105 protein-coding genes, 1 pseudogene and 1 riboswitch are annotated in these 115343 nt (G+C 45.4%); of the genes and pseudogenes, 65 read left to right on the top strand and 41 right to left on the bottom strand.

Annotated features, from left to right (window positions below; all coding sequences use genetic code 11):
* Positions 1–35 precede the first annotated feature (35 nt).
* The 6 genes from A142_RS02730 (at position 36) to A142_RS02705 (ending at position 8104) form a co-directional block, all read left to right on the top strand.
* Complete coding sequence (locus A142_RS02730; protein WP_019826573.1) at positions 36–1763, top strand: dipeptide ABC transporter ATP-binding protein; 1728 nt, start codon at positions 36–38, stop codon at positions 1761–1763.
* 94 nt (positions 1764–1857) lie between these two features.
* Positions 1858–3411 carry an ABC transporter substrate-binding protein gene (locus A142_RS02725; RefSeq protein WP_019826571.1) on the top strand — a complete coding sequence of 518 codons (1554 nt, stop codon included), beginning with the start codon at positions 1858–1860 and terminating at the stop codon, positions 3409–3411.
* Positions 3412–3587: 176 nt separating this feature from the next.
* A complete protein-coding gene (locus A142_RS02720; RefSeq protein WP_019826569.1) occupies positions 3588–4565 on the top strand; it encodes an ABC transporter permease in 978 nt (325 codons plus the stop codon).
* A 2-nt stretch (positions 4566–4567) separates the two neighbouring features.
* Complete coding sequence (locus A142_RS02715) at positions 4568–5506, top strand: ABC transporter permease (RefSeq protein WP_019826567.1); 939 nt, start codon at positions 4568–4570, stop codon at positions 5504–5506.
* A 187-nt stretch (positions 5507–5693) separates the two neighbouring features.
* Positions 5694–6662 (top strand): SPOR domain-containing protein, encoded by a 969-nt coding sequence (locus A142_RS02710; protein ID WP_019826564.1) that lies wholly within the window; start codon positions 5694–5696, stop codon positions 6660–6662.
* Positions 6663–6862: 200 nt separating this feature from the next.
* Positions 6863–8104 carry an NADH:ubiquinone reductase (Na(+)-transporting) subunit B gene (locus tag A142_RS02705; protein ID WP_019826562.1) on the top strand — a complete coding sequence of 414 codons (1242 nt, stop codon included), beginning with the start codon at positions 6863–6865 and terminating at the stop codon, positions 8102–8104.
* A 92-nt stretch (positions 8105–8196) separates the two neighbouring features.
* Here A142_RS02705 and A142_RS02700 read toward each other — a convergent pair whose 3' ends face one another.
* The 3 genes from A142_RS02700 to A142_RS02690 form a co-directional block, all read right to left on the bottom strand.
* Positions 8197–8448: a DUF6482 family protein gene (locus A142_RS02700; RefSeq protein ID WP_029405740.1), complete on the bottom strand. Its 252-nt coding sequence runs from the start codon at positions 8446–8448 to the stop codon at positions 8197–8199.
* 131 nt (positions 8449–8579) lie between these two features.
* Positions 8580–9935 (bottom strand): glutathione-disulfide reductase, encoded by a 1356-nt coding sequence (gene gorA / locus A142_RS02695; protein ID WP_029405739.1) that lies wholly within the window; start codon positions 9933–9935, stop codon positions 8580–8582.
* Between the two features lie 188 nt (positions 9936–10123).
* A complete protein-coding gene (locus A142_RS02690) occupies positions 10124–10963 on the bottom strand; it encodes a 23S rRNA (adenine(2030)-N(6))-methyltransferase RlmJ (protein WP_029405738.1) in 840 nt (279 codons plus the stop codon).
* A gap of 278 nt (positions 10964–11241) precedes the next feature.
* Here A142_RS02690 and prlC point away from each other — a divergent pair, with 278 nt between their 5' ends.
* Complete coding sequence (gene prlC, locus A142_RS02685) at positions 11242–13284, top strand: oligopeptidase A (protein WP_019826554.1); 2043 nt, start codon at positions 11242–11244, stop codon at positions 13282–13284.
* Between the two features lie 102 nt (positions 13285–13386).
* Here the strand turns inward: prlC and asnC are convergent, their stop codons facing one another.
* On the bottom strand, positions 13387–13851 hold the full coding sequence (asnC, locus tag A142_RS02680; protein ID WP_008218581.1) for a transcriptional regulator AsnC: 465 nt from the start codon (positions 13849–13851) through the stop codon (positions 13387–13389).
* Between the two features lie 126 nt (positions 13852–13977).
* On the opposite strand from asnC, the gene A142_RS02675 reads away from it, so the two are divergent.
* The 3 genes from A142_RS02675 (at position 13978) to A142_RS02665 (ending at position 18724) form a co-directional block, all read left to right on the top strand.
* Positions 13978–17100: an EAL domain-containing protein gene (locus A142_RS02675; protein WP_029405737.1), complete on the top strand. Its 3123-nt coding sequence runs from the start codon at positions 13978–13980 to the stop codon at positions 17098–17100.
* A gap of 112 nt (positions 17101–17212) precedes the next feature.
* Complete coding sequence (locus A142_RS02670) at positions 17213–17992, top strand: class I SAM-dependent methyltransferase (RefSeq protein WP_019826550.1); 780 nt, start codon at positions 17213–17215, stop codon at positions 17990–17992.
* A 141-nt stretch (positions 17993–18133) separates the two neighbouring features.
* The gene (locus tag A142_RS02665) at positions 18134–18724 is read left to right on the top strand and encodes a hypothetical protein (RefSeq protein ID WP_019826548.1); all 591 of its coding nucleotides are present in this window, start codon (positions 18134–18136) and stop codon (positions 18722–18724) included.
* A gap of 112 nt (positions 18725–18836) precedes the next feature.
* Here A142_RS02665 and A142_RS02660 read toward each other — a convergent pair whose 3' ends face one another.
* Positions 18837–19715, bottom strand: coding sequence for a carboxylate/amino acid/amine transporter (locus A142_RS02660; RefSeq protein WP_019826545.1), 879 nt, complete (start codon positions 19713–19715; stop codon positions 18837–18839).
* Between the two features lie 52 nt (positions 19716–19767).
* On the bottom strand, positions 19768–20202 hold the full coding sequence (gene uspA / locus A142_RS02655) for a universal stress protein UspA (RefSeq protein WP_017060149.1): 435 nt from the start codon (positions 20200–20202) through the stop codon (positions 19768–19770).
* 189 nt (positions 20203–20391) lie between these two features.
* Here uspA and ftnA point away from each other — a divergent pair, with 189 nt between their 5' ends.
* From ftnA to A142_RS02640, 3 genes are all read left to right on the top strand, one after another.
* Positions 20392–20919 carry a non-heme ferritin gene (ftnA, locus tag A142_RS02650; RefSeq protein WP_004735556.1) on the top strand — a complete coding sequence of 176 codons (528 nt, stop codon included), beginning with the start codon at positions 20392–20394 and terminating at the stop codon, positions 20917–20919.
* Positions 20920–20987: 68 nt separating this feature from the next.
* Positions 20988–21311, top strand: coding sequence for a universal stress protein UspB (gene uspB, locus A142_RS02645; RefSeq protein WP_009848060.1), 324 nt, complete (start codon positions 20988–20990; stop codon positions 21309–21311).
* A gap of 249 nt (positions 21312–21560) precedes the next feature.
* Positions 21561–22754, top strand: coding sequence for an NAD(P)/FAD-dependent oxidoreductase (locus tag A142_RS02640; RefSeq protein WP_029405736.1), 1194 nt, complete (start codon positions 21561–21563; stop codon positions 22752–22754).
* Positions 22755–22882: 128 nt separating this feature from the next.
* Here A142_RS02640 and A142_RS02635 read toward each other — a convergent pair whose 3' ends face one another.
* A complete protein-coding gene (locus A142_RS02635) occupies positions 22883–23776 on the bottom strand; it encodes a DMT family transporter (RefSeq protein WP_019826537.1) in 894 nt (297 codons plus the stop codon).
* Between the two features lie 138 nt (positions 23777–23914).
* Here A142_RS02635 and rmuC point away from each other — a divergent pair, with 138 nt between their 5' ends.
* The 7 genes from rmuC to tatC all read left to right on the top strand — a co-directional run bounded on the left by rmuC (position 23915) and on the right by tatC (position 30215).
* The gene (gene rmuC, locus A142_RS02630; protein WP_019826535.1) at positions 23915–25447 is read left to right on the top strand and encodes a DNA recombination protein RmuC; all 1533 of its coding nucleotides are present in this window, start codon (positions 23915–23917) and stop codon (positions 25445–25447) included.
* Between the two features lie 65 nt (positions 25448–25512).
* Positions 25513–26292, top strand: a complete 780-nt coding sequence (gene ubiE, locus A142_RS02625; RefSeq protein WP_026012235.1) for a bifunctional demethylmenaquinone methyltransferase/2-methoxy-6-polyprenyl-1,4-benzoquinol methylase UbiE — start codon at positions 25513–25515, stop codon at positions 26290–26292.
* 98 nt (positions 26293–26390) lie between these two features.
* A complete protein-coding gene (locus A142_RS02620; protein ID WP_017063051.1) occupies positions 26391–26996 on the top strand; it encodes a ubiquinone biosynthesis accessory factor UbiJ in 606 nt (201 codons plus the stop codon).
* Positions 26993–28627, top strand: coding sequence for a ubiquinone biosynthesis regulatory protein kinase UbiB (gene ubiB / locus A142_RS02615; protein ID WP_009848053.1), 1635 nt, complete (start codon positions 26993–26995; stop codon positions 28625–28627). Before A142_RS02620 ends, ubiB begins: the two co-directional genes overlap by 4 nt.
* Before the next feature lie 54 nt (positions 28628–28681).
* Entirely contained in the window at positions 28682–28936 is a 255-nt protein-coding gene (gene tatA, locus A142_RS02610) for a Sec-independent protein translocase subunit TatA (RefSeq protein WP_019826531.1), read from the top strand.
* Positions 28937–28939: 3 nt separating this feature from the next.
* Positions 28940–29347, top strand: a complete 408-nt coding sequence (tatB, locus tag A142_RS02605; protein WP_019826529.1) for a Sec-independent protein translocase protein TatB — start codon at positions 28940–28942, stop codon at positions 29345–29347.
* Between the two features lie 112 nt (positions 29348–29459).
* Entirely contained in the window at positions 29460–30215 is a 756-nt protein-coding gene (gene tatC / locus A142_RS02600) for a twin-arginine translocase subunit TatC (RefSeq protein ID WP_017060156.1), read from the top strand.
* A 288-nt stretch (positions 30216–30503) separates the two neighbouring features.
* On the opposite strand, the gene A142_RS02595 is transcribed toward tatC, so the two are convergent.
* On the bottom strand, positions 30504–31265 hold the full coding sequence (locus A142_RS02595) for a TatD family hydrolase (protein ID WP_019826526.1): 762 nt from the start codon (positions 31263–31265) through the stop codon (positions 30504–30506).
* A 208-nt stretch (positions 31266–31473) separates the two neighbouring features.
* Between A142_RS02595 and hemB the strand changes: the two genes are divergently transcribed.
* The 3 genes from hemB (at position 31474) to polA (ending at position 36505) form a co-directional block, all read left to right on the top strand.
* On the top strand, positions 31474–32517 hold the full coding sequence (gene hemB, locus A142_RS02590) for a porphobilinogen synthase (protein ID WP_017060158.1): 1044 nt from the start codon (positions 31474–31476) through the stop codon (positions 32515–32517).
* Between the two features lie 75 nt (positions 32518–32592).
* Complete coding sequence (locus A142_RS02585; RefSeq protein ID WP_019826522.1) at positions 32593–33027, top strand: GNAT family N-acetyltransferase; 435 nt, start codon at positions 32593–32595, stop codon at positions 33025–33027.
* A gap of 679 nt (positions 33028–33706) precedes the next feature.
* Positions 33707–36505, top strand: a complete 2799-nt coding sequence (gene polA / locus A142_RS02580) for a DNA polymerase I (protein ID WP_019826520.1) — start codon at positions 33707–33709, stop codon at positions 36503–36505.
* A gap of 507 nt (positions 36506–37012) precedes the next feature.
* On the opposite strand, the gene A142_RS02575 is transcribed toward polA, so the two are convergent.
* Together A142_RS02575 and yihA are read right to left on the bottom strand one after the other, a co-directional pair.
* On the bottom strand, positions 37013–37612 hold the full coding sequence (locus A142_RS02575) for a GTP-binding protein (RefSeq protein ID WP_019826518.1): 600 nt from the start codon (positions 37610–37612) through the stop codon (positions 37013–37015).
* Positions 37613–37830: 218 nt separating this feature from the next.
* Complete coding sequence (yihA, locus tag A142_RS02570) at positions 37831–38490, bottom strand: ribosome biogenesis GTP-binding protein YihA/YsxC (protein ID WP_019826517.1); 660 nt, start codon at positions 38488–38490, stop codon at positions 37831–37833.
* 148 nt (positions 38491–38638) lie between these two features.
* Here yihA and A142_RS02565 point away from each other — a divergent pair, with 148 nt between their 5' ends.
* The 5 genes from A142_RS02565 (at position 38639) to hemN (ending at position 43179) form a co-directional block, all read left to right on the top strand.
* Positions 38639–39256 carry a c-type cytochrome gene (locus A142_RS02565; protein ID WP_012602993.1) on the top strand — a complete coding sequence of 206 codons (618 nt, stop codon included), beginning with the start codon at positions 38639–38641 and terminating at the stop codon, positions 39254–39256.
* Positions 39257–39813: 557 nt separating this feature from the next.
* A complete protein-coding gene (locus A142_RS02560; protein WP_019826511.1) occupies positions 39814–40452 on the top strand; it encodes a class I SAM-dependent methyltransferase in 639 nt (212 codons plus the stop codon).
* Positions 40452–41009, top strand: coding sequence for a Der GTPase-activating protein YihI (yihI, locus tag A142_RS02555; RefSeq protein WP_017060163.1), 558 nt, complete (start codon positions 40452–40454; stop codon positions 41007–41009). The genes A142_RS02560 and yihI overlap by 1 nt, the downstream gene beginning before the upstream one ends.
* Before the next feature lie 6 nt (positions 41010–41015).
* Positions 41016–41504, top strand: a complete 489-nt coding sequence (locus tag A142_RS02550) for a DUF2489 domain-containing protein (RefSeq protein ID WP_019826508.1) — start codon at positions 41016–41018, stop codon at positions 41502–41504.
* Positions 41505–41787: 283 nt separating this feature from the next.
* The gene (gene hemN / locus A142_RS02545) at positions 41788–43179 is read left to right on the top strand and encodes an oxygen-independent coproporphyrinogen III oxidase (RefSeq protein WP_019826506.1); all 1392 of its coding nucleotides are present in this window, start codon (positions 41788–41790) and stop codon (positions 43177–43179) included.
* Between the two features lie 83 nt (positions 43180–43262).
* Here the strand turns inward: hemN and A142_RS02540 are convergent, their stop codons facing one another.
* The 5 genes from A142_RS02540 to glnA all read right to left on the bottom strand — a co-directional run bounded on the left by A142_RS02540 (position 43263) and on the right by glnA (position 50923).
* Positions 43263–45845 carry a bifunctional diguanylate cyclase/phosphodiesterase gene (locus A142_RS02540; protein WP_019826504.1) on the bottom strand — a complete coding sequence of 861 codons (2583 nt, stop codon included), beginning with the start codon at positions 45843–45845 and terminating at the stop codon, positions 43263–43265.
* Between the two features lie 108 nt (positions 45846–45953).
* Positions 45954–47357, bottom strand: coding sequence for a nitrogen regulation protein NR(I) (gene glnG / locus A142_RS02535; RefSeq protein WP_017059224.1), 1404 nt, complete (start codon positions 47355–47357; stop codon positions 45954–45956).
* Between the two features lie 121 nt (positions 47358–47478).
* Positions 47479–48555 (bottom strand): nitrogen regulation protein NR(II), encoded by a 1077-nt coding sequence (glnL, locus tag A142_RS02530; RefSeq protein WP_019826501.1) that lies wholly within the window; start codon positions 48553–48555, stop codon positions 47479–47481.
* 168 nt (positions 48556–48723) lie between these two features.
* Positions 48724–49287 carry a DUF4124 domain-containing protein gene (locus tag A142_RS02525; RefSeq protein ID WP_019826499.1) on the bottom strand — a complete coding sequence of 188 codons (564 nt, stop codon included), beginning with the start codon at positions 49285–49287 and terminating at the stop codon, positions 48724–48726.
* Positions 49288–49513: 226 nt separating this feature from the next.
* Complete coding sequence (gene glnA / locus A142_RS02520) at positions 49514–50923, bottom strand: glutamate--ammonia ligase (protein WP_019826498.1); 1410 nt, start codon at positions 50921–50923, stop codon at positions 49514–49516.
* Between the two features lie 562 nt (positions 50924–51485).
* Between glnA and typA the strand changes: the two genes are divergently transcribed.
* Positions 51486–53321 carry a translational GTPase TypA gene (gene typA, locus A142_RS02515; RefSeq protein ID WP_017059220.1) on the top strand — a complete coding sequence of 612 codons (1836 nt, stop codon included), beginning with the start codon at positions 51486–51488 and terminating at the stop codon, positions 53319–53321.
* A gap of 183 nt (positions 53322–53504) precedes the next feature.
* Here the strand turns inward: typA and A142_RS02510 are convergent, their stop codons facing one another.
* Entirely contained in the window at positions 53505–54035 is a 531-nt protein-coding gene (locus A142_RS02510; protein WP_019826495.1) for an AAA family ATPase, read from the bottom strand.
* 31 nt (positions 54036–54066) lie between these two features.
* Positions 54067–54708 carry a DUF2959 domain-containing protein gene (locus A142_RS02505; protein WP_019826493.1) on the bottom strand — a complete coding sequence of 214 codons (642 nt, stop codon included), beginning with the start codon at positions 54706–54708 and terminating at the stop codon, positions 54067–54069.
* A 42-nt stretch (positions 54709–54750) separates the two neighbouring features.
* On the opposite strand from A142_RS02505, the gene A142_RS02500 reads away from it, so the two are divergent.
* From A142_RS02500 to A142_RS02490, 3 genes are read left to right on the top strand one after another with little or no spacing between them, the layout of a single operon-like run.
* The gene (locus A142_RS02500; RefSeq protein WP_019826491.1) at positions 54751–55692 is read left to right on the top strand and encodes a virulence factor BrkB family protein; all 942 of its coding nucleotides are present in this window, start codon (positions 54751–54753) and stop codon (positions 55690–55692) included.
* Complete coding sequence (gene dtd / locus A142_RS02495; RefSeq protein ID WP_004735590.1) at positions 55664–56098, top strand: D-aminoacyl-tRNA deacylase; 435 nt, start codon at positions 55664–55666, stop codon at positions 56096–56098. Before A142_RS02500 ends, dtd begins: the two co-directional genes overlap by 29 nt.
* A gap of 16 nt (positions 56099–56114) precedes the next feature.
* Positions 56115–57050, top strand: a complete 936-nt coding sequence (locus A142_RS02490) for a bifunctional GNAT family N-acetyltransferase/hotdog fold thioesterase (RefSeq protein ID WP_017065806.1) — start codon at positions 56115–56117, stop codon at positions 57048–57050.
* A 58-nt stretch (positions 57051–57108) separates the two neighbouring features.
* Here A142_RS02490 and A142_RS02485 read toward each other — a convergent pair whose 3' ends face one another.
* The 4 genes from A142_RS02485 to hslR form a co-directional block, all read right to left on the bottom strand.
* Positions 57109–59079: an AsmA family protein gene (locus tag A142_RS02485; protein ID WP_019826488.1), complete on the bottom strand. Its 1971-nt coding sequence runs from the start codon at positions 59077–59079 to the stop codon at positions 57109–57111.
* A 154-nt stretch (positions 59080–59233) separates the two neighbouring features.
* Positions 59234–60859 carry a phosphoenolpyruvate carboxykinase (ATP) gene (gene pckA, locus A142_RS02480; protein ID WP_017062492.1) on the bottom strand — a complete coding sequence of 542 codons (1626 nt, stop codon included), beginning with the start codon at positions 60857–60859 and terminating at the stop codon, positions 59234–59236.
* 337 nt (positions 60860–61196) lie between these two features.
* A complete protein-coding gene (hslO, locus tag A142_RS02475) occupies positions 61197–62090 on the bottom strand; it encodes an Hsp33 family molecular chaperone HslO (RefSeq protein WP_019826486.1) in 894 nt (297 codons plus the stop codon).
* Between the two features lie 18 nt (positions 62091–62108).
* The gene (gene hslR / locus A142_RS02470; protein ID WP_017062490.1) at positions 62109–62495 is read right to left on the bottom strand and encodes a ribosome-associated heat shock protein Hsp15; all 387 of its coding nucleotides are present in this window, start codon (positions 62493–62495) and stop codon (positions 62109–62111) included.
* A gap of 331 nt (positions 62496–62826) precedes the next feature.
* Between hslR and gspC the strand changes: the two genes are divergently transcribed.
* The 12 genes from gspC (at position 62827) to A142_RS02410 (ending at position 74357) form a co-directional block, all read left to right on the top strand.
* Entirely contained in the window at positions 62827–63708 is an 882-nt protein-coding gene (gene gspC / locus A142_RS02465; protein WP_048607614.1) for a type II secretion system protein GspC, read from the top strand.
* Positions 63709–63749: 41 nt separating this feature from the next.
* Entirely contained in the window at positions 63750–65774 is a 2025-nt protein-coding gene (gene gspD / locus A142_RS02460) for a type II secretion system secretin GspD (protein ID WP_019826482.1), read from the top strand.
* Positions 65774–67276, top strand: a complete 1503-nt coding sequence (gene gspE / locus A142_RS02455; RefSeq protein WP_019826480.1) for a type II secretion system ATPase GspE — start codon at positions 65774–65776, stop codon at positions 67274–67276. Before gspD ends, gspE begins: the two co-directional genes overlap by 1 nt.
* Before the next feature lies 1 nt (position 67277).
* A complete protein-coding gene (gene gspF, locus A142_RS02450) occupies positions 67278–68498 on the top strand; it encodes a type II secretion system inner membrane protein GspF (RefSeq protein ID WP_019826477.1) in 1221 nt (406 codons plus the stop codon).
* A gap of 87 nt (positions 68499–68585) precedes the next feature.
* Entirely contained in the window at positions 68586–69029 is a 444-nt protein-coding gene (gene gspG, locus A142_RS02445; protein WP_017062485.1) for a type II secretion system major pseudopilin GspG, read from the top strand.
* A gap of 95 nt (positions 69030–69124) precedes the next feature.
* Entirely contained in the window at positions 69125–69718 is a 594-nt protein-coding gene (gspH, locus tag A142_RS02440) for a type II secretion system minor pseudopilin GspH (RefSeq protein WP_017062484.1), read from the top strand.
* Positions 69705–70100: a type II secretion system minor pseudopilin GspI gene (gene gspI / locus A142_RS02435; protein WP_019826474.1), complete on the top strand. Its 396-nt coding sequence runs from the start codon at positions 69705–69707 to the stop codon at positions 70098–70100. The genes gspH and gspI overlap by 14 nt, the downstream gene beginning before the upstream one ends.
* On the top strand, positions 70087–70836 hold the full coding sequence (gspJ, locus tag A142_RS02430) for a type II secretion system minor pseudopilin GspJ (RefSeq protein ID WP_019826472.1): 750 nt from the start codon (positions 70087–70089) through the stop codon (positions 70834–70836). Before gspI ends, gspJ begins: the two co-directional genes overlap by 14 nt.
* Complete coding sequence (gene gspK, locus A142_RS02425; RefSeq protein ID WP_019826470.1) at positions 70820–71869, top strand: type II secretion system minor pseudopilin GspK; 1050 nt, start codon at positions 70820–70822, stop codon at positions 71867–71869. The genes gspJ and gspK overlap by 17 nt, the downstream gene beginning before the upstream one ends.
* Positions 71838–73067, top strand: a complete 1230-nt coding sequence (gene gspL, locus A142_RS02420; RefSeq protein WP_019826468.1) for a type II secretion system protein GspL — start codon at positions 71838–71840, stop codon at positions 73065–73067. Before gspK ends, gspL begins: the two co-directional genes overlap by 32 nt.
* Before the next feature lie 20 nt (positions 73068–73087).
* Positions 73088–73576 carry a type II secretion system protein M gene (locus A142_RS02415; RefSeq protein WP_019826466.1) on the top strand — a complete coding sequence of 163 codons (489 nt, stop codon included), beginning with the start codon at positions 73088–73090 and terminating at the stop codon, positions 73574–73576.
* Position 73577: 1 nt separating this feature from the next.
* The gene (locus tag A142_RS02410; protein WP_019826464.1) at positions 73578–74357 is read left to right on the top strand and encodes a type II secretion system protein N; all 780 of its coding nucleotides are present in this window, start codon (positions 73578–73580) and stop codon (positions 74355–74357) included.
* Positions 74358–74475: 118 nt separating this feature from the next.
* Here A142_RS02410 and cysQ read toward each other — a convergent pair whose 3' ends face one another.
* From cysQ to A142_RS25050, 4 genes are all read right to left on the bottom strand, one after another.
* Complete coding sequence (cysQ, locus tag A142_RS02405; RefSeq protein ID WP_017062477.1) at positions 74476–75303, bottom strand: 3'(2'),5'-bisphosphate nucleotidase CysQ; 828 nt, start codon at positions 75301–75303, stop codon at positions 74476–74478.
* Positions 75304–75339: 36 nt separating this feature from the next.
* Positions 75340–75891: an ADP compounds hydrolase NudE gene (gene nudE / locus A142_RS02400; protein ID WP_019826462.1), complete on the bottom strand. Its 552-nt coding sequence runs from the start codon at positions 75889–75891 to the stop codon at positions 75340–75342.
* Positions 75892–76178: 287 nt separating this feature from the next.
* Entirely contained in the window at positions 76179–76763 is a 585-nt protein-coding gene (gene nfuA / locus A142_RS02395) for a Fe-S biogenesis protein NfuA (RefSeq protein ID WP_029405734.1), read from the bottom strand.
* A 109-nt stretch (positions 76764–76872) separates the two neighbouring features.
* Positions 76873–77586, bottom strand: coding sequence for a ComF family protein (locus A142_RS25050; RefSeq protein WP_019826460.1), 714 nt, complete (start codon positions 77584–77586; stop codon positions 76873–76875).
* A gap of 93 nt (positions 77587–77679) precedes the next feature.
* On the opposite strand from A142_RS25050, the gene bioH reads away from it, so the two are divergent.
* Positions 77680–78456 carry a pimeloyl-ACP methyl ester esterase BioH gene (gene bioH, locus A142_RS02385; RefSeq protein WP_019826459.1) on the top strand — a complete coding sequence of 259 codons (777 nt, stop codon included), beginning with the start codon at positions 77680–77682 and terminating at the stop codon, positions 78454–78456.
* A gap of 175 nt (positions 78457–78631) precedes the next feature.
* Positions 78632–79105, top strand: a complete 474-nt coding sequence (locus A142_RS02380; protein WP_019826458.1) for a hypothetical protein — start codon at positions 78632–78634, stop codon at positions 79103–79105.
* Positions 79106–79358: 253 nt separating this feature from the next.
* On the opposite strand, the gene A142_RS02375 is transcribed toward A142_RS02380, so the two are convergent.
* Both A142_RS02375 and greB read right to left on the bottom strand, forming a co-directional pair.
* Positions 79359–81689, bottom strand: a complete 2331-nt coding sequence (locus A142_RS02375) for a Tex family protein (RefSeq protein ID WP_019826457.1) — start codon at positions 81687–81689, stop codon at positions 79359–79361.
* Positions 81690–82352: 663 nt separating this feature from the next.
* Positions 82353–82835 carry a transcription elongation factor GreB gene (greB, locus tag A142_RS02370; protein WP_019826456.1) on the bottom strand — a complete coding sequence of 161 codons (483 nt, stop codon included), beginning with the start codon at positions 82833–82835 and terminating at the stop codon, positions 82353–82355.
* Between the two features lie 170 nt (positions 82836–83005).
* Between greB and ompR the strand changes: the two genes are divergently transcribed.
* Together ompR and envZ are read left to right on the top strand one after the other, a co-directional pair.
* The gene (ompR, locus tag A142_RS02365) at positions 83006–83725 is read left to right on the top strand and encodes an osmolarity response regulator transcription factor OmpR (RefSeq protein ID WP_009848007.1); all 720 of its coding nucleotides are present in this window, start codon (positions 83006–83008) and stop codon (positions 83723–83725) included.
* Between the two features lie 327 nt (positions 83726–84052).
* The gene (gene envZ, locus A142_RS02360; protein ID WP_019826455.1) at positions 84053–85348 is read left to right on the top strand and encodes a two-component system sensor histidine kinase EnvZ; all 1296 of its coding nucleotides are present in this window, start codon (positions 84053–84055) and stop codon (positions 85346–85348) included.
* 225 nt (positions 85349–85573) lie between these two features.
* On the opposite strand, the gene recG is transcribed toward envZ, so the two are convergent.
* The 4 genes from recG to gmk form a co-directional block, all read right to left on the bottom strand.
* Entirely contained in the window at positions 85574–87652 is a 2079-nt protein-coding gene (gene recG, locus A142_RS02355) for an ATP-dependent DNA helicase RecG (protein WP_029405732.1), read from the bottom strand.
* A gap of 178 nt (positions 87653–87830) precedes the next feature.
* Positions 87831–89957: a bifunctional GTP diphosphokinase/guanosine-3',5'-bis pyrophosphate 3'-pyrophosphohydrolase gene (gene spoT, locus A142_RS02350; protein WP_019826453.1), complete on the bottom strand. Its 2127-nt coding sequence runs from the start codon at positions 89955–89957 to the stop codon at positions 87831–87833.
* Positions 89958–89996: 39 nt separating this feature from the next.
* Entirely contained in the window at positions 89997–90269 is a 273-nt protein-coding gene (gene rpoZ, locus A142_RS02345; protein WP_009848003.1) for a DNA-directed RNA polymerase subunit omega, read from the bottom strand.
* Between the two features lie 119 nt (positions 90270–90388).
* The gene (gmk, locus tag A142_RS02340) at positions 90389–91012 is read right to left on the bottom strand and encodes a guanylate kinase (RefSeq protein ID WP_017062466.1); all 624 of its coding nucleotides are present in this window, start codon (positions 91010–91012) and stop codon (positions 90389–90391) included.
* 348 nt (positions 91013–91360) lie between these two features.
* A riboswitch (purine riboswitch) is annotated at positions 91361–91460 on the top strand.
* Between the two features lie 58 nt (positions 91461–91518).
* Here gmk and A142_RS02335 point away from each other — a divergent pair.
* From A142_RS02335 to cspE, 3 genes are all read left to right on the top strand, one after another.
* Positions 91519–92889: an NCS2 family permease gene (locus tag A142_RS02335; RefSeq protein WP_019826452.1), complete on the top strand. Its 1371-nt coding sequence runs from the start codon at positions 91519–91521 to the stop codon at positions 92887–92889.
* A gap of 192 nt (positions 92890–93081) precedes the next feature.
* Positions 93082–93507, top strand: a complete 426-nt coding sequence (locus tag A142_RS02330; protein WP_017062464.1) for a phosphate-starvation-inducible protein PsiE — start codon at positions 93082–93084, stop codon at positions 93505–93507.
* 311 nt (positions 93508–93818) lie between these two features.
* The gene (gene cspE, locus A142_RS02325) at positions 93819–94031 is read left to right on the top strand and encodes a transcription antiterminator/RNA stability regulator CspE (RefSeq protein WP_017071067.1); all 213 of its coding nucleotides are present in this window, start codon (positions 93819–93821) and stop codon (positions 94029–94031) included.
* Positions 94032–94333: 302 nt separating this feature from the next.
* Here the strand turns inward: cspE and A142_RS02320 are convergent, their stop codons facing one another.
* Complete coding sequence (locus A142_RS02320) at positions 94334–95200, bottom strand: YicC/YloC family endoribonuclease (RefSeq protein ID WP_029405731.1); 867 nt, start codon at positions 95198–95200, stop codon at positions 94334–94336.
* 248 nt (positions 95201–95448) lie between these two features.
* On the opposite strand from A142_RS02320, the gene rph reads away from it, so the two are divergent.
* Both rph and pyrE read left to right on the top strand, forming a co-directional pair.
* Complete coding sequence (gene rph, locus A142_RS02315; RefSeq protein WP_019826449.1) at positions 95449–96165, top strand: ribonuclease PH; 717 nt, start codon at positions 95449–95451, stop codon at positions 96163–96165.
* A gap of 232 nt (positions 96166–96397) precedes the next feature.
* Positions 96398–97039: an orotate phosphoribosyltransferase gene (gene pyrE, locus A142_RS02310; protein ID WP_004735727.1), complete on the top strand. Its 642-nt coding sequence runs from the start codon at positions 96398–96400 to the stop codon at positions 97037–97039.
* A gap of 72 nt (positions 97040–97111) precedes the next feature.
* Here the strand turns inward: pyrE and lpxL are convergent, their stop codons facing one another.
* The 3 genes from lpxL to coaBC form a co-directional block, all read right to left on the bottom strand.
* A complete protein-coding gene (gene lpxL / locus A142_RS02305) occupies positions 97112–98092 on the bottom strand; it encodes an LpxL/LpxP family Kdo(2)-lipid IV(A) lauroyl/palmitoleoyl acyltransferase (RefSeq protein ID WP_029405730.1) in 981 nt (326 codons plus the stop codon).
* A 39-nt stretch (positions 98093–98131) separates the two neighbouring features.
* Positions 98132–98722 carry a nucleoid occlusion factor SlmA gene (gene slmA / locus A142_RS02300; protein WP_019826445.1) on the bottom strand — a complete coding sequence of 197 codons (591 nt, stop codon included), beginning with the start codon at positions 98720–98722 and terminating at the stop codon, positions 98132–98134.
* A gap of 139 nt (positions 98723–98861) precedes the next feature.
* A complete protein-coding gene (gene coaBC, locus A142_RS02295) occupies positions 98862–100103 on the bottom strand; it encodes a bifunctional phosphopantothenoylcysteine decarboxylase/phosphopantothenate--cysteine ligase CoaBC (protein ID WP_019826443.1) in 1242 nt (413 codons plus the stop codon).
* 224 nt (positions 100104–100327) lie between these two features.
* On the opposite strand from coaBC, the gene radC reads away from it, so the two are divergent.
* The 6 genes from radC (at position 100328) to A142_RS02265 (ending at position 104349) form a co-directional block, all read left to right on the top strand.
* Positions 100328–101002 (top strand): RadC family protein, encoded by a 675-nt coding sequence (gene radC / locus A142_RS02290; protein WP_019826442.1) that lies wholly within the window; start codon positions 100328–100330, stop codon positions 101000–101002.
* 291 nt (positions 101003–101293) lie between these two features.
* A complete protein-coding gene (gene rpmB, locus A142_RS02285; protein ID WP_004728407.1) occupies positions 101294–101530 on the top strand; it encodes a 50S ribosomal protein L28 in 237 nt (78 codons plus the stop codon).
* A 13-nt stretch (positions 101531–101543) separates the two neighbouring features.
* Entirely contained in the window at positions 101544–101711 is a 168-nt protein-coding gene (gene rpmG / locus A142_RS02280; RefSeq protein ID WP_002535344.1) for a 50S ribosomal protein L33, read from the top strand.
* A 204-nt stretch (positions 101712–101915) separates the two neighbouring features.
* A complete protein-coding gene (locus A142_RS02275) occupies positions 101916–102440 on the top strand; it encodes a hypothetical protein (protein ID WP_081324685.1) in 525 nt (174 codons plus the stop codon).
* A 3-nt stretch (positions 102441–102443) separates the two neighbouring features.
* Positions 102444–103253, top strand: coding sequence for a bifunctional DNA-formamidopyrimidine glycosylase/DNA-(apurinic or apyrimidinic site) lyase (gene mutM, locus A142_RS02270; RefSeq protein ID WP_019826435.1), 810 nt, complete (start codon positions 102444–102446; stop codon positions 103251–103253).
* Positions 103254–103344: 91 nt separating this feature from the next.
* Positions 103345–104349 carry an NAD-dependent epimerase gene (locus A142_RS02265; protein WP_019826433.1) on the top strand — a complete coding sequence of 335 codons (1005 nt, stop codon included), beginning with the start codon at positions 103345–103347 and terminating at the stop codon, positions 104347–104349.
* A gap of 80 nt (positions 104350–104429) precedes the next feature.
* On the opposite strand, the gene A142_RS02260 is transcribed toward A142_RS02265, so the two are convergent.
* The 3 genes from A142_RS02260 to A142_RS02250 all read right to left on the bottom strand — a co-directional run bounded on the left by A142_RS02260 (position 104430) and on the right by A142_RS02250 (position 107055).
* Positions 104430–105182: a glycosyltransferase family 25 protein gene (locus A142_RS02260; RefSeq protein ID WP_019826431.1), complete on the bottom strand. Its 753-nt coding sequence runs from the start codon at positions 105180–105182 to the stop codon at positions 104430–104432.
* Between the two features lie 306 nt (positions 105183–105488).
* Entirely contained in the window at positions 105489–105971 is a 483-nt protein-coding gene (gene coaD, locus A142_RS02255; RefSeq protein ID WP_010433787.1) for a pantetheine-phosphate adenylyltransferase, read from the bottom strand.
* A 1-nt stretch (position 105972) separates the two neighbouring features.
* Positions 105973–107055 carry a glycosyltransferase family 9 protein gene (locus tag A142_RS02250; RefSeq protein ID WP_019826429.1) on the bottom strand — a complete coding sequence of 361 codons (1083 nt, stop codon included), beginning with the start codon at positions 107053–107055 and terminating at the stop codon, positions 105973–105975.
* A gap of 95 nt (positions 107056–107150) precedes the next feature.
* On the opposite strand from A142_RS02250, the gene A142_RS02245 reads away from it, so the two are divergent.
* Entirely contained in the window at positions 107151–107864 is a 714-nt protein-coding gene (locus A142_RS02245; RefSeq protein ID WP_019826427.1) for a 3-deoxy-D-manno-octulosonic acid kinase, read from the top strand.
* A gap of 56 nt (positions 107865–107920) precedes the next feature.
* Here the strand turns inward: A142_RS02245 and waaA are convergent, their stop codons facing one another.
* On the bottom strand, positions 107921–109183 hold the full coding sequence (gene waaA, locus A142_RS02240; RefSeq protein ID WP_019826425.1) for a lipid IV(A) 3-deoxy-D-manno-octulosonic acid transferase: 1263 nt from the start codon (positions 109181–109183) through the stop codon (positions 107921–107923).
* 132 nt (positions 109184–109315) lie between these two features.
* Between waaA and A142_RS02235 the strand changes: the two genes are divergently transcribed.
* The 5 genes from A142_RS02235 to A142_RS02215 are packed head-to-tail and all read left to right on the top strand — an operon-like array spanning position 109316 to position 114360.
* Positions 109316–110347: a CDP-glycerol--glycerophosphate glycerophosphotransferase gene (locus A142_RS02235; RefSeq protein ID WP_019826423.1), complete on the top strand. Its 1032-nt coding sequence runs from the start codon at positions 109316–109318 to the stop codon at positions 110345–110347.
* Between the two features lie 9 nt (positions 110348–110356).
* Complete coding sequence (locus A142_RS02230) at positions 110357–111148, top strand: glycosyltransferase family 2 protein (protein WP_019826418.1); 792 nt, start codon at positions 110357–110359, stop codon at positions 111146–111148.
* Positions 111149–111158: 10 nt separating this feature from the next.
* Positions 111159–112238 (top strand): glycosyltransferase family 4 protein, encoded by a 1080-nt coding sequence (locus A142_RS02225; protein ID WP_019826417.1) that lies wholly within the window; start codon positions 111159–111161, stop codon positions 112236–112238.
* Between the two features lie 2 nt (positions 112239–112240).
* Positions 112241–113290: a glycosyltransferase family 52 gene (locus tag A142_RS02220; RefSeq protein WP_019826416.1), complete on the top strand. Its 1050-nt coding sequence runs from the start codon at positions 112241–112243 to the stop codon at positions 113288–113290.
* Positions 113287–114360 (top strand): glycosyltransferase, encoded by a 1074-nt coding sequence (locus tag A142_RS02215; RefSeq protein WP_019826415.1) that lies wholly within the window; start codon positions 113287–113289, stop codon positions 114358–114360. Before A142_RS02220 ends, A142_RS02215 begins: the two co-directional genes overlap by 4 nt.
* Before the next feature lie 92 nt (positions 114361–114452).
* Here A142_RS02215 and A142_RS02210 read toward each other — a convergent pair whose 3' ends face one another.
* Positions 114453–115157, bottom strand: coding sequence for a glycosyltransferase family 32 protein (locus tag A142_RS02210; RefSeq protein WP_019826414.1), 705 nt, complete (start codon positions 115155–115157; stop codon positions 114453–114455).
* Positions 115144–115343, bottom strand: a pseudogene (locus A142_RS25275) (O-antigen ligase family protein); the annotation flags it as partial. The gene A142_RS02210 and the pseudogene A142_RS25275, both read right to left, overlap by 14 nt.

Below are 115343 nucleotides of genomic sequence, written 5' to 3'. Positions count from 1 at the left end.
GGGCAGAAAGCTGCCAAAGCAGTAGAGGTCTGGTAATGTCACTTTTAGAAGTAAAAAATCTTCGTATCGAATACCCATCTCGTCATGGAGTTCACGCCGCAGTTAAATCGCTTTCGTTCAACATCGAACGTGGTGAGATCGTTGGTGTTGTAGGCGAGTCTGGTGCAGGTAAATCAACAGTAGGTAATGCTGTGATCGATTTGCTGAGCCCTCCCGGCCGCATTGCTAGCGGCGAGGTATTTCTGGATGGCGAAAAAGTCTCTGGCTTATCTCCTGAACAGATGCGTTCTGTTCGCGGCTCAAAGATTGGTTTTATCTTCCAAGATCCAATGACGTCTCTTAACCCTCTATTCACAGTAGAACAGCAGTTAAAAGAGACGATTCATGCCAACATGAAGGTTTCGGATCAAGAAGCCTACCAGCGTTCATTAGACTTGATGAACCAAGTGGGTATCCCACAACCTGAAAACCGTTTAAAGCAGTACCCACACCAGTTCTCTGGCGGTATGCGTCAGCGTGTGGTTATCGCGATCGCATTGGCTGGTGAACCTGACCTTATCATCGCAGATGAACCAACGACGGCACTGGATGTGTCTATTCAAGATCAAATCTTAGGTTTGATTCGCGATCTATGTATTAAGAAAAACGTAGGTTGTATGTTGGTCACGCACGACATGGGCGTGGTATCAAACGTTACCGACCGCGTAGCCGTTATGTATCGTGGTGACTTAGTTGAGTTTGGCCCGACGGCGAAAGTCCTTGGTACTCCTGAACACCCATACACACACAGTCTTATCTCAGCGGTTCCACGTTCAGACCGTAAACTTGATCGTTTCCCTCTTGTGAGCTACATCGAAGAAGCGCACGAGATGGAGCCTCTAGATGTGAAAAACCACTGGTTAGGCCAAAGCCAAGATCACCGTGATTACACTGGCCCATTGTTGAATGTTGAAAACGTGCACTTACGCTTTACCACCAAAGATTCTTTCTTTGAGAGTCGTCGTGAGTACGTTCAAGCATCAAACAACGTGAGCTTTGAAGTGCATGAAGGTGAGACGTTTGGCTTAGTAGGTGAATCAGGTTCAGGTAAATCAACGATTGCTCGTGTGATTGCTGGCTTGTACGCACCGAATTCAGGCAAGGTAACGTTTGAAGGCGTTGATCTTACTGGTCTTAAATCTGAAAAAGAACGTCGCCCTATGCGTCGTCAAATGCAGATGGTTTTCCAAAACCCTTACACATCAATGAACCCTCGAATGAAGATATTCGACATCATTGCTGAACCTATCCGATTCCATAAACTTACGCGCAACGAGAATGAAACTCGTCAGATCGTGAACGACCTGCTAGAGCACGTTGGTTTAGGCGTAATGGCCGGGGTTAAGTACCCACACGAATTCTCAGGTGGCCAACGTCAGCGTATTTCTATCGCTCGCGCTTTGGCAACTCGCCCTCGTCTTTTGATTTGTGATGAACCTACCTCGGCACTGGATGTGTCGGTACAGGCTCAGATCCTTAACCTATTAAAAGACTTACAAGATGAGCTAAACCTAACCATGCTGTTCATCAGTCACGATTTACCGGTTATTCGCCAAATGTGTGACCGTGTTGGTGTGATGCAAATGGGAGAACTATTGGAAGTCGCGCCAACCGAGCAGCTATTCCAATCGCCTCAGCATGAGTACAGCAAACACCTAATTTCTTTAATGCCTGAATTTACAGGTTTAAGAGAAGAAAAAGCAGTGGCACAAGCCGCGGTATAAAAATCAGCAGGCTGGAGTTTAGCTTGCTAAAAACAATAAACAGACGCAAATACAACAACTAGGGATCTGGATTCCCGCATGAAGGAGTTATGCAATGAAAACCATGAAAAGCAAATTAGCAATAGCTTTAATGGCAGCTGGCCTAAGCTTTAGTGCAGCAGCAGCAGATATTACCGTTGGCTACGCAGCTGACCCTGTATCACTTGACCCGCACGAGCAGCTGTCTGGTGGCACACTGCAAATGTCTCACATGGTGTTTGACCCTCTAGTACGTTTCACAAAAGAGATGGATTTTGAAGGCCGCCTAGCATCGAGCTGGGAGCGTGTTGATGAAACGACTTTCCGTTTCAACCTACGTAAAGGTGTGAAATTCCACTCTGGTAACGAACTGACTGCTGATGATGTTGTGTGGACTTTTGAACGTCTACAAGCTTCTCCAGACTTTAAGTCTATCTTCACGCCATACGAAAAAATGGTAAAAGTGGATGACTACACAGTTGAGCTAGTATCAAAAGCGGCTTACCCACTAGTACTACAAACAGCAACTTACATCTTCCCAATGGACAGCAAGTTCTACTCTGGCCAAACAGCGGAAGGTAAAGACAAGTCTGAGCTAGTTAAGCACGGTAACTCGTTTGCTTCGACTAACGTTTCAGGTACTGGCCCTTTCATCGTAACGCAGCGTGAGCAAGGCGTTAAAGTAACGTTCGAACGTTTCAACGATTACTGGGATACAGAAACTGAAGGTAACGTAGACAAGCTAACACTTGTGCCAATCAAAGAAGACGCGACACGTGTTGCAGCACTTCTTTCTGGCGACGTTGATATGATTCACCCAGTAGCACCAAACGATCACAAGCGTGTTAAAAACGCTAAGAACATCGATCTAGTAACGCTACCTGGTACTCGTATCATCACGTTCCAAATGAACCAAAACAGCAACGAAGCTCTTAAAGATGTTCGCGTTCGTCAGGCGATTGTTCACGCAATCAACAACGAAGGTATCGTTAAGAAGATCATGAAAGGCTTCGCAACAGCTGCTGGTCAGCAAAGCCCAACAGGCTACGCGGGTCACAACGAAGACCTAGTTCCTCGTTACGATTTGAAAAAAGCGAAAGAGTTGATGAAAGAAGCGGGCTACGAAGATGGCTTTACGCTAACTATGATGGCTCCAAACAACCGTTACGTGAACGATGCGAAAGTAGCGCAAGCGTCTGCGGCAATGCTGTCTAAGATTGGTATCAAAGTTGATCTTAAGACGATGCCTAAAGCACAGTACTGGCCTGAGTTTGACCTATGTTCAGCAGACATGATGATGATCGGCTGGCACTCAGATACTGAAGATTCAGCGAACTTCAACGAGTTCCTAACAATGACTCGTAACGAAGAGACTGGTCGTGGTCAATACAACTGTTCTGGTTACTCAAACCCAGAAATGGATGCGATTGTAGAAGCTTCTAATACTGAAACTGACCCAGTTAAACGTTCTAAGATGCTGAAAGGCGTTGAAGCAACACTATACAACGACGCTGCATTCGTACCGCTACACTGGCAAAGTGAAGCGTGGGGCGCGAAGTCTAACGTAGGTGCTGCAGACATCGTAAACCCAATGGTTATGCCTTACTTCGGCGACCTAGTTGTAAAATAATCTAGCTTGCTAGAATCGAGAGCCTGAGCTTTCAGGCTCTCAAATTATTAAGAAATAGATTTAAGTTTCGGTATTTGGTCTTCCTTCAGTCGGGCTAAATACCTTTTTTAAGACTGAATTTTGTTATCTAGTCGCGGATTTCGATTAGATAGTCATGGATAGATAAGGGGCAAGGAATGGTTACGTTTCTGGTCAAGCGCCTGTTTCAGGCACTGATAGTGATGTTTGTGATCAGTTTGGTGGCGTTTGCCATTCAGGATAACCTGGGCGACCCGTTGCGTGAGTTAGTCGGTCAATCTGTTTCAGAATCGGAGCGTCAAGCGCTGCGTGATGAACTCGGCTTAAATGATCCCTTCATTACAAAATACACCCGCTTTGTGAGCGCTGCTCTACAAGGTGATCTTGGTACTTCATATTTCTTTAAACGCCCTGCTGTGGACGTAATCTTAGATAAGCTGGTGGCGACGCTTGAACTTGTGTTTGGCGCTTCTCTGATCATCGTTTGTCTGTCGATTCCACTTGGCGTTTATTCTGCAATACACCCAAAAAGCTTCTTCACTAAACTGGTGATGGCGGGCAGTAGTATCGGCATTTCTGTGCCTGTTTTCTTAACCGCAATCATGTTGATGTATGTATTCTCTATTGAATTAGGTTGGCTGCCGTCGTTTGGACGTGGTGAGACCGCAAACTGGTTTGGTTGGGAGTCTGGCTTCTTAACGATAGATGGCCTTGCGCACTTAGTGCTGCCGAGTATTGCTCTAGCATCTATCATGCTGCCGCTATTCATTCGTCTAGTACGTTCTGAAATGCTAGAGGTTCTTAGCTCTGAATACATCAAGTTTGGTAAAGCAAAAGGCCTAGCGCTGAACAAGATTTACTACCAACACGCTTTGAAAAACACAATGCTGCCAGTATTAACGGTAGGTGGTGTTCAAATCGGTACTATGGTGGCTTACACCATTCTTACTGAAACTGTATTCCAGTGGCCAGGCACCGGCTTCCTATTCCTTGAAGCGATTAACCGAGTGGATACTCCACTGATTACCGCATACGTTATCTTCGTTGGCCTGATCTTCGTAGTAACGAACACCATTGTTGACCTGCTGTACGGCATCATTAACCCAACAGTGAACATTACAGGGAAAGGAGCATAATCATGGAACACACAACAACAGCTCCATCGCGTTGGGAGCGATTCAAGCAGTCAGATATTCTGTACTACTTCTTACGTGATAAAGTGGCAATGGTTAGCTTCGCTATCTTTGCAGCTTTTCTTATTATGGCATTAGCGGCACCGATTCTAGCGCCAACAGACCCTTATGATGTGACGTCTATCGACATCATGGATTCTGAGTTGCCACCATCTTGGATGGAGGATGGCGAAGAGCGTTTCTTACTGGGTACTGATGAGCAAGGTCGTGACATCCTATCTACTATGCTTTACGGCTCTCGTCTTTCGTTGACGATTGGTTTCCTCGCGGTAGGTCTTCAGCTGACTCTCGGTATCATCATTGGTCTGTCTGCGGGTTACTTCGGTGGTCGTATTGATAGCTTCCTAATGCGTTTTGCCGATGTTCAGCTTTCATTCTCAACCATGATGGTTGCGATCATTGTCTCAGCCATCTTTAAGGCAAGCTTCGGCAGTGACTTCTATGCGCAATATGCGGTTGTTATGCTGGTGGTGATCATCGGTATTGCAGAATGGCCGCAGTATGCTCGTACGATTCGCGCATCCGTATTGGCTGAGAAGAAGAAAGAGTACGTAGAAGCAGCACGAGTGATGGGCTTTAGAGCGCCTCGCATCATGTTCCGTCATATTCTGCCTAACTGTTTATCGCCAATTTTGGTTATCTCTACGGTACAGGTGGCAAATGCCATCATGTCAGAAGCGGCACTTTCTTTCCTAGGTTTAGGCCTACCGGTAGACCAACCGTCACTCGGTGCTCTGATCAGTACTGGTTTTAACTACATTTTCTCAGGAGCATGGTGGATCACAGCATTCCCGGGTGTGCTTTTGGTAACATTGGTTCTAGTTATTAACCTATTAGGTGACTGGTTACGCGACGTGTTTAACCCGAAAATCTACAAAGGGTGATAGCTCGGTTTGATTTTTAGTAAAAAAAGTCACTAAACTAAGAGCCGTAAGCAATTACGGCTCTTTTTTTGCTTAATGGATCTGGAACTTAGTGTCATTGATAGTGTCAATAATACTTAAAATGGAATTCATGTTTTATCGACATTGATTCGGTAATAATTAATCCGCGAGGGTTTAAGTGGTGGTTATGAAATTGACAATGAATGCTGTATGTCGTGCTGTGACGAGACATTATCGTATGGGGCTTATCGCTGCATCCCTTTTGGTATCGAGCCAAGTGAATGCTGAATCGGTTCTATGTGATGCAACTCAGGCAAGCACTAACCAATTACCACAGCTAGAGCAATCATGTCCGATCGGTAAGGGAGTTTGGGGTAGCAAGGCGCCTAAACGTCATTCAGATAACGAACTGTTTTGGGTTCAATGTGGCCTGCTGAATAAGCCTTTGTCATTGAATCGAGCAAAGCCTCTGTATGAGAAAATCTCGACCAACGTTTGGATGAAGCCTGAAGGCGGGGACTACCGTTGCTTAATTGGACCTTACTCTACCTTCTCTGATGCGAGAAAAGACCTAACTCAGGTACGTAAGGTTCCTGGTTACGGTGAAGCCTTTATTCGTATGGTCGATAAGTCGAAAACCTCATCACAGCCTATCGTTGCAAAAGCGGCAGAGCCAAAAGCGGTGAAGCCTAAGGTTCCTGTAAAAGCAAAAGTAGAAGCTAAGCCTGTATCGAAACCTGTGGCTGCCAAGCAAGCGGCGGCGGTAACAAGTGCTGCTGTTATTCAGACGCTACCAAGTGGTAACGCGAGCTCAGACAATGATCTAGAGATCGAGATTCGCGTGACCGCAGACGTTGCGGGTAGCCAGTATGCGATTCCTTACCTTCTAGACCATCAACAGCAGTTCTATATGGAGCAAGGTAAGCCTTGGAGCCGTTTAGACTACGGCAGCGCTGAATTGGTATGTAATAAGGTCAATATGAAGCTGATGAGTGAAAAGCAGTGGCAGAGCATCTTGAGCTCAAAAGTGATGGAAAACCAGAACTGGCCAATGCACCTACCTTATTGGGGAGCGGATAAGAAAGGCCTGTTCACTAATGGTAACGTAAACCAACTCAAAGGCTCTTCACTGCTTAACGTAATGTGCGTTAAATAACGAAGACCCGTAGTAATACCAAATAAGCCTCAGCCATCGCTGGGGCTTTGTTGTTTTTACATCTTTCTGTTTCAATGTTGGTCTAAGTTCTTGATGTCTACTTCTTCAAAACGAATTTGACTAAATATCGTTAAAAATTGTTCAAATAGCACGGTTGATGCGTAGAAAACCATAACTCAAGCAATAAGGTGATTGAGATTATGAGTTTAAAAAAACGATTAGAAGACGTGGCTCCACGCTTTGAAGCCGGAGGGAAGTACGAAAAGCTTTATCCTGTATACGAGGCTTTCGCGACGATATTTTATACACCTGGCAACGTAAACCAAGGCTTGACCCATGTTCGAGATAGCATCGATCTCAAACGAATCATGATTCTGGTGTGGTTGGCGACCTTCCCCGCGATGTTTTGGGGGATGTATAACGTCGGACACCAAAGCGTCCTCGCATTAACCTCTAGCTATCAATTTAACGAACTTGCTTCTATCATCGACAGTAGTTGGCGCTTATCGTGGGCGTTTGGTGATGCACCGTCCTTAGTAGCAAGCGGCTGGGGAAGTCAGATGTTCTTGGGGGCGCTCTACTTCTTACCTGTTTATGTCACCGTATTTGTGGTGGGGGGCTTCTGGGAAGTTTTATTTGCCGTTGTGCGAAAACACGAGGTGAATGAAGGCTTTTTTGTAAGTTCGGTACTGTTTGCGCTTATTCTTCCGCCAACCATTCCGCTTTGGCAAGCCGCGTTAGGTATCACCTTTGGTATCGTTGTCGCCAAAGAGTTATTCGGCGGCACAGGGCGAAATTTCTTGAACCCAGCCCTTGCAGGACGCGCGTTCCTTTACTTTGCCTATCCCGCCAACATGTCCGGTGGGTTGGTATGGGTTGCTGCTGACGGCTATTCAGGCGCGACCCCACTGAGCCAATGGTATGAGGGGGGCAGCCCGTCACTAATCAATAATATGACTGGCGAGGCGATCACCTGGATGGATGCCTTTATCGGTAATATTCCAGGTTCGATGGGTGAGGTGTCGTCACTGCTTATCATGCTGACGGGGTTGATTTTGATTGTGATGAAGATAGCGTCTTGGCGCATTGTCGCCGGTGTGATTGTCGGTCTCGTTGTGACATCTAGCTTGATGAATTGGATAGGGTCAGAAACCAACTCTATGTTTTCGATGCCGTTCTACTGGCACTTTGTGTTGGGTGGTGTTGCCTTTGGTACCTTCTTCATGGCAACAGACCCTGTATCTGCCGCGTTTACCAATCAGAGTAAATGGGCCTATGGGATTTTGATTGGTGTGATGACGGTTGGTATACGAGTGCTCAATCCAGCCTACCCAGAGGGCATCATGCTGGCTATCTTGTTCGCCAACCTGTTCGCTCCGCTGTTCGACTTTGTAGTGAAAGAGCAGAACATCAAACGAAGACTGAAACGGACATCGCGCTAATCTAAGTGGTTAAAAGTGAAAGTGACTCCCATAAGAAAGGCTTGCATTGATGCAAGCCTTTCAATTTTTATCGCGATTGATTTGAGGTTGATTTAACTCCACTTCAAATCAATCTCGAAAGGTTGTGTGCTACCACAGTGTTCACCACACATTTCGTCGTAGGCGCTGTTATGAACCAGCATTGCTGATGCCACGGCTTGGTCGCTAAAGTGATCGCGTGCTTGGTTTACACTCAAAAACTTCTTAGGATGCTGGTGGTCATCTTTAATTAATTGCTTTTGCTCGCCAATAACTTGGTAAGCCAAGTAGATCCCGCCTTCAAATGATTCAATTAGTAGATTCATAACAAACTCCATTGCTGTTCTAGATAGGTTAGTATCTGTGTTACGTGGAGTTGGGGAGTAAGGTTCAAGAGTGGGCATAAAAAAAGCAGGCACAAGGCCTGCTTTTAAGAGTTATCAACAAAAGGTGTCGATTATCTCATCGTTACGAACTCTTCTGAGCCCGTTGGGTGAATCGCCACAACAGAGTCGAAGTCTGCTTTGGTTGCGCCCATCTTCATTGCAACGCCGAAGCCTTGAATCATTTCATCAACAGTGAAACCGATGCCGTGTAGGCCAACTACAGTCTCTTCTTCGCCAGCACATACTAGTTTCATCTTACAAGGTTGACGGTGCTTGGTTACTGCTGTGTACATTGCCGTGAAGCCCGACGTGTAAACCTTGATGTTGTCTTTGCCGTATTGCTCTTCAGCTTCTTGAGTCGTTAGACCAATTGTACCGATAGGCGGGTGGCTGAATACAACAGTAGGAACTAGCTTGTAGTCCATCTTCGCGTTTGTTTGGCCGTTGAATAGGCGCTCTGAAAGCTGACGACCTGCTTTAACAGCGACAGGTGTTAGCTCGATACCGCCTTCCATGATGTCGCCAACACAGTAGATGCCAGGAACATTAGTTGCTTGGAACTCGTCTACTTTGATGTAGCCACGGTCGTTAGTTGCAACGCCAGTTGATGCTAGGTTGATAGTGTCAGTGGCTGGGTGGCGACCGATAGCCCAGATTAGGTGGTCAACGTTTTGAGTGTTGCCGTTCTCTAGGTGTAGAGTCAGTGTGCCGTCAGCTTCTTTCACTACTTCTTTTGGAACAGAGTGTGTATGCAGTGTTGGGCCTTCCGCTTCCATTACTTCAACCAATGTCTCGATGATCATTGGATCGAAGCTACGAAGTGGTGACTCTTTACGACAGAACAGGTGCGTTTCTGTGCCAAGTGCGCTTAGTACGCCTGCGATTTCTACTGCGATGTAGCCTGCGCCGATAACAGCAACACGTTTAGGTTGCTCCATTAGGTCGAAGAAGCCATTTGAATCGATGCCGTATTCTGCGCCTGGGATGTTTGGAATGGTTGGACGACCACCAACTGCGATCAGGATGTGATCAGCTGTGTAGTGTTCACCGTTAACTTCAACAGTTTTCTCGTCAACGAACTTAGCAAAGCCTTTGATTACGTTTACTTTGTTGTTACCAAGAACGCGATCGTAAGATTGGTGGATACGGCCAATGTACGCTTGGCGGTTTTCCACTAATTTGCTCCAGTTGAAGCCTTTTACGTCAACGTCGAAGCCGTAATCTTCAGAGTATAGGTTGATAGCTTCAGCAACTTGAGCGCCGTGCCACATTACCTTTTTAGGAACACAACCAACGTTTACACAAGTACCACCAAGGTCTTGAGCTTCGATAAGTGCAACCTTTGCACCGTGCATTGCTGCGCGGTTTGCTGATGCGATGCCGCCTGAACCGCCGCCGATACAGATGTAATCAAAATGAGTCGCCATTACTTTCTCCATTTATTGAAGGCTGTGGGTACAGTGAGCGCACTGAACACCTACGTCCTATAGATTCTTAAATTGTCTAATTATTATATTGAGGGCAGATCGGTTGAACTCAATCTCCCTGTTTAAAATTTATTCGTGTACGTCACAATCTGCTGAATATTCGTCAGAGCATGACGTTAAGTTCGAGATTACTCGGGTACGATCCACTCTACTTTGAAGTGACCGGTCGCCGGAGCAATTGCTTCCTTCAAGAATGGAAGAATCTCTTTCATTTGGCTTTCTAACTTCCAAGGCGGGTTAATCACGATCATGCCTGATGCTGTCATGCCACGTTCATTGGTGTCTGGTGATACGCCAAGTTCGATTTGTAGAATCTTGTTGATGCCTAAGCCTTCGAGACCTTCGATCATATCTTCGATATCACAGCGGTTTACTACCGGGTACCAAATTGCGTAGATACCAGTTGCCCAGCGCTTGTGGCTTTGAGCGATTGCTGTCACGACATCACGATACTCTTTTGCTAGCTCGTAAGGTGGATCGATCAGTACTAAACCACGACGTTCTTTTGGTGGCAGGCTGCCCTTTAAGCGCTTAAACCCATCTTCTTTGTAGATAGATACCTGACGATCGCGGTGGAACTCTTGCTCAAGCAGAGGGTGATCGGCTGGGTGAAGCTCAGTCAGAACCATGCGGTCTTGGTCACGCAGGTGTGCACGTGCAACACGTGGAGAACCTGGGTAGTAACGCAGTTTCTCGCCATTATTTAGAATGGAAATAGACTCAAGGTAGCTTTGAATGTCTTCAGGAAGGTCTTTTTGCTCCCAAACGCGGGCAATACCTTGCTTGTATTCACCGGTTTGTTCAGACCATTCATGCGTTAAGTCGTAACGACCAACACCAGAGTGAGTGTCATGATAAACAAAAGGCTTATCCTTCTGTTTCAAAGAATTAAGAATAAGGCTCTGTACGATATGCTTTACTACGTCGGCATGGTTGCCCGCGTGGAAGCTGTGGCGATAACTTAACAAATTAAACTCTCGTAACACTCTCGAATTAGAGTGTGGTTAGTGTAGGTGGGGTTAATCAGACTATTATAACCCTCAATGGACCATAAATTCTCGAACAATTCAGGAACAGTCACTAGCAATATGCAGTTAGTTATTGGTTCTACTATTGAAATTTGCCTTGTTGGGCACTATTTAATAACTATTCGCAGGTGATTTTTTAGGGCGAACTTTAGCCTGATGACTGTAAGACGACCTCATTACAAAAAGACGAAAGTCTCTAACGCCAAAGGAATGTTTATATGTCTAATCCGCTATTAACCTTCACGGACTTACCTCCGTTTTCACAAATCAAACCTGAGCATATTAAGCCAGCGGTTGAGCAAGTGATTGAAGCGTGTCGCAACAAGATAGAACAAGTACTTGAAGGTAATACTTCGCCAAGCTGGGACAACCTAGTTGCTCCAATTGAAGAAGTGGATGATCGTTTAGGCCGTGTTTGGTCACCAGTAAGCCACATGAACTCGGTTGTGAACAGCGACGAGTTGCGTGAAGCGTATGAGAGCTGTTTGCCTCTGCTGTCTGAGTACGGCACGTGGGTTGGTCAACACAAAGGCCTGTTTGAAGCGTACAAAGCGATCAAGGCGAGTGAAGCATTTTCGGCATTAAATAGAGCTCAACAAAAAACCATTACCGATGCACTGCGCGATTTCGAACTGTCAGGCATTGGCTTACCAGCAGACGAGCAGCACCGCTATGGCGAGATCAGTAAGCGCCAGTCTGAGCTAGGCTCTCAATTCTCAAACAATGTGCTTGATGCAACCATGGGTTGGAGCAAGCACATTACAGATGTCGCTGAACTGGCAGGTATGCCTGAATCAGCACTGGCGGCAGCGAAAGCAGCAGCGGAGTCTAAAGAACAAGAAGGTTACCTACTGACTCTAGATATCCCTTCATACCTACCTGTGATGACTTACTGTGATAACCAAGCGCTACGTAAAGAGCTGTACGAAGCTTACGTAACTCGCGCTTCAGATCGCGGTCCAAATGCAGGTAAGTGGGACAACACTGAGATCATTACTGAACAACTTAAGCTGCGTCACGAGATCGCTCGCATGCTGGGTTTCAGCACCTACAGCGAAAAATCATTGTCGACCAAGATGGCAGAAACGCCAGACCAAGTACTTGGCTTCCTTAACGACTTAGCAGTAAAAGCCAAACCACAAGGTGAGCGCGAAGTAGAAGAGCTACGTCAGTTTGCTGAGAAAGAGTTTGGTGTTTCTGAATTGAATCTTTGGGACATCGCTTACTACAGCGAGAAACAAAAACAGAAGCTGTTCGAGATCTCTGATGAAGAGCTTCGCCCTTACTTCCCAGAATCTAATGTGGTTTCAGGTCTGTTTGAGGTACTGAACCGCGTGTTTGGTATGTCGGTAACAGAGCGTGAAGGTGTAGACACTTGGCATGAGTCTGTGCGTTTCTTTGATATCTTTGATGCGACCGGAACACTACGTGGTAGCTTCTACCTAGATCTATACGCACGTGAACACAAACGTGGTGGCGCTTGGATGGATGACTGTCGTGGTCGTCGCATTACTGAGTCTGGTGAGCTGCAAACGCCGGTTGCTTACCTAACGTGTAACTTCAACAAGCCTGTTGGTGATAAGCCAGCACTGTTTACTCACGATGAAGTGGTAACCTTATTCCACGAATTCGGTCACGGCATTCACCACATGCTGACGCAAGTAGAAGCGGGCGCAGTTGCGGGTATTAATGGCGTGCCTTGGGATGCGGTTGAATTGCCAAGTCAGTTCCTAGAAAACTGGTGTTGGGAAGAGGAAGCGCTGTCGTTCATCTCTGGTCACTTCGAAACGGGTGAAGCGCTACCAAAAGAGATGCTAGAGAAGATGCTAGCGGCGAAGAACTTCCAATCTGCGATGTTTATCCTGCGTCAGCTAGAGCTTGGTTTGTTCGATTTCACGCTACACACAGAGTACGACCCTGAAGTGGGTGGTCGCGTACTAGAAACGCTAGCGGATGTTAAGTCTAAGGTATCGGTACTGCCAAGCCTAGATTGGAACCGTTTCTCACACAGCTTTGGTCACATCTTTGCTGGTGGTTACAGCGCGGGCTACTACAGCTACCTGTGGGCAGAAGTGCTATCGGCAGATGCGTTCTCAGCATTTGAAGAAGAGGGTATCTTCAACACTGAAACGGGTAATCGCTTCCTGAACAACATCCTTGAAATGGGTGGCAGTGAAGAGCCAATGGAGCTGTTCAAACGCTTCCGTGGTCGTGAGCCACAAATCGACGCAATGCTTCGTCACGCGGGCATTAACGCATAATTACGGTAACTATCTAGTTTATTAAGAGTTAATTGCGAAAAGAGCCTCTAGTTAGAGGCTCTTTTTTTGTCTGTGTTTGATGCCAAGCAAGGCGAATCAATGTTATGGATTCACATTGCGGTTGATAGGGTTCTGCAATGAAATCAGTGTCTCTGTCGACTGAACTTCATCGATCGCTTGCAGCTTATCGATCAATACAAACTGCAGCTCTTCTATCGACTTACACATCAGCTTTACAAAGATATTGTAAGCACCAGTGGTGTAGTACGCCTCAACCACTTCGTCTAAGGCATTCAGCTTAGCGATCGCCGAGTGGTAATCTTTGGCAGCATTAAGGTTGATGCCAATAAAGCAACACACGTCGTAACCCAGCTTTTTGGTGTTTACCACAACTTCCGTTCGCTCAATAATGTCTGCCGATCTCATCTTTTCGATGCGAACGTGAATCGTTGCAGGGCTGACATCGAACTGCTTTGCCATTTCAGCATAAGGAGTACGTGCATCTTCCATCAAGGTTTTGAGAATGGCACGGTCTAGATCATCTAGACGAGCTGTGGTTGTGGACATGCATAATCCTTAGGTTGAATGAAAAACATACCGGCTTGAGTACACATCATAGCCAAGGGTGATAATATTAGCAGTAACTATAGGGTTAGGGTGAATTCAGTGCGATTTTCGTTATTTTTTATTGTGATGTGTTGGAGTGTTTTTGCTTCAGCTCAGGCAAAAGATGTGTTGGTTATTCACTCTTATCATCAAGGCTTTTTCTGGACAGATGATTTCCATAAAGGACTATCTGATGAGCTCGATCGCGATGGTTTGTCTTACCGGGTTGTTTATCTCGATACCAAGCGAACTCAAAACGCTGAATACTTAGAGCGAATTTATCAGCTATACCGCACTAAGCTGTCGCATGAAGAGTTTGCCGCTGTAGTCGTCAGTGATAATAACGCCCTCAATCTGATGAAACGCTTAGCGCCCGAACTCAATGGCACGCCCGTTATTTTTGGTGGCATCAACAATTTTTCTCCGCAAATGATTGAAGGCTTGCACGCAACCGGTATCACTGAAGATATTGATATGGCGAGCAATATTGAGCTGATCAATCGACTTCAATCGACGGTTAAAAAAGTTTACGTGGTTACCGATCACTCGGTAACGGGTGAAGCTATTCGCGCTCAAGTGGATTTATTTCTACACAAACGCCCTGAGTTTTCTGGGCTGGTGGAGCAATATACGCCTGATTCTTATCAAGAACTGATGACGTTCGCGCAACGCGCTGATCTAACTAAAAGCTTGTTGTTCTGGGCCTACTACCGCGACATCAATGGTCGTGTCAGCAGCAAAGAAGACTGGCGTCAGCTCAACAAAAAAACTCAGATGCCATTGTATATTGTGCATGATTTAAGACTTGGGTTTGGTGCGATTGGTGGCGTGATCCACAGTGGAGAAACACAAGGACGAGACACTGGGCGAGTGCTACTGAATGTGCTCGCTAATCCGGATAAACCGCTGCCCCAAGTGGTTGCTGGCGCGCCAGAAATCAAACTCGATTACCAACAGATCTCACGTTGGGATTTGGGTGCAGAGAATGAAGCCTCAGTAACCTTCCTCAATAAGCCGAAGTCATTTCTAGTACGCTACCGCGATGAAATTCGCACCATAGGTTTGCTGTTTTTGGTGATGTCGTGTGTCATCGCGACCTTGGTGTATTACCTTAATCGCCTTAAAAAAAGTGAACGTGCCAGCCGAAAAAGTCAGCTGCTGCTTGAGTCGATATTCGACCAAAGCCTGCAGTTCATGGGCATCATTGATAAGGGTGGCGTGCTGCTGTCGAGTAACAGCAAGTTACATGAGCTGCTTTATAATCAAGGCTATAAACTGGGAACGCCGCTGCAACAACACCAACATTGGGAAAGTTCTGCGAGAGAAGTGCTAGCCGAATATTTCATCGCAAAAAGTGAGCACCCAGCCTTACGATTTGAAGCCGAGGTGTGGTGTCGAGATCGCGGTGCGATGGTGTTGGATATTTCATTGAAGCCGATGCCGGGCAGTGAAGACGAAGACATTCAGTTTCTCTTTGAGGCGCGCGACGTGACCTCACGTAAGCTTGCTGAGAATAAGCTGTTCCAACGTGAAGCAAACTTGAAGCTGTATTACGATAAACAGCCGGTGATGATGATTACGCTCGATGGCAATAATCGCATTCAACAAGTGAACCAGTTTGTCGAAGAGCTTTTGGGATACCCTCTCGATCAGTTGTTGGGCCATCGCCCTAGAGAATTCTATGTTGATGAGAACGCGATGATTCCTCGTCATATCTTGCTGCAACCTCAGCATAAGATTCGTGGTGTGTGGCGTCGTGATATCGAATATCGCCATGCCGACGGCAGCAAGATCTGGATTCGTGAAAATATCCGCCCGTTGGTGGAGTCTGATCAGCTGTTGATTGTGGGTGAAGACATCACCGAAACGCACGAGCTTTCTGAAAAGCTAGAGTATCAGGCTCGCTATGACCTACTGACTGACACTTTTAACCGCAACCACTTTGAGCAAGAGCTGCAAAAAGCGCTGAAAGAGGTTGAGAGTCACATGCGAACTCACGCAATGTTGTTCCTAGATTTGGATCAGTTAAAGGTCTTGAACGACACCGCAGGACATGAAGCGGGTGATGCTGCGATCTTGTTTAGCGCCAAACTGCTAGAAGACGTACTGCCTTACAATGCGGTGTTAGCGCGAATGGGTGGTGATGAGTTTGCAGTATTAATGAAAGACTGTACTGAGCGAGACGCGGTTAATGTGTGTCGCAGTATTATCTCGATGATGAGTGAGAATCCATTCTTGTGGGATGATATTCGACTCAACCTGACGTGCTCTATCGGTATTCGATTGATTGACCATACTGCGGCTTCACCGCAGATGGTGCACGCTCAGGCGGATGCTGCTTGTCATGCCGCTAAAGAAGAAGGTCGCAATCGCTACCATCTTTACCATCAAGATGATGAAGACCTGCGTCGTCGTCATCTAGAGATGGAGTGCGTTAACCTAGTGCATGAGGCCTTGGCTAACGATCGCTTAGAACTGTTTGCTCAGCGAATTCTTGGCCTAGATGAAGACAGCGATAAAATGCACTTTGAGATCTTGGTGCGCATCAAGAACATCCAAGGGGAATACATCTCGCCAGGGATCTTCATGCCAGCCTCAGAGCGTTATAACATCGCGCATTTGATTGACCGCCAAGTCGTCAGTCAAACCTTGAGTTGGTTGGAGCAACGCCCTGAGGTTATTGAGGAGTTGGGGATGTGTTCAATCAACCTCTCTGGTCATTCGATGGGTAATCGTGAGTTTGTCGAGTTCTTGATAGATAGCCTGAGCGATTCATCGATACCGTGTCATAAGATTTGTTTAGAGATCACCGAAACAGCGGCCATGAGTAACATGAAGCAGGCGATCAAGTTCTTCACTCGTATTAAAGAGCTTGGCTGCATGATTGCATTGGATGATTTTGGCTCAGGGCTATCGTCATTTGGTTATCTGAAAAAACTGCCCGTCGATATTGTGAAGATCGATGGCCTGTTTGTGCGTGATATTGATGTCAATGAGATGGACCATGTGATGGTTCGCTCGATCAATGATCTTGCCAAGCAGATGGGCAAGCACACCGTAGCTGAGTTCGTTGAAAATAACCAGATCATCGACAAGCTGATTGAGTTGGGTGTGAACTACGCGCAGGGCTACATCATAGGCCGACCTAAACCACTCGCAGAGCTCGTTGAAGAGTTAAGACAAGAACGAGAGACAGAGTCATTGGTTTAGGTAAGCCGACTTTAGCCGGGAATACTTTTCACCGCTAATATGTATTGTTGAGGCAATCAGGTAAACTGGTTGCCTCTTTTGTTTTGAATACTACTGTCTGTTGGAGACGACCTTGCAACTACAACTGATTTGCGAAGATTCCACCCAAATCGATCATCTAAATGACTTAGCCACCCGTTGGAATTTATCTCATGATGAAAACAGCGATTTCGCTTTGGTACTGACTAGCGAGCGACTTGAGTTACGTAAAGTCGATGAGCCTAAGCTTGGCGCTATCTTTGTTGACTTAGTGGGAGGCGCTGTCGGTCACAGACGTAAGTTTGGTGGTGGTAAAGGTCAGGCAATTGCTAAGGCAGCAGGTCTAAACAAAGGCGCAACACCAACTATCTTAGATGGCACTGCAGGCTTAGGGCGCGATGCGTTTGTGTTGGCTTCTTTGGGTTGTAAGGTGCAAATGGTCGAGCGTCACCCAGTTGTGGCTGCACTGCTTGATGATGGCTTGCAGCGAGCGCAACAAGATCCAGACATCGGCGGTTGGGTGAGTGAACGCATGAAGTTGATTCATGCTTCTAGCCATGATGCCCTAGACAAGCTCAGTAACGATCCTGACTTCGAACAGCCAGACGTGGTGTATCTCGACCCTATGTACCCGCACCCTGAGAACAAAAAGAAATCGGCTTTGGTTAAGAAAGAGATGCGTGTATTCCAATCTTTGGTTGGTGCAGATCTGGATGCTGATGGCTTGTTTGAGCCAGCGATGAAGCTCGCATCAAAGCGTGTTGTGGTCAAAAGACCGGATTACGCAGCATGGTTAAACGAGCAAAAACCGAGCATGGCGATCGAAACCAAAAAGAACCGTTTTGATGTCTATGTGAAAGCATCAATGACTTAATTGAAGCATCAATAACTTAGAGACACGCTAAGAAAATTTCCCGTCATAAATACGATAAATTGCCATTTAACACTTGCGATAGTCGCGTTACGGATGTATATCTAACTAAGAATCATTATTATTCTTAGCTGGAGTTGTAGCATGGTTAAACGCTTTTGTAAGTTAAACCGTCGAGATATCACTGAGCACTTGGGCGAGATCCACAGCTTAGTGACTGAACCTAAGTTCGTGTGTCGTTCTTGCGCGCGTTCTTCGGCGGATCAAGCGAATCTATGCAAACCCACCGCAATTCCACCTCTTGGTTGTCAAAACAAACCCGTTGAAGAGAAAGTCGCATGCGGCCTGCTAGCGGAAACATTACCTACACCAGAGTTATCGCTTGCGGAAATCAACGAGACAATTGAACCGAGCGTACAAATGTTCGATCCTGCCGCTGCTGATATTGCCCCTGAGCTTTCCAAAAAAGAAGCCGCGCAGAAGAAAGCCAAGGTGAAAAAACTGATGGCGAAGGCGAGCGGTGATGAGAAAGCGGAGCTCAAACAAGCGAAGAAAGCGGCTAAGAAACAAGAAAAGTACAACAAAAAGCTTGCGAAGATGATTAAGAAGCAGCAAAAGCTGTTTAAGAAAAGCCAGAAACTGGAAAGTGATCTTGAACGCATCAACCTACAACTTGATGATGTTGCCTTCACAGAAACCAAAACTCAGGTAGTGAGCCATAATCACATCCACTGACGTTGATTCGAATGGTTTATTGCTAGAGCGATGATTTAAAAAGAGCGACCTTAGGTCGCTCTTTTGCTTTTTGGGGTTATCTGAGCTAACTCATGTTGCTCATTCAAATCAGCTAAGCGTTGCTTGCGGATCTTGCTACGCGCTTTTTCACCCACGTCTCATTGACGAACAAAGAGAACAAGATAACGGCACCACCAATAGACAATCGAACCAAATCGACATCCCTGTTCCAAATCAGGATGTTCACCACGAGGCCCGCAGGAACCAGTGCATTGTTCATTACGGCTAGTGCGCCAGCATTCACCATGCACGCGCCTTTATTCCACATAAAGTAACCCAGCCCCGACGCAATCAAGCCAAGGTAGATCAGGATTCCCCATTGAAGTGTGGTGGTGGGCAGTTTCTCTGGATTGCCCAATAGCATGAAAGCAACCGAAGCAACACATAACGCTCCTAAGTAGAAGTAACCAAATACGGTTCGCTGAGGTAACTCGGTCGATTCCTTCTCCATCACAACCTTGTAGCCCACCTGACCGATAGCAAAGCACAGGTTCGCGCCTTGCACGACGAGGAAGCCAACTAAAAAGTTTTCGTTGATGCCTGCGAATTTAATGAATACTGCGCCCAATACCGCAATTGCCGCCGTCACTAGGTACCACGGAGAGAATTGCCCTTTGAGAAAGTCATAAATCAGCGTGACGTAAATTGGCGTGAAAACGGTAAACAAAAGAACTTCAGGAACGGATAGCAGTAAGAAAGACTGATAGTAGAAGCAGTACATCAGGCCAAGCTGGACACCACCAATTGCCATCAATTTAGCGATCAGCTTACGCGATACGCCGCGAAACTTTAGGAAAGGAAGAAATACGACGCCAGCAAGGGCAACACGCATTAAAACAGAGAACCAAGAATCAACCTGACCCGCAAGGTAAACGCCGATCAGGCTAAAAGAGAAGGCCCATAGGAGGGTAACACCAGCTAAATAGCTCATAGTAAAACTTCGTTAATAAGATATGAGCTGTATGTTACCTAACCTTAAATCATTAGTCTTCTGAATCTCTTAGAGGCACGACCAGCATATCAACCGGAGAGGCGTTGATCAGTTGGCGTGTTGAAGAGAGCAGCTTGCTCCAAAAGTCTTGATGGTGACCGCAAACCACGAGATCAACATTGAACTCGTTGATGGTGTCACACAGCTCATGACTCAAATCACCACTGCCTACTAGGGTATGGGTGATCGGGTATTGGGCGTGCTCCGCAAAATTTTGCAGCTGAATACGAGACGCTTCCATCGCGTTGTGCTGGGTTTCGGCCATGTTGATATCAATCAGGCCGGTATACAGCTCTGCGTAGTTAATATCGATATGGATAAAAGAGACTTTGGCTTCCAATGGCTTAGCCAATGCTACCGCTTTATCCACAATTAATTTGCTGTCTTCTGATAAATCGACCGCGACCAAAATATGTTTGTAACTCATATCGCTACCTCCTTTATTCATTGTCTGATTTAAGATTAGCACTATGCGATGGCTTTTTTTGCTGAAGTGATCTCATATCCACTGTCTTGCGTAATGACAGCTCGAAATATTGGTTAACTAATGGCCTGCGAGATATTCATTAAATAGTGATATAGTAGAGAAAATTGAGGATGTAATTAGGAGTCTTAAATGCTGTCAAAAACTATGGTTGAGCAACTGAATGATCAAATTAACCTAGAATTTTTCTCATCCAATCTATACTTACAAATGAGTGCTTGGTGTGAAGACAAAGGATTTGAAGGTGCAGCAGAGTTTCTGCGTGTTCATGCAGTAGAAGAAATGGAACATATGCAGCGTCTTTTCACTTACGTAAGTGAAACAGGTGCAATGCCAATTCTAGGTGCGATTGAAGCGCCAAAACATGAATTTGATAGCCTTGGTGCAGTGTTCCGTGAAACTTATGAACATGAGCAGATGATTACTCAAAAGATCAACAAACTGGCTCACGTTGCCTTCAGCACACAAGACTACTCAACCTTTAACTTCCTGCAATGGTACGTTGCAGAGCAACACGAAGAAGAGAAGTTGTTTAAAGGTGTATTGGATAAGCTAGAGCTTGTTGGTGAAGACGGTAAAGCACTGTTCTTTATTGATAAAGACCTAGCGCAATTGGCAAAAGATGGTTCATCTTCAATTATGGAAGCTCCTGCCGTTTAGGTAGTACGAGAAAGACACTGATTATCTTTTTCTTTTGAGTTTTCTTATGAAGATGTAGGGAGGAAAGGATGATCAGCGGCGACACTATTCTATTTGCACTAATGGTTGTGACTTGCGTGAACTGGGCGCGTTATTTTACTGCGCTAAGAACGCTCATTTATATTATGCGAGAAGCGCATCCTCTACTTTATCAACAAGTAGACGGAGGCGGTTTTTTCACAACCCATGGCAATATGACCAAACAGGTTCGCCTGTTCAGTTACATCAAAAGTAAAGAATATCACCATCATCATGACGAAGTTTTTACTTCGAAGTGCGATCGTGTAAGACAGTTATTCATACTCTCTTCCGCTCTGCTAGGTGTAACCTTGCTGTCTTCTTTCATCGTCTAAGTTTTTAGTACGTGTGAAGTAGAGCTTAGGTTTTGGTGTGAAGCTTTGGTTGTTGGTTCGCTAAGCCAAGTAGTGGTTTTGCTGCTGTCTGCAAATTGTACAATTGAACATCAATTGCAAAGTTTAAAATTGCCGCTAAAATAGCGAGCAATTAGTAAGGATGTGCTGTTTATGCACATCCTTTTTTATTGATGGCATTTCGAGAACAGGGTGTACTCGGGCTGCAAAAGTGAAGAAAAGCAGAACCACATGAGTGAAAAATTTGATGTAATCGTAATTGGTGCGGGCGCCGCAGGCTTAATGTGTGCTGCGGAAGCTAGTAAACGCGGCCGACGAGTGCTGGTGGTTGATCATGCAAAGAAACCAGGCAGAAAAATTTTAATCTCAGGTGGCGGTCGTTGTAACTTCACTAACTATGATGTTTCAGCCAACAACTTCCTGTGTAACAACCCTCACTTCGTGAAGTCAGCTTTATCTCAATACACCAACTGGGATTTTATCTCGATGGTGAGCAAGTACGGTATTGAGTTCGAAGAGCGAGACCACGGCCAATTGTTCTGTGTAAATGACCACACTGCAAAAGACATCGTGAGCATGCTGCTTGACGAGTGTAAGCAGGCGAAAGTCGAACAACGCTACCGTTGTGATGTTCACTCCATCGAGAAAACAGAGGCTGGCTTCAAGATGCACCTCAATACCGACGAAGTTGAGTGTGACTCACTGGTTGTCGCGACAGGTGGTTTGTCGATGCCTAAGCTGGGCGCAACGCCATTTGGCTATAAGATTGCCGAGCAATTTGGTTTGTCTGTGATGCCAACTACCGCAGGCTTAGTGCCATTTACTCTGCATAAAGAAGATAAAGAAGCTTTCGCAGAGCTTTCGGGAATCGCAATTCCTGCCGAGATCACCGCGCAAGACGGAACCTTGTTCAAAGAAGCGTTGCTGTTTACTCACCGCGGCCTATCGGGTCCTTCAGTTCTGCAAATTTCTTCGTTCTGGAAAGCAGGTCAGTCGGTTTCGATTAATCTAGTACCTGAAGTCGATGTAGCTGAGCTGCTGGCTAACTCTCGCGAGAAGCACCCAAATCAGAGCCTGAAAAACACCTTGGCGAAAGCACTGCCGAAGCGTTTTGTGGAAGTGTTGATTGACCGTAAAGAGCTGGAAGACAAGCCGCTCAAGCAGTTCAATGAAAAACAGCTGAACGAGATCGTAGATCACCTAGAAAATTGGAAAATCGCGCCAAACGGCACTGAAGGCTACCGAACGGCCGAAGTAACTCTAGGCGGTGTGGACACCAATCACCTATCGTCAAAAACCATGGAATGTAAGAGCGTTTCTGGCCTCTACTTCATCGGTGAAGTAATGGACGTTACTGGCTGGCTTGGTGGTTATAACTTCCAATGGTGTTGGAGTTCTGGCTTTGCTGCAGGCCAGTGGGTTTAAGTTTTCCCATAGATTTTAAATTACATAAAAATGGCGAGTCACGTGACTCGCCATTTTTGTATCTAGCTTAGCGTTAAAAGTCATTCAATTGATGGTTTTCGCGATCAATCGAGTCTTTTCGCTCTTATTTACGCAGCTTTGTTTTTTGAAAACTTGATCTGCTGAATCACTAAACCAGCAATGATCAGTATCAAGCCAAACAGTGTTGCTGGGTGAATCTCTTCGCCAATAATGGTCGAAAGTAGCATTAGCGAGATAAACGGTGAGGCAAAGATTAGGTTGCTGATACGCGCCGTATTATTGGTTAGCTTGAGTGCTGATAACCACAATACAAAGGTAATGCCCATCTCGAATAGACCAACGTAAGTCACCGCCATCCAACCCTTCGCCGTAATTTGGCTAAAGCTTTCGCCCTCAAAAATGGTTAAACCGATCGCGAAGGGTAATGCCACTAAGAATCCAAGCAGTACGCCAACCACGGGATCAGCCTTGTTTTTGGTGTTGAGAATCCAGTATCCCGCCCAAAGCAAAGTTGAAAGCAGCGCTAGCGCCACACCGAGTGGGCTATCGAACTGCATGCCTAACACGTCGCCTTTGGTCGCAATAACTACCACACCCGCATAGCTGAAGGTACACGCAATCCAATCTTGTTTACGAATCTTTTGCCCTAGAAAAACCGCCGCCATTAAGGTTAGCGTGATAGCCCAGCTGTAGTTGATGGCTTGAGCTTGAGAGGCGGGCAGCAGGTCGTAGGCTTTGAATAGAATCAGGTAATAGGCCAATGGGTTAACCAAGCCGAGAAGCAAGTAATACCAAGGGTTTGAAAGGAACGTTGTACTCAGCTGAGAAAGCTTGCCTTGAAAAGCGCAGACTGCGATCAGTGCAATCGACGACACAATGCTAGCGATGGTCAGCATTTGAATAGGTGAAAACTCAGCAAGGGTCAGCTTAAAAGCAGTAGCGACCGTTGACCACAGCAGTACTGCGGAAAGGCCAAAGCCCAAGGCACGACGTTCATTCATGGCAACTCATTCTAATTTGATGGGACAGAATACGGAGCGCCTAGTCTATCTGTCGAATTTTAATACGGCAAACTGGACATTTATCCAGTATCAAAATACCATTTAATGAGTTATTTCCAATTAGGCTAAATCATTATCATGCAATGGATTATCGAACATCAGGCAACGCTTATTGCTGCAATTTCTGGCGCGCTCGTCAGCGGCGGTGTGGTGGGTTGGTGGATTAAACAGAAGCTCTCTTTTCAGCAGCGATTGCTCGAGCAGCAGCTAGAGTCCGATCGTTTGTTGCATGAATCTCAGCAAGCCCAGCTCAAATTATCACTCGCAGAGGCGCAACAAGAACTCAATGAGTTAGATGATGACCGAGACAAAGCGGCATTCGAGCTCAAGCAGGCGCACGGTAAGGTGATGGCTGCGATGGAAAAGCTGCGCTACTTTGAGGCAGTGAAGCAAGAGCGCCAGCAATACGCCGATGAGATCAATGTACTTAAGGATCATAAGTCTGAATTAGAAGCCGAGCTGCGCGAGCAAGAAGCAAGGCATGACCAAGAAAACCTCGCCAATAGCGAAAAGCTACAGTTGCTAGAACAAGCCGAGTCTCGACTTAAGCAGCAGTTTGAATTGTTAGCGAACCAATTGTTTGAAACCAAAACCGCTAAGGTCGATCAGCAGAACAAGCAAAGCTTAGAAGGTTTGTTGTCTCCATTGAGAGAGCAGTTGGAAGGCTTCAAGAAACAAGTGAACGATAGCTTCAGCCAAGAGGCCAAAGAGCGTCACACCTTGGTACATGAACTTAAAAACCTGCAGCGTCTGAATGAGAGCATGACGCGTGAAGCGGTGAACCTGACTCAAGCGCTCAAGGGTGATAACAAACAACAAGGTAACTGGGGCGAAGTGGTATTGGCTCGCGTGCTTGCTGAATCAGGGCTGCGCGAAGGCCACGAATACCAAACGCAAGTGAACCTGCAAAACGATGCGGGCAAGCGTTATCAACCGGATGTGATTGTCCATTTGCCACAAGATAAACAAGTGGTGGTCGATTCTAAAATGGCGTTGGTGGCATTTGAACGCTACTTCAATGCCGAAACCGACCAGCAGCGAGATGCTGCATTGCGTGATCACTTGGTGTCATTGCGAGCGCACATCAAAGGCTTGAGCCAGAAAGATTATCATCAGCTCAAAGGCATACAGAGTCTGGATTACGTGTTGATGTTTATCCCGGTTGAGCCAGCATTTCAAGTGGCGATTCAGGCGGATCCTAGCTTGGTGAAAGATGCGATGGAGCAAAACATCATCTTGGTCAGCCCAACTACTTTGCTGGTGGCACTGCGTACCATTGATAACCTGTGGCGCAACGACAGACAGAACCAGAACGCACAAGTTATCGCGGAACGTGCGAGCAAGCTTTACGACAAGCTGCGCCTGTTTGTTGATGATATGGAAGGCCTTGGCAGCTCACTTGATAGAGCCAACCAAAGCTACCAAGGGGCGATGAATAAGCTAGTGACGGGGCGAGGCAACGTGATTCGTCAGGCGGAAAGCTTCAAACAATTGGGTGTTGAAGTGAAGAAACCGATCTCGATTGGTTTGGCTGAAATGGCGCAAAATGAGGCTTTTTCAGAAAATGCCTCCTTAGTAGAAAGACAACCTGCTGAGGATAAAGTAAACTAATCGGCCGCAGCGCCTCTAAATACAAAGAGCGCTGTCGATGAGAACTTACCATGGTAGATAACAGCATTATGGACACAAGCGTGCAGACAAATTCAGCAGTAGAGTCAGAAACCACACACTTTGGTTTCGAAACAGTCGCAAAAGACGAAAAAGTCGCGAAAGTAGCAGAGGTATTTCACTCTGTAGCCGCTAAATACGACATCATGAATGACTTAATGTCGGGTGGTGTTCACCGCTTGTGGAAGCGATTCACGATTGATTGCAGTGGCGTTCGCCCTGGTCAGCGTATCCTAGATCTTGGTGGTGGTACTGGCGACCTTACTGCGAAATTCTCGCGTATTGTTGGTGAAAAAGGCCATGTGGTTCTTGCTGATATCAACAACTCAATGCTGAATGTTGGCCGTGATAAGCTGCGTGATAGCGGCATTGTTGGCAACGTACACTACGTACAAGCGAACGCTGAAGAGTTGCCTTTCCCAGATAACTACTTCGATTGTATTACGATCAGCTTCTGTCTGCGTAACGTAACCGATAAAGACCAAGCGCTGCGTTCTATGTACCGCGTGCTTAAGCCGGGTGGTCGTCTGTTGGTTCTTGAGTTTTCTAAGCCAGTGCTTGAGCCACTATCAAAGGTTTACGACGCATACTCCTTCCACCTATTGCCAAAAATGGGTGAGCTAATTGCTAATGATGCGGATAGCTACCGTTACCTTGCAGAATCTATTCGTATGCACCCAAATCAAGAGACTTTGGAAGGCATGATGCAAGAAGCGGGTTTTGAAAATACAAAATACTTCAACCTAACGGGCGGCATTGTTGCGCTGCACCGCGGTTACAAGTTCTAGTCGAGCTTGGTAGCAGGCTCGCTGAGCGTGCTAAACAATAAGAATAAAGATAGAACGGATAGGTTAAGGCTTATCCGTTTTCAAAGGTAAGGACAGTCATGCCATTTGATCCATTGGTAACCGCGGTTATTGAAACCTCTTTAAATACTTTCGTGAACGATGATCCAGCTTTGGTTCGTCGTTTGTCTCGTTTAAAGGGGCAGATCATTCAAGTCAATTTGAAAGAGTTGAATAAAACACTCACTTTCGTTTTCAGCCAACAAATTGATGTGTTGTCAGAATACGAAGGGCAGCCTGACTGCTACCTATCTTTGAACCTATCGGTGTTACCTGAACTGCGTGAGCAATCGAACATCACCAAACTGATCAAGCAAGATAAGCTGATCTTAGAAGGTGATATTCAACTGGCTCAGAAGTTTGCTCAACTGATGACAGACTGCAAGCCTGACTTGGAAGAGTGGCTATCGCGTGTGACTGGAGATGTGGTTGCGCATACCTTGGTACAAGGCGTTAAAAACGTCGGTGGCTTTGTGGCAAAACAGGCGACTAAGCATCAAAACCATGTTGCTCAAGTTCTGACTGAAGAGTGGAAGATCGCACCTGCACCGTTAGAAGTCGCGCATTTTTGCGACCAAGTTGATGACGTAAAAAGCTCTGCTGCTCGTCTTGAAGCTAAGTTGAACGCTCTGTTGGAGAAAGCATGACCCCAACAGAACTGAAACGTCTTTATCATATTATCAAGGTACAGTTGGAGTACGGCCTTGATGAATTGATGCCTGAGCACCAGTTGACTAAAGCCCCTTTACTGGCGAGAAAGTCACTGTTTTGGCTCAAGAATAAGCATCAAGATAAAGAATTAGGCCACCGCTTGCGTTTAGCGTTGCAAGAGTTAGGGCCTGTTTGGATTAAGTTTGGTCAGATGATGTCAACGCGTCGCGACCTATTTCCTCCTCATATCGCTGATCAGCTAGCACTATTGCAAGACCAAGTGGCGCCATTTGATGGTCAATTGGCTAAGCGAGACATGGAAAAAGCGCTCGGTGGTAGCCTAGATAACTGGTTTACCGACTTTGATATCGAGCCATTGGCTTCTGCTTCTATCGCTCAGGTGCATACCGCAAAGCTCAAAGAGAGTGGTCGCGAGATTGTTCTGAAGGTTATTCGCCCTGATATTCGCCCGGTGATTGATGCAGATCTAAAACTAATGCACCGAATGGCGCGTATAGTCGCTAAGTCGCTTCCTGAAGCACGTCGTTTGAAACCGGTTGAAGTCGTTCACGAGTACGAAAAAACGTTACTTGATGAACTAGACCTGCGCCGCGAGGCGGCGAATGCGATTCAACTACGACGTAATTTTGAAGGCAGTGAAGAGCTGTATGTCCCAGAGGTTATCCCTGATTTAAGCAGTGAAACCCTGATGGTGTCAGAGCGAATCTATGGTATTCAAGTATCCGATATTGAAACTCTGAACGCCAACGGCACTAACATGAAATTGCTGGCTGAACGTGGTGTGACGGTATTCTTTACTCAAGTGTTCCGCGACAGTTTTTTCCATGCAGACATGCACCCGGGCAACGTATTCGTTAACCCAGAGAATCCAGATAACCCTCAGTGGATTGGTTTGGATTGTGGCATTGTCGGCACGCTCAACAGCGAAGATAAGCGCTATTTAGCAGAGAACCTGCTGGCTTTCTTCAATCGAGATTATCGTAAAGTTGCCGAGCTTCACGTAGATTCAGGTTGGGTTCCACACGACACCAACGTTAACGATTTCGAATTCGCGATTCGCATGGTGTGTGAGCCGATTTTTGCAAAACCACTTGGCGAGATCTCATTTGGCCATGTGTTGCTAAACTTATTTAATACAGCAAGACGTTTCAACATGGAGGTTCAACCTCAGTTGGTGCTTCTGCAGAAGACCTTGTTGTATGTGGAAGGCCTAGGCCGCCAGTTGTATCCGCAACTTGATTTGTGGGCAACGGCGAAGCCTTTCCTTGAAACCTGGATGATGAATCAGGTGGGGCCACAAGCTGTGATCAACGCAGTAAAAGAGCGTGCGCCATTCTGGGCAGAAAAACTGCCAGAACTGCCAGAGCTACTTTATGACAGCTTGCGCCAAGGTAAAGCGATGAACCATAGAATGGATCAGCTTTATCAAGGTTATAGAGATAGTAAGCGTCAGCAAGCAACTGGAAAGTTTTTGTTTGGCGTTGGAGCCACTTTAGTCGTATGCTCCGCAATATTAGTTTCAAGCCCTTATGAGCAGCTATCTATGGGCTGTGGCATCGCAGGTGTCACATTTTGGCTGCTAAGTTGGCGAGCTTACCGTCGTTAGACAGTAGACTTCCTTAATATTTTTTATGTGTAGACAGACCCGAGGACAATGACAATGGGTGGTATCAGTATTTGGCAACTTCTAATCATTGCTGTAATTGTAATTTTGCTATTCGGAACGAAGAAGCTGCGCGGCATGGGCGGTGACTTAGGTTCAGCGGTTAAAGGCTTCAAAAAGGCAATGAGCGATGAAGACAAGCCTGCAGATAATAAAGATGCAGACTTTGAACCAAAGAATATTGAACAGCAGAAGACAGAAGCTCACGCTGAAACAACTGCTGAAACAAAGAAAGACAAAGAGCAGGCGTAAATCGTGTTTGATATCGGTTTTTGGGAACTGGTATTAATATCTGTCGTTGGGTTAGTGGTTTTAGGGCCTGAGCGTTTACCTGTGGCAATTCGCAGTATTTCCAAGTTTGTTGGACAAGCGAAAAGCATGGCAAACAGTGTGAAAGATGAACTTTCTCATGAGCTTAAGGTGCAAGAGCTGCAAGAAAACCTGCGTAAGGCGGAAAAAATGGGTATGGAAGATTTATCTCCAGATCTTAAAGCGTCAGTCGATGAACTTAAGCAGGCCGCTGCTGAAGTTCAACGTCCGTATGCTAAGCCTGAGTCTGATAAGCCAAGTGAGACTAAACCTAGTGTCACGGAAACTGTGGAATCTGAAACCATTCAGGTCAACAGCGAAGCTTCAGCATCGTCAGATAAGAAAGCCGAATAGTCTCGCAAGGAGGAGTCGCCAGATACTTAGTAGCTAGATGTTTAAGCAAATAGCTATGTAAGATAGAAACACGTGCGGCTCCTTTTCGATCTTCCTGTTTAAGAGGTTTGACATGTCTTCGACTGAGCAGACACAACCTTTAATTAGCCATCTTCTAGAACTACGTAATCGCCTACTACGTGCGATTGTCGCGGTGCTAGTGATATTTGTCGGGCTAATTTATTTTGCTAATGATATTTATGAATTCGTATCAGCACCTTTGGTAGATCGTCTACCGGAAGGGGCGACGATGATCGCAACCGATGTTGCATCGCCATTTTTCACACCACTGAAATTAACCTTGATCGCGTCTATATTTCTCGCGGTTCCGTTTATTTTGTATCAGGTGTGGGCTTTTGTTGCTCCAGGTTTATATAAGCATGAAAAACGCTTGATCATGCCGCTATTGGCTTCAAGTTCATTGCTGTTTTACTGTGGTGTGGCGTTCGCTTACTTCATTGTATTCCCGTTGGTATTTGGCTTTTTTACGGCCATATCATTAGGGGGAGTAGAGTTCGCAACCGACATCTCAAGCTATCTTGATTTTGTACTCGCGCTGTTCTTTGCTTTTGGTATTGCCTTTGAAGTGCCCGTTGCGATTATCTTGCTATGTTGGACGGGTGCAACAACGCCTCAATCTCTGTCTGAAAAGCGTCCTTACATCGTCGTAGGTGCTTTCATCATCGGTATGATGCTGACACCACCAGATATGATCTCACAGACACTGTTGGCCATTCCAATGTGTATTCTGTTTGAGATTGGTCTGTTCTTCGCACGTTTTTATACGCGTAAGCCAGATGCGGATGAAGAGGAAGAAGCTGAATCTTAATTCGGAATGCTTCAGTAAGAATCACATAATAAAAAAGCGGCCTAGGGCCGCTTTTTTATTATGTCTGTTTATCGAATCTTTAACTGATAGCCACAGTTCTGACATATATAGAGCTCTTTGATGCCCAAAATTTTATGCCATAGAGTTCGATGTTGACGTTGTAAGTGTTGTGAATGGTCACACATAATCAACTACCTCCATATGCAGGTGGTTGATACTATACATATCACTTAGCTTTCTCAAATAAATTCAGGGCAAATCCGTAATAATTACTTATTAATAGATTTATCATAAATTAAACAATGATTTAGCATTGGTGTTGGTTATGTTTTCGACTTCTTCAAGGGTAATTCCGCGCAATTCGGCGATGCGTTTTGCCACCAATTCTGTATAGGCTGGCTCATTGCGTTTACCGCGATTCGGTGTTGGTGCCAAGTATGGGCAATCTGTCTCTAGAATGACGTAATCCATATCAAGATGTGGGATTACCTTGTCCATCCCTGAGTTCTTAAAGGTCGAAACACCGCCTAAACCTAAGTGAAAACCTAACGCATTGATTGCTTGAGCTTCCTCTAAGCTGCTACCAAAACAGTGGAACACTCCGCGTAAGCTGCCATCTTGTTCTGTTCGAAGTAGGGCAAGTGTCTCTTCAATAGAATCACGAGTGTGGATCACCACAGGTAGATCGAGCTCTTTTGCCCACTGCAGTTGGGTCACGAAGGCCATCTCTTGTTCAGCCTTGAAGGTTTTATCCCAGTACAAGTCGATACCAATCTCACCCACGGCGATAAAGTCATGCTTATCAAACCAAGCTCGAATGGTTTTCAGGGTTTGCTCGATATTCGCATCCACATAACAAGGGTGTAAGCCCATCATTGAACGGCACACATCAGGAAACTGAGCTTCCGTCGCTAACATTGGCTCGATAGATTCTAAATCGATGTTCGGTAATAGAATGGTATCAATACCTTGAGCTTTTGCGCGATGCACCACTTGTTCACGGTCTTCATCGAATTCGCTAGCGTAAATATGAGCATGGGTGTCGATCATTGTTTTGTCCTGAATGCGGTCTTTACTGAGTTGCCATGAGTATACGGCAGTGTGAGGAGAAGGTCATTTTTTGCCATTTCTCCCTGTTTTTGAGTGGGTTTTATATTTTACTGCTAGCGTCCTGAGCCATCAGTGATATGCTTTTGCCTGTATTTAGCACTTTTCATATCTAAGTATTTCGGTACTTAGACTAGGCAAGGAGAATCTAGTGTCTGTTTCAATTCAAGGTCAATTCCCAGGTCGCCGTATGCGCCGTATGCGTAAGCACGACTTTAGCCGTCGCCTAATGGCAGAAAATCAATTGTCTGTGGATGATCTAATCTACCCAATGTTTATCCTAATGGGTAAAGACCGCCGCGAGCCTGTCGAGTCAATGCCAGGTGTTGAACGCTTGTCGATCGATTACATGCTCGAGGAAGCAGATTACCTGTCAAAACTGGGTGTTCCTGCGATTGCTCTATTTCCAGTCGTGAACCAAGACGCTAAAAGTTTATGCGCAGCTGAAGCTCATAACTCAGAAGGTTTGGTGCAGCGCGCTGTACGTTTACTAAAAGAGCATGTGCCAAACATTGGCGTTATTACTGACGTAGCACTAGACCCGTTCACCACTCACGGCCAAGACGGCATCATCGATGAAGATGGTTACGTGATGAATGACGAGACGACTGAAGTGTTGATCAAGCAAGCATTATCACACGCTGAAGCAGGTGCTGACGTGGTTGCACCGTCAGATATGATGGATGGTCGCATTGGTAAGATCCGTGAAGCGTTAGAAGAAGCAGGTCATATTCATACTCAAATTATGGCGTACTCCGCGAAATACGCATCGTGCTACTACGGTCCATTCCGCGATGCCGTCGGCAGTGCTTCGAACCTGAAAGGTGGTAACAAGAAGAACTACCAGATGGATCCTGCAAACAGTGATGAAGCCATTCACGAAGTCGCTATGGACCTTAACGAAGGTGCCGACATGGTGATGGTTAAGCCTGGCATGCCTTACCTAGATATCGTGCGCCGTGTGAAGCATGAACTTCAAGCGCCGACATTTGCCTACCAAGTGTCTGGTGAGTATGCGATGCACAAAGCAGCGATCCAAAACGGTTGGCTTAAAGAGCGTGAAACCGTCATGGAATCACTGCTGTGCTTTAAGCGCGCTGGTGCTGATGGCATTCTTACTTACTTCGCTAAAGATGTGGCTGAATGGCTTGCAGAAGACAATGCACAAGCCGCAGAGCACTTAAAAGAAAAGTAATCGGTAGAGTTCACTTAAGTGATCAGTAAAGGGTTGGCCATTGTGCCAGCCCTTTCGTTTATAAGGATGAATAAGATGTCAGTTGTCGTACGTGAAGGTTCTTTAGAAGAAGTGGTGTCTGTGGTTGAGCAGATCTCTGAGTTCGCTAAAAAAGAGAGTGTCGCTTCTCTATCAGAGCGACTGGCAGGGAAAAAGAACCTTATCTTAGTGGTTGAAGAAGCTGGCGTGTTGCTTGGCTTTAAGATCGGCTATGAGTTGGAGCAAGATACTTTTTACAGCTGGTTTGGTGGCGTGTCACCGCTCGCGAGGAATAAAGGCGTTGCACAGGTGCAATTAGACGCTCAAGAACAGTGGGTTAAAGAGCAGGGTTACAAGCAGTTAAAGGTTAAGTCTCGTAACCAGTTCCCTGCAATGTTGCGCCTGTTATTGAGAAACGGTTACCTAATCGAAAAATTTGAAGAAAAAGAAGACATTAATGACCATAGAATCCATTTTTTGAAGCAAATTTAAGCACTGTTGTTAACGGCTTATAAATTAAATGAGATTTATTATCATTTAAGTGTTGACTATTAAATGAGAATCATTATTATTAACTTCGTCTTAGGGAATGAGGAAATGTTCACAAGGATGTTAAGTACTCAAGTATCTACTTGGTTACCCAACAGAATTCTCGCGAACTTGTACTAAGTTCTTTTTGACACGACATTGCTCACATTGCTTCCAGTGTAATTTATAGCTTTTAGGTAAAGCTGTGGTATTCAATTTGAATGGCTTTACCGGTTTTTGCTAGGCGACATCTTCGGGTGTCGCTTTTTTTATACCTACCATTTCAACAAGATGCATATTTAGTGGCACGTATTTTTATGAATAAAACGCCATCAGCATTCTTTTCCACAACGCAAGATCGAGAAAAGATCGTTGATCACCTGTTCGATCTGTAAAATTATTCTTTATTTTCAATTATTTATTGGTGTTTTCTGAGTTGTTCACCTTAGTTCTCAACAGGGTGGATAAATAATATAAACAGAGTTATCCACAGAACGCTTGCGTCTAAGAACAAAAAATAACAACAAATCGATTATAACGAACACAACCGAGTGAACGGATACAGATCGACAACGTGGAATCCAACCAACAGACGTGGCATTCTTAACAGATAATTTCTGTACTTACTGGATACACAAACATTATGGCTCGTATTCCTGATAATCCATTGATTCTGATCGATGGCTCTTCTTACCTATATCGCGCGTTCCATGCTTACCCTGGCACAATGAGCAATGGTGATATCCCAACTAACGCTGTTTACGGTGTAGTTAACATGCTGCGCAGCATGATGCGTCAATTTGCTTCTGATCGTATTGCGGTAATTTTTGATGCGAAAGGAAAGACGTTCCGTGATGACATGTACCCAGAGTACAAGGCAAATCGTCCACCTATGCCTGATGATCTTCGTTGCCAGATTGAGCCTTTGCACAATGTGATTCGTGCAATGGGTTTGCCACTTATCTCTATTCCCGGCGTTGAAGCGGATGACGTGATCGGTACGCTTGCTTCTCAAGCTTCTGCGATGGGTATGCCTGTGCTTATTAGTACTGGCGATAAAGATATGGCCCAGCTTGTCGATGACAACGTTACTCTGATCAACACCATGACCAACGTGGTAATGGATCGTGAAGGCGTGATTGAGAAATTTGGCATTCCGCCAGAGTTGATTATCGACTACCTTGCGCTGATGGGCGATAAAGTCGATAACATCCCAGGTGTTCCGGGTGTCGGTGACAAGACAGCGACTGCTCTGCTGCAAGGCATTGGTAGCATCGAAAAGCTGTATCAAAACCTGGATGATATTGCCGCTCTTGGCTTCCGTGGTTCAAAAACCATGGCTAAGAAGCTGATTGATAATAAAGACAACGCTGAGATGTCTTACGAGCTTGCAACGATTAAACTGGACGTCGAGTTAGAAGAGACACCGGAGTCGCTTGTAAAAGCACAACCAAACACGGATGAGCTGATTAAACTATACGGTCAACTGGTCTTCAAGTCTTGGTTGAACGAGCTACTTGAAGGTGGCAGTGGTGTGGTTGAGGCGGATGAAAAGTCGGGCGCAGTGCGTAGCAATACGGCATCAACCACTTCTACCGTAGAAATGAACACCTCTGCCGTGACGATTGATCGCAGCAACTACGAAACTATCCTCGATGAAGCGTCATTCAATGTTTGGCTAGAGAAACTGAAAGCGGCTGAAGTGTTTGCTTTCGATACTGAGACAGACAACCTAGATTACATGATGGCGAACCTCGTTGGCCTGTCATTCGCGACTGAAGAAGGCGTAGCTGCTTACGTACCGGTTGCCCATGACTACCTAGATGCACCGCAACAGCTGGATCGTGATTGGGTACTTGAACAGCTTAAGCCGATTCTTGAAGATGACGCACAAGCTAAGGTCGGTCAGAACCTTAAGTACGATATGAGCGTTTTAGCGCGCTACGGTATCGAGATGAAAGGCATTAAGCACGACACCATGTTGGCATCTTACGTTTTCAACAGCGTAGGTGGTAAGCACGATATGGACAGCCTAGCGCTACGTTTCCTACAGCACAGCTGCATCTCATTTGAGCAAATCGCAGGTAAAGGTAAGAAACAGCTTACTTTCAACCAGATTGAGCTGGGTGAAGCGTCTCCATACGCAGCAGAAGATGCTGACGTGACTTTACGTCTTCATAACCGTTTGATGGAAAACATTGAACAAGATGAAAAGCTAAAAGCCATCTATGAAGAAATCGAAGTACCACTGATCCCTGTAATGTCTCGCATTGAACGTACTGGCGTATTCATCGATGACATGCTGCTAGGCGCTCAATCGCAAGAGATTGCGGTTCGTCTGGATGAGTTAGAGCAGAAAGCTTACGAGATTGCAGAGCAAGAGTTCAACATGAACTCGCCAAAACAGCTGCAAGCGATCCTGTTTGAGAAAATGGGTCTGCCAGTTATCAAGAAAACGCCATCAGGTGCGCCTTCAACCAATGAAGAAGTGCTGCAAGAGTTGGCTCTTGATTACCCGCTACCTAAGCTGATCATTGAGTATCGTGGTCTTGCGAAGCTGAAGTCGACGTACACAGATAAACTACCGAAGATGATCAACGCTGAAACGGGTCGTGTTCATACGTCTTATCACCAAGCGGTGACAGCAACGGGTCGTTTGTCTTCAACAGATCCAAACCTACAGAACATCCCAATTCGTAATGAAGAAGGCCGTCGTATCCGCCAAGCATTCGTTGCACAACATGGCTGGAAGATTCTGGCGGTCGATTACTCTCAAATTGAATTGCGTATCATGGCGCACCTTTCGGGTGATAAAGCGCTTCTGGAAGCATTCCAACAAGGCAAAGATATCCACGCGGCAACGGCGGCTGAGATCATTGGTGTTGATATTGAGAGTGTGACCACTGAACAACGTCGTCGTGCTAAAGCCGTTAACTTCGGTCTTATCTACGGCATGAGTGCCTTTGGCTTGGCTAAGCAACTGGGTATTCCTCGTGGTGAAGCACAACACTACATGGATACTTACTTCGAGCGTTACCCTGGCGTAATGCAGTATATGGAAGACACGCGCAGTGCAGCTTCAGAGCAAGGCTTCGTTGAAACCATTTACGGTCGTCGTCTGCACCTTCCTGAGATTCAATCTCGTAATGGCATGCGTCGTAAAGCAGCTGAACGCGCGGCGATCAACGCGCCAATGCAAGGCACCGCGGCAGACATCATTAAGAAAGCGATGTTGTTGGTGGATGAGTGGATTCAAGCGGAAGGCGATGGTCGTGTGAAACTGCTTATGCAGGTACACGATGAATTGGTGTTTGAAGTGGAAGAGTCATCTTTAGCCGAAATTGAAAGTAAAGTACAAGAATTGATGGAATCTGCTGCAGAGCTAGAAGTGCCGCTTGTCGCGGAAGCTGGCCACGGTGACAACTGGGATCAAGCCCACTAATCAGTTTTTGACCTTAATAAGCAAATTAGTATGAGCCAGTGCACAAACACTGGCTTTTTTTTGTCTCAAATAAAGTTAAGTCGTAATAAGAATTCAGGTGTTTTAATAAAACATTCATGAAAAAAAACTACAAAAGTTGTTTTCATTTCTGAGCAATTGTTGTACATTAAATCTCGTAGGGTACAGAGGTAAGATGTTCTATCTTTCAGACCTTTTGTTTCACGTTATTGGATTAGGCTGATTCAGCCGCCCCAGTCAGTATTTGACTGGGGCGTTTTTTCTTGTGCGAAAGAAAAATATTTCCAACCTACCATTCCCCCGTAAAACCTCTTATTTTTAGCGCCTTTTATTACACTTTCTCAAGCACAGTGATAAACCCCTGATTTGCCTTAGATCTGGAATTCGATCAGCGTTTGGTAATTTAAATCCGTCTCTAAGTCGATTGTTTTATCACTTGAAATAACTTTTATTTTACAAGTTATCGATAAAGGATTGATGACTCACGCCTTATTTATCAGTGTATTGAGTCGGTGAATGCTCAATGTAATCCATGATTTTCTGTTGTTTCTCGGTGCTATATTTCAGTGCTTCGGCGGTGATCTGGATGGATTGCGCCATCGAAGAGATATTGTTGGTCGCTTTTACCAAGGTTTGCTGCATGGGTTTCAGGATAAGCAGATAGATAGCGGTCAAAGCGATAATAATCACACAGATAACGGCCGCCAGCGTAATGATGATCTTGGTCTGAATGTCATCCAACAGCACTTGGCTGGTTTGTTTAAAGGCGAGTCGAGATTGGTCTAAGGCCTGTGGCAGTTGATTGAGGGATGTCTTGGTGGAGCTCGCAAGCTTATTGATGCTTTCAATGGTTTGATTGAGGGCTTGTTGCTGGTCGTCGCTTAGATTGGGGTTGTTGACTATCGCCTGCAAAGATTGCGATATCACCTCAAGAGACTCACTCGCATCTTGGGCGTACTTTTCCATGCCATCTAGGTCTAATGTCATATCGACATTGATCAGTGGGGCTTGTTCTTGTTCTGCTTCAGAGGCAAACCCTGTCAGTGAGACCAACATAAGTGCAATGATGGCCAATGGTGTTTTCCACATGAGTATTCCTTTCTCATTGTTCTGATTATTTAGATGTGTCTTTTAGTATGGTTCACTTCTATTGGTTTTAGTGGCTAAATCCGATCTTTAACACTAAAAACTTAGGCTTAACTCACTAATTTTTGGGCAAAAAAATACCCCACCTATATAAGGAGGGGCATTGATAAGGCTAAATCACCTGTTGTAAGTGCTCTAACCTATAGCGATAAGTAGAGGAATTACTCTGAGTCGTTATGCTCTTCGTCCGCTAACTCATCAAGGATTTGATCAGCAAACGCTGGAGCAAACCACTCATCCATCTTGGCACGCAGTTGGTCAACGCCGATGCCCTTCATAGAAGAGAAGACATCAACCGCCACATCACCACCGAAAGATTTTGCATCGTTACGGATTTTCAGTAGCTGTGCTTTACGCGCACCACTTTTCAGTTTGTCTGCTTTTGTTAACAAAACCTGCACTGGGATACGGCTATCGATAGCCCAGTAGATCATTTGTTGGTCAAGGTCTTTCATTGGGTGACGGATATCCATCAATACCACTAAACCTTTCAGGCTTTCACGTCGTTGTAGGTATTCACCTAGCGACTTCTGCCATTTTTTCTTCATCTCAAGTGGTACTTGAGCAAAGCCATATCCAGGTAAATCGACGATATGACAACCGTCCGTTACCTTAAATAGGTTGATTAGCTGAGTTCGACCGGGTGTTTTACTGGTTTTCGCCAAGCTTTTTTGGTTTGTAACGCGATTTAGCGCGCTAGATTTACCAGCATTGGAGCGTCCTGCAAACGCAATTTCGATCCCTTCGTCTTCTGGTAAATGACGAATATCAGGTGCACTGGTAATGAAATGCGTGTTTTGATAATGAATTTTTACGCTCACTGTTAACTCCATCTCGACTTTGTGTAGTCGATTGATTACTTTTTTGTGAATTTGTGTAAAATAACCGTGCTCGGCATAAGGTCGCCTATTGTACCATGAGTGGCAACATAGAGTGGTACTGGAAGCTTGATAATTATAATGGAATGTCATGAAGAAATTAGCGCTAATTTTGAGTCTTTTAGCCAGCTGCTCAGTATGGGCTCAAGGTAGTATTGAAGCTGGTAAAGCCAAATCACAAACATGTGTTGCCTGCCACGGTGCTGACGGCAACAGTCTGATCACTCAGTACCCTAAGCTGGCCGGTCAACATGAGAAGTATCTAGAGAAGCAGTTAAAAGAGCTTAAGCTAGGTATGACAAGTGGTGGTAAGCAAGGTCGTTACGAACCTGTAATGGGTGCAATGGCGATGCCTTTATCTGAAGAAGATATGGCTGACCTAGCGGCATACTACGCCTCTCTACCTATCTCTAGTAACTCTACTCCTGAAAATGTAGTAGATGAAGGTAAGGTTCTTTACACTGCTGGTAACGCAGAACGCGGCGTAACGGCGTGTATTGCTTGTCATGGCCCACGTGGTAATGGTACCGAACTTTCTGGTTTCCCTAAGATTTCAGGTCAGCACGCAGATTACATCAAGGCTCAACTTGAAAAATTCCGCGATGGTGACCGTAATAACGACATGAATGCGATGATGCGTGATGTAGCTAAAAAGTTAACAGACGCTGATATTGATACCTTATCGAAGTACGTTGGTGGTTTACACTAATTTGTCGGTTTCTTGCTCTTAGCCAGAGTAAAGGAATGTACGTTCGAGCGAGATTGAAGAGACGCCCCGATCTGTCATGGTCGGGGCGTTTTCTTTTGTATTGGTTTTATTAATGCATTTTGTGTTTATGTCTGATTTATCAATGTGTGATCGATTTGTGTACAAAAGTGTGAAGTCGCACTCTTGTAGTCTTTTTGTAACACGGTAAAGTAACCGCCATCAGCTAGGAGCTGACTTAGATATGGATGATCATCTAGTCTAACGGTATAGACAGAAATGGATCAGGCTAGGACAGCCCAGCAACAAGGTGTTAGAAAAGGATAGCCAAAACTCATCAGGACGATGAACAACAAACAAATTTGGCATGGAAAGCACCAATAACAAATGGAGATTTGTGTACCAAGTTGAGTATGCAAATTTTGGCCGATATAGGCAGATTTAGAGAGCGATAGGTTTTCCTATCGCTTTTTTTATTGATTTGATGAAAAAACACCCAATACCTCTCCACTATAAACTCAGTTTCTGGTATGTTTCGCATCCCTGTTTAAGGATGTGCTATGTATACTTGTCCCTTATGCCATCACCAAGGCGTGAATCACTATTTTGAAGACAAACGCAGAGCCTATCTGCAGTGTCAGCAATGTGAACTGGTATTTGTTAAACCTGAACAAAGGTTAGAAGCAAAAGAAGAAAAAGCACACTATGATCTCCATGAGAACGATCCTAGTGATGCAGGCTATCGCCGCTTTTTATCTCGCATCGCGGATCCACTAACAGACAAAATTTCATCTAACTCACAAGGGTTGGATTTTGGTTGTGGCCCAGGCCCTACGCTATCTATTATGTTAGAAGAAGCCGGACACACCATGGAGTTGTACGATATCTATTACCACCCAGAACCCTCTGTGTTGGAAAAAACGTATGACTTTATGACTGCCACGGAGGTGATAGAGCATCTTTATCACCCAGACAAAGTGTGGCAGCAATGGTTGAATTTAGTTAAACCCAAGGGCTGGATTGGTCTTATGACTAAACTAGTAATAGACGTAGACGCGTTTGCTGGTTGGCACTACAAGAATGACCCGACACATGTCGTCTTCTTTAGTCGTCAAACATTCCAGTTTTTGGCAGAGCGGGATAAGCTCGAACTAGAATTTTTTGGAAATGATGTAATTTTACTGAGGAAAGTGCAGTAATGGGTCGTAGTAAGAAATCAAGAAAACCGGGAGCACTTGGCGCTCCGGAACCTATGGTTACTCGTAACCGTAGTGAATCTGATGTTGAAGGTCGTGAACGTAAGCGTGTTAAAAAACGTAAAGGCCTTAAGTCTGGCAGCCGCCACTCAGATGGTAGCGAAGCAAAACAGCGTAAAGCTGCACAAGCTCGTGATCCACGTTTAGGCAGCAAGAAAAAAATCCCGCTGATCGTTGAACCAGCGAAGAAGCCGACTAAACAAGAGCGCAAGCTATCTAACGAACAAGAGTTAGAGATGCTTGAGAATGATGCTCAACTGAACACACTGCTAGATCGTATCGAAAATGGTGAAAACCTAGGTGCGGGTCTACAGAAGTTTGTTGATGAGAAACTTGATCGTATCGAACACCTAATGGGCCGCTTAGGTCTACTAGAGCCAGAAGACGATGAAGAAGAGATCTTCGAAGAAGCACCGGTTGCATCTAAGAAGAAAGCGAGCTCTGATGAAGACTTGCTATCTCAATTCGAAGATTTCGATTTAGACAGCTTTAAAGGTTAATAGCCAATGAACGTAACCTTATTAGCAATTGCTGGTGGAATTATCATTCTCGGCTTGGGCTCTTACGCAGGTTACCTTCTACTTCAAGTGAAGAAGCAGACGGAGTTGCAAAAGCAGCATCAAGCACTAGCCATTGAAAAACGTAACGCGACGATTTACGACAACGTAAATACTCTGTGCTTAGCGGGCATTCAAGGGCAATGTGACTTGCCTGAGATCAGTATCCGAGTGTGTATCATTATGGATAATGTTCAGGGTGATGAGCGTGTCGATTTTGATTCTGAGTATCCTGCTCTTTCTGAGCTGTACCATATCGTAAAAGATATGGCTCGCGGAGAGGCAAGACAGGAACTGACGAAGAAAGAACGCATGCAGCAGAATCTCACGCGCCACAAGGCAGAGACTCGCTTGAATGATGCGGTCATTGAAGATCTGAAAAGGTTGCAAGAGAAGGTTAAACCTCTCAACAACCAAATCAACATTCAGATGATCTAGTCGCTAAGACTTTTAAACTAGAGGCTTGTTTAATACAGGGTGTTCTTGAGACACCTTATCTTTAGAGATAGTGTTAAATGAGCCTTCTTACCTTTTGCGTCTCGTTAATCCCGACGCTTTGTTAGTGATCAAGCTAGCAGTTCTGAGTTTTTGTCTAAAAAATTGATTTTGTCTTGGAACGACCTTATAGGTCGTGTGGCAAAATAACCCGTCTATATTTTAATGTATGTAAAATGATTTGAGAGACCTTAGGTTCTCGCGGATCTAAATTGGAAATACCGCTATGTCGAGCAAGCCAGTAACAACGAATCAGCAAATCGTTTGGGATCAAGAGATCTTAAACAAGTACAACTATTCGGGACCTCGTTACACCTCATACCCAACTGCGTTGGAGTTTCATGAAGCGTTTACCGTCGCTGATTACGACATGGCGTGTACTCAATATCCTGAGCGTCCACTCTCTCTTTACGTGCATATCCCGTTCTGCCACAAGCTTTGTTACTACTGTGGTTGTAATAAAGTCATTACTCGTCACTCGCATAAAGCGGATGAGTACCTTGATGTGATTGAACATGAAATCCGCCAACGCGCCTCTCTATTGAATGGCCGTGAAGTGACGCAATTGCACTTCGGTGGTGGTACGCCAACGTTCTTGACCAAGACACAAATCACTCGCTTGATGATGATTCTACGTGATGAGTTTAACTTCACCGCTGACGCTGAAATCAGTATCGAAGTTGACCCGCGTGAGATTGAGTTAGACGTACTCGACCACCTACGTAGCGAAGGCTTTAACCGCCTGAGTATTGGTGTTCAAGACTTCAATAAAGAAGTACAGAAGCTGGTTAACCGTGAGCAAGATGAAGAGTTCATCATTGCGATGGTTCAGCGTGCGAAAGAGCTAGGCTTCCGTTCAACCAACCTTGATTTGATCTACGGCCTACCAAAGCAGACTCAAGCTTTGTTCGCTGAAACATTGAAGCAAGTGCTAGAGATGAAACCAGGTCGTTTATCGGTATTTAACTACGCACACATGCCTCAGCTGTTTGCGGCGCAGCGTAAGATTAAAGACGAAGATCTACCTGAAGCGAAAGAGAAAATGGCTATCTTGCAAGATACCATCGAGACGCTAACGGGAGCGGGTTACCAGTTCATCGGTATGGACCACTTTGCTCTACCTGAAGACGAGCTAGCAGTAGCACAGCGTGAAGGCATTTTGCATCGTAATTTCCAAGGCTACACCACCCAAGGTGAAGCTGACCTAATTGGCTTCGGTGTTTCTGCTATCTCTATGGTCGGTGATGCTTACGCTCAAAACCAGAAAGAGCTGAAGAAGTACTACGCACAAGTTAACGACCTGCGTCATGCACTTTGGAAAGGCGTTGCTCTAGACAGTGACGACCTTCTACGTCGTGAAGTGATTAAGCAGCTTATCTGTAACTTTAAGCTTGATAAAACGATGATTGAATCTGAGTTCTCGGTTAACTTTAATCGTTACTTCAAAGAAGATTTAGGGCTGCTGCAAACCTTCATCAACGATGAGTTGGTTGAAGTCGACGACAAAGAAATCCGCGTGACTCTGCGTGGTCGCTTGTTGATTCGTAATATCTGTATGTGTTTTGACAAATACCTACGTGCCAAGGCTCGCCAACAGCAGTTCTCTCGCGTGATCTAATCGCTCGATTGAGAATAGAAACATAAAAAATGCCAGCATCATGCTGGCACTTTTGTATCTGACTTATTCGATTTCTGCCTGATTTAGGTGAGGCTCTCTTTGGTATTTTGCTTGACCTTGGCACTTTGATTAGTGTTACTGAGGTCGGTAGGCCATTGGTCAAACGGAACTGGGCGACTGTATAAGAAGCCTTGAGCAAGCGGGCACTGCAGCTGCTTGAGAAGTTCAGCCTGTTGTTGTGTTTCAACGCCCTCTGCCACCAAGCTTACTTTGAAGCCCTTAGTGATGTTAACGATGGCCGCGACGATGGAGCTATCTAGGTTCTCTTTATCAAGTTTGCTGACAAAGCTGCGGTCGATCTTAAGGCAGTCGAATGGCAGTTTGTGTAAGTAAGCCAATGACGAATAGCCGGTACCAAAGTCATCAATCGCAATTGATATCCCTAGTGCTTTTAGAGTCAGCATGTTATCGATGATGGTCGGGTCGTTGTCGACGATGCGTGATTCGGTGATCTCTAGTGTCAGGTTGCTTGCTGGCAGATTTGTGTCTCGCAACGTGCCTTTTACTTGTTCCACAAAGCCACTTTCGCTTAGCTGAACGACCGACAGGTTGACGTGAATAGAGAAGTCCTTGCTCCATTTTCCTGACTCAATCGCGATGGCTGTATCTCGACAGGACTTATGCAGAATTTGTTTTCCGATATCGTAAATGAGCCCGCTCTCTTCCGCGAGAGGAATGAACTCGAGTGGCGAGATCATTCCTGCATCGGTTATCCAGCGAGCTAAAGCTTCAGCTCCTATGGTCGAGCCAGATTCCAGATCAATAATAGGCTGGTAAAACGGTTCGAACTGCTGAAGCTCAATCGCTCGATTCATCCGCGCCAGCATCTTGGTTCGATGTCTTGATGCTTTGCCCATTTCAGGGCTATAAATACTGACACTGGTTTTGTCTTGTTTCGCATTGCTCAATGCAATGCTGCTGCTGCGTAGCAGGAGTGTAATGTCGTGAAGATTCGAGACATTCACTATCCCCATCGATACCTTAATCACCACGCTTTCCGATTCCATTGAAAATGGGGAAGCGAAGGTTTGAAGTAAGCGGTTAGTCAGCAGCTGAACATCATCGCTTTGCGTTACGTTTGGCGCGTAGATGGCAAACTCATCACCACCAGTGCGAGCCAATAGGTATTCGGATGGCAGTGTGCCTCTTAAACGAGCGGCAGCAATAATAAGCAGCTGGTCGCCATTGTAATGACCTAGGCTGTCATTGATGTCTCGGAAGCGATCAATACCAATCAAATACAGTGTGCCTTTTTCGTTGTCGGGGTGTTTCTTGGCAGCGTCAATAAAGCCTTCACGACTGTATAGCTTGGTTAATGAGTCATAGGTAAGTTGAGACTGTAATGCATGAAACGAAGCCTTTAAGTTGTTGGTCATTTCATTGAATGACTCGACCAACATGCTGGTTTCATATATATGCCCTGTTTTGGGCATGCTCGCGTCCCAATCGCCCTTAGCAAGGCGTTTTGCCGCATCCGCTGTCGAGGTGATGGGTTGGGTTGCGCGATTAAAGGCAATTAATCCTGCAATGACCCCAATGCAGCTCAGTGCTAGCCCAAGCAACCAACTGTTTCTTTGATTTTCTGGCAATTCACCGAGCAGATTGCTTTCAGGGATCGACACCCCAATAAACCACGTGAGCCCGTGCTCATCTTCGTATGGGGTGATTTGGTTGAAGTAGCGTTCGTTGTCTAGGCTAAAGCTAAAGCGCTGCTCGCCCAAATTCTCGATTAGGTGGAATTGCTCTACGTAGCTAGCACTCTCACGTATGACTGGGTTAGCACTCTCTGTTGCCAGTTTGCGTTGCCCTTTGTTGGTTTGTCCTGTGCCCCATGAAACGACACTGCCTCCGCCTGAGTGCGCGACCAAGCGTTTCTGCTTATCGATGATGTAAACAGAGGCATCCGTTCTATCTTTGAGCTTTCTGAGAAACGCATTGAAGGTATTGATTTTGATGTCGCTGACGACGACGGCTTTGAATTCATTATCATCATAGATAGGCGCGAGAGCAGATAAGGTGATTTCTTGACGTTCGTCAGCATTGGCATAAATTGGTGACCATAACGGTTTTTTCTGTGTCGCAATGGGAGTGTACCAAGGACGGATTCTAGGATCGTAACCTGAAATCACCGATCGAATGTCTTCACTAATTTTGCTGCCACGGTAAATGACCAGCTGATCATTGGTGCGTTCGTCTTGCACCATCAAGGTGTAGCCTTTGTTGGCTTCTTTGCGGAAACCTACGTAGTTACCATCTTCAGAACCAAAGCCGATCGCATCGAGTTGAGGTACAGCAGTGTAATGGTCTGAAAACGTATAAAAAATATAGTCTTGGACCTTACTAAGATTGCCGGCTTGATAAAGATGGTGGTAGCCGATGTTATGGCTGAGCGAGAGGTTGGCGTGAAATGGCTTTTCTAAAAAATTAGACAGGCTTTGATGAACATTGTCAGTTAGTGATGTTAGCTGGCGTGCACTAACATCACTCACCATCTCTTTGTAGCTTAGCTTTTGAGTGAAAACCATAACACCCATAGTGAACAGAAAAATCATCACGAATGGCAGAACCACTGCGGTTCTCAAAGTAATTTGTGTTTTCAAAGACATCTTTAGCTACAACTTTGGTGAATAGTGTACTGTAATTGTACCGACACTATTCAAACCAAGCGACACTTTTTTGGTTAAAAAGTAGCTGCATCGAGAATCATATAAGGTCTAGTACAGTTCTTTGAGCTTACGAGTTAGGGTGTTTCTTCCCCATCCCAAAACCTTAGCTGCATCCTGTTTATGACCATTAGTGTGGTGGAGTGCAGCTTCTAGCAGTATACGTTCAAATTCTGGCAGAGCATAAGTTAGCAGCTCTTTTTCTCCTGAATCAAGCGCACACTTTGCCCAATTAGCGAGCAGTTGTTGCCAGTTATCTCCAGTTCCTGAGGTGGTCACCACTTTTTCTTCTAGCAGCTCTGGTGGCAGGTCTGAAGGAAGAATTTCGCTGCCGCTGGCCATCACGGTAAGCCAACGACAAATGTTTTCAAGCTGACGCACGTTACCCGGCCAATTGAGCTGGTTGAGCTTCAAAATGGTCTCAGGATGCAGTGTCTTCACTTCAACACCGAGCTCTTCGGCGGCGGATGCTAGGAAGTGATGAGTCAGCTTTTCAATGTCTTGTTTACGTTCGCGAAGTGCCGGGATATGGATTCGGATAACGTTGAGTCGGTGGAAAAGGTCTTCACGGAAGTCGCCTTCATGCACTAAGCGCTCAAGATCTTGGTGGGTTGCGGCAACGATACGAACGTCAACCTTAACCGCAGAGTGTCCACCCACACGATAAAATTGGCCATCAGAAAGTACACGTAGCAAGCGAGTCTGAATATCGAGTGGCATGTCGCCGATTTCATCAAGAAAAAGCGTGCCGCCGTTGGCTTGTTCAAAGCGTCCTTGGCGAACGCTGTTAGCACCGGTAAAGGCACCTTTTTCGTGGCCAAACAGTTCAGACTCGATCAGATCTTTGGGGATTGCTGCCATGTTCAAGGCAATGAAGGGCTTCTTAGCTCTTGGGCTGTGACGATGCAGAGCGTGAGCGACCAATTCTTTACCAGTACCAGATTCACCATTAATAAGAACCGAAATGGATGAACGAGACAAACGGCCAATCGCTCGGAAAACCTCCTGCATTGCCGGTGCTTCACCGATGATTTCTGGTGCGTTGGTGTCTTCAGCAACTTCACTGGCTTGCTCGCGCTTCTGTTCTTGGCTGTGTGCGATTGCTCGTTCGACTAGAGTCAGTGTCTCATCAATATCGAACGGCTTTGGTAGATATTCAAAGGCGCCTTTTTGATAAGCATTCACCGCCGCATCAAGGTCTGAGTGCGCGGTCATAATGATCACGGGCAGGTCGGGAGAGCGCTGGTGAACTTGGTGTAACAGCTCAATCCCATCAATGCCGGGCATGCGAATATCAGACACCAAAACGTCTGGCGTTTCTCGTTCAAGCGCAAGTAACACGCTCTCAGCATCAGCAAATGTTTCGCACTTTATATCCGCAGATGAAAGTGTTTTCTCTACTACCCAGCGGATAGAGCTGTCGTCATCGACGACCCAAACGTATCCCTTACTCATAATTCAATTCCTTTGCAGCCAAATCTATTGTGATAATCATTGTTGTTTTTATGATGTCTTAATCTTTGTGTTACCGAGTTAAGCCTTTCATCTCGCTGTCCAATCACGAGGTTCTTGTGACCTAAATCGGTAGGTAAATCGTGAATGTGGTGTTGCCTGGCCAGCTTTCAACATCAATTTTCCCATTGTGTTGATCGATCAGGTTTTGAGAAATCGATAGCCCCAGCCCTGTTCCACCTTCTCGTCCGCTGACCATTGGGTAAAACAAGGTATCTTTTAAATCATCGGGGATGCCCGGACCGTTATCGCTAATCTCAATACGAGCCGCGAGTTTGTGTCGCTGCCCGTGAATATTTGCTTGATGCACCGTTCTGGTGCGAATGGTGATTTTTCCAGAATCCTGAGTCTTTAGAATCTGTGCCGCGTTGCTCACGATATTGAGCATCGCTTGTTCAACCTGTGCCGAATCCATCAAGATGTCCGGCAAGCTAGGGTCGTAATCCCTTTCGATGGCGAGCGTTGAACCCGATTCGAGCTCTACGAGCTGCCTTACTTTCTCAAGTATCTGATGAAGGTTCTCTTCTGATTTAGTCCCCGGCTTCTGAGGGCCAAGCAGGCGGTCGACCAATGCTCTTAGGCGGTCGGCTTGCTCAATAATGATCTGTGTATATTCATTAAGAGACTGATCAGGAAGCATTTTCCCAAGTAACTGCGCCGCACCTCTTAAGCCACCTAATGGGTTCTTGATCTCATGTGCTAATCCGCGCACCAGCAACTTAGCCGCTTGTTGTTGTGCGTGTTGGTTGAGCTCTTGGCTAAGGCGTCTTTGCTGGTCTATCTTGCGCATCTCAACCAATAACAGCGTCTCTCGCTGCCAAGATATAGGGCTAACCGTGACTTCAAGCATCAGTGGGCGGTTATCAACAACGAAGGTAACGTCACTGTCGGTAATGCTCTGGCCACTTTGTAGCGGTTGAGTCAGAAGTGCCAAATCAAGTGAAGCGTGTTGGATAAGTTGGCTCAGTGGATGATCAACGATGCGTCGTGCGCTCTGTGAAAAGAGCTGCTCAGCCGCCGGATTGGCGTATCGGACATACAGTTGCTCATCGAGCATCAATGTCGAAGTCACCATATTGTCGAGAATGGCGCTGGAAAGATGATGTGTATCTATGCTGTCGCTTTTGGCTGATCGATTCACTATTTCGTCCTTGAACTGGTGTTTTCCTTGCTGCACCAAATTGGTGCGTAGCTAAGTTCAAGTATGGCGCATATCAACCAGAAGCTAAAGATAATTCATTAGAGTCGCTGAAAGCTGCTTCGATTAGGTGAAAAGTAGAGGTTATTTGGCCTCTTTTAACACATTGGCCTACTTGAGCGTCGCTCGATGTAAATACACGGTGACTGGACTAGTAGATGCAATAAGCTTGCCGCTTCTATGTGCTTGAATTGCAATGGTGTGAGTACCTCGAGCAATACCTTTTAATTCCCAAATAGGTTGGGTCTGTGGGGCGCCATAACGACGGCCATCAAGCATCAATTGTAATTGCTCCCCAATACCAAGTTTTCGGTTGAGCTCTATCTGAATCGGGATTAAGCCGCGGTTGCTACGAATGGTTTGATCATGAACTGGAGTCAGCATGGTGAGGGCTAATTGAGTGGGAACCTCGCGCTCTGTGGTTTCGGTTTCTGCCTGGGTTTTAGTTGGCGTTTTAGTTGTAGAGGAAGCAGCGGCGTCAACCGGAGTCGAGGCCTCAAATTTAGGGGCGGGTGCTGAAGCTTGCACATCTGGCAGGCGAAGAGCCTCGGCATCTTGAGCACTAGGGTTATCACTAAAGTGGAGCACGCCATCTTCATCTACCCAGGTATACACCGTTTGAGCAGAGCACGAGAGCGTGACTGTTAACCCGATCAGGAACAGTATGTTTTTCATATCTTTAGCCTCTTTTCACCGCTAGGTGATTTCACGTTTGGCGTTGGTTTTGTTATCGGTTTTTTTGAATTTAGCGCGACAGCCTCTGAGGGCTTTTGTCTAAGGTATGTTACGAGGAGGGGAGCGTCGGGAGAATATAAAAAAGGCCCGCCTGCGAGGCGAGCCTAATATTTAGTCAGCGATTCTTACAAGGTTGCAGTAAGAAATAGCTTATCTCTACAGGAGATTAAACTGAGTAGTACAGTTCAAACTCAAGTGGGTGTGTAGCCATGTTCACGCGTTGTACGTCGTCAGATTTCAGAGTGATGTAAGAATCGATGAAATCGTCAGAGAATACGCCGCCAGCTGTTAGGAACTCACGGTCTTCGCTAAGCGCTGCTAGAGCTTCTTGTAGAGATTCTGCAACTGTTGGGATTTCAGCTGCTTCTTCTGCAGGAAGGTCGTATAGATCTTTATCCATAGCTTCGCCTGGGTGAATCTTGTTCTTGATACCGTCAAGGCCAGCCATAAGCATTGCTGAGTAGCATAGGTATGGGTTAGCTGCTGGGTCACCAAAACGTAGCTCGATACGACGTGCTTTAGGGCTTGGTACTACTGGGATACGGATAGAAGCAGAACGGTTACGTGCTGAGTAAGCAAGCATTACAGGTGCTTCGAAACCAGGTACAAGACGCTTGTACGAGTTAGTTGATGGGTTAGCAAACGCGTTGATTGCACGAGCGTGCTTGATTACACCACCGATGTAGTAAAGAGCCATTTCAGATAGGCCGCCGTACTTATCACCAGCAAACAGGTTAACGCCGTCTTTTGCTAGAGATTGGTGAACGTGCATACCAGAACCGTTATCACCAACTAGTGGCTTAGGCATGAATGTCGCTGTTTTACCAAATGCGTGAGCAACGTTGTGTACAACGTACTTGTAGATTTGAGTTTCATCAGCTTTCGCTGTTAGCGTGTTGAAGCGAGTTGCGATTTCGTTTTGACCCGCAGTTGCTACTTCGTGGTGGTGAGCTTCAACAACTAGGCCCATCTCTTCCATTACTAGACACATTGCTGAACGGATGTCTTGAGATGAATCTACTGGAGCTACTGGGAAGTAACCGCCTTTAACGCCAGGACGGTGACCTTTGTTACCGCCTTCGATGTCAGAACCTGTGTTCCAAGCTGCTTCTACGTCATCAATCTTGAAGAAAGAACCGGACATGTCGTTTGAGAACTTAACGTCATCAAATAGGAAGAATTCTGGCTCTGGACCAACTAGAACTGTGTCTGCGATACCTGTAGAACGTAGGTACTCTTCAGAACGTTTAGCGATAGAACGTGGGTCACGGTCGTAGCCTTGCATTGTTGCAGGCTCAAGGATGTCACAACGGATGTTTAGCGTTGCGTCTTCTGTGAATGGGTCCAGTACAGCAGATGCTGCGTCTGGCATCATTACCATGTCAGATTCGTTAATGCCTTTCCAACCAGCTACTGAAGAGCCGTCAAACATTTTGCCTTCTTCGAAGAAGTCTGCATCAACTTGGTGAGAAGGAATAGAGATATGCTGCTCTTTACCTTTTGTATCAGTAAAACGTAAGTCGATAAATTTAACTTCGTTCTCTTGGATCAGGGATAGTACATTTTCTACTGACATCTTGGATAACCTCCAGTGTTATTAATTCGGTATTAGCTCGATTCGGTTGAAACTAGCATTGATTAATGTCTATAAGTGCATTAATCGATGCTGATTTATCTATAGCCAAAAACGTGCCAAAAAAATTATTCCATTAATTTCAATGATTTACTTGTTTTGCGATTTTACTTAATCTGGTTTTTGCACCAAAATGATCTCTAGATGCACCTTGTTGGTGCAACCGTTTTTCTGTGCACCAATATGAGACATAAGCGAGCACCATTCATCAATGAATTGCCTAAGTTGTCAATCCACTTTTGTTATTTTGCGGGAGATTTGGCTCGCCACTCGCAGGTGATACTTTTTTAGAGTCCTACGAATTTGGCTGCTCAACACTGTACTGAATCAAAGTTAAGCGGATATGAATCGCTAATAAAGAAAAAAGCCTTGGTTCAGATCACATATTTCTGGGTTTTTGTCTAGAATCTGGTATATTATTGACCGTTTTTTAAATCAAGCTAGCGGTTATTATCCAAACTTTTGAGATAAGTGACGGCTACTTTTATGAGTGAATCGAGAATCCATGTCTACTCCACAGATTGATAAGTTAAGAAATATCGCGATCATCGCGCACGTTGACCACGGTAAAACGACTTTGGTTGATAAACTGCTACAACAGTCAGGCACTCTTGAGTCTCGTGGTGAAGCTGAAGAGCGTGTCATGGATTCGAATGACATCGAAAAAGAGCGTGGAATTACAATCCTTGCTAAGAACACAGCAATCAACTGGAATGATTACCGCATCAACATCGTAGATACTCCGGGACACGCGGACTTCGGTGGTGAAGTTGAGCGTATCATGTCTATGGTTGACTCTGTTCTGCTTATCGTTGACGCAGTTGACGGCCCAATGCCTCAAACTCGTTTCGTAACGCAAAAAGCATTCGCACACGGTCTTAAGCCAATCGTTGTAATCAACAAGATTGACCGCCCAGGCGCTCGTCCTGATTGGGTTATGGATCAAGTATTCGACCTTTTCGACAACCTAGGTGCTACTGATGAGCAACTAGACTTCACAGTTGTTTACGCTTCAGCTCTAAACGGTTGGGCAACAATGACTGAAGGCGAAACTGGCGAGAACATGGAACCATTGTTCCAAGCTGTTGTTGATACAGTAGACGCGCCTGCAGTTGACCTTGACGGTCCACTACAAATGCAAATTTCGCAACTTGATTACAGCTCTTACGTGGGTGTTATCGGTGTTGCTCGTGTTACTCGTGGTTCTGTTAAACCAAACCAACAAGTAACTATCGTAAATGCAGAAGGCAAAAAACGTAACGGTAAAGTAGGTACAGTTCTTGGTTACCTAGGTCTTGACCGTCACGAAGTTGAGCAAGCTAACGCTGGCGACATCATTGCAATCACTGGTCTTGGTGAGCTGAAAATTTCAGACACTATCTGTGACGTAAACAATGTTGAAGCAATGACTCCGCTTTCTGTTGATGAACCAACAGTAACAATGACGTTCCAAGTAAACACTTCTCCGTTCGCGGGTAAAGAAGGTAAGTTCGTTACTTCTCGTAACATCCTTGAGCGTCTAGAGAAAGAACTAGTACACAACGTTGCACTACGTGTTGAAGAAACTGATAACCCAGATCGTTTCCGTGTTTCAGGTCGTGGTGAGCTTCACCTATCTATCCTGATCGAAAACATGCGTCGTGAAGGCTTCGAGCTAGCTGTATCTCGTCCAGAAGTTATCATCAAGAAAGACGAAGATGGCAACCTAACTGAACCGTTTGAAACTGTGACTATCGACGTGCTTGAAGAGCACCAAGGTGGCATCATGGAAAACATCGGTCTACGTAAAGGTGAGCTAACTGATATGTCTCCAGATGGCAAAGGCCGTGTTCGCATGGACTTCATGATGCCTTCTCGTGGTCTTATCGGTTTCCAAACTGAGTTCCTAACTCTAACGTCTGGTTCTGGTCTTCTTTACCACTCATTTGATCACTACGGTCCTCACAAAGGCGGCGTAATCGGTCAACGTAACAACGGTGTTCTAATCTCGAACGCAACTGGTAAAGCTCTGACTTACGCACTATTCAACCTACAAGAACGTGGTCGTCTATTTGCTGAGCACGCAGACGAAGTATACGAAGGTCAAATCATCGGTATTCATAACCGTTCAAACGACCTAACAGTAAACTGTCTGAAAGGTAAGCAGCTAACGAACGTTCGTGCATCTGGTACTGATGAAGCACAGGTTCTTTCGCCACCTATCCGTCACACTCTAGAGCAAGCTCTTGAGTTCATCGACGAAGACGAACTAGTAGAAGTAACGCCTGTAAGCATTCGTATCCGTAAGAAGCTTCTTACTGAAAACGAACGCAAGCGTGCAGCACGTCCAGCTAAGGCTTAATTGCCAGCTGACTAGCTTCTAGCTAACAAGCAATACGTTTTAGAATAAGTAAGAAAGCCCCGAGTAGCCTAGCTGCTCGGGGCTTTTGTTTTTTAGTTTGTTTAGATTCGAGATACGAAGAGCGTGTTCCATATCTACTCATCGAATCGTCATTCCAGAATCGAGGGGCGAGATATCTGGAATCTAGTTTTTGATTCCTAGGTGACTTTCAACGAACTGCACTCGTTCAGCGACCGACATAAACGGCACTTCAACAACCTCATAACCAAGTTCTTGATAGACTGTTACTAACGCGTGGTGAATCTCTAGCGCCTCCTCAAACGGATAAGGTCTCACATCATCTTGTACATAAATTGAAGCTTCAGGGCGACAGAACAAGGCTTGTGAGTGATAACCTTGGCTTGCTTCTAGATAGGTCGCATCTATCTCTAGATTAGCCTGAGTTAAGTAACCACAGATATCTGGAATGGCGCGATCGAGAAAGGCGACTGGATGCTGACTGGCTTGGTCTTTTTGTTCGCTCATGACGGTTAAACATAGGCGAGCAAACCCCGGAAGGTCTAACCAAGGTAATATACCGTTCTCAAGTTGGCTCTGCTGTTCGATTAACTGGCGAGAGGACTCAGCGAAGGTAGGATAACCCGCATCGCCCAAGGCATTGATCAATTTGGTTTTTCCGGCGCCAGGGCCGCCAGTAATAATGATTGGGTTCATACGAGCTTATCTTTATTTGTGCCTACGGGCGTTATTTCTGGTTTAGTTGAGCAAGGAATTTATCCGATTCTGCGATCGCAGCATTCATCTGTTGGATCGCGTAGGCGATGTCTTTTTCTAAGCTCATAAACTCGCCCTGCAGTGAACCGACAGCGCTCGCATTGAGGTTATGTTTTAAGTAAAGCGTGTTGTCGCGAAGGGTATTGAGCACGGGGTCCATTTTCTTCTCGGCGCGCTTCATTGCTGACAGCATCGTTTGGTAAGACGATTTAGTTTCACGAAGCTTTTGCTCGCTCGAGCGGCGCAGTGAATCACTGGTGTAGAGGTCTAACTCACCCTGCCACTCTTCAAATAGCGCATCCGACACATCTTCAATCGCAGCAATGCGGTCACTGACATTTTGCGCAGCTTTCTCGCTGTCTTGGTATTTATCGTTGATTTGGTTGTACATGTCTTCAAGGTCGCCGCCACTGAAGTTAGTCAGGCTGCTGAGTGCTTCAAGTGCGCTGGTAAACTCTTCCTGAGCATCCTGCTGTGACTCTTTAGCGTCTTCCACTCTATCGACCATAATGTCACGCTTGTGGTAACCCACTTGCTCCATTGCGGAGTAATAAGCTGACTGGCATCCAGTAAGAGTAAAAATAGAGAGGACTATAACTATTAAATAAGGCATCCTAGTTTCCTATAGTTAAATAAAGGAATATTAATTAGGACTATGAACGAGTTACAAGGGAGTTACAAGTTGAAGATAAAAAAGGTCGCCACACTCAGTATTCAGTTTTCTCGCTATCTTTTGGCGCGAATGACGCACGATAGAGTCAATGTGAATGCGGGTTACTTGGCGTACATTACTTTGCTCTCGATCGTACCGATGCTGACGGTTCTGCTCTCTATCTTGTCGTCATTCTCCATCTTTGCTGATGTTGGTATCGTGATTCAAAACTTCGTTATTACCAACTTTGTTCCCGCGTCTGGGGATGCCGTACACGGTGCGTTGTTAGAGTTCGTTGCCAATACCGGAAAAATGACGGCGGTCGGTAGTGTGTTCTTATTCATTGCAGCGCTGATGCTGATCTCGAATATTGATAAGAACTTAAACTACATCTGGCGTGTCGATGAGAAGCGACGTGCGGTGCTGTCTTTTTCTATGTACTGGATGGTGCTTACGCTAGGACCTATCTTAGTCGGGGCGAGTATTGCTGCTACTTCTTATGTGACATCATTGAGCTTGCTGCAAAACGAGGTGGTGTCTGGCGCCTTTAATACCGTGATTCGCAAACTTCCTTTGATTCTCTCTTTCTTTGCGTTTTTCGGTCTGTATCTGTTGGTTCCCAACAAAAAGATACACTTTTCTCATGCGGCTGCAGGTTCTCTAGTGGCGGCTCTGTTGTTCGAACTCAGTAAGAAAGGTTTCGCGGCTTACATAACTCAATTCCCTTCTTACCAGTTGATTTATGGCGCATTAGCGGCAATACCAATTCTTTTTGTATGGGTTTATTTGTGCTGGTTGATTGTGTTGGTGGGTGCTGAGGTGACCGCTGCATTGGGTGAGCAGGAACAGTGGAGTGACTCGAAAGAAATGGTACACTCGTCGGATAAAGACAAAATCACAGAGCAAGGAAACAACAGTGATAGCACTGATCCAGAGAGTAAGTGAAGCTGCCGTCCGTGTTGATGGCGAAGTAGTGGGTGAGATTGAGCAAGGCTTATTGGTTCTGTTAGGCGTAGAAAAAGGTGATGACGAAGCCAAAGCCAAACGTTTGATGGAACGAGTGACCACTTATCGTGTCTTTGGAGATGAAGACGATAAAATGAACCTCAACGTGAAGCAGGTAGAAGGTAAGGTATTAGTGGTGTCTCAATTCACTCTGCCGGCCGATACCAAGAAAGGGACACGAGCAGGGTTCTCTCGTGGTGCTCACCCAGAAGATGCTGAGCGTCTTTACAACTATTTCTCTGACCAGTGTGAATCAGTGTTGCCAACGGAACGTGGCCGATTCGCTGCCGACATGAAAGTGTCTTTGGTTAATGATGGCCCAGTGACATTCTGGCTGCAGGTTTAGGCTTAAAGGAATAAGCATGTTTAAACTCATAACACCGACCACCGAAAATCAGCTAAACAAGTATTACCATTTTCGTTGGCAGATGCTCCGTGAACCTTGGCGAATGCCGGTAGGTTCTGAGCGCGATGAATATGACCCAATGAGTCACCATCGCATGATTGTTGATGGTCGTGGTCGCCCGATGGCGATTGGTCGTCTGTATATCACCCCAGATCTGGAAGGTCAGATCCGCTACATGGCGGTGAAGAAATCTCGCCAAAGTAAAGGCATGGGTTCGTTGATTCTAGTCGCACTTGAGTCATTGGCTCGCCAAGAGGGTGCTAAGCGCTTGGTGTGTAATGCACGTGAAGATGCGATCTCATTCTATGAGAAGAATGAATTTGAACGTCGCGGTGAGATTAACGATCAACGTGGCCCTGTGCGTCACCAACAGATGGTTAAGCATCTTGACCCAATGGCAGACGTTCTACGCAAGCCTGAGTGGTGTAATGAGCTTCAGCAGCGCTGGGAACATCAGATCCCGATCAGTGACAAGATGGGCATCAAGATCAACCAATACACGGGTTACCAATTTGAGTGTAGTGCTCAGCTGAATCCCAACTTGAACCCGCATAACACCATGTTTGCGGGCTCCGCTTTTACCTTAGCGACTTTAACCGGTTGGGGTATGACTTGGTTATTGATGAAAGAGCGCGGGCTGACCGGTGATATCGTGCTGGCAGACAGTAATATTCGTTATCGTCACCCGGTTGAGCAAAACCCTGTTGCCTCTACTTCATTGGATGGGATCAGTGGCGACTTGGATCGCCTTGCGTCAGGAAGAAAGGCACGTATCATCATTCACGTGACCATTCATAGCGGCGATGTGGAAGCGGTTGAGTTTACGGGAACCTATATGCTGATCCCTGACTACAAAAAGCGATTATCAACAGACTCCAACGTAAACGTATAGCTGACACTGGCTAACAGATACAGATACAGATACAGATACAGATTAAAGATACAAGGCGCTACTCCTGTGGAGTGGCGCTTTTTTGTTGGCAGTCGTTAATCTCCGAATACTCAGCTTGGGTGAGCTTTCCTGAGATTTGATGGCATGGGTCCGATAGGGTAATCGAGAGGGTGTGTTGCTCGGCTTTAAGCAAGTCGAGTTCTCCAGAAGCCTCGCCATTGAGCGTTTGAACCCTTTGTTCGCCTTGCTCTGCTGCTGATGCACCAATAATGTGCATCGGTTCGAGAGTGAAGCGCCCACGGTCAAAATGCGCATTAAGCTCTGGAATTTCAAACACGTTATCAGTCGATGTTTCAGAAAGCTTGTCATTAAAGGTCATCACACCTTGGCGAACGCTGCCAGTGAGTTGCCCTGTGGTTGAGTAACCGAGCATCAGAGAGTCGCCATATAAACCTGCGGCTTGAAGTTCAAACTCGCCATACCCGGTTGCATCGAGCGGTAATTCAAGTTGCTGCAGCATCGGCGCAATGGGTAACCCATCGGCAGAAATGTCTAAGCTCCACGGCTTGCTGATTTGGTTAAAATCGAGCGTTGCATTGGCTTCAATGTAGCCATTCCTGAGTGGTGCAAACAGACGTGTCAGCGTCCATTTTCCTTGTTCGCTATTCATCTCAACCACAGGCTGTGCGCTGAGAATATTTTGGTAGCTGGCATCATTGGCGCTCGCCATCAGCTTCCCTTGCCACAAGCCCAGTTTTCTATCTTGCAGCAGTTGAACTTGATGCCCCTCGACATGTAATCCAGAGACCTGCCAGTAAGGTTGTTGTGCGAGTTGGATGAGTTGACTGCGTTCTATATTAAGTCGGCTAATCTCGACGTTCTGGAGTTGTGTAAGCCAAGGTATTAGTCGAGCTACGACTAGAGGGCTATCTTGGTTTTCGGTAATCCACTTGATGCCTTGCAGGTCGAGTTGCGCTAATTGAATGCTGCTAGGGGTGACTTCGCCATTGAGCTGAACAGTGCCTTGCAGGAATTGAGTATAGAAATCTTCAATCAGAATCTGGTTTGTTTCTAGGTTGAGCTTGAGGCTTGGCTCGATGAACATGTCATCATCAATGGTCACTCCTTCTGCCTGCAGAGAAAAAATGGCTTTCTGTTGTTTCCAGATTTCAAAAGGCAGTTGGATATTTTCTAGTGAGGCATCAAAGGCTGCGAGGTGGCCATCTTGCCACTCTACGTCACTACGTAGAATATCTAAGCTATTAATGTGATTGATCTGAATACCTGCCACATCCCATTCTTTGTTTAGTAGGCTTTGGGTCTGTTTCTGATTGAGTCGTAAGCCATCGACGGTCACGTTCACCAACGACCAATCTTGTTGATACTGCTCTGCTTGACCGGAAATCTTGGCGCCACGCCAGTCAAATGAAGCACCATAAAGCGTGCTATTGCTAGGTTTTAAGTCTAGGTCAATCAACAGATTATCGAATGCTTCACCTTGCCAATACAGTTGTGAGGCAGAGAGTTGGGTTTTTCCATAAGGGAGAAGTGAGTTGTCGTTGTTCCATTTTGGGGCGGAGATCTGCAGGTCGATGCCTCGCGCATTAAACTCTGGCGTCGAAAAGTCGAGATTGTTGATGGCCAGCTGGTGGAGCTTGATGTTTGGCTGGGTAAATAAAGATGTCAGTGTTCTTAGATCGTCTGCTTCTAATTGCAGGCCACTGATCAAAACAGATTCCAAGACCAGTTTGGCCTCTGTCATCGAGCTGGGGCTGAACCAAAGATCGATCTTGTCGATATACAGAGATGTCTGCTTTTCTGGTTGGCTTTGGGTAATGCCCATTAAGGTGATGTGATAAGGCGCCTGATACTCAACATCTTCAATGAGTACAGGTTGTTCAATCGTATGTTTGATAAAAAAGTTAGCAACATCCGCACGGTATTGGGTCTGCAGGCTTAATAGCAGCGCTGCGATAGTTGCAACGGCGATAGCCAACACAATGCCGAACACCATGAATACCTTTTTCATTCCCTGAAAGCCTTAAATTTCAATAGTCTCAAAACAGAGTGGAACAAAAAGGGTCAAGCATCAACAAAAAAGCCCCTCAAAAGAGGGGCTTGCTACAAAAATATCGTTTTAAATTGGGCGTTCGCTTTTGGCTAAGCCCGAGCAGATGATTGGGTTAGTCCAGTTGAGGGCCAGCCGCAACCAGTGATTTACCTTCAGCATTGTCAGTGTACTTATCAAAGTTGTTGATGAAGCGCTCTGCTAGATCTTTCGCTTTGCTTTCCCATTGTAGAGGGTCAGTGTACGTATCGCGTGGGTCAAGGATCGCTGGGTCAACATCGTGTAGCGCTAGAGGTACTTCTAGGTTAAACATAGGGATAACCTTAGTTTCAGCGTTGTCGATTGAGCCATCTAGGATAGCGTCGATGATGCCGCGAGTATCTTGGATAGAGATACGTTTACCAGTACCGTTCCAACCGGTGTTCACTAGGTAGGCTTCAGCGCCAGCTGCTTCCATACGCTTCACAAGCACTTCAGCGTACTGAGTTGGGTGAAGAGTAAGGAACGCCGCACCAAATGCCGCAGAGAACGTTGGTGTTGGTTCAGTAATACCACGCTCAGTGCCCGCTAGTTTCGCAGTGAAGCCAGATAGGAAGTGGTACTTCGTTTGCTCTGGAGTCAGTTTAGAAACGGGTGGTAGTACACCGAATGCATCAGCAGTCAGGAAGATAACCTTTTGAGCGTGACCGGCTTTTGATACTGGTTTAACGATGTTATCGATGTGGTGAATCGGGTAAGAAACACGAGTGTTCTCAGTTTTTGAACCGTCATCAAAATCGATAGAACCATCACCACGAACCGTTACGTTTTCTAGTAGTGCATCACGACGGATTGCATTGTAGATTTCAGGTTCTGCTTCTTTAGATAGACGAATCGTCTTCGCGTAACAACCACCTTCGAAGTTGAAGATACCATCGTCATCCCAACCGTGCTCATCATCACCGATTAGCTCACGCTTAGGATCGGTTGAAAGCGTAGTTTTACCTGTACCAGATAGACCGAAGAAGATGGCTACATCGCCTTTCTCGCCGACGTTTGCACTACAGTGCATTGAAGCAATGCCTTGCAGAGGAAGCAGGTAGTTCATCATTGCGAACATGCCTTTCTTCATCTCACCGCCGTACCAAGTACCACCGATGATTTGAACGCGCTCTGTTAGGTTGAAAGCAACGAAGTTTTCAGAGTTTAGCCCCTGCTTCTCCCAGTTAGGGTTGGTTGTTTTAGCACCGTTCATTACCACGAAATCAGGTTCGAACGTTGCTAGCTCTTCGTCAGTTGGACGAATGAACATGTTCTTAACGAAGTGCGCTTGCCACGCTACTTCAGTGATAATACGTACACTTAAGCGCGTATCAGGGTTAGCACCACAATAACCGTCGATGACAAACAGGCGCTTGCCAGATAGCTGAGTTGTCACAAGCTCTTTCAGCTCATTCCATACTTCAGTTGTAATCGGTTTGTTGTCATTTTTGCCTTGATCTGACCACCACATGGTATCGCGCGTGGTGTCATCTTTAACAATGTACTTATCTTTTGGTGAGCGGCCAGTAAAGATACCAGTGTCTACCGCAACAGAGCCTAGTTCCGTTACTACGCCTTTTTCGTAGCCTTCCAAACCTGGCAGTGTTTCTTCAACGAATAACTGCTCGTAGCTAGGATTACGAAGAACTTCAGTAACGCCAGTCAGTCCGTGCTTAGTTAGATCAATTTGTGCAGCCTTTGTATGTTCCATAACGGTCATAGGTGCTCCTTGTAGGATATTTTGTAGGGATTTTGTATTAATTTTTTATTGTTATCTGCTCACCATGCTAGCAACGAGACTCGGGGGAAACAGGGATATAGCTCAAAAAATATCCATATTAACCATGGGGTTTTAAGCGTCTCGTCACATATTGGCCCAACTAGTCTATCCTGTACGCAAACCTTTGCGCTAGGGGCGGGAACGTTATTAATTGATTAAAATTAAGCGGTGATTTTATTACGAGATGTTACGGAGTTTGCGCCATTTTGATCACAAAAAAGGCCAGCTGAGTGCTGACCTTTTTGGGGTAAATTACGTGTTTTTGGTACGCCGTAAATTAATGAACCGTATTGCTGCCTTTATCTGCTGCTTCTGCGTACAGTGCATCAACATCATTCTTGTCGAACGAGTAGTTTGTGCCACAGTAATCGCAGTGTAGACCAACGCTTCCTTCGGTGCTTAGGATGTCGTAGATCTCTTCTTGAGCAACGGTAATGATTGCTGCTGCACTTCGATCACGTGAACAGCCGCAGAAGAATTCAACCGGTTGTGGTGTGAATAGCTGTACTTTCTCTTGGTTGTACAAACGGTAAAGCAGTTCGTTCGCTTCTAGAGTGAATAGCTCTTCGTTTTTAACTGTGTCTGTTAGTTGCTCTAGGTGCTCGAAGTCATCTGGAGTACCAGTACCGTCAGGCATTACTTGTAGCAACATACCTGCAGCGTGTGCTTTGCCTTCATGCTCGCCAGTGCGCAGCCATAGACGAGTCTTAAGCTGTTCAGAGTTAGCGAAGTAGCCTTCAAGCACTTGTGCCAGCGTGTCACCTTCAAGACCAACGATACCTTGGTAACGCTCACCTTTCTTAGGATCGATGGTGATCACTAGGTGACCTTTACCCATTAGGTCGTGTAGACCAGCGTCGTCTGCGATATCGCCTTCAAAGCGAGCAACACCACGGATCTTCTGATCGTGATCGCCATTGATAACTGCTAGAGATACTGGGCCGTCACCTTGCAGCTGCATCGTGATAGAACCTTCAAACTTTAGGGTCGCCGTTAGTAGCGTCGTTGAAACCAGTAGCTCACCCAACAGCTTTTGTACTGGAGCTGGGTATTCCTTGCTAGAAATAATCTGTTGGTACGCTTCGTCCATCTGTACCAATTCACCACGTACTGATAGGTCTTCAAATAGGTAGCGATTTAAAACATTACTTGTAGACATTGGGTCTGCCATTTGGCTATTCCTTCTAGCTTATTGAGTCTTGAACTTGATGATGTCACGACGTTGCTTTTTATCTGGGCGACGTTCTGGGGCTGGGCTATGAGCATTTAGCTTGCGCTGTTGTGCAAACTCTTCTCTTTTTGCCAAGCTTTCGGTGGTTTCTTCATAGAGGGTTTGAGCGATCGGAGCTCCACCACGATGGGCTGAGATTTTCTCGATCGTTACCGTCTTTTCTTCATTACCTTGGCGCAGTGTAATCACAGCCCCAAGTTCGACAATTTTACTTGGCTTGCTGCGCTGACCATTATAGTGGACTTTGCCACCATCGACCATGTTGCGAGCAATAGACCGGGTTTTGTAAAAACGAGCTGCCCACAACCATTTATCGAGTCTGACAGCTTCATTAGCAGTTTTCATATAGGGCTGTGCCTTATTAAGTGAGAAATGAATGCGGTTTAACTGTAATGAACAGTGCGCAACATGTTTTTGATGATGCTTATCACATTAAGTAGAAGCTTAAAGTGGAGGCGGTTAGCATTTTTTTCAAGTCATAATACAAAATAGCCATGTTATGCCGATTTATCGATTTGCTATGATATAGTTCAGGATCTTATTGCTTAAATAAGCTTGGTATCGAACGAATGAATAAAAAAGCTGAAAGTTTAATGATTTGCAGCGTTTGTCGTCATGAAAAGGGACTAGGAAAGTGAACTTTTTAGAGCTCAAAAATCGCGTAGGGAATTCTCCTATGTTGAGCCGCTTATTAGAGAATGGATTTGTACTTCAGCAGAAACTAAGCTTAGCGACCTGTTGTGTATTGATTGCAGCTTCCGCATGGATTTTAGGACAGCTTGCATGGTTTATCGAACCTGCTGAGCAAACTGTCGCGCCTTGGGCAGCAACCGCTTCATCATCTTCAGCACCTCAATCGACCCTTGATATCTCTTCTTTGCAGCAGAGCAACATGTTTGGTGCTTACAACCCAAGCACGCCCGCTGTGGTTGAACAGCAAGTTATCCAAGATGCGCCTAAGACGCGATTAAATCTCGTTTTAGTGGGTGCAGTAGCGAGCTCGAATCCAAAACTGAGCTTAGCGGTGATCGCCAATCGCGGCACGCAAGCGACCTACGGAATTAATGAAGAGATTGAAGGCACTCGAGCCAAGTTAAAAGCGGTATTAATCGATCGCGTTATCATTGATAACTCAGGACGAGACGAAACCTTGATGCTTGAAGGTATTGAGTACAAGCGTTTGGCTGTATCAGCGCCTGCGCCACCTCGTAGCTCTTCTTCGGTTCGTGGTAATAACCCGGCTTCTGCAGAAGAGAAGCTTGATGAAATTAAAGCGAAGATAATGAAAGATCCGCAACAAATCTTCCAATATGTTCGACTGTCTCAGGTGAAGCGCGATGATAGCGTTATTGGTTATCGTGTGAGCCCTGGCAAAGATTCAGAACTTTTTAACTCAGTAGGGCTCCAAAACGGAGATATTGCTACTCAGTTAAATGGTCAAGACCTGACAGACCCAGCCGCTATGGGCAACATATTTCGTTCTATCTCAGAGCTGACAGAGTTAAATCTCGTCGTCGAGAGAGATGGTCAACAACATGAAGTGTTTATTGAATTTTAAAACTTTGCGTCTAACGAAGGACGAAAGTGTAGGAGAAGTACGTGAAGCATTGGTTTAAGAAAAGTGCATGGTTATTGGCAGGAAGCTTAATCTGCACACCCGCAGCCATCGCGAGTGATTTTAGTGCCAGCTTTAAAGGCACTGATATTCAAGAGTTTATTAATATTGTTGGTCGTAACCTAGAGAAGACCATCATCGTTGATCCATCGGTGCGCGGAAAAATCGATGTACGCAGCTACGACGTATTGAATGAAGAGCAATATTACAGTTTCTTCTTAAACGTACTAGAGGTGTATGGCTACGCAGTCGTTGAAATGGACTCGGGTGTTCTTAAGATCATCAAAGCTAAAGATTCGAAAACCTCGGCAATCCCTGTTGTTGGTGACCGTGATTCGATCACTGGTGATAGCGTAGTGACACGCGTAGTGACGGTTCGTAATGTCTCGGTTCGTGAACTTTCTCCTCTGCTTCGTCAATTGAACGACAATGCAGGCGCGGGTAACGTTGTGCATTACGACCCAGCCAACATCATCCTTATTACAGGCCGAGCGGCGGTAGTAAACCGTTTAGCTGAAATCATCAAGCGCGTTGACCAAGCGGGTGATAAAGAGATTGAAGTCGTTGAGCTAAAGAATGCTTCCGCGGCAGAAATGGTACGTATCGTTGATGCGTTGAATAAGACCACCGATGCGAAAAACACCCCAGCGTTCCTACAACCTAAATTGGTTGCTGATGAGCGTACCAATGCGATCCTTATTTCAGGTGACCCTAAGGTTCGTAGCCGATTAAGAAAGCTTATCGAGCAGCTTGATGTCGAAATGGCAACCAAGGGCAACAACCAAGTTATCTACCTCAAATACGCAAAAGCAGAAGATCTGGTTGATGTGCTGAAAGGCGTGTCGGACAACCTACAATCAGAGAAGCAGTCATCAACCAAAGGCAGCTCATCGCAACGCAACCAAGTAATGATTTCCGCCCACAGTGATACCAACTCTTTGGTTATTACTGCACAGCCAGACATTATGAATGCGCTGCAAGACGTGATCGCACAACTGGATATTCGTCGTGCTCAAGTATTGATTGAAGCCTTGATTGTTGAAATGGCAGAAGGCGATGGCGTTAACCTTGGTGTGCAATGGGGTAACCTAGAAACGGGTGCAATGATCCAGTACAGCAACACTGGTGCATCGATCGGTGGCGTAATGGTGGGTTTAGAAGAAGCTAAAGATTCTACTACAACCACCGCTGTTTATGACTCTGACGGAAAATTCCTACGAAACGAAACCACCACTGAAGAAGGTGATTATTCAACATTAGCCTCTGCACTTTCAGGTGTTAATGGCGCAGCCATGAGCGTGGTAATGGGTGACTGGACTGCCTTGATCAGTGCGGTAGCAACCGACTCCAATTCAAACATCCTATCTTCTCCAAGTATTACCGTGATGGACAACGGCGAAGCGTCGTTCATCGTTGGTGAAGAAGTTCCGGTTTTAACTGGCTCGACGGCGGGTTCAAGTAACGATAACCCATTCCAAACGGTTGAACGTAAAGAAGTGGGTATCAAGCTTAAAGTGGTGCCACAGATCAACGAAGGTGACTCAGTTCAGCTGAATATTGAACAAGAAGTGTCGAACGTATTGGGCGCGAACGGCGCGGTAGATGTACGTTTTGCTAAACGACAGCTAAATACGTCTGTGATTGTTCAAGATGGCCAAATGTTGGTGCTTGGTGGTTTGATTGATGAACGTGCGTTAGAGAGTGAGTCTAAAGTGCCATTCCTAGGTGATATTCCTGTTCTTGGGCACCTGTTCAAATCAACCAGTACTCAGGTTGAGAAAAAGAATTTAATGGTATTCATTAAGCCAACCATCATCCGTGATGGCATGACAGCAGATGGTATCACTCAGCGTAAATACAACTTCATTCGAGCTGAGCAGCTGTACAAGGCAGAGCAAGGTTTGAAACTGATGGCTGACGATAATATCCCGGTATTGCCTAAATTTGGTACCGATATGAATCACCCGGCTGAAATCCAAGCCTTCATCGATCAAATGGAAACAGAATAATGGCTGAATTGGTAGGGGCGGCACGTACTTATCAGCGCTTGCCGTTTAGCTTTGCGAATCGCTACAAGATGGTGTTGGAATATCAGCACCCAGAGCGTCCGCCGGTACTCTATTATGTAGAGCCTCTAAAATCGGCGGCGATCATTGAAGTAAGCCGTGTTGTGAAAAATGGTTTCACGCCACAAGCGATCAGCGCCGATGAGTTTGATAAAAAGCTGACCGATGCGTACCAACGTGATTCTTCAGAAGCGCGCCAATTGATGGAAGATATTGGTGCCGACAACGACGACTTCTTCTCGTTAGCAGAAGAACTGCCACAAGATGAAGACTTGCTCGAATCGGAAGACGATGCGCCAATCATCAAGCTAATCAATGCGATGCTGGGAGAGGCGATCAAAGAAGGGGCTTCGGATATTCATATCGAAACCTTCGAGAAGTCACTGTCTATCCGTTTCCGTATTGATGGTGTGTTACGTGATGTGTTAGCGCCGAGCCGTAAACTGGCTCCGTTATTGGTTTCGCGTGTCAAGGTTATGGCTAAACTGGATATTGCGGAAAAACGCGTGCCACAAGATGGCCGCATCTCTCTGCGTATCGGTGGCCGAGCGGTTGATGTTCGTGTTTCAACCATGCCTTCTTCGCACGGTGAGCGTGTAGTAATGCGTCTGTTGGACAAGAACGCGACTCGTCTAGACTTGCACAGTTTAGGCATGACAGCAGAGAACCACGAAAACTTCCGCAAGCTTATTCAGCGCCCACACGGCATTATTTTGGTGACGGGTCCTACAGGTTCTGGTAAATCAACGACCTTGTACGCTGGCCTGCAAGAGCTCAACAGTAATGAGCGAAATATTCTAACCGTTGAAGACCCAATCGAATTTGATATCGATGGCATTGGTCAAACACAGGTGAACCCTAAGGTTGATATGACCTTTGCTCGTGGCTTACGTGCCATTCTTCGTCAAGATCCCGATGTCGTAATGATTGGTGAGATACGTGACTTGGAGACCGCGGAGATCGCTGTTCAAGCCTCTTTGACCGGTCACTTAGTAATGTCGACCCTTCACACCAATACTGCAATCGGTGCGATTACACGTCTACGTGATATGGGCATCGAACCCTTCTTGATCTCTTCTTCGCTGCTGGGTGTTCTGGCTCAGCGCTTGGTTCGTACTCTGTGTAACGACTGTAAAGAACCTTATGAAGCTGATAAAGAGCAGAAAAAGCTGTTTGGACTGAAGAAGAAAGAGAGTTTGACGCTTTACCATGCAAAAGGATGTGAAAGCTGCAGTCACAAAGGCTATCGAGGCCGTACCGGTATTCATGAGCTATTGATGATTGACGATTCGGTGCAAGAGCTGATTCACAGTGAAGCTGGTGAACAGGCAATTGAGAAAGCAATTCGTGGCACAACACCAAGTATTAGAGATGATGGCTTGAGCAAAGTTCTTAAAGGGGTAACGTCCCTAGAAGAAGTGATGCGCGTGACCAAGGAAGTCTAATATGGCGGCATTTGAATACAAAGCACTGGATGCCAAAGGTAAGAGCAAAAAGGGCTCGATTGAAGCGGATAACGCTCGTCAGGCTCGCCAACGCTTAAAAGAACAAGGCTTGATGCCGGTTGAGATGACCGAAGCTAAAGCGAAAACATCGAAAGGTGCTCAGCCATCAACCAGCTTTAAGCGTGGTATCAGCACACCAGACCTTGCTTTGATTACTCGCCAAATTTCTACCTTGGTGCAATCAGGCATGCCGTTAGAGGAGTGTTTGAAGGCCGTCGCTGAGCAGTCTGAAAAGCCACGCATTCGAACCATGCTGCTGTCGGTTCGCTCGAAGGTAACGGAAGGTTATTCGCTAGCGGATAGCTTGGCTGATTACCCGCACATCTTTGATGAACTGTTTAGAGCTATGGTCGCAGCTGGTGAGAAATCGGGTCACTTAGATGCAGTATTGGAGCGACTGGCTGATTACGCAGAAAACCGTCAGAAGATGCGCTCTAAGTTGCTGCAAGCGATGATCTACCCAGTCGTGCTAGTGGTGTTTGCGGTGACGATTGTTTCGTTCCTGTTGGCAACAGTAGTACCTAAGATCGTTGAACCGATTATCCAAATGGGCCAAGAACTTCCTCAATCGACACAATTTTTATTAGCATCGAGTGAATTTATCCAGAATTGGGGCATCCAATTACTGTTGTTGATCATCGGTGTGATTGTATTGGTTAAGACCGCGCTGAAAAAGCCGGGTGTTCGTATGAGTTGGGATCGCAAGCTATTAAGCATTCCACTGATCGGCAAGATAGCAAAAGGGATTAATACCTCTCGTTTTGCACGAACACTCTCTATCTGTACCTCGAGTGCGATTCCTATCCTTGAAGGGATGAAGGTTGCGGTAGATGTGATGTCGAATCACCATGTGAAGCAACAAGTACTGCAGGCGTCAGACAGTGTTAGAGAGGGGGCAAGCCTGCGTAAAGCGCTCGATCAAACCAAACTCTTCCCTCCAATGATGCTGCATATGATCGCCAGTGGTGAGCAGAGTGGTCAGTTGGAACAAATGCTGACAAGAGCGGCGGACAACCAAGACCAAAGCTTTGAATCGACGGTGAATATCGCGTTAGGTATCTTTACGCCAGCACTTATCGCTTTGATGGCAGGTTTAGTGCTGTTCATTGTGATGGCGACTCTAATGCCGATGCTTGAAATGAATAATTTGATGAGCGGTTAACCTACCGCTTATAAGACGTTAGTTTTGGATTATCGAGAAGAAGGACATTATTACCTTCAACTCGCTGTCTGTAATTTGGAGAAAATAATGAAAAACAGAATGAAGAAACAATCAGGCTTTACCCTATTAGAAGTGATGGTTGTTGTGGTTATCCTTGGCGTATTGGCGAGCTTTGTTGTACCTAACCTATTGGGTAACAAAGAGAAGGCTGATCAACAAAAAGCCATCACTGATATCGTGGCGCTAGAGAACGCGCTAGATATGTACAAACTGGATAACAGCGTTTACCCAACAACGGATCAAGGTCTTGATGCATTGGTTTCTAAGCCAAGCAGCCCAGAGCCTCGCAACTACCGCGACGGTGGCTACATCAAGCGTCTGCCAAACGACCCATGGGGTAACGAGTACCAATATCTAAGCCCTGGTGATAACGGCACTATCGATATTTTCACTCTTGGTGCTGATGGTCAAGAAGGTGGTGAAGGTATTGCTGCGGATATTGGCAACTGGAACATGCAGGATTTTCAATAAGCTTCAGCTTATTGTTTGATTCGTTGCTGTTGGTTGATAAGTTATTGAGCTTGATACGTTATTGATGGTAGGACGTAAACAGATGGAGTCTAAAGGTGAAAACTAAGCAAACACAGCCAGGTTTCACCTTAATTGAGATTCTTTTGGTGTTGGTATTACTGTCAGTAACGGCGGTCGCGGTGATCGCGACCATACCTACCAATAGCAAAGACGTCGCCAAAAAATACGCTCAAAGCTTTTATCAGCGAGTTCAATTACTCAACGAAGAGGCTATTTTGAGTGGTTTGGATTTTGGCGTTCGTGTTGATGAAAAGAAATCGACCTATGTACTGATGGCGCTTAAGTCTGAAGGCTGGCAAGAAGTTGATTTTGAAAAAATCCCCTCTTTAACTGAACTACCGGAAGAACTCGCATTGTCACTGACCCTAGGTGGTGGCGCATGGGAAGACGATGATCGGTTGTTCAACCCAGGAAGCTTGTTTGATGAAGATATGTTTGCTGATCTTGAAGAGGAAAAGAAGCCGAAACCACCACAGATCTATATCTTGTCGAGTGCTGAAATGACGCCATTTGTATTGTCGTTTTATCCAAATACCGGAGACACCATACAAGATGGTTGGCGTATTCGAGTATTGGACAATGGTGTGATTCGACTGCTAGAACCGGGAGAAGAAGATGAAGAGGAATAACCGTTCTCCTTATCGTTCTCGTGTTATGCCCCTTGGTTCTCGAGGAATGACGCTGCTTGAGGTATTGGTTGCGCTCGCTATCTTTGCGACTGCGGCGATCAGTGTGATTCGTGCTGTTACTCAGCACATCAATACCCTCAGTTATCTAGAAGAAAAAACCTTCGCGGCTATGGTCGTTGATAATCAAATGGCTTTGGTGATGCTGCATCCTGAGAAGCTAAAAAAAGCGCAGGGCACACAAGAGTTGGCCGAGAGAGAGTGGTTTTGGAAGGTCACGCCAATCGATACTAGCGATGATTTATTAAAGGCGTTTGATGTGAGTGTGGCAACCAGTAAACAAGCTTCTCCAGTGGTCACGGTGCGCAGCTATGTGGTCAATTAAAAGCATGTGGTCAACTAAGAGCATGTCCGCCAATAAGCGTGTGCCTCGAAAACAAGGTCTATCTTCGAAAGGGAGAGGCTTTACCTTAATTGAGGTTTTGGTCTCGATCGCTATCTTTGCCACGTTAAGCATGGCGGCTTATCAGGTAGTCAATCAGGTTCAGCGCAGCAACGAGCTTTCAATCGAGCGCAGTGCTCGTTTAAATCAACTGCAACGTAGCTTAGTCATTTTAGATAATGATTTTCGCCAGATGGCGGTACGACAATTTCGTACCAACGGTGAAGAAGCATCATCTAAGCTGATCTTAATTAAAGAGTATTTACTGGATTCCGACAGCGTTGGCATCATGTTTACTCGCCTTGGCTGGCATAACCCACAGCAGCAGTTTCCTCGCGGAGAAGTCACCAAAGTGGGTTACCGCATTAAAGAAGAAACACTTGAGCGTGTGTGGTGGCGTTACCCCGATACCCCTGCAGGTCAAGAAGGTGTGATTACGCCTTTGCTTGATGATGTTGAAAGCTTGGAATTCGAGTTTTATGACGGAAACCGCTGGGGGAAAGAGTGGCAAACCGACAAATCGCTACCGAAAGCGGTAAGGTTAAAGCTAACCTTGAAAGATTATGGAGAGATAGAGCGTATTTATCTCACCCCAGGTGGCACGCTAGATCAGGCCGATGATTCTTCAAACAGTGACTCTTCAAGTAGTAATGAGGGGAATAATGACTCATCGAACTAACAAGCTTGCACGGACAAGGTCTGCCATGGGGCGCAAGCAGCGTGGTGTCGCGCTGATCATTATTCTGATGCTATTGGCGATCATGGCAACCATAGCTGGCAGTATGTCGGAACGCCTGTTTACTCAATTTAAGCGCGTTGGCAATCAACTGAATTACCAACAGGCTTACTGGTACAGCATTGGTGTCGAAGCACTGGTGCAAGACGGCATTAGGCAAAGCTACAAAGACAGTGATACCGTCAATTTGAGCCAACCATGGGCGTTAGAAGAACAGGTATACCCATTGGATTATGGTCAAGTTAAAGGCCGTATTGTTGATGCTCAGGCATGTTTTAATCTCAATGCGTTGGCTGGTGTGACGGCGACTTCAAGTAACCAAACACCTTATTTAATTACGGTTTGGCAAACCTTGTTGGAAAACCAAGATGTTGAGCCTTATCAGGCCGAGGTTATAGCGCATTCAAGCTGGGAATTTGTTGATAGCGATACCCGAACCACCTCTTCAGCAGGTGTAGAAGACAGTACTTATGAGGCGATGAAGCCACCTTATTTGGCGGCGAATGGCTTAATGGCCGATGAGTCCGAACTACGAGCTGTTTATCAAGTTACCGGTGAGGTGATGAATAAGGTTCGCCCCTTTGTTTGTACTCTGCCGAGTGACGATTTTCGCTTGAACGTGAATACACTTACGGAAAAGCAGGCACCGTTATTGGAAGCGATGTTTGCCCCCGGCTTAAGTGAATCGGATGCCAAACAGCTGATAGACAAACGCCCATTCGATGGCTGGGATACGGTGGATGCGTTTATGGCTGAACCGGCCATTGTGGGTGTGAGTGCCGAAGTCAGCAAGAAAGCGAAAGCATATTTAACTGTAGATAGCGCCTATTTTGAGCTTGATGCAGAGGTATTAGTTGAGCAGTCACGTGTACGTATACGGACGCTTTTCTATAGTAGTAATCGAGAAACAGTGACGGTAGTACGCCGTCGTTTTGGAGGAATCAGTGAGCGAGTTTCTGACCGTTCGACTGAGTAGCGAACCACAAAGCCCTGTGCAGTGGTTAGTTTGGTCGACAAGCCAACAAGAAGTGATAGCAAGTGGCGAACTGTCTAGCTGGGAGCAGCTTGATGAGTTAACGCCTTACGCTGAAAAGCGCAGCTGTATCGCTTTATTGCCGGGAAATGAATGCTTAATTAAGCGTGTTGAGATCCCGAAAGGTGCTGCTCGCCAGTTCGACTCTATGCTGCCGTTTTTATTAGAAGACGAAGTCGCACAAGATATCGAAGACTTACACCTGACTATTTTAGATAAAGACGCAACGCACGCGACAGTGTGTGGTGTCGATCGTGAATGGTTAAAGCAAGCGTTAGACCTGTTTCGCGAAGCCAATATTATCTTCCGTAAGGTGTTGCCAGATACACTGGCTGTGCCTTTTGAAGAGCAAGGCATCAGTGCATTACAGATCGACCAGCATTGGCTATTACGCCAGGGTAACTATCAAGCCGTATCGATCAGCGAAGCATGGTTACCGATGTTTTTGCAAAGTGATTGGGTTGTTGCTGATGACGAAGAGCAAGCGACGACTATCTTCAGCTACACCGCAATGCCGAGCGATGACGTTCAACAGCAAAGCGGTGCGAATTGGCAAGCAAAGCCTGCGGAATTAGTGATGTCTTTGCTGAGCCAGCAAGCGATCACAAGCGGCGTAAATTTACTGACTGGCACCTTTAAAACCAAATCTTCATTCAGTAAATATTGGCGCGTATGGCAGAAAGTCGCGATTGCTGCTTGTTTGCTGGTGGCTGTGATCGTGACTCAACAAGTGTTGAAGGTTCAGCAATTCGAAGCTCAAGCACAAGCTTACCGCATGGAGAGTGAGCGTATCTTTAGGGCTGTGCTGCCAGGTAAACAACGTATTCCGACAGTAAGCTACCTTAAGCGTCAGATGAATGATGAAGCTAAGAAATACGGTGGCTCAGGCGATGGTGACTCCTTACTTGGTTGGTTAGCATTGCTGCCAGAAACGTTAGGACAAGTGAAATCGATCGAAGTCGAAAGCATTCGCTACGATGGTAATCGTTCTGAGATTCGACTACAGGCGAAAAGTTCTGACTTCCAACATTTTGAGACCGCGAGAGTGAAGCTCGAAGAGAAATTTACCGTCGAACAAGGTCCGTTAAACCGTAATGGCGATGCCGTATTTGGCAGCTTTACTCTTAAACCCCATCAATAACCTGCGTAAGGAGATCAGTGATGAGAAATATGATTGAGCCACTCCAAGCGTGGTGGACTTCAATAAGTCAAAGAGAGCAACGATTAGTTATTGGTTGCTCAATTCTGTTGGTGGTCGGTGTCGTTTATTGGGGGCTAATCCAGCCACTCAGTCAGCGAGCTGAACTCGCGCAGACCCGTATTCAAAGCGAGAAGCAACTACTGGCTTGGGTAACCAATAAAGCCAATGAAGTGGTTGAACTACGAGGCAGTGGTGGCATTAGTGCCAGTCAACCTCTGAACCAATCTGTGCCTGCTTCTATGCGTCGCTTTAATATCGAGCTGATACGTGTGCAACCACGGGGCGAGATGCTGCAAGTGTGGGTAAAACCAGTGCCTTTTAATAAGTTCGTTGACTGGCTAACATATCTGAAAGAAAAACAGGGTGTTGAGGTCGAGTTTATGGATATTGATCGCTCTGATAACCCTGGGGTTATTGACGTCAACCGACTACAGTTTAAACGAGGTTAATGTGAAACGCGGTTTATCTTTTAAGTATGGCCTGCTCTTCAGTAGCATCTTTATCGTCTTTTTCTCGGTCAGCTTGTTGCTGCACTTGCCGGCTTCTTTTGCTCTCAAGCAGGCTCCTGCTGTGCGCGGCTTGAGTATCGAAGGCGTGGAGGGCACCGTTTGGCAAGGCAGCGCTAACAACATCGTGTGGCAGAGCATCAATTACGGTTCAGTGCAGTGGGATTTCCAGTTTTCTAAGCTATTTCAAGCCAAAGCAGAACTGGCGGTTCGTTTTGGTCGTAACAGTGACATGAACTTATCAGGTAAAGGGCGTGTCGGGTACAGCATGAGCGGCGCGTACGCAGAGAACTTAGTAGCTTCAATGCCTGCTATGAACGTGATGAAATACGCTCCAGCTATTCCAGTACCGGTTTCTATTGGTGGACAAGTTGAACTGACGATCAAGCATGCGGTTCACGCTCAGCCTTGGTGTCAATCTGGCGAAGGTACACTGGCTTGGTCTGGTGCCGCAGTCGACTCTCCTGTTGGCTCGCTAGACCTTGGCCCTGTGATTGCAGACATAACCTGTGAAGACAGCACAATTGCAGCGAAAGGCACTCAGAAGAGCGATCAGGTAGACAGTGAGTTTTCAGCGAGCGTAACACCCAACCAACGCTATACGTCGGCGGCATGGTTTAAGCCGGGGGCGGAATTCCCGCCAGCAATGCAGAGTCAGCTTAAGTGGTTGGGCAACCCTGATAGCCAAGGTAAGTACCAGTTTACTTATCAAGGTCGTTTTTAGCTAAACAGCTAGGGTCACTAAATTACGAGATATAAAAAACGGGCACCTCACTGAGGTGCCCGTTTTGTTTGTTCTGAGAATCTAGAGGATATCTGACGGTTAAAGGGAGCAAACTCGCCTAGTCTTTGCCTTGCAAAATTTCTACCCACGGTAAGTCGGCATCACCGAGCACAATGAAGTTTGGATTCTCAAGCGTTTCTCTTTCATTGTACGAAAGTGGTTCTAGTTGAGTACTTAAGATACGTCCGCCAGCTTCTTCAACAATGCACTGGGTTGCGGCGGTATCCCACTCTCCGGTTGGTCCAAGGCGCAGATAACAATCCACAGCACCTTCTGCGACTAAACATGCCTTAAGCGCTGCTGAGCCTAGAGGAACCAAATCATAATTCCATGCTGAGCTCATACGGCTAGTGATGCGATTGATGTCCTGGCGACGGCTGATCGCCATGGCGATTGACTGGTTTGGCAGCTCGTGACGATGCGTTTTGATTTTCACGCTGTCATTAAGGTCTGGGATCTTCCAAGCGCCTTTGCCACTGTAAGCGTAATAGCTCACACCTGAAACGGGTGCGTATACCACGCCCATCACTGGCTTGTTATGCTCGATTAGGGCGATAATTGTCGCGAAATCACCACTTCGTGCGATGAACTCCTGGGTGCCGTCCAGTGGGTCAACTAACCAGTAGCGATCCCATTGAGAGCGTTGTTCTAGGCTGATGTCGGCGTCTTCTTCGGATAATACGGGAATATCAGGCGTCAATTCACTGAGTTTTTTTAATATCAGCTTATGTGCTGCAAGATCGGCACTGGTTACTGGAGTGTCATCACTCTTAATGAACTCTTCGTAATCCTTTTTCTCGTATATCTCTAAGATGAGTTGACCAGCAGAGCGAGCAATCTCAATGACAGAGGGTAGGAGGTGAGACAAATCTTTTGTTATTGGCATAAATGTTCTCTTACTCTTAGAGCGAGCCTGAATGTTCTAGTTATTGTTTAATACACGAAGGCTTAAAAGCAGGGCTGTAATACTGCGAGCCTCACAGAAATCGAGATGTGTTAACAGTTCTTCGGCTTGAGCAAGTGGCCAGCGCACAATGTCGAGAGGCTCTGGCTCATCACCTTCTAGCTTTTCTGGGTAGAGGTCTTCTGCAATAAACAGCGTCATTTTGCTAGAGAAGTAAGAGGGCGCAAGGATCACTTCCTTCAGCGGAGTTAGCTTGTTGGCACCGAAGCCTATCTCTTCTTTGAGTTCGCGAACGGCGGCTTCGTTTGGCTGCTCACCTGGGTCGATAAGCCCTTTAGGAAAGCCCAGCTCATAGCGTTCTGTGCCCGCTGCGTATTCACGCACCAACAGAATATCGCCTTGTTCAGTAATCGGAACCATCATTACTGCGTTGCGGCCGCTAGGCTTCATGCGTTCGTAAGTGCGCTGTTCGCCGTTTGAAAAGCGTAAATCGAGAGACTCGATAGAGAATAGTTTTGATTGAGCGACAGTTTGCTGAGCCAAAATCTCTGGCTTGGTCCTTTTTGTCATTGCGCTCGCTCCTTAGCTCATTGGAATTCTTTCTTATAAAGTCATTCTAATATAGGGGAAATGACGTTGAGTTCCTAGATCCGAGTTTTCATATCCTAGAATTATTAGAGCAGGAACCGATTGCGATCACTTGAATACCTTACTCAAGATGGTAACCAACCGAGAATTCCGGTTATTTCGTTCAGGAATACAAGAGCATAGGGGGCGTATCAACTTAGCCTCAAAACAAAAAAGGTTGATGCTTGCGCATCAACCTTTTTAATCAGTGATTCATACTAACTGAGTAATTAGTAGTAAGAGTGCTCACCACGATCGTGCTCAGTTGCGTCACGAACAGCAGTCAGTTCACCTTCGAATTGTTGAAGAAGTTCTTTCTCGATGCCTTCTTTTAGCGTTACATCAACCATAGAACAACCGTTACAACCGCCACCGAATGCAACAATAGCAGCGCCGTCTTCAGTGATTTCTACCAAGCTAACGTGACCACCGTGACCAGCAAGCTGTGGGTTAACCTGTGTTTGGATTGCGTATTCAACGCGTTCTACAAGTGGTGCATCATCAGATACTTTACGCATTTTAGCGTTTGGTGCTTTAAGCGTTAGTTGAGAGCCCATTTTGTCAGTCACGAAGTCAATCTCAGCTTCGTCTAGGAATGGTAGGCTTAGCTCATCTACGTATGCAGAGAATGCTTCGAAAGAAAGCTTTGTATCAGACGCTTCGATAGCATCTGTTGGGCAGTAAGAAACACCACACTCAGCGTTTTGTGTGCCTGGGTTTACCACGAACACACGAATGTTTGTACCTTCAGGCTGCTGTGACAGCAGATTGGCAAAGTGAGTTTGAGCTGTTTCTGTAATAGTAATATTTGACACGACGAATACCTGAGTAGATTTGTAGGTTATTAGCGCCATTCTACTCCTGTCAGATTTGTAATTCAGCCCTTTTTTGTTGGATTGCTGTACAAGTAGTGATTCACAGCTTTTATCCAGAGGGCTCAGGAGTGCGGCAGATGCAGTAAATATCAATCCTTTTAACGCCCACTTCAAGTAGTAATTGGCATAATTGATACACAGTACTGCCGGTGGTTACAACATCATCAATTATCGCGACGTGAGAGGGGATAGTTCCTTGAACGTCTTGTTTTCGCAGCGCAAAAGCGTTCTTTAGATTGTGTAATCGTGCGGATTTAGTCAGCCCCTGCTGGGAAGCAGTTGAGCGAATTCGACGAAAGAGCACATCACTTTCAACTCCAAGCTCTTGAGCCGTGTAGTCGGCTAGCAGCTGACTTTGGTTAAAGCCACGATGAGTGTATCGGCGCCAATGCAGCGGTACGCTGGTGATCAGGGGAGCAGAATGTTCGATACGTGATGCTAATAGCTTAGATAAATCACGTGCAAACCAAAACTTATCAGCGTACTTCATTTGCTGAATGTAACCTGCTGTAGGAAAGGTGTAGTCGCCGACACAATAGAGGCGATGCCACGGTGGAGGTTGAGATAAACACTCACCACACTGATCGACAGTGATTACTGTTTTTAAGCCACATCGCTGACAGCGTGGCACTGGCTCAAAGAGTTTGAGACAAGAATTGCACCATCGAGGGTGAGCATCACTGGGCAGTTTATCAAGTTTGCACAGGTGGCATTGAGGTGTGACCAGACGTGGTGTGTGTTTTTGTAGCCAATCGGATAACATAGCTCGCGATGCTTTTGGGTTATGGTGTTCCTTTTGCTAACCATACTGAAAAGTGCGGATTATCGCTGATGGAAAAAGTAGGGAATATTGAGAATGAGTGACGCGTTATATTGGCATGTTTCTGGGCAAGGGCCTGATTTAGTACTGGTTCACGGTTGGGGAATGAACGGTGCGGTATGGCAACAAACCGTTAATGCATTACAAGCTGATTTTCGAGTGCATGTTGTCGATTTACCAGGGTATGGACACAGCGCGCACTGCCACGCTCAAGATCTTGAAGAGATAGCTCAGCAGCTTTTGGCCGAAGCACCAAAGCAAGCGATTTGGGTAGGTTGGTCACTTGGAGGTTTGGTCGCAACGCACATGGCTCTCCATCACTCAGATTACGTGAGCAAGCTGGTGACTGTCGCCAGTTCTCCTAAATTCGCTGCTGCTAAAGAGCCCGTATTATGGCGAGGTATTCAGCCAAACGTATTAAGCGCATTCACCGAACAGCTGGTGGAAGACTTCCAAACCACCATCGAACGCTTTATGGCATTGCAAGCCATGGGTAGCCCTTCAGCAAGACAAGATGTAAAACAGCTCAAGCAAGCGGTGCTGTCTCGTCCGTTGCCGAACTCTGAATCATTATTGGCAGGATTAAAGATGCTGTCGGATGTCGATCTGCGTGAACAACTGCCTGAGATTTCAGTGCCAATGCTGCGCTTGTATGGTCGACTGGATGGTTTAGTGCCAATAAAAGTCGCCAAGGATTTGGGTGCTGCACTGCCTCATACCGAACAATACATCTTTACTCAGTCCTCGCATGCGCCATTTATGACCGAAGCAAATGCCTTCTGCAGTGAACTGATCAGCTTCGCGCAAAAATAATCGCTAAATTTATCGCTGACTTGGTCGATATATAACCTAACCAAAGCGTTGCATGATACTCAGACCTCACTCTCTCCAGAGCTGATTGCGGTAAGTTTTGGGCTATGCCTGTTGTGTAACTCAGCACAGCAGTGTTATGGCAATAGTGATGGGCGATTCTTGAGGAGAGTTCGCGATGATTGTGTCACCTGCAACTGCAGTAAGTGTGCCACTGATCGCCCCATCCGTTAATGTGCAAACAGAGCAAGTTGCGCGTGATAATAAAGTCCGAGAGCCTGTTGCTCCCGCAGTAGCATTGGCGAAAACCAATGCAGAGCGCAAGGTAAAGTCGGACGATAAACGAAGGCAGCAGTCGGCTTGGGATCCTTCAGACCATCCTGGTTATGAAATGGAGAACGAGTCAGAGGCCAATTCGGTTAGCCAAGAAGAGTCACAAGATCCTTTTGATAGACTGTTCAGCTTGTTGGCCCTGAGAACATACAGTGCCGACCAAGGAAAAGGCTATACCATGCGTTTCCGCCTGCCAAAGCATGTTTTAGATGCGGCGATTCAGGAGGGACAGATGGAGAAACGACGTAAGGTCATAAAATATCATTATGGTCATGCTGTTGCGCCTCATGCTCCATCAGAAATGCTGATTGTGTTGTAATTATACTCTTCATACTTGAAGCCGCAGCGTTGTTAACTGCGTAAGTTCACCCTAATTACATAGAACCCCTATGCTCATAGGGATGAACTTACTTGTTGCCTAGCTGCAACCCCAATTATTTCGAGTATAAAATACGTAGAATACAGCTCAGCTTCGATGTCTTTTTTGAACACATAATAAAAAAACCTGCATACCCTTAGGGATGCAGGTTTTCTGTTTTAGGCGAATCCGTTTTTTTAGATGAGCTAACGGATTATTTTTTCGCTTTAGCAAAAGCAGCAGCGAAAGCACCGCCCATCGCAGCGTTTTGTTGCGGCTCCTCACGACGGCGTTGTCCACCTTGTGAGTTTTGATTCGGTCGGCTTTGCGTACGAGGTGTACTTGAACGTTGTGCTCGGTTGTCTTGGCCTGGTTCATCTTTCATGCGCATGCTGAGTGCAATACGTTTACGCTGAACATCCACTTCCATCACCTTCACCTTGACGATGTCACCGGCTTTTACCACTTCACGTGGGTCAGCGACAAAGCGATCGGTCAGTGCTGAAATATGCACCAAGCCGTCTTGGTGAACACCAATATCAACGAACGCACCAAAGTTAGCTACGTTCGACACCACACCTTCTAAGATCATGCCAGGTTCTAAGTCAGACATGCTATTTACGCCATCGGCGAACGTTGCCGTCTTGAACTCAGGACGAGGATCTCGACCCGGTTTATCCAGCTCTTTGATGATGTCGGTTACTGTCGGTACACCAAAATTCTCATTAGTGTAATCAACCGCATGTAAACCACGTAAGAAGTCTGTGTTGCCCACCAGAGACTTAATGTCTTTGTGGTTTTTCTCAGCGATGTTCTTCACCACTGGGTAAGCTTCTGGGTGCACCGATGATGCATCTAGCGGGTTCTTGCCGTCCATGATACGCAGGAAGCCAGCACACTGTTCAAAGGCTTTTGGCCCCAAACGAGCGACTTTTTTCAGTGTCGTACGTGCTTCGAAGCGACCATTTTCATCACGGTAGTCGACGATGTTCTGAGCGATCGCGCTAGAAAGGCCTGCAACACGAGTCAGTAGTGCTGCAGAAGCGGTATTCACATCAACACCAACCGCGTTTACACAGTCTTCGACAATCGCATCTAAGCGCTTGGCAAGCATGGTTTGGCTTACATCGTGTTGGTATTGGCCCACACCGATCGATTTAGGGTCAATCTTCACAAGCTCAGCTAGAGGATCTTGTAGACGACGCGCAATAGACACCGCACCACGAATCGAGACATCCATATTCGGGAATTCTTTTGCCGCTAGCTCAGAAGCAGAATAAACCGATGCGCCCGCTTCGCTGACAATGATTTTCTGTGCCGTTAGGTTGCCACGCTTAATTACGTCAGCAACAAAACTGTCTGTTTCGCGTGAAGCGGTACCATTACCAATCGCGATTAAATCAACATTGAACTGGCGAACCATCTGCTCAACCACGTGTGCAGATTTATCGTATTGCTTTTGAGGTGGGTGAGGGTAAATGGTCTCGGTTGCCAGAACCTTACCCGTAGAATCCACCACTGCGATTTTCGAACCAGTACGTAAACCCGGATCTAAGCCCAACGTTGCACGAGGACCAGCAGGAGCCGCCATCAACAAGTCTTTAAGGTTGGTTGCGAACACTTCAATAGCTTCGATCTCTGCACGCTCTTTCATCGCGCCCATTAGCTCGGTTTCCATGTGCATAGAAACCTTAATACGCCATGCCCAGCTAATCACTTGCTTACGCCATGCATCTGCAGGTGCGCTGCTCAGGGTTATACCGTAGTGATCAGAGATGATGTTTTCGCAGTAAGAACCACGGACACCTTCTTCTTGTTCTGGGTCAGCATTCATCGCCAACGTTAGGAAGCCTTCATTACGGCCACGTAGCATTGCAAGTGCGCGGTGAGAAGGCACTTTGTTGAGTGTTTCGTTGTGTTCGAAATAGTCTTTGAACTTCTCGCCAGCTTGCTCTTTGCCTGCCACGACACGTGAAACGAGCTCAGAGTTACGTGTTAGATGTTGGCGAATTTTTTCAAGTAGGTTTGCGTCTTCTGCAATACGCTCCATCACGATTGCACGTGCACCATCGAGCGCGGTTTTAGTATCAGCAATGCCTTTATCGCTACTGATGAAGTTAGCGGCTTCGGTTTCAGGGTCGTGCTGTGGTTCATTCCAAAGTGTATCGGCAAGTGGCTCTAAGCCTGCCTCAATCGCGATCTGACCTTTGGTACGACGCTTTGGTTTGTATGGCAGGTATAAATCTTCAAGGCGAGTCTTGCTGTCTGCTTGAGTGATATCACGCTCGAGTTCTGGCGTGAGTTTTCCTTGGTCTTGAATCGACTTAAGAATCGTTTGGCGACGATCGTCGAGCTCGCGAAGGTATGAAAGGCGACTATCAAGGTTACGTAGTTGGGTATCGTCTAAGCCACCCGTGACTTCTTTACGGTAGCGGGCAATAAAGGGAACGGTGTTACCGTCGTCAATTAGGTTTACTGCGGCGGTGACTTGCTCTGAACGAACATTCAGTTCTTCAGCAATCAGTCGACAGATAGCTTGGCTCATCCGATGAATCTCTTATTTAATATCATGACAAATACATGGGGGTGAGCGTACGCTTTTTCTAGCTTTGGCTGTGTAATTATCCTGTCAGAAGTCGAATTTCCGTTTGTGATACCCACTTTGTGCGAGATCTCTCACACGTGGTGTGCGACTAAGTCACTTTAAATCGATGTGATCGTCTTAAAACAAAGCTAAGTTATTGATTTTATTTGGTTGTGTGTTTGTGGGCGTATTTCTCACCTGAAATGTTTTTTGGGACTATCTAGGAAACTCGCCCAAATGCCGTAATATTTAACTTGTCGACAGGGAGTTGGCAGGAACAGGAAAAAGCCTAATGGACTAGGTATCTTCAGGATGAAGATTTGATTACTTAGGATGAGTGGTCAGCAAGGAAGTTATAATCTCTGGATGAGATTCGCCAGTCAGGATGACAGGCTAGAATGGACACCGCTAGGATGGCGATGAACAAAAAGGAAATTGGTTAAAGGATTTAGCCACTATCAAGGAAAGATGCAGGGAGCACCTTATCTCGAAGAGATAAACAGTAGCCGGATTGCTGCGATAGAGACTTAACCCCGTCAGGCGAAAGCCTAGCGGGGTTTTCTTTTATTTGGAGTTTGAGTCTGCTTGAACACTCAGCTCATCGCTAAGTGTTATTAAGTTTGGCTATGCGTTGTCTGCGTAGCTGATCGAGTTAATGAACCACTCTTTATCACCTTCCGGTGTGGTTACCGTAAACTCATCATCCACTTCTTTCTTGAGCAGAGCTCTAGCCATTGGAGAGTCGATAGAGATATAACCTTTAGCATCGCCGTAGATCTCTTCAGGCCCAACAATGCGAAACTTCTTAATTTCTCCATCATCATTCTCAATTTCGACCCAAGCACCGAAAAATACCTTACCTTCTTGTTGTGGTGAGTAATCAACGATCGTGACATCAGGTAGGAACTTTCTTAAGAAACGCACACGGCGATCAATCTGACGAAGCAAACGCTTATTGAAGGTGTAATCTGCGTTTTCTGAACGATCTCCAAGGCTTGCAGCCCAAGTGACTATCTTGGTAATTTCAGGACGCTTCTCGTGCCATAAGTGGTCATGTTCTGCTTTGAGCTTGTTATAACCTTCTCGAGTGATAAGTTTGGTTTTCATAAATCTGACTTAATGAAATGATGATCTAAGATAGAATATATAGAAAGGCAACATACGTTAACAATTATTTAGGCGACTTTTTCCCCAATAATGTTACATTTTTAATGTCTTATACAATTTACCAAGAATGCTTAACCTCAGGTTTAAGCTTTAATAGGTGGAACCATTACATGCAAGAAAACTACAAAATTTTAGTGGTCGATGACGATGCTCGTTTACGTGCACTGCTAGAACGCTATCTGTCAGAGCAGGGCTTTCAAGTGCGTAGCGTGGCAAACAGTGAGCAGATGGACCGCCTGTTAACCCGTGAAAATTTTCACTTGATGGTATTGGATTTAATGTTGCCGGGCGAAGATGGTCTTTCGATCTGTCGTCGTCTAAGAAACGCAAACAACTCGCTACCTATCCTTATGCTGACGGCAAAGGGGGATGAAGTGGATCGCATTGTGGGCTTGGAAGTGGGTGCGGATGATTACCTGCCAAAACCATTTAACCCGCGCGAATTGCTTGCTCGTATCAAAGCGGTAATGCGTCGCCAAGTGATTGAAGCACCGGGCGCACCAAGCACAGAAGAGTCTGTGGTTGAGTTTGGTGAGTTCCGCCTGAACCTAGGTACGCGTGAAATGTTCCGCGGTGAAGAGCCAATGCCTCTTACCTCGGGTGAATTTGCGGTTCTTAAGTCGCTGGTTACTAACGCTCGTGAGCCAATGTCTCGCGATAAGTTGATGAATATGGCTCGTGGCCGTGAGTACTCAGCAATGGAGCGCTCTATCGATGTTCAGATTTCACGTCTACGTCGTCTAGTGGAAGAAGACCCAAGCAAACCTCGCTACATCCAAACGGTGTGGGGCTTAGGTTATGTCTTTGTTCCTGATGGTAAGGCTGTGTAAGTCAGCTTAATAAGCTCTACAGCAGCTTTATTGATTCTGTGATTCAGAATTCTCTATTTACGGGCCATCTCATTGATATGTGATGGCCCGTTTTCTATTCAGCACAATTGTTATACCAATCGTAGCAAGTAACTGGTCATCCTAGCTTGTTAAAACGCTCGATAACTTCGTTAGAAATTTTGATTGTAGAATGACTACTTACCGAAAATTTCTGCCTTGTTCTCGAGCATTTTTCCTGCGCTATTTATGCTCATTTACTTACTGTGATTGGTATTAGAGTTATAGTCATATAACATTTTCTTTATCTTTCTACATCTCGGGTACTCTATGCGTATACGTAGCTCCTTTACTCAGTCGATAGTGCTTTTCTTAACGCTATTGGTCGCTAGCCAAATTTTTTCTTACTACGCCGTGTTTAACTACGCTTTGATGCCGAGTTTGCAGCAGTTTAATAAGATATTGGCACATGAGTTAAACTTGGTGTTGGACCAAGGCAGTGATATTGAAATCGATGCACCACTGCGTCAGCGTGTGCTTGAGCAGTTAGGGGTAACTGTTCACGCCAAGGACAGCGAAGCCGCGGGTGAGTATTATCATGCGGTAGAGATCGACCTGATGAGTGAGGAGATGACCAAAGAGCTGGGTTCTGAAACGAAAGTGCGGTTGATTTTGGGTAAAGAGAGCTATGTGTTGTGGATGGACATTGCTCAGCTGCCTAACTCTTTGATTCGTATACCTCTCTCTGAGTTGCAAGAAGAAGACTTTGCACCACTATTTCGTAACAGCCTGATCATGGCGTTATTGATTGTCGCGGGTGGTTGGCTGTTTATTCGCTTGCAAAATCGGCCGTTGATAGCGCTAGAGAAAGCTGCGCAAGGTGTCGGACGAGGTGATATTCCACCACCATTGCCTGTACAAGGTGCACAAGAGATTCGCTCGGTAACTCGAGCCTTCAACCAGATGTCGAAAGGCATCCAAGAGTTGGAAGAAGACAGAGCTCTGTTGATGGCAGGTATCAGCCATGACTTGCGCACCCCGTTAACACGTATCCGTTTGGCAACCGAAATGATGTCGCCAGAAGATGCGTATTTAGCGGAAGGAATTATCAGTGATACAGAAGAGTGTAATGAGATCATCAGTCAGTTTATGGATTACTTAAAGCCAGTCGATCGTGATTCATTCCAAGCGGTATTTGTTGATGATATTGCGCGCGAAGTGTCGAGCTCAGAAGGCGGCTACGAGATTCAGATTGAAACCGATATTCCTGAAAATATGAAACCTGCACTGGGCAACCCAATTGCGATGAAGCGAGCAGTGAGTAACCTAGTGGTGAATGCGCTGCGTTACGGTAATGGCTGGGTTAAGGTATCAACTGGTATGACGGCGGATAACAAGCTTGCTTGGGTGACAGTGGAAGATAACGGTCCAGGTATCCCGCAAGACCAGGTTGGTAAGCTGTTTGAACCATTTACTCGTGGCGATACTGCTCGCGGCAGTGAGGGTACAGGCTTAGGTTTGGCGATCGTGAAGCGCATTGTCAGCCAACATCAAGGCGCGGTAGTGGTGAATAACCGTAGTGAGGGGGGCTTGAAGGCGCAGATCAGTTTCCCTGTGAAGCCTTAGTTGTCATCGGTCCGTGTGATTTCGATGAGTTTGGTTCGGGGAACTATTAAGAGATCCCCGACTCGGTCATTCTTCCCTCTCGGGGATGACAAAAAATACCGTCATTCCCTATCGTGAGGAACGAACGAGTAGGGAATCTCGCTCTTGATTGAAGAAAGTAACGTGCACTAAAAAGACTTCCTTATGGAAGCCTTTTTACGTTGTAAGCGGGAATATCTGGGGCTATTACGCCTTAGAATACACATCACGTTCACCCAACCAGCGATTGATGATCGCCTTGGCATTGTCTGGGTAGCTATCGTGAATATGACGAGCAATACGCTGCACTTCAGGAATTAAACGTTGGTCTCGTACCAAGTCGGCAATCTTGAAGTCAGCCAAACCTGTCTGCTTAGTGCCAAGCAGTTCCCCGGGGCCTCTGATCTCTAAGTCTCGCTGAGCAATTACAAAGCCATCGTTACTTTCACGCAGTACGCCTAAGCGCTTCTGAGCGGTTTTTGATAGTGGAGAGTGATACAGCAGTACACAATGACTTGCGACTGACCCTCGGCCTACACGACCGCGCAATTGGTGAAGTTGAGCTAAGCCAAGACGTTCTGGGTTCTCGATGATCATTAAGCTCGAATTCGGCACATCTACACCTACTTCAATAACGGTTGTAGCAACCAATAGGTGCAGTTTGTTCTCTTTGAATTCCTGCATCACCGCCTGTTTCTCGGCAGGTTTCATTCGGCCGTGTACTAGCCCAATTTTCACATCTGGCAGTTTGCGTTGCAGCTCTTCTGCAGTATCAGCAGCGGCTTGCGCTTCTAATACTTCGGACTCATCAATCAGCGTACACACCCAATAGGCTTGCTTACCCTCGTTAAGACATGCATTACGCACCCGCTCAACAATGTCATCTCGTTTGGTATCCGGGATTGCAACGGTTTGAATCGGTGTTCGACCCGGCGGTAACTCATCAATGATTGAGGTTTCGAGATCGGCATAGGCCGTCATTGCTAGTGTTCGTGGAATTGGCGTTGCCGTCATCACCAATTGGTGAGGGTAATAACCTTGCTTAGCGCCTTTCTCTCGCAGCTCTAAACGCTGGTGGACACCAAATCGGTGCTGCTCATCAATGATCACTAAACCAAGATTTTTGAACTCGACATGCTCTTGGAATAGAGCATGAGTACCGACCACCATTTGCGCTTCGCCACTGGCAATACGCGCCAGTTCGGTTTCACGAACTTTGCCTTTGAGTTTACCTGCGAGCCAACCGACTTGAATGCCCATTGCTTCAAACCAGTTAGCAAAGTTGATTGCGTGCTGTTCGGCTAATAGTTCGGTTGGTGCCATTAGTGCTACTTGCTGACCATGTTCGAGTGCGCGAACAGCCGCGAGTGCAGCGACTAAAGTTTTACCTGAGCCCACATCACCCTGCACTAAACGCATCATAGGGTGCGGCTTCTCAAGGTCAGCTTCGATCTCTTTAGTCACTCGTGCTTGAGCATTGGTTGGAGAAAACGGCAGCTGAGCCAACAACTTATCTTTCAGAGTATTCACTGGAGGAAAAGGCATCGCCTTGTCTTGCTGTCCCTTGCTTCGAACAGACAACATCGACAGGTTTTGAGCAAGCAGCTCTTCCATAATCAGGCGCAGCTGCGCAGGGTGTTTACCTTCATCAAATAGCTCTAGGTCAATGCCCGGAGGTGGTCTGTGAATGGTATGCAGTGCTTGTGCTAAGGTAATTTGGTGATCGTATAAACCTGACGGGAGAAGCTCGTTAACCGCCGCCTTATCTATCAGGTCGAGCGCTTGGTCAGTGAGGTTGCGCAGCGTGACTTGTCTTAGCCCTTCGGTGGTTGGGTACACCGGAGTTAGGTTCGCTTCCACATCTGGTTGTTGCCTTGGTGCAAAGAACTTGTAGTCAGGGTGAACAATCTCAAGCCCCATATTGCCGCGTTTGATCTCACCATAAGCATGCACTTGTTTGCCTTCAGCAAAGTTATTCTTCATTCCCGCAGTAAAGTTGAAAAAGCGTAGCGTAATAGTGCCGTTACCATCGCTGATCTTTACTGCGAGCATCTTACGTTTACCGAAAATGGTATCGACGTGCATCACCTTGCCTTGCACTGCAGCCCATAAGCCTGCGTGTAGTTTTACGATCGGATAGATGCGTGTTCTATCTTCATAGCGTAAAGGGAGGTGAAATAGTAAGTCTTGTACGTTGTTAAGCCCAACCTTCTCCAGTTTCTCTGCGACTTTAGCGCCGACTCCAGATAAAGAGTTGAGAGGGATAGCAGATAAAAGCTGTGACATAACAAGGCTCATAAACGTAAGAGAGATAATCTATTCAAGCATTTTACTGGATTTTTGTACAGGCAGGAATGGAATGAAGCTAGGGAAATTCTAGGATTGCAGACATAAAAAATCCCCTTAAGCGATAAAGCATTAAGGGGATTTAAATTCTTAGCAAAGCTGCTAACAAATTCGAACGTTAGTTCTTACGACGTCTTACTTTCAGCGCGTGTGGCATCACACGTAGCTTCTTCATAATACTTGCAAGGTGAACACGATCTTTGGTGGTCAGCAAGATTGTCACTGTGTACAAGCGTCCATCACGTTCTTCGGTTGAAATACCATGAATGTTTGAGCCTGTTTTCGAGATAACGTTAGTTAACTCAGCCAGTGCACCTTGGTGGTTCTGCAGATCAACCTGAAGTTCAGCTGTGAACTCTTGGTCGTAATCGTCAGACCATTCCACCGCCATGTACTTGTCTGGTTCTTTTTGGTAACCACGAACGTTTGGACACGTTTCACGGTGAACCACAAGGCCACGACCTGGAGAGACATGGGCAATGATGTGATCATCTGGAATCGGGTGACAACAGTTGGCGAACGTTAGCAGTAGACCTTCAGCACCACGGATTGGAAGTTTCTTCCTAGGCGTGTCGCTGTTGTTTTCTACTTCAGTCAGTTCGTCAGCATCACCTAGCAGGCGACGAGCAATCACGATACTCATCAGCTCACCAAGACCAATTGACGCTAGCAAGTCTTCAATGCTGTCGAGACGAAGATCAGACAATACATGTTCAACGTTCTCTTGGCCGATATCACCAATCGAGTGTTCGCCAAGTGCGTGGTTCAGTAGACGACGACCAAGGGTAATCGACTCTTCGCGGCGCATCGTTTTTAGAACCTGACGGATTTTAGTACGAGCGCGTGAGGTCACTACGTAGTTGAGCCATGCTGCATTCGGACGTGCACCCGGAGCACTAATGATCTCAATCGTTTGACCGTTTTTCAGCGATTTGCTGAGTGGGTAAGGGTTCATGTCTACACGAGCACCTACACACATGTTGCCGACATCGGTATGCACCGCGTAAGCAAAATCGACCGCTGTTGCGCCTGCAGGAAGTTCGACAATGCGACCCTTCGGCGTGAACACGAAGATCTCATCTGGGAACAGATCAGATTTAACGTTTTCAATGAATTCGAATGAGTTACCCGCGCTTTGTTGCAGCTCAAGTAAGCTCTGCATCCAACGTTGTGCTTTAACCTGTGCGGTTGTGCCATTACTGCTGCGTGAGCCGTTGCCTTTGTAAGACCAGTGCGCCGCGACGCCTTTGTCTGCCATTTGATCCATATCTTCAGTACGGATCTGAACCTCAACTGGCACCCCATGAGGGCCGATCATTGATGTGTGCAGAGATTGGTAGCCGTTGGCTTTTGGTACCGCGATGTAATCTTTCATGCGGCCAGGACGAGGCTTGTACAAGCTGTGAGCCTGACCAAGTACGCGATAACAAGTATCTGGGGTATCAACCACTACGCGGAAAGCGTAGATGTCCATAATGGTGTGGAAGCGCTGCTCTTTGGTTTTCATCTTGTTGTAGATGGAGAACAGGTTTTTTTCACGACCAAGTACGCGAGCAGGCAAACCGACCTCTTCAAGGCGGCCTTCAATTTCGCTATGGATACGTTGGATCATTTCCTTACGGTTACCACGCGCAGCTTTCACTACGTTTTTAAGTACGCGATAACGGTTAGGATAGAGGGCTTCAAAGCCCAGCTCTTCTAGTTCGGTCTTGATGTTATGAATACCAAGACGGTGAGCTAGTGGAGAATAAATCTCTAGGGTTTCACGAGCGATACGACGCTTTTTGTCAGGACGAAGTGCCCCAAGCGTGCGCATGTTGTGAGTACGGTCAGCTAATTTGATCAAGATAACGCGGATGTCTTGCACCATGGCGAGAACCATCTTGCGGAAGTTCTCTGCTTGCGCTTCTTTGCGATCACGAAATTTAAGCTTATCCAGCTTAGATACACCATCAACCAATTCAGCAACGGTATTGCCAAATTTTTCCTCTAGATCTTCTTTAGTGACATCACAGTCTTCGATGACATCATGAAGCAGAGCAGCTTGCAGGGTTTCGATATCCAGACGCATTTCTGCCAGGATTCTTGAAACAGCTACAGGGTGGATAATGTATGGTTCACCGCTTGAGCGGGTTTGCCCTTCATGGGCGTCTCTCGCTACCACATAAGATTGACGCAGAGCCTCAATTTGAGGCTCTGTTAGGTATTCTTGGGCAACGTCTTTGAGGCTATCGAATAGATACAAATTAAAGGCCCGGAAGGTTAATTAGTTCGAATGACGTTCTTAACGAGTGTGAGCGATGCTGCTTACTGCTGCAAGTTCAGCCGCTTCTTGCTCTTGTTGCTCTTGACGTTCACGAGCATCTAGTACGTCTTTAGTGATAAGACCTTCTTCGATTTCGCGAAGAGCGATAACCGTTGGCTTATCGTTTTCTTCAGGCACTAGTGAATCTTTACCGCCAGTTTGCATTTGACGTGCGCGGCGAGCCGCAATAAGAACTAGGTCGAAACGGTTGCCAACTTTTTCAACAGCGTCTTGAACAGTTACGCGTGCCATGAGGACTCCAAATAGTAATTAACTAATAAATTTTTGATGACGAGAAAGTATACAAGTTTAACTAGAGACTTTCTAGATCACCGTATACTTATCTCAATGGAAAATCTAGGGGATCTAGATTATTCCGCCAATAAAGCAGTAAGCATGCCGCTGTATTTCGCTGCTTGCTTATCTTCTTTCAAGCGCTCCGCACGAATGATAGCTCTGAAGTCCATTAGGGCTGCATCAAAGTCGTCATTCACGATCACATAATCATATTCTGCGTAGTGAGAAATCTCTGATTTTGCTTCGCTCATGCGTTTCGCAATAACTTCGTCGCTGTCTTGACCGCGAACATTTAAACGACGCTCTAGTTCACCATTTGATGGTGGAAGAATGAAGACACTCTTCGCTTGAGGCATTTGTTCACGGATCTGACGAGCACCTTGCCAGTCGATATCTAGGAATACATCGATACCGCGGTTTAGGTTTTCTTCAATCCAAACGCGTGAAGTACCGTAGTAGTTGCCGAACACTTCAGCGTACTCTAGGAACTCACCTTTAGTAATAAGGTCTTCAAAATGATGCTTTTCTACGAAGTGGTAGTGAACACCATTTTCTTCACCAGGGCGCATACCGCGAGTGGTGTGTGAAACAGATACCTTCATTGCGTAGGTTGGATTGGTTTCTAGCATTGCTGAGATCAAGCTCGACTTACCTGCGCCACTAGGTGCAGATACGATGTAAAGAGTACCTTTGCCCATCTGTATATTTCCACTGTTGGTTGGATTGAGTGAAGGCAATAAACCTACACTTTAAAAGATAGCACTGACTCTAATTTTTGTTCCGATGGTGCATCTACTAATTGTTCCGTTGGTTACGTCTATAAAGAGATAACGAGTAAAACTAATAGAAGCAACTGGTGAAAATTAGGTCAGAAAAATGGAGGCGAAGAGTAGCATATTTAGATGATTGAGAACAACTGGCTTGATCGTTATTTATTAGCGAATGATCTTCTCAAAGATCTTTGTATAAATGTAATGACTCGTCATCGGTACTTTTTTATGTGATCTGGACAAAATTTGTTGAAGTTTTAATCTCAACCCTTACAATCCGCGCAAACGATTAAATGCTGTATATATCTAGTGATATGGACTAGATGTTTCTACTACCGAGCCTACCTTGGTGACTACAGTTTTTAGTGTAGAGACCTCTCTATTCTCACAGCATTTGAATCACCAAATTCTTAATTTATTGCATAGGTTTTGTTGTGAGTACCGATTCCACCCTGAAAGCCCAGAACACCTCTGGCTCGCTTGATTCGATGTTTAAAATCACTGAAAGAAAAACCACGATTGGCACTGAGCTGTACGCGGGTTTCATTACTTTCTTGGCGATGAGTTACATTCTGGCGGTTAACCCAGCAATTTTGGGTGATATTCCAGGCATGGACAAAGGTGCCGTGTTTACTGCAACAGCTCTGTCTGCGGCAATCGCAACCCTAATTATGGGCATTTGGGGCAACTACCCAGTGATGCTTGCGCCGGGCATGAGCATGAACGGCTTCTTCAAAGGCTTACTATTGAGTGGTTCAGTCGCGGTACTTTGGAATGAGGCGCTGTTCGGCATCTTCCTGTCAGGTATCCTGTACCTCGCGTTCTCGTTAACCAATATTCGTAAATCGATGATTGAATCGATTCCTGAAGATTTGAAGTTGGCGATCACCGTGTCTCTCGGACTGTTCATTGCTTTCTTAGGTCTTAAGAATGCGGGCATCATCGTTTCTAACCCATTCGTATTGGTTGGCTTAGGCGACATTTCCGATCCAAAAGTGATCATCGCTTACGTGAGTATCTTTATCGCATTGGGTTGTATGGTTCGTGACATCAAGCTAGCAACGTTCATCTCGTTCGTTTCAGCTATTGTGTTGACGATTCTTGCTGACGTCTTCATGGGCACTTCAAATGCACCAATCCCAGAACAGTTCACTGCTATGCCACCAAGTATGGCTGGCAGCTTTGGCGCTATCTTCGATTTCTCTGCTTTCACGCCAGAGAAAATGTTCGACCTACTGTTCATCGTACTTATCTTCTTGATTGTCGATTTCTTTGATGGCTTGAGCACCATTGTCGGCGTTGGCCGTGATGCGGGCATCATCGATAAAGACGGTAAGGTGCCAAACGCGAAATCGGCTCTAGTGGCAGATGCGGGCGGTACTGTGATTGGCTCTATTCTTGGTACCACATCGATCACTGCGTTCTCTGAGTCTGGCATCGCTTCTTCTCAAGGTGCAAAAACGGGCTTAGCAGCGGTGATGGTTGCTGGTCTGTTCCTAATCTCGCTATTCCTATACCCAATCTTCTCTATCTTCTCGGCAGCTATGGTTGCGCCTGCGATGGTAGTAGTAGGCATTTACATGGTCGGTCGCCTTGGTCAGATTAACTGGGAAAAGAAAGAGTCACGCATTGCGGCTTTCTTCACCATCATGTTCACTGTTTTAAGCTTCTCACCAGCAAACGGCATGGCGATGGGTTTCATCAGCTACGCATTTACGATGGTTGTCGCAGGTAAGCGCAAAGAAGTACACCCGCTTATCTACGGCCTGTGTGTGGTGTTCTTAACTTACCTGATTCTGCTTTAAGGCTAATTAGCCACTAAGAAGTCGCTAAGTAAAAGACAAACAGATGGCTCTGCAGTGAATGTGGGGCCATTTTTGTATCTGTTGCTTCTCTATAGCGTGTGCAATTGATGGCGTTAATGCTTTGAGAGTACGCGACTTATATTGATGCATGCTATTGTAGAGACTGGATTAATTATTTCTTGAAGAGTGACTATGCCTTCTCACTTACCTAAATCTTTTAGTAAGCCGTTTTTAAAAGTATTCCACATTATGGAAGCGGTACTGCTGGTGGCGATCACGCTCGCGACCTTGTTTGCGATGGTCGAAGAGTTCATGCATGTCTTCGCTGAACGCCGAGTGCAATTGACCGACATTCTGCTGATGTTTATCTATTTAGAAGTGTTGGCGATGGTTCAGCAGTTTGTGATGAACGGTAAGATCCCTGTACGATACCCAATCTATATCGCGATGATGGCGATTGCTCGTTATATCACTTTGGGCATGAAAGAACTCGATGCGGTATTGATCGTTTGGTTATCTTTAGCAGCATTTATCTTGGCCGCGGCAACATTGTTGATTCGTGTTGGACATCATTATTGGCCGTATGTAGACCTTAGAACCAAGCAGCCAGATGAGTAACACTTTGAAGGTTAAAGTTTTATAAATGAAGCCCAACGATATCGTTGGGCTTTTAATTTAAGTCGGTTGAGCAAAAAAACATCAAATTGTCCAAATAACGCTTTACAAGCAGGCTCAGATCACCAAGAATGGCGTCGCTCTGTTCTCAGGGTTATTAAATGAAACATCCAGTTGTAAAGTAGAACCCTTAGTATTGCTTCATTGTTATTCTCAGTGTTTCCCTTAGCTTCATAGATACATTAAATAATTCAAGCTTTCAGCGCATCGCACTTTTGGCGATTAATTTTTTATTTTTATATAAGGGACACATCATGTCTAACAAAGTAAACGGCGTAGTAAAATGGTTTAACGAAGAGAAAGGCTTCGGTTTCCTAACTCAAGACAACGGCGGCGCTGACGTATTCGTACACTTCCGTGCAATCGCTTCTGAAGGTTTCAAGACTCTTAAAGAAGGCCAACAAGTGTCTTTCGAAGTAGAGCAAGGCCAAAAAGGTCTTCAAGCTGCAAACGTTGTAGCTCTATAAGATTTTAAGTCGGCGCAGGTTGCATTAGCAACTTGCGTCACTTTCTCCTCTAGTTCCACCTGCAATATCCCCCTCAAAATATTCTAAAATCCTTTGTTACATCCGCTTCTCTGTTTTATCTATAGCTGTATCGATATCTTGCTCCAAACAAATCTCCTGCGTAACAACCTGCTCAACTTACTCATCCTGATTGTCATTATTGTATCCATAAAAAAAAGCCCCTAAAACTAGGAGCTTATCTTGATCTAATCAACACTGATTAAGCTAATAATGGCTATTCACAGTGTGTTACTGACAAACTGTTATTCAATGTTCTGGATCTGCTCACGCATCTGTTCAATAAGAACTTTAAGCTCTACGCCTGATGCTGTGATGTCTGTGCTGATAGACTTAGACGCTAGCGTGTTTGACTCACGGTTGAACTCTTGCATCATGAAGTCTAGCTTACGGCCACAAGCGCCACCTTTCTTCAATACGACATTCGCTTCTTTCACGTGAGAGTCTAGACGGTCTAACTCTTCTGCTACGTCTGACTTCTGCGCTAGTAGGATAAGCTCTTGCTCAACGCGAGAACCTTCAAGCTCAATTTTTGCATCTTCAAACTTGGTAAGAAGACGCTCACGTTGCCACTCTAGGATCTCAGGCATGCGTGCACGAACTTTCACGACTTCTTCAGTGATCGCATCTAAGCGCTGTACGATTAGCGCCTTCATGTTCTCACCTTCACGAGCACGAGCGTCAATGAACTCTGCGATTGCATCGTTGAATGCGTCTAGCAGGTCTTTGTTAATAGCATCCATGTCTTGCTCTGGCGTTTCCATCACACCAGGCCAGTTCATCACTTGGAATGGGTTCAGGCGGCTTTCTTCGCCAGTCATCGTCATAACTTGGTTCGCAGCATTGATTACTTGCTGAGCCAAACCTTCGTTAATGCTTAGCTCGCCCTTTGCTGCAGGGTTTGCTTCAAAGCGTAGGTTACATTCTACCTTGCCGCGCGCTAGGCGCTTACGGAAACGCTCGCGTAGGATTGGCTCTAAACCACGGAACTGTTCTGGCATACGGAAGTAAGTTTCTAGGTAGCGTTGGTTTACACTACGGATTTCCCATACTGCGCTGCCCCAATCGCCTTTTACTTCTTTGCGTGCGTACGCGGTCATACTATAAATCATCGAATTTTCCTGTCTTTTATCATTCTGAAAATAACGCGCACGCATAGTATCACGATATGGTGTGCTCTCGAAGCCTGTCGCTTTTCACTATAAATAGCCTTTCGTGATAAATAGCTTTGAACGGTAAATAGATTTGCACGATAAACTGCTATATAATCTTGCCCCAATCAAAACTGTCTCACCCCTTTCTTAGGTGATGCACTCTTTCGATAGTAAATCACTTCAGACTGTTAATAAGGTAGATACCAATGCGTCCAAATGACCGCGCTGTAGATCAAATTCGTCCAATTAAAATTACTCGTAACTACACAGCTTATGCTGAAGGTTCTGTATTAGTTGAGTTCGGCAACACTAAAGTTCTATGTAATGCGACGGTAGAAGAAAACGTACCGCGTTGGTTAAAAGGCCAAGGAAAGGGTTGGGTAACGGCTGAATACGGCATGCTGCCACGTGCAACGCACACTCGTAACCGTCGTGAAGCGGCGAGCGGCAAGCAAGGTGGTCGTACGATGGAAATCCAACGTCTGATCGCTCGTAGCCTACGTGCTGTTGTTGATCTGAAAGTAATGGGTGAAATTATGATCACTGTCGATTGTGATGTTATCCAAGCAGACGGCGGTACTCGTACTGCTTCTATCTCAGGTGCAAGCGTTGCAATGGCTGATGCTATCAACAGCCTACTAGCAAGCGGCAAACTGAAAAAGAACCCAATGAAAGGCCACGTAGCGGCAGTTTCAGTGGGCATCGTTGGTGCACAAGCACTGTGTGACCTTGAGTACGTTGAAGACTCAGCAGCCGATACCGACATGAACGTTGTAATGACGGAAGACGGTAAGATGATTGAGATTCAAGGTACCGCAGAAGGCGAACCGTTCAGCCACGAAGAGTTGATGCAGCTTTTAGCCCTAGCGAATAAGGGCATTGCTGATATTGTTGAAGCGCAGAAGTCGGCGTTAGCAGAATAGTTTTTAGATAGCTCCTTTTTTAAGGGGCTATTTTTTTATTTTCGTCATAGATAACTCTACACCAGCGTTAGCTGCAATTTTTCACCCTAATCACATAGGTCCCCTATGCTCATAGGGCTGAAAAACCTTGCTGCCTTGTTGTAGAGCTATCTATTTAGAAAATACATCATTGTTAGCTTCCTGAGCGATTGGAAGTTAGGAATTGGAAAGTAAATTAATTTAGAGGATGAGCATGAAAGCATATCAACGTGAATTTATTGAATTTGCACTAGAGAAAGAAGTACTTAAGTTTGGTGAGTTTACTTTAAAGTCTGGCCGTAAGAGCCCTTACTTCTTCAATGCTGGATTGTTTAATACAGGTCGTGACTTAGCGCGTTTAGGTCGCTTCTACGCAGCAGCATTGGCAGATTCAGGCATTGAGTTCGATGTACTATTTGGCCCTGCATACAAGGGTATCCCAATTGCAACGACAACAGCAGTTGCTTTGGCTGATCACCATGATGTAGACACGCCTTACTGCTTCAACCGTAAAGAAGCGAAGAATCACGGTGAAGGTGGCAACCTAGTGGGTAGCGAACTTGAAGGTCGCATCATGCTAGTGGATGACGTGATCACTGCAGGTACAGCGATTCGTGAGTCGATGGAAATCATCCAAGCGAACGGTGCGGATCTAGCGGGTGTTCTTGTTGCTATCGACCGCCAAGAGAAAGGTAAAGGCGAGCTTTCTGCAATTCAAGAAGTTGAACGCGACTTTGGTTGTGCGATTATCTCTATCGTTAGCCTAACTGACCTTGTTACTTTCCTTGAAGAGAAAGGCACAGATGCAGCACATCTAGAGTCAGTAAAAGCGTACCGCGCTCAATATGGCATCTAATACAATTTGTTATAGCTATAGAATGCACAAGGGGCTGATGAATCATCAGCCCCTTTTCTTTTGGTTCAGAAATTATTTGTAGCGAATACCGCGTTCAACTTCTGGATCTTCCATTGTCTTGAAGCGCTTGTGTAGCCACATCCATTGCTCTGGAGCGCGTAAGATAATCTTCTCTAGGTAGCTGTTCATGTAAGCCGCCGCCGCTTTCTCATCTTTTTGCGGATAGTTATCTTCGATCGACTCGTCAGCCATGATTTCATACTTGCCATCGGCATTTCTAAAACCTGAACCCGGAACGAGTGCACATCGGCTGGTGTACGCCAGAATGCTGGTGCCTGTGGTAGTACATGCATCTTCTACCGCGAAGAAAGGCACAAACACTGATTTGTTACGACCGTAATCATGATCCGGCAGATAGAAAAGGATCTCCCCCTGACGCAGGATTCGAATCATGCGTTTCACGTCTTTACGGTGAATCAGACGGTTGCCGTTTTGAGTACGACCACGGTATTGAATGAATTCATAAGCCGGATTGTTGTGCGGGCGATAAACACCTAAACCTGAAATACCAAGAACCGCCATTGCTCGTGCGGTGATCTCTAGGTTCAAGGCATGCACACAACACAGAAGAACACCTTTGCCGTTAGCTTTGTGCGTACGCAGCATTTGGGTGTCTTTATCCACTAAGATTCGCTTAAAGCGCCACGTCGGCCAAAACCATGTGATGCCAGTTTCGATAAGTGCCATACCGGTGTTCTTGAAGTTCTCGCTGACCATTGCTGCGACTTCGTCAGTAGGCTTATCTGGGAAGGCGAGTTCCAAGTTACGTGTTGCGACTGCCACACGCTTTTTGCCATAGCGAGCACCAAAAGAGCCTAACGATCGACCTAACAGCAGCAAGAGGCGGTAAGGGAGAACGTTAACGATAAGCGCCAATAACCCAAAACCGAACCATACTCCCCAGTATTTAGGGTGGAGTAACGCCAGAGTAAAAGGTGGCTTAGTAATAACGTGTTGTGCAGTGCTGCTTGTCGGAGAAGTTTTCGTCGTCATAACCATCACTTAAGATTTGATTGCTACTTAATTTGATTGCTACTTAATCTGAGCGCTTAATAGAGCCCAATAAGCATCAAAATTTTCTGTCGGTTGATATTTGAAGTCTGAACGAACAAATCGATTCAAGCTACCTTCAACTTGGCCTAGCAGTTGAGCGGCTAAGATCTTCTCATCAACCGGGAATGATTTTCCTTCACGAAGCTTTCTTTCACGCAGGATCTGGCGAAGTTGCGTCTCAATGCGTTCGAAAAGTTGGTTGATGCGATCACGCAGGCGTTCATTTTCAAACATTAGAGCATGACCAGACAAAATTCGAGTCAGGCCTGGATTACGTTCTGAGAAAACTAAGATAAGTTGCATCACGAGTCGTATGCGCTCTAGCGTGTCTTTTTCTTCATCGAGAATGCGGTTGATTCGAGACATCAACGCTTCTTCAATGAACTCGATTAGGCCTTCAAACATACGAGCTTTGCTAGGGAAGTGGCGGTATAACGCAGCCTCAGAAACACCCACTTGCTTGGCCAACTTTACCGTTGTGATACGAGAAGCACCTTCGGTCGATTCCAACATTTGTGCGAGAGCTTGTAGGATTTCTTCACGACGGTTTGATTTTCGAGCACCAGCCATCTATTTACTTCCTTTCCTAAAGATGAGGATTGAGTGAAGAAGGATTATAAACACCATTCAATTCTGTTTCCTAGTTTTGTAAGCCCTAGGTCAACAGAATCGAGAGGTGTCAGCAGATTGTCAGAGCAAATTTGTGCGTTTATGCATCAATAAGCTGTTGGATCTGATCGAGGATCTGGAAACCAAGGGTGTCTTTGCTATCCAACGGCAGAGATTTATCGCCACCTTTCCAATAAAGGTGCAGCTCATTGTTACTGCTATTGAAGCCTTGGCCTTCGACAGACACATCATTGGCGCAAATCATGTCGAGGTTCTTTCTTTCTAACTTACCTCGCGCGTATTTTTCAACATCTTGCGTCTCAGCAGCAAACCCAACAGTAAATGGGCGACCTTCAGTCATTGCAGCAACAGAAGCGACGATATCAGGGTTCTTAACCATTTGAATGGTCATGTCGTCTTTACCATCAACCTTTTTGAGCTTTTGGTCTGCGATGGACTCAGGGCGATAATCGGCAACTGCGGCGCAGCTGATGAAAATATCGTGTTGAGAAGCGCTTGCTGTCACCGCATCAAACATCTGTTGAGCGCTGTCGACATCAATACGAGTCACTTGGCTTGGTGTCGCAAGTGATACTGGGCCACTGACTAGCGTCACCTTTGCGCCTTGTTTAGCTGCCGCTTCAGCCACTGCATAGCCCATCTTGCCTGAGCTGTGATTGGTAATGTAACGCACTGGGTCAATGGCTTCACGAGTCGGGCCAGCAGTAATCAGTACAGAACGGCCTGCAAGCGGTTTAGGTTGGAAGAAGTCTTCGCAGCGATGCACGAGTTGCATTGGCTCTAGCATACGCCCCATACCGACATCACCACACGCTTGTTCGCCAGCCGCCGGGCCCCAGATCTCACAACCACGACGTTTTAGTGTTGCGATGTTCTCTTGAGTGGCTGGGTGGCTGTACATTTGTTGGTTCATTGCCGGAGATACCGCCACTGGCGCATCAGTTGCTAAAACCAAGGTGGTCAGTAGGTCGTTACCCATGCCCGCTGTCATGCGAGCAATCAGATCAGCGGTTGCTGGAGCTAGTAATACCAAATCAGCCCACTTTGCGAGCTCAATGTGGCCCATGGAAGCCTCAGCAGCAGGATCAAGCAAACTATCAGACACTGGCCTGCCTGAGACGGCTTGCATGGTGAGAGGAGTAATGAACTCCTTGGCTGCATTGGTCATGACGACCTGCACTTGTGCTCCACGCTCAATCAAACGTCGAGTCAGCTCGGCACATTTGTAAGCAGCGATACCACCACTAATACCAAGAAGAATTTTTTTCCCTGCTAGGCCTTGTTGGTCAGCGTTACTCAGTGGATTAACCTGTGTTTGCATGATTCTGTTCCTTAATTTTTCTGCGACTTACGATATCAGAACAAAGGAAGAGTGCCTAGAAGCAGAGCTCGAACAGAGTTGACGCTCATCAAATTGGTGTTATCAAACTTATCAATTACATGGTTTTGCTAGTGACTCGTCCCCTTCTATCTCTATCGAAGGATCTCTTATTACGATCTCATTACGGTGGTGGGTCGTGTTCATGACTAGTGATTAGCTTTTATATGCCAATAGATAAAATACCTGCCGAATCGATGCCGAGAGAAAAGCTATTAAATAGAGGGCCTGATTCTTTGAGTGATGCGGAACTGCTCGCGATATTTCTGCGAACAGGGACACAAGGAATGAACGTGTTGGAGCTCGCAGACAAGTTGATCAAAGACTTTGGTTCGCTCCGCCATCTCTTTTCAGCAACTCAGGAAGAATTTTGTGCTCATAAAGGGATGGGACAGGCTAAGTATGTTCAGCTACAAGCTGTATTAGAGATGACGCAGCGTTATCTAGCAGAGACTTTATCTCGTGGAGATGCGCTCACTAGCCCAAGCCATACAAAGCTTTATCTTTCGAGCATGTTGCGTGATCGCCAGCGAGAAGCCTTCTATATACTGTTCCTCGATAACCAAAATAGGGTAATAAAGGACGAGGTGATGTTTGAAGGAACCATCGATGCTGCATCGGTTTACCCGCGGGAAGTGGTTAAACGGGCACTGCATCACAATGCGGCGGCATTAATCTTGGCTCATAACCATCCTTCAGGTGTTGCTGAGCCTAGCCAAGCGGATAGACGGATTACACGCCTATTAACCGATGCATTAGCGCTGGTGGACATCCGAGTGCTCGACCATTTTGTGGTTGGAGACGGTGAAGTTGTCTCTTTTGCAGAGCGTGGATGGATTTGAATCACATTTTAGGTTGTTAGTTGCGTTAAATCTGCTATTATTCCGCCCACATTTTTAGACCTAAAATCAGCTCTGATTACTCAAGCAAGCTGCGCTGCACAAAAAAAGATCACGAAATCCGTAAAAAGGATCTGTTCGGGTCTTGAGCAATGCGTGTCAAGTTAGTATAATGCGCGACCTTTGATAGCCTTGTATGGATTTTCCATAACGGTTTTTACCTTCTATTTTAATTGATAGAGAGGTTCGGCCACCAAGGTTGATATCGAGCTGAAACGATTGGAGAAGACATTCATGTCCCGAGTATGCCAAGTAACTGGTAAGCGTCCAGTAACGGGTAACAACCGTTCACACGCACGCAATGCTACTAAGCGCCGTTTTCTGCCGAACCTACAAACTCATCGTTTCTGGGTAGAGAGCGAAAAACGTTTTGTTAAACTACGTCTAACTGCTAAAGGCATGCGTATCATTGATAAGAAAGGCATCGATGCTGTTCTTGTTGATATCCGTGCACGTGGCGAAAACGTTTAAGAGGAATTAAGCAATGGCTAAAGGCATTCGTGAGAAAATTCGTCTAGTATCTTCTGCAGGTACTGGTCACTTCTACACAACTGATAAGAACAAGCGTAACATGCCAGGCAAATTTGAGATCAAAAAGTTTGATCCAGTAGTTCGCCAACACGTTATGTACAAAGAAGCTAAAATCAAGTAATTGATGCTTTTTTTGCTCTTCTTCAGTAGAAGAAAGAATTGAAAAACCCAGTTTAATCGCTGGGTTTTTTTATATCTAAAATTTGAGCAACTCAATTGTTCTTGCTTGATATAGAACCTGATAGCTAGAAAACCGCGCAACATAGAAAGTATTGCCACTTTCACGATATACTGAATGTTCAATAGGTTAGATGAGCAGAATCAGATGAGATATCGTGGACGCCGGTGGAACAACATACTCATGTTCAGCGTGATCGCTTTTATTGGCGTGTTAAACCTTCCAACATTGATCAAAGCGTACCTTATCGAACCTGAACCTCAGGTTGAGAGCCCTTATCCTTATCTCCTGAATCCAATAGCAGAGCTTCAAGCGTTACACTTTGCTAAGTGGTCTGTCATTCAACAAGACAATCAATGGGTTTACCAGTTTAAAGGTGAAGGCTCCCCTCAAACCACCAATGCACAAGAGTTGTCACAACGTTGGAAAGAGCTTGTGGGCACGGAAGTCGACTCACAGACCTACACAGACCTTACGCCTCGGTTAAAGACACCACACACCATCGAAGTATGGTATCAAGACCAAGAAGAGCCCCAGCGTATTACCTATTATCAATTGCCTGAGTTCTGGTTGTTAAAAAACTGGAATGATCAGTGGTTGGCGGTGTCTATTGAAGAGAGCTACCTGTTTCCAAGTCTCAGCTCGAACAACTCCTCAGAATTGGATGACTAGATTATGCCTGAACTACCCGAAGTCGAAGTAAGCCGCATGGGGATCTCGCCTCATTTAGTCGGTGAGACCATTAAAACGCTTACCTTTCGCACGCCGAAGCTGCGTTGGGATATTCCACAAGAACTTAAGCGATTAGAAGGGCAGGTGATTCGCTCGATCTCACGTCGAGCGAAGTACCTATTGATTGAGACAGATGCTGGCACTGCGATTGTGCATCTTGGCATGTCTGGCTCACTGCGTGTATTAGATGCCGACTTCCCAGCAGCAAAGCACGATCACGTGGATCTTAAGCTCACCAATGGCAAAGTATTACGCTACAACGACCCTCGCCGCTTTGGCGCATGGCTATGGTCAGCGCCTGACGAAACACATCCTGTGTTACTGGGATCTGGTCCTGAGCCGCTAACTAGCGACTTCAATGCCGACTACATAGCTGAGAAGGCAGAAAAGCGTAAAGTTGCCGTCAAGCAGTTCATCATGGACAACAAAGTTGTGGTCGGGGTAGGGAATATCTACGCTAATGAAGCCTTGTTTTCTGCAAAGATCCATCCGCTACGACCAGCAAATAAAGTAACCAAAGCTGAATGGACCTTGTTAACTGAAGATATTAAACAAGTACTCGCTACTGCTATCGAACAAGGTGGCACTACCCTAAAAGATTTCGCACAAGCAGATGGCAAGCCGGGGTATTTCGCTCAAGAGCTGCAAGTGTATGGTAAAGCGGGTGCAAAATGCCCTACTTGTGAAGCTCTTATTCAAGAATTAAAAATCGGGCAACGCAATACGTTTTATTGCGAAGAGTGCCAAGTATAGAAAATCTGAACTCGTGTTCACTTTTTATTGCTAGTCGATAGGCTAGCGAGTGGCTACAATTGTACTAATTATATGAATTGAGAATAGTAGAATGAAATATTTAGTAACTGGCGTTGCTGGTTTTATTGGCTCAGCAGTGTCGGAGCGACTATGTGCGGCAGGACATGAGGTTATTGGTATTGATAACCTAAATGACTACTACGAAGTCTCTCTGAAACATGACCGTCTTAAGCGTATCGAACATGAAAACCTTACCTTTATCGAGCTTGATCTTGCTGATAGAGAAGGCATGGCAACGTTGTTTGCTGAGCAAAAGTTTGACCGCGTTATCCACTTAGCGGCGCAAGCTGGCGTTCGTTACTCAATTGATAATCCAATGGCGTATGCTGATAGCAACCTTGTTGGTCACTTAGCTATTTTGGAAGGCTGTCGCCATAACAAGGTTGAACACCTAGTTTATGCATCATCTAGCTCAGTCTATGGCTTGAACCAGAAAATGCCATTCCACACGGCAGACAGTGTTGATCACCCTATTTCACTGTACGCTGCGACTAAGAAGTCGAATGAGCTAATGGCGCATACCTATTCTCATTTATACGATGTACCGACAACTGGTCTACGTTTCTTTACGGTTTATGGTCCTTGGAGTCGCCCTGATATGGCGATGTTTAAGTTTGCGAACTTAATCGTGGCAGGCAAAGAGATCGATATTTATAACAATGGCGACATGATGCGCGACTTCACTTATATCGATGATATTGTTGAAGGCATTATTCGTGTCCAAGATCGTATTCCAGCAAAACAGCCAGATTGGACGGTTGAGCAAGGCTCACCTGCAACCAGCTCAGCACCATACCGTGTGTTCAACATCGGTCATGGCAGTCCGGTTAAATTAATGGACTACATCGAAGCATTAGAAGGTGCTCTAGGTGTTGAAGCGAAAAAGAACTTCATGCCAATGCAACCCGGTGATGTGTACGCAACTTATGCTGATACGGAAGATTTGTTTGAAGCGGTTGGTTACAAGCCTCAAGTTAAAATCCAAGAAGGCGCCAAAGCATTCGCGGATTGGTACAAAGCTTATTACTCGTTGTAATAATTGATGGTTTTGAATTAAAAATAGCGCTCACTGAGCGCTATTTTTTTGAAGAGGGTTAGTGTTTTACTTTCCTATTTTTAGAGCTTTGGTCTGAACTCTTTATCTAGAACTACAAGGTGGTAAAGGTTTGTTGATAAGTTGAGCGTCATACTCTTTATTTTGTTCACAATTTTCATAAAGGCGACAGAATAGTCTTTTCTACCTTTATGTTTACGACTACCAATAATTGACGGCTGCTTACTACGTTGTAATCCCGCAGAAGAAACACCAAACATGGGGTGTTTATGGCCCCAAGTATTCCGTAAGAATACATCAACTGGATAATTGAACGTTGAACTTTGTTCGATGAAAGCTTGTGCTGCTTTGGGAGATATCGCGTAACAGGCGGTTCCTTGAGGAACTTTCAAATACTTAATAAGATGTTGGGCATCGTACGTGCTAACTGAGTAATGTAGTTTGTTCTTACTGTCTTGTAAGCGAATAAAACCACACTGATTAATATGCTGCTCGGCGATAGTCAGAGTATTACGAAATGTGTCGATATCAATCTCGGCATGATCTTCGAAGACTAAAATTGGTTCATTGAGCTCTACACATTTTTGCCAAATAAGGTAATGGCTTGCATAACATCCAACCTCTCCAATGGCATGCGACCTGCCCATATTATGTAAAAAAGCTCTATCGTGAATTCTTTTGAGTAGAGGGTGTTCATCGGTTCGCGCATCAACTCCAATAAAAAACTCAAAATCAATCTGAACACCCTTGAGAGCGTCGGCTGTTGATCTTTGCCTACAATGGTTCGCTTTTAAGGTAATACAGTATGATTTCATAGAGCTATATTGATGTGTTTGTTTGTAGCGGGATATGTTAGCACTTACGTGCTTTATTGTAATAGTCGTTCAATTTTTGAGAGGTTATGGTTGTGATGAATGTCAAGAATGTTGTTACTAACTTGTTTGGTTTGGTTTGGTTTGGTTTAGGTGGGATATCTTGAAGTTGCCAGCCTCAAGTTAAAGTCGAAGAAGGGGCGAAAATTTTCATGGATTGGTACCGAGTATACTATTACTGTAGTAACCAGTGTTCTTTAATAAAATAGCGCTCAATGAGCGCTATTTTTTCGCTGTAGATATAGAGAATTACTTGGCTGTCTTTAGCTTTATTTCAGCCGCCACTTTTTGTGGCACAAACTGACTAATGTCCCCACCATGAATGGCCACTTCTCGAACTATTGTCGAAGAGAGGAATGCATACTCCTCTGAAGGCGTTAAAAATACACTTTCAAGCCCCGGCAGTAGCTTCCTGTACATGCTAGTGAGACCAAACTCGTACTCAAAATCCATGGTTGTTCTTAGGCCTCGCACCAACACATTCGCTTGCTGCTGTTTAGCAAAATCGACCAGCAACCCCGAAAATCCTTCAACAGACACGTTAGGTAAGTGAGACACCGCATCACGTAACAACTCTACACGTTCATCTAATTCAAACATGGTTTTTTTACTTGGGCTCGCTGCTACTCCAACAGTGATATGGTCAAACATGCTAGCGGCACGAACAATGATATCAAGGTGGCCATTGGTCACCGGATCAAAAGTTCCTGGATAAATAACGTGTGTGCTCATTTTAGCTGTCCTTGCTTAATGTAGTGTTCGAATTCGGTGCTTTACTAGAGTTTAAGGCCTTATCGAGTTGCTGCTTTACCATATCGAGTGTGATGTCTTTCATCAGGTCATCGCCTTTAGCACGGGTTCCCCATGGAAGGTCTGCGACTGGTTTACCTTGTTGTGCTTCTACGTGCTGTTGATAAACACTCACTACGATATCGAGATCGTTGTAAGGTCCTGTTCTACGAGGATCGCTGTGCGCGTACAAGCCGATTACAGGCGTTGACTGCGTAGTTGCCAAGTGGGCTGGGCCAGTATCAGGTGCCAATACCACCGTTGCATGTTTCAGTACGGCAGTCAGTTGCTTCAAGTTCGTTTTGCCAATCAAGTTGGTTACTGGCGACTGGCATAATTTTTCGATGTCGCTACCAAGGTTAACTTCTCTTGGTGCCGGAGAGCCACACAGCACCACTTGCATCCCTTTTTCTACTGCGTAATCAGCAATAGCGGCATATCGCTCAGTCAACCAATTACGTGAATCCTTGCTTGCTGCAGGGGAAATAACCAAGGTTGGTTTCCCTGCCATAGTGTCGATGGCTAATTGTTCGTCTTCCGGTGTTAAAGGAATGTCCCATTGAGGTTTATCGAAGGGCACACCAATGTAGCGAGCAAATTCGGCAAAGTTATCTAAGACATGAAATTTGTCTGAAATAGGTAGATGGCGATTCGTAAAGAATGACTGCATTTCACGGGTACGGTTTTTGCCAAACCCTACCTTACATTTCGCCTTTATTCCCCAGGAAAGTACGCTGGCTCTGAGTGCGGCTTGCATATGTAGCAGCGCATCAAATTTTCGATCTGACAATTGGCGCCATAGTTCACGCATTCCTTTGAAGCCTTGTTTCTTATCGAAAACAATTACCTCAATACCCGGCAGGTCGCCGATGAGCATGGCTTCTATTTTCCCGGTTATCCAAGTAATTTTCGTTTCAGGCCACTGCTTCTGGATGGCTTGAACCACAGAAATAGCATGACAAACATCGCCAATCGCGGATAGGCGAAGTATGCAAAGAGATTGAGGTGCAGTTGAGAACAGTGACATAAAGAGCCCGAAAAAGTGAATAACATCAGAATTATGCAGATACTCGCATTAGTTGTAAAATAGCAATGACGAAAAGCGACCCAAAGGCCTCATAGATGGAAACGATTAGCACCAAGAACCAAACAATTTGGTACGACCCTGAACTTTTGGCTCAGGTACCAGAGGGCGATATCGCTCAGATCTTTGAGGCTGAATATTGGCAGCAACAAGACGCCATTTCAGGCAGTGCTCAAGGACGAGGTACCACATGGTTTATTCAGCTTGATGGAATACAGGCTGCACTGCGCCATTATCGCCGTGGCGGGTTGTTTGGGAAGCTAGTCGAAGACCAATATCGCTTCTCTGATTGGGAAAGCACGCGCTGTGCGATGGAGCTTAATGTTCTCAAGGCATTGGCAAACGCAGGTGTGAATGTACCGAAGCCCATTGCTGCTAGAGCCATTAAAAGCGGACTACTTTATCGCGCGGACTTAATGTCTGAACGAATTCCCAATGCCAAAGATCTGGTTGATGTTTTGGTCAATGGCCCGATAGATACGGATGTTTATCAAAAGATTGGCCGCGAGATACGTAAAATGCACAATGCAGGGGTCAATCATACTGATCTCAACATTCATAATATCTTGCTTGATACTTCACAAAACGTGTGGATTATTGACTTTGACAAGTGTGGTCAGCAAGCGGGTGATGATTGGAAAGAAGGTAACTTGAATCGCTTAAAGCGCTCGTTCCTAAAAGAAGTGAACAAGCGCCAGATTCAATGGCAAGAGCCGGATTGGGAACTGTTATTGCAAGGCTACCAAGGTTAGTTGCTGTTAGTTAAGAGTGGTGACTAGCTAAGAAGGCCATTAGCTAAGAATGGTCATTAATTAAGAATGTATGCCAAGGTTTTATCCAACGCCCCTCGGTTCTGCTCAATCACTTGATAAGCCACTAAGCCTTTATCTTTACGTAATTTAGGTTGGGTGAACAGCTCTCTGAGTTGGCTTGCAATGTCACTGCTATCTTGACAAATAACCACGGCTTGAGCTTCAAGTAGTTTGTCTGTGATCTCGCTGAAGTTAAAATAGCTAGGGCCATTGAGTAAAGGTAACTGTAGTGCTGCCGGTTCTAGAAGATTGTGGCCACCTACCTTATTGCCCACAAGGCTTCCTCCCATAAAGCACACATCAGATCCGCCGAGTAATACCAACATTTCTCCCATCGTATCCGCAATATACACTTCAACATTAGAGGTGATTGGTTGCTGACTCGTTCGAGTGATGGTGTTGAATTGGTGTTGTTTAGCCAGTTCCGTCACTTGATTAAATCGCTCAGGGTGGCGAGGCACGATCATCAGTAACGCACTAGGGTTGTCTTTTCGAAGTTGCCTATGAGCATCTAAAACAATTTCATCTTCACCTTGGTGAGTGCTCGCCGCAATCCAGACATCACGCTCAAAGCCTATTTGTTTCCTCAGAGCTCTACCTTTCTCTACTTGTTCAGCTGAAACTTCAATATCAAACTTGATCGACCCAGCCACATGCACAGATGCTTTATCTAACCCTAATCGTATAAAACGCTCAGCATCACTAGGGTATTGGCAGAGTACTTGAGATAGGTTTTTCGCTAGAAGGTTAAAGACGGGTTGGAATTTAGCATAACGCTGGCATGAGCGTTCAGATAGGCGAGCGTTGAGTACCGAAACGGGGATTCCAGCTTTCGCGACGCAGTGCAGTGTGTTTGGCCATAATTCGGTTTCCATGATTAACATCTGTTTAGGCTGAACAGTTTTCAAGAAACCTCGAATGCACCAAGAAAAATCAATCGGCATGTAGCGGTGCTCGACCAAATCACCAAGCTTCTCTATTTGCTCAGCACCTGTGCTGGTCGTTGTGGTAACAATGATGGCTTGATTTGGAGCTCGCAGCTTCAATTGTTTAATGACAGGCATCGCAGCAATAGATTCACCAACCGACACGGCATGAATCCAGATAGGGCTTTTACCTTGAGTTTGCGGCGTGATGCCGAAATGTTCTTTCCAACGCTGACCAAAACTAGGCTTTCCGGGTTTGCTCTTATAAAGCCCATACAGCAGTAGCGGAGAAGCTAATGACAATATGAGAGTATAGATAAGTCGTATAAGCATAAGAACAGTGACACCAGAAGGTAAAATCAGTATTGAGAAGAGTATTTTCTTCAATCTCGAAAGTAAAGAGCGTTATAATTAAATGCTTAGTTGCACTTTCAAACGGAAATGGTGAATTTTATCTCATCGCTTATGCAAACCGATCAAACCTATCGTTTCTTGCTCTATGTCGAGCAAAACTACTCATTTGCTATTCTTCGCCCATTTTATAACTACGCGAAGCAACTTGGTCATGACGTTAAATGGTTGCTGGTTGGTGAGGATGCTTCTGAATATCTTTTATTAGAGCAAGAGCAGCGTGTGTCTTTGACAGAAGCTGTTGCCTATAATCCTTCGGCCGTTTTAGTGCCAGGGGATCGCATTCCTGCATTTATTCCAGGGTTGAAGGTGCAAGTATTTCACGGTTTGAATGAGAGTAAGCGAGGGAACTTATATCCTGAGCGTGGTCTATTTGATTTGTATTGCACCGAAGGCCATGAAAGAACGAGTTCATTGGAACCACTAGCTAAACAGCGCGGCTATTTTCAAGTAAAAGAGACCGGATGGCTGAAGCTAGATAGCTTGTTTAATTATCAAGCTGGTGAGAACCGTCATGAGAGACCTCAAATTCTATTCGCTTCCACTTTTTCGCCAAGCTTATCGTGTGCTGAATTGGTTTATGAAGAGCTTAAGCGCCTAAGCAAACTGAGCCAGTGGCAATGGTTAGTCACACTGCATCCTAAAATGAAGCAAGAGACACGAGAAAAATACCAGGCGTTAGAAGGCGATAATCTTCTGTTTTTTGACAATGATCGAGTGATTGAAATGCAGCATCGTGCTGATGTGATGGTGTGTGATAACTCATCGATATTTCAGGAATTTTTGCTGCTCAATAAGCCTGTTGTCACGGTAAATAATCGAGACCCTCAAGCAAGCTTTATTAACATTACTCAAGCCGAGCAATTAGAGTCAGCAATTAAGCAAGCGATGCTACCTGATGAAGCAAGAGATAACGCCATTGCTAATTATGGTCCGTCGATAACGCCATATTTAGATGGGCAATCCTCAGCGAGAGTTCTGAGTGCTATTACTGATGTGCTAGAAAGCGGCTGGCAAGATAACAAGCCAAAAAATTGGATTCGTAACTTTAAGATCCGTAAATCATTAAACTATTGGAAATTCTAGGGCTGAATAATGAGAAAACATACCCTGTCTGTCATTGTTATTACTAAGAATGAAGAAGACCGAATTGAAACTTGCCTTAAATCTGTGGTTGATATTGCTGATGAGCTGATCGTTTTAGACAGTGGTTCAACAGACGCAACGGTTGAGATATGTCAAAAATACACAGATAACGTGACCATCACAGATTGGCCTGGCTTTGGTAAACAAAAGCAACGAGCGCTAGATAAAGCGACATGTGATTGGGTGTTATCAATCGATGCGGATGAGGCTCTCGACTTAGAAATGGGTAAGGCTCTTGTTGAGTTATTAAAACAAGATCAAATCAAACATACTGCGTATAAACTTCCTTGGGGAGTGACTTTGTATGGCACGACTCTAAAACATGGCCGCAGTGCTCGTGCAGTATTAAGACTGTTTAAGAGGGAAGGTTCTCGATATACGTTGGATGAGGTTCACGAGACTGTCGTTCCGGAGCAAGGCTCTACAGGAATATTGAAGGGGTTTCTTCTTCATTACACCCATCGCGATTATGGTCATGGTTTAGACAAAGCAGCGCAGTACGCTTGGCTTGGTTCTCAAAAATACCACCGTAAAGGCAAGAAATCACACGGCTTATTCCTCGCTCTACTACGAGCGGCATGGACGTTCTTCTTAGTCTATATTATCCGCCGTGGCTTTATGGATGGCAGTGTCGGTTTCATTATGGCGATGACTTACGCTCAAGTGAATTTCAATAAATATGTCGGTTTGTGGATTCTTGAAAATCGCCCAGAAGACCGTTCAACAGACCAAGCCAAATAGGAACCGATAGATGAAAATTTTAGTTTGTGCATCTTACTTACATGCATGGAACAGTTTACGCCCTGAAGCCGCGATCTTTATTGAGCTTGCACGTCAAGGTCACCAAGTCACTATCATGACTCAAGGTGAGTCTGAGCACGTATCTAAGCTAGAAGAGCACGGTATCCGAGTGGTTGATGCTTATCCAAAGCGTAAAATTTGTTTTGATACCATTAAAAAGATTCGCCACGAGCTAAAAACGCATGATTACGACATCTGCTATGCTTTTAACTCAAAGACGATACCTAATGCAGCGTTTGCCTGTATTGGTTTCAAGGTTAAATTAGTTGTTTATCGAGGCACTACTGGCGGGTTATATCGACATGACCCTAGTGCTTATTTAACTCAACTTCACCCTCGCGTAGACGGTATTGTCTGTGTTTCAGAAGCGGTGCGACAAGATGTGCTAAAACGAGTTTGGAAGAACAAAGATAACGTTGTTACCATCTACAAAGGGCATGAATTGGATTGGTATAAAGTGCCACCAACCGAGCGCTCTGAGTTTGGTTTGAATGAAGATGATGTAGTCGCGATTACTGCAGCACATGTAAGGCCAAGTAAGGGCATCTCTGTCTTACTTGAGGCGACCAAATACATTACTGCACCGAACTTCCATTTGATCTTAGCGGGCAGCGGCTACGAGCCTCATTTTGATGAGATGAAAGCAAGTCCTATGAGTGAGCGCATTCACTACATTGGTCATCGTACTGACATCCCTTCAATCATGTGTATGGCTGATTTTCAAGTTCAGCCATCGATTAGCGGAGAAGGGCTACCACGCACGATTGTCGAAGCGATGGCAAATGGCACAACATCAGTGGTAACCACTACCGGAGGGGCTCCTGAGCTCGTTGTAGATGGCGAGACTGGTTATATTGTCCCGACTGGTGACGCCAAGGCGTTAGGGGAGGCTATGGACAAGCTCGCACAAGATAAGGCAAAGTGCACAACAATGAGTGAAGCGGCTAAGAAGCGCCTAGATGAAAGCTTTAGTTCACGAGTGACAGTGAAGAAGCATTTGGAGTTTTTTGATAGATTGTTGAGTAAGTAGTTATGAATTTGTATCTGTGCTCTACATTGCGGCATTTTCTATTTGCTTTATTAAAATCATTAAAAGAGGTAGAGCAGGAAAGTCGAATAATAGTTGTTACGGATCAGCAGGGACTTGAGCCTGAAAGTTTCGATTTGTCTATCTTACCCAGCACCATTACGGTGAAGTTTATAGGTAGAAAAAAACTTCTTGAAGAAATATATAGAGGTGGTGTGGGAACTATTCATAAATGCTTTGCCGTAGCTAATTATCAGAATGAGTTCTTCAAAAAAAGAACAATTAATAAGTTATATGAAAGTGAAATATTAAGTGAAAAATTCACAGCCGAAGAAACTCGCTTATTTTTATTTAATGATCGTAACCGTCTTTCAAGGTTAATGCGTTTAGCTTTCCCCTTTTATGAAGTTATAGAAGACGGGTTGTCGAACTATACAGGCACAGAGTTAAGTTTCGCTGATCATTTTATTTCTAATAAAAAAAATCGGCGTTATATTGGAGATGATAGACGTTGTAAGATTATCCATTTACTAACTCCTGAATTGGCCCCTAGTCAAATTGTAAACAAAGTACAAAGTATAGACTTCATCGACCCTAATAACGTCAACAGGTTCTTGTATTCAATTTTTAAGTTGGATAATTCAAATGTGGTGATTCCTGATGTGATAATTGCCACACAGCCTATTTCTATTGCTAGTATGAATGAATCAGGGAAAGATATAGACGTTTATCGTAAAATGGTGGAACACCTTGAATCTAAAAATTTAACGTATGCTTTTAAGGTTCACCCTAGAGAAAATGAAGGTAAGTATAAAAGTGCATTTCCAGTTTCAAAGTTTATAAAAAGCAAAATCCCACTGGAGTTGTTGGTGTTCGCCTCTTCAAGCTCACCAGTAGTCTTATCAGTATACTCTAGTGCTGGTATGGGATTTGAAGGTTTTTGCCATAGAATGACTTTAATAACAGATGATGAAGCTGAGGTGCAGGCTGAGATTTATAATCAATGGAAAGATAGTCTTTTAGACTTAAATAAACGCTTAGAGGCAATGTTTTGATAAAAAAAATGGTTTTTGTAATATCAGCTTTGCGAGGAGGTGGAGCTGAGAAGTTTGTGCTTAACCTTTATAAGGCAATGGAAAAATATCAAGGCTATGAGTGCCATATTGTTGCTATAGAAAAAGCCGTCGAGCATGATATCGATGGTTTCCGTGTACACTTTGTTAGTGATTTTTGTAACGTTTCAAAAAAAGGGTTAAGACGCCTTTCATATAAAAAAAACGTAGCTAAATCTATAGATAAATATATAAGCCAAAACATATCAAAAGATGCACTTGTGCTGAGTAACATGCTACTGGCTGATAAAATCATGTCTGAAAGTACCTTGCGAGTGCATCACGTAATTCATAGTTCATACCATTCGGCGTTTTTACTAGGGAAAGGTTGGCTTAAGAAAAAACAAATAAAAAGAAAAATAAACGCTACTTATAAAAATCACCCTCTGGTTTTTGTGTCTGAAGCTTCAAAATGTGAGTATGAATCATCATTTGAATCTAAATTCTCAAATACTGTTATTTATAACCCAACAGAGTTAGAAGAGCTTGAAAATTTAGCTGATGAACCTGTTGATGTGGATAGTTTAGGTGACTATCTTGTACACATTGGACGATTCAATCGAGCTAAGCGACATGATCGTTTGATTGATGCATTCTCAAAAATGACTAACACATCAGTCAAGCTTATCTTACTTGGAAATGGTGGCTTGTTAGAGAAAGCTCAGCAACAAGTTAAAGTTCTAGGCCTTGAAGAACGTGTCATTTTTAAAGGTTTTTTAGCAAATCCATACCCTTATTTAAAGCATTCTAAAGGCTTAGTACTGACCTCTGACTTCGAGGGGCTACCCACGGTATTGATAGAGGCAATAGCCCTTGAAAAGCCGTTACTTACTACAAATTGCTCGGGTGGAATCTATGAAATCGTTGGTGATAACCAATTCGTAATTTGTACAAAAAATGACTTGCCGAAAAATATGGATAAAATGCTATCTCACAGCCAATATTATACTGTTCCATTTGATAATAAGTTTTCGGCTATGTGCATAACTGAAGCTTACCATCAACTTAATTAATATTAAATTAATGGGAATTTAGCCGATTAATAGGTTAGTTATAAATCATATTCAGGCAAGGAAGGGGATTCTATATCCCCCTTTTACTTATCTTATTTAAACTTGTTTTTAATTTTGAAAAGATACTTTTGTTGAGTATACAATTTCCCCCAGAACCCTTTATGTTTGGATTTTAAGAAAATTATACCTTTATTACTTTTCCAAGAGTGTTGATACCAGTGAGTCATGTAGCGAGGTGTATGAGCATTTATATCTAATAGTTTCTTTCCATCATATGCATAAAAATAAGCTTGTTCATACAATCGACATGGTTCTAATTCTTGGTAACCATCTTGAGTTAACTTATAGGATAAAACCTTAGGTCCCATATATAGCGAAGATGACATTATTTCGTTTTCATAGAAATGAACAAGCTTCGCTAATATTTTTGAATTTTTATCAGCGTAAATTATTGCATTACCTAAAAATTTATCACTTTCCCACCCAGCAGAAAAAGACAACTCATCAAATAGTGGGAAGGGATCCTTGCTAATTGTTACGTCTGTATCTAAATAAAGTCCACCTTCTAAAGACAATATTTTTAGGCGTAAGTAGTCGGTGACGAAAGCATAGAGTTTTCTTTTATAGCATTCTCGAGCAAACTCACAGCCATTTATCAAATCGATTACGACAGGGTTATCATCTAGCCAAAGTTTATAAGTAAACCCCTGCTTTTCCCAATCATCGATGCATGCATTAGAGAAACTATTCGGAGTTCCTCCCAACCAGATTGCGTGAATTGTTTTATTTTGTTTCATTTTCAACGTCACCTTTGAATTTGTAACTATATAATATCCCGAGAGTTAGTGTATGAATTAAAACTCCACTTTTTACAAAGATATATGATTCAAAAAGGTTTATAACACCTAATAAAGAGTACAGGCATATAGCAAGAACTAATGTTTCCCTGCCCCCATCTTTCATTCCAACTTTAAAAACATAAA

The organism is Vibrio splendidus 12E03, from assembly GCF_000272105.2.
GTDB classification, from domain to species: Bacteria; Pseudomonadota; Gammaproteobacteria; order Enterobacterales; family Vibrionaceae; genus Vibrio; species Vibrio splendidus_I.
This window is presented reverse-complemented; position numbering and strand designations above follow the sequence as displayed.

Coding starts and splice junctions, on each gene's coding strand:
- A142_RS02510 (WP_019826495.1), bottom strand. CDS start 54,035: ATGAACCCAATCATTATTACTGGCGGCCCTGGCGCCGGAAAAACCAAA.
- pyrE (WP_004735727.1), top strand. CDS start 96,398: ATGAAAGCATATCAACGTGAATTTATTGAATTTGCACTAGAGAAAGAA.
- glnG (WP_017059224.1), bottom strand. CDS start 47,357: ATGAGTAAGGGATACGTTTGGGTCGTCGATGACGACAGCTCTATCCGC.
- A142_RS02220 (WP_019826416.1), top strand. CDS start 112,241: ATGAATTTGTATCTGTGCTCTACATTGCGGCATTTTCTATTTGCTTTA.
- A142_RS02640 (WP_029405736.1), top strand. CDS start 21,561: ATGAGTGAAAAATTTGATGTAATCGTAATTGGTGCGGGCGCCGCAGGC.
- uspB (WP_009848060.1), top strand. CDS start 20,988: ATGATCAGCGGCGACACTATTCTATTTGCACTAATGGTTGTGACTTGC.
- A142_RS02715 (WP_019826567.1), top strand. CDS start 4,568: ATGGAACACACAACAACAGCTCCATCGCGTTGGGAGCGATTCAAGCAG.
- A142_RS02725 (WP_019826571.1), top strand. CDS start 1,858: ATGAAAACCATGAAAAGCAAATTAGCAATAGCTTTAATGGCAGCTGGC.
- A142_RS02265 (WP_019826433.1), top strand. CDS start 103,345: ATGAAATATTTAGTAACTGGCGTTGCTGGTTTTATTGGCTCAGCAGTG.
- A142_RS02505 (WP_019826493.1), bottom strand. CDS start 54,708: ATGCCTTATTTAATAGTTATAGTCCTCTCTATTTTTACTCTTACTGGA.
- A142_RS02225 (WP_019826417.1), top strand. CDS start 111,159: ATGAAAATTTTAGTTTGTGCATCTTACTTACATGCATGGAACAGTTTA.
- A142_RS02320 (WP_029405731.1), bottom strand. CDS start 95,200: ATGATTTATAGTATGACCGCGTACGCACGCAAAGAAGTAAAAGGCGAT.
- A142_RS02540 (WP_019826504.1), bottom strand. CDS start 45,845: ATGTCTTTGAAAACACAAATTACTTTGAGAACCGCAGTGGTTCTGCCA.
- A142_RS02260 (WP_019826431.1), bottom strand. CDS start 105,182: ATGAAATCATACTGTATTACCTTAAAAGCGAACCATTGTAGGCAAAGA.
- A142_RS02210 (WP_019826414.1), bottom strand. CDS start 115,157: ATGAAACAAAATAAAACAATTCACGCAATCTGGTTGGGAGGAACTCCG.
- coaBC (WP_019826443.1), bottom strand. CDS start 100,103: ATGCAAACACAGGTTAATCCACTGAGTAACGCTGACCAACAAGGCCTA.
- rph (WP_019826449.1), top strand. CDS start 95,449: ATGCGTCCAAATGACCGCGCTGTAGATCAAATTCGTCCAATTAAAATT.
- A142_RS25050 (WP_019826460.1), bottom strand. CDS start 77,586: ATGTTATCCGATTGGCTACAAAAACACACACCACGTCTGGTCACACCT.
- asnC (WP_008218581.1), bottom strand. CDS start 13,851: ATGTCCACAACCACAGCTCGTCTAGATGATCTAGACCGTGCCATTCTC.
- A142_RS02675 (WP_029405737.1), top strand. CDS start 13,978: ATGTGTTGGAGTGTTTTTGCTTCAGCTCAGGCAAAAGATGTGTTGGTT.
- A142_RS02330 (WP_017062464.1), top strand. CDS start 93,082: ATGCCTTCTCACTTACCTAAATCTTTTAGTAAGCCGTTTTTAAAAGTA.
- lpxL (WP_029405730.1), bottom strand. CDS start 98,092: ATGACGACGAAAACTTCTCCGACAAGCAGCACTGCACAACACGTTATT.
- gspI (WP_019826474.1), top strand. CDS start 69,705: ATGAAGAGGAATAACCGTTCTCCTTATCGTTCTCGTGTTATGCCCCTT.
- A142_RS02705 (WP_019826562.1), top strand. CDS start 6,863: ATGAGTTTAAAAAAACGATTAGAAGACGTGGCTCCACGCTTTGAAGCC.
- yihI (WP_017060163.1), top strand. CDS start 40,452: ATGGGTCGTAGTAAGAAATCAAGAAAACCGGGAGCACTTGGCGCTCCG.
- A142_RS02565 (WP_012602993.1), top strand. CDS start 38,639: ATGAAGAAATTAGCGCTAATTTTGAGTCTTTTAGCCAGCTGCTCAGTA.
- greB (WP_019826456.1), bottom strand. CDS start 82,835: ATGAAAACCAAACTTATCACTCGAGAAGGTTATAACAAGCTCAAAGCA.
- gspF (WP_019826477.1), top strand. CDS start 67,278: ATGGCGGCATTTGAATACAAAGCACTGGATGCCAAAGGTAAGAGCAAA.
- cysQ (WP_017062477.1), bottom strand. CDS start 75,303: ATGCCAATAACAAAAGATTTGTCTCACCTCCTACCCTCTGTCATTGAG.
- A142_RS02375 (WP_019826457.1), bottom strand. CDS start 81,689: ATGAGCCAAGCTATCTGTCGACTGATTGCTGAAGAACTGAATGTTCGT.
- A142_RS02250 (WP_019826429.1), bottom strand. CDS start 107,055: ATGTCACTGTTCTCAACTGCACCTCAATCTCTTTGCATACTTCGCCTA.
- hslO (WP_019826486.1), bottom strand. CDS start 62,090: ATGGCAGACCCAATGTCTACAAGTAATGTTTTAAATCGCTACCTATTT.
- tatA (WP_019826531.1), top strand. CDS start 28,682: ATGGGTGGTATCAGTATTTGGCAACTTCTAATCATTGCTGTAATTGTA.
- A142_RS02380 (WP_019826458.1), top strand. CDS start 78,632: ATGATTGTGTCACCTGCAACTGCAGTAAGTGTGCCACTGATCGCCCCA.
- uspA (WP_017060149.1), bottom strand. CDS start 20,202: ATGAGTTACAAACATATTTTGGTCGCGGTCGATTTATCAGAAGACAGC.
- gspK (WP_019826470.1), top strand. CDS start 70,820: ATGACTCATCGAACTAACAAGCTTGCACGGACAAGGTCTGCCATGGGG.
- mutM (WP_019826435.1), top strand. CDS start 102,444: ATGCCTGAACTACCCGAAGTCGAAGTAAGCCGCATGGGGATCTCGCCT.
- nudE (WP_019826462.1), bottom strand. CDS start 75,891: ATGACAAAAAGGACCAAGCCAGAGATTTTGGCTCAGCAAACTGTCGCT.
- radC (WP_019826442.1), top strand. CDS start 100,328: ATGCCAATAGATAAAATACCTGCCGAATCGATGCCGAGAGAAAAGCTA.
- gspE (WP_019826480.1), top strand. CDS start 65,774: ATGGCTGAATTGGTAGGGGCGGCACGTACTTATCAGCGCTTGCCGTTT.
- recG (WP_029405732.1), bottom strand. CDS start 87,652: ATGTCACAGCTTTTATCTGCTATCCCTCTCAACTCTTTATCTGGAGTC.
- A142_RS02730 (WP_019826573.1), top strand. CDS start 36: ATGTCACTTTTAGAAGTAAAAAATCTTCGTATCGAATACCCATCTCGT.
- A142_RS02275 (WP_081324685.1), top strand. CDS start 101,916: ATGAGATATCGTGGACGCCGGTGGAACAACATACTCATGTTCAGCGTG.
- A142_RS02560 (WP_019826511.1), top strand. CDS start 39,814: ATGTATACTTGTCCCTTATGCCATCACCAAGGCGTGAATCACTATTTT.
- A142_RS02245 (WP_019826427.1), top strand. CDS start 107,151: ATGGAAACGATTAGCACCAAGAACCAAACAATTTGGTACGACCCTGAA.
- ubiB (WP_009848053.1), top strand. CDS start 26,993: ATGACCCCAACAGAACTGAAACGTCTTTATCATATTATCAAGGTACAG.
- rpmG (WP_002535344.1), top strand. CDS start 101,544: ATGGCTAAAGGCATTCGTGAGAAAATTCGTCTAGTATCTTCTGCAGGT.
- ftnA (WP_004735556.1), top strand. CDS start 20,392: ATGCTGTCAAAAACTATGGTTGAGCAACTGAATGATCAAATTAACCTA.
- A142_RS02620 (WP_017063051.1), top strand. CDS start 26,391: ATGCCATTTGATCCATTGGTAACCGCGGTTATTGAAACCTCTTTAAAT.
- gspJ (WP_019826472.1), top strand. CDS start 70,087: ATGTGGTCAATTAAAAGCATGTGGTCAACTAAGAGCATGTCCGCCAAT.
- A142_RS02710 (WP_019826564.1), top strand. CDS start 5,694: ATGAAATTGACAATGAATGCTGTATGTCGTGCTGTGACGAGACATTAT.
- hemN (WP_019826506.1), top strand. CDS start 41,788: ATGTCGAGCAAGCCAGTAACAACGAATCAGCAAATCGTTTGGGATCAA.
- A142_RS02585 (WP_019826522.1), top strand. CDS start 32,593: ATGTCAGTTGTCGTACGTGAAGGTTCTTTAGAAGAAGTGGTGTCTGTG.
- slmA (WP_019826445.1), bottom strand. CDS start 98,722: ATGGCTGGTGCTCGAAAATCAAACCGTCGTGAAGAAATCCTACAAGCT.
- gorA (WP_029405739.1), bottom strand. CDS start 9,935: ATGGCGACTCATTTTGATTACATCTGTATCGGCGGCGGTTCAGGCGGC.
- typA (WP_017059220.1), top strand. CDS start 51,486: ATGTCTACTCCACAGATTGATAAGTTAAGAAATATCGCGATCATCGCG.
- A142_RS02635 (WP_019826537.1), bottom strand. CDS start 23,776: ATGAATGAACGTCGTGCCTTGGGCTTTGGCCTTTCCGCAGTACTGCTG.
- A142_RS02665 (WP_019826548.1), top strand. CDS start 18,134: ATGGTTAAACGCTTTTGTAAGTTAAACCGTCGAGATATCACTGAGCAC.
- ompR (WP_009848007.1), top strand. CDS start 83,006: ATGCAAGAAAACTACAAAATTTTAGTGGTCGATGACGATGCTCGTTTA.
- A142_RS02720 (WP_019826569.1), top strand. CDS start 3,588: ATGGTTACGTTTCTGGTCAAGCGCCTGTTTCAGGCACTGATAGTGATG.
- A142_RS02575 (WP_019826518.1), bottom strand. CDS start 37,612: ATGTGGAAAACACCATTGGCCATCATTGCACTTATGTTGGTCTCACTG.
- A142_RS02230 (WP_019826418.1), top strand. CDS start 110,357: ATGAGAAAACATACCCTGTCTGTCATTGTTATTACTAAGAATGAAGAA.
- coaD (WP_010433787.1), bottom strand. CDS start 105,971: ATGAGCACACACGTTATTTATCCAGGAACTTTTGATCCGGTGACCAAT.
- envZ (WP_019826455.1), top strand. CDS start 84,053: ATGCGTATACGTAGCTCCTTTACTCAGTCGATAGTGCTTTTCTTAACG.
- rpoZ (WP_009848003.1), bottom strand. CDS start 90,269: ATGGCACGCGTAACTGTTCAAGACGCTGTTGAAAAAGTTGGCAACCGT.
- A142_RS02595 (WP_019826526.1), bottom strand. CDS start 31,265: ATGATCGACACCCATGCTCATATTTACGCTAGCGAATTCGATGAAGAC.
- A142_RS02700 (WP_029405740.1), bottom strand. CDS start 8,448: ATGAATCTACTAATTGAATCATTTGAAGGCGGGATCTACTTGGCTTAC.
- A142_RS02415 (WP_019826466.1), top strand. CDS start 73,088: ATGAGAAATATGATTGAGCCACTCCAAGCGTGGTGGACTTCAATAAGT.
- cspE (WP_017071067.1), top strand. CDS start 93,819: ATGTCTAACAAAGTAAACGGCGTAGTAAAATGGTTTAACGAAGAGAAA.
- bioH (WP_019826459.1), top strand. CDS start 77,680: ATGAGTGACGCGTTATATTGGCATGTTTCTGGGCAAGGGCCTGATTTA.
- A142_RS02525 (WP_019826499.1), bottom strand. CDS start 49,287: ATGAAAAACATACTGTTCCTGATCGGGTTAACAGTCACGCTCTCGTGC.
- gmk (WP_017062466.1), bottom strand. CDS start 91,012: ATGGGCAAAGGTACTCTTTACATCGTATCTGCACCTAGTGGCGCAGGT.
- A142_RS02490 (WP_017065806.1), top strand. CDS start 56,115: ATGTTTAAACTCATAACACCGACCACCGAAAATCAGCTAAACAAGTAT.
- A142_RS02485 (WP_019826488.1), bottom strand. CDS start 59,079: ATGAAAAAGGTATTCATGGTGTTCGGCATTGTGTTGGCTATCGCCGTT.
- pckA (WP_017062492.1), bottom strand. CDS start 60,859: ATGACCGTTATGGAACATACAAAGGCTGCACAAATTGATCTAACTAAG.
- polA (WP_019826520.1), top strand. CDS start 33,707: ATGGCTCGTATTCCTGATAATCCATTGATTCTGATCGATGGCTCTTCT.
- waaA (WP_019826425.1), bottom strand. CDS start 109,183: ATGCTTATACGACTTATCTATACTCTCATATTGTCATTAGCTTCTCCG.
- A142_RS02550 (WP_019826508.1), top strand. CDS start 41,016: ATGAACGTAACCTTATTAGCAATTGCTGGTGGAATTATCATTCTCGGC.
- gspC (WP_048607614.1), top strand. CDS start 62,827: ATGTTGAGCCGCTTATTAGAGAATGGATTTGTACTTCAGCAGAAACTA.
- A142_RS02235 (WP_019826423.1), top strand. CDS start 109,316: ATGCAAACCGATCAAACCTATCGTTTCTTGCTCTATGTCGAGCAAAAC.
- tatC (WP_017060156.1), top strand. CDS start 29,460: ATGTCTTCGACTGAGCAGACACAACCTTTAATTAGCCATCTTCTAGAA.
- gspG (WP_017062485.1), top strand. CDS start 68,586: ATGAAAAACAGAATGAAGAAACAATCAGGCTTTACCCTATTAGAAGTG.
- A142_RS02660 (WP_019826545.1), bottom strand. CDS start 19,715: ATGAGCTATTTAGCTGGTGTTACCCTCCTATGGGCCTTCTCTTTTAGC.
- prlC (WP_019826554.1), top strand. CDS start 11,242: ATGTCTAATCCGCTATTAACCTTCACGGACTTACCTCCGTTTTCACAA.
- hslR (WP_017062490.1), bottom strand. CDS start 62,495: ATGAAAACTGCTAATGAAGCTGTCAGACTCGATAAATGGTTGTGGGCA.
- rmuC (WP_019826535.1), top strand. CDS start 23,915: ATGCAATGGATTATCGAACATCAGGCAACGCTTATTGCTGCAATTTCT.
- glnA (WP_019826498.1), bottom strand. CDS start 50,923: ATGTCAGTAGAAAATGTACTATCCCTGATCCAAGAGAACGAAGTTAAA.
- rpmB (WP_004728407.1), top strand. CDS start 101,294: ATGTCCCGAGTATGCCAAGTAACTGGTAAGCGTCCAGTAACGGGTAAC.
- A142_RS02500 (WP_019826491.1), top strand. CDS start 54,751: ATGAACGAGTTACAAGGGAGTTACAAGTTGAAGATAAAAAAGGTCGCC.